This is a genomic window from Planococcus maritimus (assembly GCF_001592825.1).
GTDB lineage: Bacteria > Bacillota > Bacilli > Bacillales_A > Planococcaceae > Planococcus > Planococcus maritimus_C.
In genome coordinates this window covers 1,265,505-1,380,847 of the sequence record NZ_LTZG01000001.1, presented here as the reverse complement: position 1 = coordinate 1,380,847, position 115,343 = coordinate 1,265,505, and the positions used below count along the sequence as shown (strand labels likewise).

Here is a 115,343-nt window from a genome sequence, read left to right as displayed (position 1 = left end):
ATAGAGTGGAATGCAAATAAAAATATTATACAGATAAAAGTATTTATGCCCTTCTCGGATTTATTGGTACCTAATCCTAATGTTAGGTGCTAAAATGAGGTGAGTAAGTTAAAGGGGTGTATGAATGAGCAAATCAGCAGCACGAATCACGGCCATCGGATCGTATGTACCCGAGAAGAGGCTGACGAACTTGGACCTGGAACAATTGGTTGATACAAATGATGAGTGGATTCTCCAGCGCACCGGCATCCGAGAGCGCCGCATTGCGGGAGAACACGAATTTACGAGTGATATAGGTGTGAAAGCGGTACAAGATTTGGCACAACGCTATGAAAAAACCTATGAGGATGTCGACATGATCATTGCCTGCACCATGACGCCCGATTTCAAGACACCAAGCGTGGCCGCAATGGTCCAGGCGAAACTGAACATCCCGAACGCAGGAGCGATCGATTTGAATGCGGCTTGTGCAGGGTTTTCTTACGGGCTGCAGGTGGCGAACGGCTTGATCACCTCCGGATTGCACAAGAAAATTTTGGTGATCGGCGCGGAAACGTTCTCGAAGATCCTCGATTATACCGACCGCTCGACGTGCATCTTATTCGGTGACGGCGGCGGGGCAGTGCTGGTCGAACACGACGCAGACAATCCGAGCTTTATCGAATCACATATGGGAACAAACGGCGCTTTGGCGAATAACCTGTATTGCACAGACTTGGCCGGCGAGATGTTCGGCGAAGAGTTGACTGCCCGCAACGTCGTTTGGCAAAATGGCCGTGAAGTGTATAAATGGGCGGTCAACACGGTGCCAAAAGGAGTCAATGCCTTGATGGACAAAGCTGGCGTAACGCCTGGCGAAGTGGACTGGTTCGTGCCGCATAGCGCCAATTTGCGAATCATCGAATCGATTTGCACGAGAAGCGGCTTATCGCTCGATAACACCATCTATTCACTCGAATATTACGGCAACACCTCTGCTGGCTCAATTCCCTTGTCGCTTGCACAAGGGGTGAAAGACGGCCGCATCAAAGCAGGCGACCAATTGCTGCTGTATGGATTTGGCGGCGGTTTGACACACGCTGGTATGCTGGTGAAATGGTCGATTTAATAGTGATAGAGTTGAACTCCTGCTTTTTTGCAGGAGTTTTTCTATTGGGCAAAAATAATAGTGGATTAATAAGAACGTTTGTTCTATAATAGAATTATAAGAGTGAATATTCAGTTAATTAGTTTATAATAAAGCCATCGTTACATGAATGTATCCTTCAAAGAAAAGGTGAGGAGCATGGAAACAAGAAAATGGGAGCAGGCGAACGGCTTAGCTGTAGAAGCGACAGGACTGGTGAAAGTGTACGGCAAAGAACGGGCGGTAGATGGCGTGGATTTGGTGATTCCAAGAGGCACGGTGTACGGCTTTCTCGGGCCAAACGGAGCGGGGAAAACAACGACGATCCGCATGCTGTCGACCTTGATTCAGCCGGACGATGGAAGTGCCTCAATTTTTGGCCATGATTTGAAAACAGAAAGTGCTGCGATCAAAAGCCGTATTAGTTTGACCGGCCAGTATGCCTCGATCGACGAAGATCTGACCGGTATTGAGAATTTGGTACTGATATCTAGACTCATGGGCTATACGACCAAAGAAGCAAAGCAGCGGGCATCGGAATTGCTATTGGCATTCGGCTTGGAACAAGCAGCAAAACGCCAAGTGAAAAAGTATTCAGGCGGCATGAGGCGACGCATTGATATTGCCGCAAGCATCGTCGTCACGCCGGACTTGCTGTTTCTTGATGAACCGACAACGGGACTGGATCCAAGAAGCCGCAACCAGGTATGGGAGATTGTACGCGCGCTCGTGGGGACAGGGACGACGGTACTGTTGACGACTCAGAATTTGGAGGAAGCAGACCAGTTAGCGGACCGGATTGCGGTCATCAACCATGGGAAAATCATCGCAGAAGGCACGAGCAGCGAATTAAAAGCATCGGTCGGGACAGGCACATTGACTGTGCAGCTGCTGGAGGCGACGGACCAGTCTAAAGCGGCATCCATTATTGAGCAAAAACTCGGTGCGGCGGTTCATGTCTCTACCGACGGCGTGACCTTGAGCGCCCAGGCGAAAGATTCTTCCATCGTGGCAGAAGCGCTTGGGGAACTAGGCAAAGAAAAAATTGGCATCAGCGATTTTGCGCTCGGACGGCCAAGCTTGGATGAAGTATTTTTGACATTGACCGGACAATCCGCCAGCGATCAACCGACTGAGGAGGAACACTCATGAGCGTGCAGATCGATCAAGACCATACGGAGTATCAAGAAGTGCACCCATTAAAGGCCGTTGCGGGCGGCAAACGGCCGGATCCGCCGAGCGCGATGGCGTCGACGATGGCCTTTGCCCACCGAGCGCTGCTTAGGATCAAGCACGTGCCGGAGCAGATGTTTGACGTTACGGTGTTTCCGATTATTTTTTTATTGATGTTCACTTATCTATTTGGCGGCGCAATCGCCGGGTCTACCGGTGAATATTTGCAGTTTCTTTTGCCGGGTATTTTGGTCATGACGGTCTCGCAAATTACGATGTACACCGGCATCGATTTGAATAACGATATCCGAAAAGGCATCTTCGACCGCTTTCGCACCTTGCCGATTTGGCTGCCTTCCGCTTTGATTGGGGCTTTGCTTGTCGATGTCATTCGCTACTCGCTGGCATCCGCGATTATGATTGGCCTTGGGCTGATCCTCGGATTTCGCCCAGAAGGCGGCGCGCTCGGTGTTGTGGGTGCAGTGTTGGTCATTTTATTGTTTTCGTTTAGCTTCTCTTGGATTTGGACAGCCGCGGGCATCATCATGCGTTCGGAAAAGTCTTTGATGATGGTCAGTTTTTTGGTGGTGTTTCCGCTGACTTTTGTCAGCAATGTCTTCGTTGATCCGTCGACTTTGCCGTCTTGGCTGCAAGGCTTCGTCAACATCAATCCGATCTCCATTCTCGCTACAGCGGTGCGCGGCTTGATGCACGGCAACGGCACGTGGGAACAGGTCGGTTGGGTCGTTGTTGTATCCGCGATTTTTGTGGTAATTTTCGCGCCGCTGACCATGTATCTATACCGGAGAAAAGAGTAAGCTCGAGCTTAATCGGAGGATCTGCACAAGCAGGTCTTCTTTTTTTGTGCAGATAACTAGATGCTTGCCGTATACTGAACAAAAGTTATTTGGCGTTTCAGTTAGCGGGAGGAGAGCGATACATATGAAAAATCGAAGAGAGGAAACGCATTTCCGCTGGGTTGGCAGCGAACAATCTTTTGTCGACCAGCCAGATATTCAACAAATCGGCCCTGTGACGATCGGGCGGTTTGGGGGCAATTCAACAGCAGGGCAAACGAAAAATGAAGACGGCTGTCTGGTTTGGGTGAACGCGAAGGAAGACTGGGAATTTACCGTCTTATTGGATGCCCATCAAACGGCCGAAAGCGCGGAGCTCGTTATAGCGGAAATCAACCGTTTGGAACCTTCGATAAATGAAGCTTTGAACTTGCCGGTAAAACAAGCATTCAGCCAGCTATCGGAAATCTTGCTGGCGAGCTTTGACAGCGAACACTTTAAAGCGGCATGCCAAGAAGTGCAAGGCGAAACCGCCGTCTTGTGCACAGTGCGAAAAGGTAAATTCCTCTGGTGGTTGTCGATTGGAGACTGCCTATTGTATGTGTTTCACCCTGAGCTGGAAGCACTCGGCGAGACGCAGCAAAACCACCGCAGCTTTTACGAGTGGATTGGCAAAGTAAACACTTTCGAATTGCCGGTGCCTTGCTATAGCACAGGCACGAAGGAATTGCGAAAAGGCACCAACCGCATCTTGCTGACGACGGACGGACTTGTCGAATGCCCGAACACCGCTTTTTCCGATCCGCTGGAAATGGCCAAACGTTTCAAGACGGGGTCCAGCACACAAGGCGTTGAAGCGCTGCTGAGCGAAATCAAAGACAAAAATGTTCGTGACAGTACCACGATCCTATCCTGGATGATTGAAGTCGAAAGCGAATCCACGCGCCCCGGCAACGAGCCAAGGTAGTTTCGGCAGCTTAGATCGATTTTTTAAAAAAGGAATTTTAAGGAAAAAGAAGAATGGATATAGAGGTGAGTGAATAAGGCAGTTGGACACTGCCGTAGACAAAAAGGGGATTTTTTGTGGAACAAACAACTGCACAAACGTGGAATTTAACTTCTTTGTATGATGGAACGAGCCAATCAGCGGAATTGAAAATCTTCATGGACGAGTTGCGTCATACACTCGAACAAGCGGCTGGGCAATTGCTAAGCTACCGAAATGAGGGAGAGCGTGACACCAATGCCTTGCTTGAGGTCATTGGCCAATTTCAATTCGCGTTGCTCGGCTGGGAACAACTCGATGATTTCGCCATCTGCGCATATGCAGAAGACGTAAAAGATCAGGAAGCGATTGCCTTGATGGACGAAAGCATGGTGTTAAAAGCGAAACTCTCTTCATTGCAGATTGAATTAGACCAAGCCTTTGCTGAATTTCCAGATGCGGAGTGGCAGGCGTTTATCGCTAACGGCCGCATACAGGCAATGTCTTTTTATTTAAATGAAAGAAGGCAGATGGTCAAAGACCGCTTGCCGGTTGAACTAGAGCGAATGATCAGTGCGTTGTCCGTTAATGGCATAGCTGGCTGGGAACAGCAACACGAATTGATTTTGACGAAATTGAGGGTTTCAATCGAAGTGGACGGGCAACTGCAGGAAGTATCGATCGGCCAGGCTTTGAATGAAGCGGTCAACGGCAAAGACCGCGAAAGCCGACTTCAGGCAGTTAGAGCCATTGATGAGGCCTGCGACGTGCACGCTGATACTGTTGCGGCCATTTTGAACCGTGTGGCCGGATCCCGGTTGGCGATCTACCAACAGCGGGGTTGGGACAATAAATTAAAAGAAATGCTCGAGCACAACCGGATCCAGGAAGCGTCGATTGATGCGATGCTCACGGCTATCGATGGCAATAAAGACTTATACAGAGCCTATATTGAACGGAAATTGAAATTGGCTGGAGTGGCACATGCCAACTGGTCTGATTTGGAGGCGCCGGTTTTCTCGCTTTCCGAAAAAGTGGATTTTGCAGCGGCGAAAACGGTCATCAGCGAGCAATTCCATCAGTTTAGCGACAAGCTCGGAAATTTCGCTGACCACGCTTTTGAACAAGACTGGATTGAAGCTGAAAACCGGCCAGGCAAAGCAGAAGGTGGATTTTGTGCGTCAATGCCATTGGCGAAAGAAAGCCGGATCTTCCTGACGTATCGTGATACTTATCAGGATTTGATCACATTGGCGCACGAACTGGGACACGCTTACCATAACTATATTCTTCATGACGAACCAGCGCTCGCACAACAAAAAGGTGTAAGTGTGGCAGAAACGGCTTCTACGTTTATGGAGAATCTGGTGCTGGATGCCGTCATCGACCAGACGCAAGACGAAAGCGAACTGCTCGCCATGCTCGAAACGAAAATCCGGGACGGCTTGAAGTATGTCGTGAGTGTGCCGAATATGTTCCGCTTTGAACAACAATTTTACGGCCAGCGGGCAAGTGGCATGCTGTCGGCAGAGCAAATCAAAACCTTGATCGCAGAAGTGGAAACTGACATTTACGGCGGGTTGGTGGAGGAGTTGGCGCTTCACAAATGGATGTTCATCGGACATTTTTACGATGCTGAAAAAGCGTTCTACAACATTCCGTACACGATCGGCTATTTATTTAGCAATGGCGTCTACGAACAGGCGAGAAAGCAGCCCGAGGGATTCCCGGAGCGCTATGATGCATTATTGCGCGATTCCGGAAAAATGACTGTCGAGCAATTGGGCGAGCATTATTTGGGGGCGGACATCACGCAAATAGCATTCTGGCGAGATGCACAGAAATCGCTGACATCGGCCATTGAAGAGTATTTGGAGTTGACTGAAAAGCACCTTGCAGCGGATGCCAAAAAACAATCATGAAGACATTAGAAACAAAACGTTTAGCAATCGTTCCTGAAAAAGTGTTAGAAAAAGATTGTGAGATTTATTGGGCAAAACAGTAAATCATTACAAAGCGGTAATCAGAAAAGCTGATGCTTCAAGGGCTCAGCTTTTTTTGTGTTCAAAAACAAGAAAAAAGCGCTGTTCTTCCCGAAAAACACAGGAAGGACAACACTTTTTCGGTTAATAGTTTGAGTCATTTCTTAGAAATTAATGTAAACATCGTCAGTTCGGGTTTAGCGTGGATGCGAATCGGTACTGTGCTCATGCCGATTCCGCGGTTGACGTATAGCTGATTGCCAGCGGCACCGTAATCTTCGATCCAGCCATCTGTATGTTTTTCTTCCTCGGAAGTTAAGTCCATCCAAGACCAGTCAGGCATGCCGGGAAGTCTGATTTGTCCACCGTGTGTATGCCCCGCAACTGCAAATGGCGCCGAATCGGCGGGGAACTTCTCGAAAGAACTGGGATTGTGCATCATGACAACCCGCGCTGCTTCAGAAGGAATGCTCTCTAATGCTTTTGCGGCATCATCCTCATCCATCCAGTTGGAACCGACACCTGCAAGATAAAGCCCAGAAGTGTCCTCAGACGAGTCGTCTGTAGTCAGCATGATGGATTCGTTGTGCAGAACCTTTACACCCAGTTCTTTTAATGCTTGGCGCATTCTCTCAGCAGCTTCGTTTAGCGGTTTTGAGTTTTTCTCTTTTAATCCGAAATCATGATTTCCCATGACCGTGTACATAGGAATATTCGCATCTTTCAGAGGCTTCAGCACTTCGATATTTTCAGATACTTTCTCTTGCGTTGCGTTTTGGGGATGATAAATAAAATCCCCAAGCATTAAAACCGCGACGGGATCTCTCTCGACGATTTCTTCTACTGCTTCTTCTACTGTGTCAGCGTTATCGCCCCACAAGCCGATTTGAAAATCTCCTAGCACTGCGATTTCCGAACCTTCCCACTTCTCCGGAAGATTTGGAACAACTGCATCTTCTTGTGTGACATCAAGCAAGTAAGGTTCAAAAAAGCCGTATGCAACGACAATAACCAACAAGCTGATAAGGATAAGGGCTATATTTCTAATGGTTTTCATTTTGAACCTCCAAAAAATTTGCGGTTTATCTAGACTAGTAATGGCTACCCGCCACCTTAATGCTGTAAACCTGGCAAGAGTCAACTGTGACTCCTGGATTATGCAGAGTGTTGGCGCACCCTCCTTTGTATCCAGGTAGCAGGATGAGATAAGGACATGTCGAATAAAAGTAGCATCCGCTATTGGCTACTAGTGAAAATACAAGGAATGCAAGGGGGAGAGGAACGTTGAAAAGATGGGCCATAGCAGTAATCACAGTCAGTTTAGCTATTGGGTTTTTCGCATACCGGGCGACAGCGGAGACGGAAATATCGGTGATATCGCAAAGTGTTTTTCCACATAACGGACAACATTATATAAGCTATTCATTTGAGGCAGAAGGTGACAAATCTAATAAACTGCAGCTGAAACAGGTGGATATTAGTACCTTAAACGAGTTTTCTTATTTCATTTTTCCTTATGAAGTGACGGATTACACAAGTGTGGAGACGGCAGGAGCTTTATCGTTCCCCGTAAATATTGAAAAAAACAAACTGTACACGATCCTCATGGGGCCGGTTCCGGAGAATGCACTCCATGCGGAAACCGAAATTTCACTCGACTTTAACGACTTTCAACATCATTTCGGTTGGGAAGCTCTTCCTCTGGATTGATCACACGGCGAATCACGCTCGTTAAACGCCTCAATGGACTTCGGGGCTGTCTTTAAGCATTTCGATAGGAAAGTCGAGGGGCATGTCGAATATAAAGGAGTAAGAGACACTGCCGCCGCTTATGGATTCCAAATCCAGAGGAGGAGAACAATATGGACGTGGTTAAGCATTCGGAATGGGCCGATACGAAGTTCACTTTGCATTTGCTGTCGCAAATTCTCGGCAAGATCAAACTTGAAACTGCCCAGCAAGAACCTCAATGGGGGCATGTAACACTCGCCATCACACCGAACGGATTTACGACGGGCTTATTGTTTTACGAAGATCAGGCCTTTCAAGTCGACTTGGATATATACGAAAGCCGCATTTTTATCAATGTCGAAGGAAACGTCCAGGCCGTGCTAATCGAGACAGCTAAGCCAATCAAAACTTATTTCAAAGAGATTTTCAAAGCGCTGGCAGCAAAAGGCATTCACGTCGAAATTAACCCAAAACCGCAGGAGATGGCGTATAAAACCAATCTCAATGAAGACGATACACCCTTGACGTTTAACTGGGAGCAGGCGATACGCGGACTCAAACTGTTCCACTTTGCGGCCGCAGCACAATTGAAGTTTATCGGGCCGCTGAGAGCCAGAAAAATGAAGCCTGCGTTGTTCTGGGGAACCTTTGATGTATCCTCTCTTGTCTTGCCGGGAATCCGAGAGCCGTATCCAGAAGACAAAGTCATCGAAAAGGCTGCATTCGATGAGCATTTCATCGAATACGGATTTTGGACTGGCGATGACAAGGTGGATGTACCGGCATTTTTTGTGCTGCCGTATCCCTTTATCAATAAAGAACTCGACAGCGAACGTTTGAAGCCTGAAGAGGCGTATTTTGAAGCTTCGCTGAGTGAATACTTCTTAATGCTCGACAAAGTAGCAGCTTCACCCGACCTGACTCAGGCGATGCAGGAATTTTTCCGCACGACTTTTGATATCCTCAGCGAGGAACTGGGCTGGCCTGACTGTTCGTATTATTTTGCGCCGCTCGATATGCCCAAACAAAAAACGTAACAGGATAGAGCCTAGGGAGGAGAAGAGGCGCTGATGCCAGCGCGCCTTCTCCTTTTTTGTATGTCTAAAACGCTAAATTCTCCCAAATCTGAAGGGCATCAATAGTCCCGAAAAAATATTTTTTAAAGTATCTATTTTTATGTCTTCCGATGTGCTTTAATGGATTTAATGCAATTGTAAAAAAATTGAAATGGGGATGGTAGGATGGACCGCGCGTTCAAGATTGCGACGAGTTTTTTGATGGGTGTATCACTTTTAGGGGTTTTGCCGGCAACACAAACGGTGCAAGCCAAAGATTTAGTGGATGCAGATGTACTGGAACAAGGAGAGGACGTAACCGAGACGTTCTCGGCAGAAGATAACGAGCATTGGTACCGGATTGACGTCGATCCTGCGCAAGTTTCAGCACATACGCATTTTGAAGTTTCTCTCCAATCTGATGAAGAATTGACGTTCACCGTCTACCCGGACGCAGAACGCGCGACCGCCGATGAACCGTTCGATCCATTCAGCAATTACACGTTTGCGGAAAAGACTTCCGTTGTTAAATTCCCGATTGCTTGGGAAGGCCCTTATTATGTAAAGGTTTCTTCTTATACAGAAGAAGTTCAAGAGGAAGGCGCACCGGAAGTAAACGGAAGCTACACGATTGGTTTTGAAGGCAAAACGATCAAAGCCTCTAAACCATCAAATGATGAGCAATGCGCCATCGAGCTGGTGATGGACGATAAACAAGCGGCCGATCAGGACCTATTGGATCAACTGCGCGTCATCCGCAGCGAAGTATTGAGTCAAACCCAAAGCGGCAAGGAATTGACTAAGCTGTACTATAAAATTGCCCCGTTTGTTGGTTACCAAGCAGTAACAGATCCGGCTGTCCGCGATTTGCTCAAGAAAAATTTGACGCAGCTGACAGGCGTGATTGATAGCATTGCCCAAGACGGTTTCTATAGCAATCAAAAATTCACGGCTGCGGACCAAAAAGCCATTAACGAATTGTATGCGTTAGCGATGAAAACAGCTCCTGAAAAATTGAAGGCTGAAGTACAGGCCGCTGCAGATGAAGTGGGAATCACTAAATTGACAGGGCGCACGGTCATGTCAGTCATGCTGCCGACGGATTACATGATTAAAGATACGTCAGCGAACAAAGTCATCGTCAAGGTGAAAGAAGGCGCGACGTTCAGCAAAGCTAAAGCATCAGCGGCCGGCATCAAATCGGTCTCTGAATTTGAAACAGCTGCACCGAAATTCGACCAATTTTATGTAGTCGATTTGAAGACAGGCATGTCAGCTACTTCTGCCGACAAAACACTCAGCCAGCTAGAAGAATTGCCAGAAGTTGAATTTGTGGAAGCGGTCCAACGCTACTCGCTACATAGCGAGGACATCTATTATGATGAGCAATGGTCGTTGGAAAATACAGGAGAGTCATTTGGCATCAAAGACGCAGACATTGACTTTGAAGAAATGACTAAACTGGCCACTCAGAAGAAAACAGGCGAAACCATCACAGCGGTGATCGATACAGGCGTTGACTACACACTCGCCGACCTTAAAAACCGCATGGCCAGCACAGGCTATGACTTTATCAACGATGACAATGAAGCAATGGACGACGAAGGCCACGGCACACACGTCTCAGGCATCATCGCAGCCGAAGCGGGCAACGATTATTCAATGACGGGCATCAACCAATCAACAAAAATTCTGCCGATCAAAGTACTGGATGCTTCAGGCTACGGCGACACTGAACAAATCGCTTATGGCATCATCTATGCAGCTGATAACGGCGCAGATATCATTAATTTGAGCCTCGGCGGCGGCTACAGCCGCGTACTCGAATATGCGATGAAGTATGCACACGAGCGCGGTGTAACGATTGTTGCGGCATCCGGAAATGATGGATGGGAAGAAGTTTCCTACCCAGCTTCATCGAAATACGCCATCGCTGTCGGTGCAACGAATAAACTGGATTTGGTTTCAGATTACTCAAGCTACGGCGAAGGGCTTGACCTGGTCGCACCAGGTACAGATATCCCGAGCTTAATGCCAGATGGCAACGTCACTTTAATGTCGGGTACATCAATGGCGACGCCGCATGTCGCGGCAGTAGCCGGTGTCTTGAAGTCAATCAATATGGACCTCACGCCAGCACAAATGGAGAATTTATTGACGGCTTCAGCGGATGACGTCACGTTTGTAGAAGAAGATGGACCGCCAAGCTATGAAGACGATTGGGGCTTCGAAGAAGATTTCCCGTATGAAATGGAAGAATTGGCACCTGGCTACGACCTTATCTCTGGATGGGGCCGCTTGAACGGTGCAGCAGCGATTCTGGCGATGGACGATAGATGGAACCTTGTCGACCGCATTAGCGGGGCAAGCCGCTACGACACAGCAGTGGAAGTATCGAAAAAAGGCTGGAGCATGTCAACGAAAGCCGTGATTGCAACAGGCGGGGATTTCCCGGATGCCTTGAGTGCATCACCGCTTGCAGCTTATCAAAACGCACCATTATTGCTGACGAAAACGGATTCGCTTCCGACAGCGGTAAAAGATGAATTGAAACGCTTAAAAGTAAAAGAAGTGACATTGATCGGCGGAGAGGGCGCCATCAGCCCGATGGTCGAAATGGAACTGGAAAGTCTTAAAATTAAAACAACACGCATCAACGGCAAAAACCGCTACGAAACTTCGGTCAATATCGCGAAACAAATGAAAACTTCGACGCAAGCCGTCGTGGCAACCGGTTCAACATTTGCCGATGCCTTGTCGATCGCACCGGTCGCAGGCAGCCAGAAAATGCCGATCTTGCTGACGAAACCGAATGCCTTGCCGGCCGAAGTGAAAGCGCATTTCGCGGCGAAAACTTACAGCAAAACTTTCGTTGTCGGCGGTAAAGGTGCTGTGTCTGATAGCACAGCGAAAGAATTGAAAAACCCGGTTCGCTTGTCTGGCGCATCACGCTACGAAACAAACAGCGCGATCATCAATCATTTCAAAGCTTCATTCGCCGGACAAGAAATGTACTTGTCGACCGGCGCGAACTATCCGGATGCACTCGCTGGGTCTGTACTCGCAGCGAAAACGAAAGCACCACTCGTGTTGACGTCACCGAACGGGCCGAGCGCGGCGACAGTGAAAACTGTCCAAACACAACTTAACACCGTCACGGGAATTTACATTCTGGGCGGGGAGGGCGCTTTGCCGACGCAAAGCATCCAGCAAATGTTCGAGTAATACAAGAAAACAGGTCGTTCGGATTCCGGACGCCTGTTTTTTTATAACTTAACAAGGAGGCATCGTGATGAAACAATTAATCGGTGGCGGTATCGCCGTTATTTCAGGGGTTTTGTTATTCGGTTTCACTTTAGTCGCAGCGGCAGTCTACACGCTGCAAATGGGCAGCGGGGGTTACTACTCAGAGTACGGACTTTATTTGTCGGCATTGTGGGAAGTGGGCATTGTCCCGCTCGTCTTGAGTATACTTTTTTTCATCATTGGGCTGGTGCTTTTATTCAAAGCGACCGACAATGAATGGAAGGCGAAATACTTTTTAGTGGCAGAAGAAACAAAGCCAACCGACACAGAATCATGAAAGGAAGATTGCATGGATTACGTATTCGAATCCGAACGGCTTGGCTTCAGACGGTGGCAAACATCTGATCGTGAACCGTTTGCGGCAATGAACGCAAACCCTGACGTTATGGAGTTCTTTCCCGAAAACTTGAGTCGTGCTGAATCGGACGCCTTGGTCGACCGCATCGAAGCCCATTTCGAAAAAACAGGTTATGGGCTATGGGCAGTGGAACGAAAAGAAGATGGGGCTTTCATCGGCTTTATCGGCTTATTGGATGTCAATTTCGATATCGGCGTTAAAGGCGCGACGGAGATCGGCTGGCGCTTGGATCCGAAGTTTTGGAAGCAGGGCTATGCGACAGAAGGGGCAAAAGCGTGTCTCGCCTACGCGTTTGAAGAGCTCGGCAAAACAGCAATTTACTCTTTTACGGCAGCTATCAACATCCCATCTATTAGCGTGATGAAGCGAATCGGCATGGAGAAAACTGGTGAATTCGAGCATCCGCGCGTTGCGGAAGGCAGTTCGTTGAAGAGACATGTGTTGTATAAAAAAGAGCGTTTATAAAAAGAGGCCGGACTGGGATGCCCCAATCCGGCCTCTTTGTATGATATTATTCAGCCAATTGTTTCACAACAGCCATTTCTTTGCCAAACCGGTCTCCATGGTCTTCAAATCCCAAGCTCTTGTACAAGTAGTGGGCTCCAGAGTTTTCGGGGTGATAGCCAACGACTACTTTTTTTGCTTCGAAAGATTCCGCTAGTTCTGCCAGCATCAATTGAGTGGCAGCTTTTCCGATGCCTCTTCCTTGGTAAGCTTGGTCAACCATGATTCGGTAGATCCAATAGCCGTCCAACTCTTCTGGAACCGAGTTGAACATAAGAAATCCTACAATCTGTCCTTCTAACAATATTGCATACGGGCGCAAGTTCGGTTCAAATTTAGATTGAGCAATGGACACCGCATTCGGTTCCATATGAGTTTGTTGTTCTTGTGCTACTTCCAACTCGCAACAAGCGTACCAGTTGTCCACGTTTACTTCAGTAATTTCAACATTTGTAAATTTCATCATTTTTCCCCTTTCGATTATCGGGGAACGCTAACGAGCTAAGTCAATTCGGCGCGATCCCCTTGCGTTTATAGGTAATGAAGATCTTTGTATTTGTCATAATGAACGCCTCCTAAACTCGTGATAGATGTCCGAATTTTACATCGGACCTTTTGACTATAACATGAATTGATAGTCATTTTAATATATACTTATACCAAATATAGGGATTCTACGTAAAATCTTCGGCTAATAACTTTGACTTTGATGGAACTAATACTTATCACAGAGAGGAGGCCCGTAATGAAAGATCGAATCATTCTTGTCGTTGTCTTATCAAGTGTATTGGGTTCATCCGCCGTCAGCGCTTCCTCTCTTAACCACACAATCAAATCCGGTTATAATGTAGTAGCGATAAGCATTTTAGTGGCAATTGGCATTTACGCCATTTATACATATTTGAAGAAAAGAAAAATAGAAAAGTCTGCTTAAGGTATTTTCAGTAAGGGGGGAGAGATGGGAATGGTTTGGGAGCGTATGATGGTTTCAACTTCTCGCGGTGAGTTTGAAGTATTTGCTAAAGGTATCGGTGAACCAGTCTGCGTGACGCATCTTTATTCGGAATTCAATGAGACCGGAGACTGTTTTGCTGACACTTTTACGGAAATACATCGTGTCTATCTGGTTAATCTGCGAGAGGCAGGAAATTCCGTAAAAGCACAGCATCCATACGAGTTGAGCATGCTGGAAAGTGTCTTTGACTTAGAGGCGATTCGCACAGGTTTAGGTGTTGAGCAATGGGGATTTGCAGGACATTCCACTGGAGGCATGCTCGGTATCGTTTACGGTATCTACTTTTCATCACATCTTCGCTTCTTGGTCGTTGTCGGTGCAGCAGCAAGAGAGTACATGACGTTTTCTGAAGACTGCATCTATAACCCTGAACATCCTCATTTTTCCCGAATGCAAGAGCTGATTGAAAACCTGAAAAGTACAGAAGCCACAGAACAGCAAAAGCAGGAATGGAAAATCGAAAGAACCAAGCTATCTTTAACTAGTCCGGACAATTACGAGCATTATTTTTCAAATCAGGTAACCAAAAAAATGTCGGCGATTCGGATGGATTTCTTCAATCGTGAATTACAGCTCTTTGATCTAACACGGAAACTGAAATTAATAACAACGCCGACACTGATCATGTGTGGTCGTCAAGATGTACAGTGTCCACTATTGTATTCACAAGAAATGGCTGAACTGATTCCGGGAGCACAGTTGGCCGTTTTCGATAACAGCAACCACTATCCATTCTTGGAAGAGAAGACTCGATTTCATCTAGTATATGATAGTTACATCGATGGATTAGCTTAAGTGCAAAGGAATGGTAGGGATTTCGAGAGGAAGGGATTGAATGAGTCGCATCTTTTTAATTGCAATCATACTGTCAGCCTTCATTACCTGGGGGCATATCTTCTTTGACCTGAAAAATTTCGTGCCGGATGTGGCTGCCAATCTGGCTATTGCGGTGTCAAACTTCATCTTGCTTTTAGGCGTGATTTATTGGTTCGGTCGAAAAGGTCAAGAAGATGAATCGAACTCTTGAGATGGTTTGGGCGGGAAATCATGCCGCAGTTCAGGGTATAATACAAATAAAGCAAAATAGCAGGCACGTCGCCGGAAAATCAAAAGCACTGAAGAAGGATGCGCTGAACGATGGTGTGTTCTTTTTTTTTTGCGTGAAACCTATATGAATCTAAAATTTAATTTTTAGCGTTTACTAGTTAAAGAAGTAAAAATACATAAAACAAGATTTCAAGGAAGAGGCGGAACAGATGGAAAACGACAAACGACACCAAGCGGCAAGGGGAAAAAAGAAACAAGATAAAGGCGGGCAGTTCTACAAATCGGTCTGGCGCTGGCATTTGTATGCGGGGGTTTTGGTCGCGCCGCTCTTAGTGCTGCTCGCCATTACCGGTTCGGTTTATTTGTTTAAAGCGGAAATTGAGAATGCGCTGTATGCGGATTATTACGAAGTTCAAGCGCAAGAAGAGCGGGTAGCGGTTTCCGAGCAACTTTCGGAAGTGAACCGGCTGTATCCCGATGGCATCATCAAGTCGTATCGCCCGGGAGAAACGGATGAACGTTCAAGTGAAGTGAAAATTGAGGCCTCAGGCGAATCGCTGACAGTATTCATCAATCCATACACAGGTGAGTCGCTCGGTGAATTGAACAATGACGACCGGATTATGGACAAAATTGAAGAGATTCACGGGGAATTGATGGCTGGAACGATTGGCGACCGTGTCGTCGAATTGGCGGCGAGCTGGGCAGTCATCTTGATCGTCACCGGTTTGTTTTTATGGTTCCCGAAAAAAATGAACGGAGCGGGCGGGGTATTATTCCCGCGCCTTCGCCAAGGGTCGAAAATTCGCAGAAGAGACCTTCATGCAGTACCCGCATTTTGGCTGTCTGCCGGATTATTGTTTTTGATCATGACCGGGCTGCCGTGGTCTGGTTTTTGGGGAACCAATTTCCAGACGCTGGCAACCAACACAGGAGAAGGCTATCCGCCGTCGGTTTGGGTCGGCAACGCACCGGCGTCGGACGTGGAAACGCAAGACATCGCGGAAGTTCCGTGGGCAGCAGAAACTTTGGATGTGCCGCTGTCATCCGTGCAAGGTTTAGTCCCGCTATCGCTCGATAAAGTAGTGGAAATTGCTGATGCAGAAGGCGTCCATCCTTCCTATTCCGTATTTATACCGCAGGAGCCGGAGGGCGTCTATACGCTGTCCGCGTTCCCGCCAAAAGCGCAGGACGAAGCGACGATACATATCGATCAGTATTCAGGAGCCGTATTAGCCGATTACCGCTATGACAATTACGGCGTCGTTGGAAAAGTAGTCGCTTGGGGCATCACGCTGCATAAAGGCTCGCAATTCGGCATCATCAATCAATTGATCAGCCTGTTCATCTGCCTGGGCATCATTTTTGTAGCGGTCAGCGGTGTCTATCTCTGGTGGAAGCGCAAGCCGAAAAAAGGCATGGGTGCACCGAAAGCGCCGCCGGTCTTCAAAACGAAATCATTTTTATTGTTGATGGTTGTGCTCGGCTTATTGTTCCCGCTGGCTGGGCTGTCAATGGTGGTAGTGTGGCTGCTCGATAAATTAGTGTTTCAGCGCACACCGGCTATGAAGAGATGGCTAAACGCATGAAAGGAGGAGCGGGAATGAAGAAAATCTATGGTTCGTTTTTGGCTATTGGTGCGATGGTGCTGCTGAGTGCGTGTTCGTTGAGCGATGACGCGGCGAATTTGTATAAGCAGGAAGTACCCCTGCAAATCGAGGCAGAAGTGCCAACAGACATCGCTTCCGGTGAAACCGTGACGCTTGAAGCAAAATTGACGCGAAACGAGGAACCGGTGGATGAGGCAAATTTTGTTCATTTTGAAGTTCGCAAACAGGATGGTTCGATTCCATATCCAATGAAAGATGCACAGCCGGCAGGAAATGGGGTCTATGAAATGGAAGTTAACTTCAGGAGCGATGGGCTTTATTTCTTTGAAGTGCATGCAGGAAGTGGAGATGCCATCAGCAACCCCCAGTACCAATTCATTGTCGGAGAGCTATCTGAAAGCGAATTGCAAAGTTTGAAAGAAGGCCCTGCGCCAGATGCGGGAAGTTCCGGCGCACATCACTGAGCCGGGTTTTATTACCTGGAAGTCGTGTAGAAAACGCAGCTCCCCAGCTACATATGCAAAAGTCTTAGAAGAATTTTGCATTCTGTGGGAAAAAAGCAACGATTTTGGGTATAGAAGATTATGCGATTTATCTGGAAGCTGCAAAGTGCAGGGAAAGGACGATATACGTGAAAGAAGAGCTGTGGATTGCGGATGAAGTGCAAAAGATGTTGAAAGCGCGATACGAGTACCGTGAAGGGAAATTTCACTTCACGAAAACCAAAAAGCTGGAAGTCTTCCTTGGCTCCAGCCTATTCGTGTTCAAACTGGACATGGAAGTCAGCTTCGAGCACTTCCAGCAGGACGGTGCGGCCATCAACCGTGCTTCTGTGTATATCTTGCCAGAGGAAGTGTTGGCTTTTCATCATACATTGCGCCGGTTTCCGATCCCTTTGCCGATTGCATTCCGACAGCATACCCAAATGAATCAACATATCGTTGAGGTCGTGATGGAATCCTTGGAGCCGCCAGGGAATTTTGCGCAGCGATTAGCCGCTGCGCTGAAAGAATTTGAACCATGGCCCTCTCCGACTGAAGCGGAATAAGTGCCGGCAATATGAGCAAACGACATCCACCCTATGAAGATCGGAGAGAACTGAAATGAATCACCTAAAAACTAAAGTCAAGAACGAGTTATTGGAATCTATGCTGAACGGCAGCCGGGTAGCCGCTGTCGTCACAGACCCCGAACTGCCAGATAATCCGATCATCTACTATAATGAAACCTTCGCACAAATGACAGGGTATGCAGAGCATGAGATCCTTGGTAAAAATTGCCGCTTTTTACAAGGTCCAAATACCGATCGATTCACTATCGACAAAATTCGGCAGGCGATTAAACAACGCGAAAAAGTAACCGTTACATTAGAAAATTACCGGAAAGATGGCACGGCATTTTGGAACCGGTTGAACATCGAGCCGGTCACCTTGGATGACCACCTGTATTTTATCGGCACCCAAACGGACATCACCCAGGAAGTCGAACAGCAAGTGGAATTGAATGAAAAGGAAAAGGAGATCAATGAGCAATTGCTGCCGATCTTGCCGATTGACGACCATATCGGCGCAGTGGCACTGGTCGGAAAAATGAACAATTTGCGCTTTGACGTGTTAACTTCTAAATTGAGCCATTTTGTCCGCGATACCCGTACGCGCCACATCATCATCGATGTCACAGGCGTGTTATGGGAAAAGAATTTTGTCTATACCAATTTATTGATGATTCAAGACGTACTGAGGTTGATGGGGAGCAAGCTTTACATCTCCGGCATCAGCCCCAAAACGGCGATAGAAATCGTCAATATCAAAGATGGTGACCAAAACCTGCTGACGTTTTCAACGGTGCAACAAGTGATCCAACGCCTGCAGGAGAAATAATCGATAAATCGGAAAATCCCCCCGTTCCAAAGTGGAACGAGGGGATTTTTTTCAGCCTATTGCCTTTGTTGCTGTGAAAATGCCGGAACGATCAATGGCCGCCGCCTGTAAGTTCAAGGTAGAAAGCCATGAACACGGAGACCAATCCGATGAGTGCCATAAGGCCGTATACGATTTTTCGGAACATGCCTTCTTTAAAGAAAGCGAACAAAACGAAAAAGTAGACGATTGCTGCGGGGACAAGGAATGTCAAAAAGCCGCCGACATCTTCAATGTGATGTGTGTAAATCGAAATCGCGAGCCCTAGGAACAGAACGGCTCCGTAAAGTGTCATTACTTTTTTTAAGCTTTTCTCAGGATCATAGTTTTTTTTAGCTGCCATCGTATCCAAACCCCTTATCTTTTTATCGGTGCCAATGGTTAAAATCGATTGGCCGATTGTTTTTGAGTGCCAATAAGCCGCTTCGTTCGTTTGGCTTTGTTTAACTGTACCGCCTTTCGCTGCTCGCTATCAAGCGGCAAGCCATTTCGTTCGTGAAGTTTGTGCCTGATAAGGGAGATGACGATGTCAATTTCATTTCCCAGGAAATGATAAGGCGAGATTTCTTTGTTGACGGAGCTAGCGAGTGGCGGTAAATTGAGTTTAATTGATGGAGAAAATTGGAGGAGCGATGCACATGGCAGCGGAAAAAACTTTGCGCATCTGTGATCAAGGCCACCGGTATTACAAAAGCAGCGATTGCCCAACATGTCCTGTATGCAACGAGGCCAATAAGCCGAACAAGGGATTTCTCCGGGAACTCAGCGCGCCCGCAAGAAACGCCCTGTTGCGCGAAGAAATCGATACGCTTGATAAGTTGTCGGTCTATAGTGAAAAAGATATCTTGGCGCTTCACGGCGTCGGGCCCGCATCGCTGCCGATTTTCAAGCGGCATTTAACTCAAGCGGGCTTATCGTTTAAGGACTGACAAGGCATGAAAAAAGGCTCTCCCGAATGGAAGAGCCTTTTTTCATGCCAACTTTACGCTTTCTCTGCTTTTTTCTCCGACGCCCTTGTATACTCGAGCCAGGAAATCCACATCGCCAAGACAGCGCCGATCCATACGGCCGGGCTTGCCAGCGATAGACTGTTTTGCGATTCCCCGCCAAGCGCTGTCAACACGGCCATAACCACAAGCGGCACGCCGACCATCAATGCAGGAAAGATGATCATGTAGCGCTTTTTCTCGCGGCGCGGCTTGACCGCAGCCCAGCTAAAGACGACCATCAAGACGATTACCACGAACAAAATCCACGAGGGAATGCCGAGTTCGGCGAGCGTACCCGGGAAATAATCATTGATCAGCAGCAGCGATAAGTTCAACAATAAAACGGCAACAATAAGCCAATAGGTTTTCACAACAAAAATCCTCTCATGATTGGCATATGACGGCCTACCCCTCAGTCTAACAAAGATAAGGGGAGAAAAAAGGCGTTGGGCGGAATCCCTCGTTCGCTGTGAAGATTTCGTGACACTCAAAGGCTAGCAATAAAACAATCCTTTCGTTTTGCGGAGAGGTGCTCTATTGCCCATCTAACGGAAAAGAACAATCAACTGCTGCGTTCGCGGGTATCGGCTAAATTCGCTGTCCAATCCGTAAAGAGGATCTTCATCAGCTTATCTGAGGCTTCTTGAGGCCCCATTGCAAATCCGCTTTTCACCCAGGACGCCAAATACCCGATCGTCCCCCATCCGGCAAACACGGCCAGGTCTTCATCACTAAAGACAGGTTCGAGCTCGTCCGCAAAACGGCGGGTCAGTTCGTGAATGCGCCCGGCATCGGAAAATTCCTGGCGGTAAAACGATCGGTAGCGAAAAACGTGCTGACAGATTTTCAAGTTGATCGTCTCTGCGTCTGACGGTTCATTGTAAATTTGCAGGAATCGTCCGTTTACTTGACTTCGCACCGCATCCATTAATTCGTATTTATCGGTGAAATGCAGATAAAATGTTGAGCGAGAAATACCTGCATAGGAGACGATGTCTTTGACAGACAGGTCTTCAAAAGCTTGTTCAGTAAGCAAATAGATAAAGGTTTCGGTAATGGTTTGTTTCGCTGTTCTCATTTATGTCACCTCGTTGGACAAAATCACAGAAAATGTCTTGTGTTTTTTGCGGTAATTACGCTTACGCTAATTATAGTAGATAACAGGGGGAATTGCTTATGATGAAGAACGTTTATGTGATCACAGGCGGTTCGGAAGAGGTGGCCATCGCCTTGGCGAAACAGATTGGCGCACGAAACACATTATTGTTGGTGGATGCGTGCGAAAAATGCCTGGAGCTGGCGAGACAACAACTCTTGCAAGCGGGCATGACCGATGTCCACTGCGAAACAGTCGACCTGACATCGACACAAGCGGTCGGGAAGTTAGCGGAAAAAGTATCGGGACTCGGGGCTTTGAGAGGGCTCGTCCATATGGCAGGCATGTCGACCGATACTGATTCCAAGCGTCTGATGGCCGATAACGTCATCGGTATGAACCACGTGCTCGAGGCGTTTTTGCCGCTTGCCAATGAAGCGACATCCGCTGTCATGATGTCATCGATAACTGCCTATATGGTGCCCAAAAATGGCCAATACATGGAGGTTTTAAAGCAACAGCTGTCGGCTAACTTAGCGGAAACGCTCGACCAGTTCACCCAAGGAGACGCAGGAGCCGCCAACAGCATGGCGAAGCTCGCTGTCCAATTAATCGTCGAAGACCAGGCATGGGTGTGGGGCCAAAAAGGCGCTCGCCTCAATTCTGTTTCACCTGGAATGATGAGTCTGCCAGGCGATACAGAAGATATTCAAACCATGCTTGACCACACGCCGCTACGGCGGACGGTCGAACCGGAAGAAATCGCCTCCGCAATCGAGTTTCTATTGAGCGATTCGGCTTCCTACATCACCGGCATCGATTTGCGGATAGATGGCGGGACAATTGCCAATTATCCGCGCATGAAAGCCGCGATGTCCCAGCAGAAAATGAAGCGCTTTTAATACATAGGCGAGAGACCGCCAAAAATGCCCTCTGTTGTTGAGCAACAGGGGGCATTTATATGGGAAATTCATGATTATTGATAACAATTTTTCCATTAAATGTTACCATCAATGAAGAGCTTATTGATTTTAGTGAAGGAGGGAAATGATGTTTATAAACGACTTGGCGTATTCCATCAGTCTGGTCTTGGAATACATTTCACTATACGGGGAGCTATTCTTCATCACAAGCTGCCTCGCAACCATCGTCTACATCTGGACGAAAAACCAATACATTTCTTATTTGAGCGCAGGCCCGATGTATTTTGCGCTTGCCCATACTTTTTACCACAGTTCTCATTTGATCCTCGTCATCATCGCCATGTCGATCCAAGCGCTGGTGATCTTGTTTATTCAAAAAAAGAACTTGCTCGGAAAAATAGTGTCAAAAGCGGAAGTTGTGGAGGTAAATAAACGCGGGGAAAATGAACAAAGTACATGAAACAATTGAATGGGACGCTTTTGCCAGAGACTATTTTAGGTGGAAGCACTCCCATCAGCCAAAAAAGGCCATTTCGACGCCAATCTAATAATGTCTGAAAGGAGCGAAAAGATGACAGAAGAAAAGAAAATGCAGTATGTTCATCTAACACTTTGTAAAGTTGCCATGTTGTTGTTTGGACTGAACCTCGTTCGAACGCTCTCGATTCACCACGACCAGCTCGGCTTTTTGGTTGGATTTATCGGCTACTCGTTGGTCTCCATTCATGTTCGTTCGCTTGAAAAAAAGTGGGAGATCCCGAAAAAGCATGTATGGATCAGTCTCGGTATTTTTGCGTTGATCTTTCTCCCGCTTGCTTATTGGTTGGCGTTTCCTCGTTAAGACATAATGAAATCGGAGGGATAAGATGAATGAAAAAGCAGTTTGGACTATAGCATTCATCTTTGCGGTTGCGACTCTTGTCTTGAATAATGTTTTAGACGCAGCTGTTGGCGGCTGGTTGATGACAATTAGTTTTTTAGCATTTGCAGTGGCAGTCGTAGGGTCTATCTATTACATCAGTAAGCTTTTAATTATACAATTTTTTCGTGAAACGAATCGATAAAACAGTAGTGGTCCGGCTTTCCCGAATAAAAGCTAATCGTAGGGAGATGAGGTTTACATCAAACGATTTTGCTATTTAACAAGTTCATTATGTTACCTAAAGAAGGAAGGGGATAGAGATGAAACTGGTATCGATGCTCTACATGCTTGGCATACTGATCATGTTTGCGGGAGCCTTTACCATCGTCATGTCGATTGCATCTGATGGCGAAAACGGGCAAGCTGTCCTGTATTCAGTGTTTGCCGTATTAAATGGCTTAATAGCAGTAGGGGTTGCTGAAATTTTAAAGACGGTCAGGAGAAATAGTCTGCAATAGGCTCGTATGTGGGTTTTCCGCTCACAGGAATACATCAGACAAATTCATTTACATAAGAAAGAGGCACACTTATGGACATTCGCTACCAAACCTTCACCTCTGAACCATCGAACACTCTAACAGAAGAAATCACCGCGCTGCACCGGGACATTTTCGGCGGTCCAGGCCACTGGCTGGAACAGCTGAATAGTCAAGAACACGTATTGATCCACCTTGCATTAGCCGATGGGCATGTCGCAGGCTATAAAATTGGCTACGGGCTGGACGATACAAGGTTTTACAGCTGGCTCGGCGCTGTCTGCCCCGATTGCCGGAAGCTCGGCATCGCCTCTGAACTGATGCGCAGGCAGCACGAAGACCTAAAGGGAATGGGCTTTGAAATTGTCCGCACCAAGACGATGAACAAATGGCGCGGCATGCTGCTATTGAACATTCAGACGGGGTTTGACGTCCTAGAAACCGAAGTCGATTCGCGCGGCCAGCTGAAGATTGTGCTGGAGAAGAAGCTCTAGCTTTGAAGCGGCTGTCCACAAACGCAAACGGGTTCTTCTTGTCGATCGCTTCCTTAGAGATATTTCACATGTGGTATGATAAGAGAAACCCACAAAATTTTCAGACATCTATTCCAGCTTCTAGTGCGGGCCAGTTGAAATGCAAGGGCGGGCAAACGCCTCAACTGCAACCAAACGCGCATATTAAAATGTGCGGAGAATGGATATAATGAAGTCATTCTATACGAATCAGAGGTGTAAAACATGAAATTGGATAATACCGATAAAAAAATTCTGGAGTTGCTGACGATTAATGGTCGCACATCCTATGTCGATATCGGAAAAGAATTGAACTTATCCAGAGTCGCTGTTCGGGAGCGGGTTCAAAACCTAATTGAAGAAGGCGTCATCGAGAAGTTCACGGTCGTCATCAACAGTGAAAAGGTCGGAAAAAAAGTTTCCGGATTCTTCGAAGTGGATTGCGAACCGGGCTCGCTCGTCGAAGTGGCACAAGCTTTGGCAGACAACCCGCAAGTCGCCAGCTGCTACCAAATGACGGGACCTTCTACGTTGCATATGCATGTCTTGGTAGACGACTTTATCGATCTGGAAAAGTTCATCAACGAAGAACTATATGCACTCGAAGGCATCACGCGAGTAGAGAGCCATATCCTGCTGAGACGATTCAAAAGCAGAAACGGCCTCAAACTGTAAAACCTTAAAACATTATCTCAAAAGCCAGCACCTAAATTATTCTGCATCGCCCTCGCCAGGGAGTTTAACCGGCGAGCGTGGAGCAGTTTATTTTTTTAGGGTGCTGGCTTTTATTTTGTGTACCGTAATGAAATGACGAAAATTCTTGTAAAGATAAACAAAATGGATAAGAAATTACAATTTATATGACATAGAGTAATTAAAAATAGGGTTTTCAGTGCTTAAAGAACCAAATAATCCATTTTTTATGTATTAATTGAAAATTCATATAGAATTTAATAATCTAATACTTTATACTGTAAAACATCAATATTTATTCTTTTGTTAATCAAAAAAGGATAAATGCTTTACTAATGTATAGGAGGTGTGGATTTGGTTTCACTAATTATCCAGCGAACATTGCAATTGGTGTTCTTATTGTTCGGCATATCGTTTCTCGTTTTTTCGTCCATGCATATAGCGCCCGGAAATCCGGCAGCGGTCATCGGCGGGCCGACAGCGACTGCTTCCGATATTGAGGCGATCGAAGATAACTTGGGATTGAACGATCCATTTTTGACACAGTATGCCCGGTATGTAGGGAATGCGGTCCAAGGTGACTTTGGCTATTCTTATCAAACGACGCAGCCAGTGGCGGATGCAATCATGGTGCGTTTTCCGAACACCTTGAAATTAGCTGTCGCGAGCATGATTGTCGCCGTAATCATCGGCATCCTGACAGGCTTGATCTCCGCATTAAGGCAAAATTCCTGGCTGGATGTGTCAGCAACGACATTTGCGCTGGCAGGAATCTCCATTCCGAACTTCTGGCTTGGGGCCTTATTGATCCTGGTGTTTGCGGTCAATCTGCAATGGCTGCCAGTAGGGGGCATGTCGAGCCCTTGGTACACCATCGATGGCATTAAGGAATTGGTGCTTCCTGCGATTACTTTAGGGACAGGATCGGCTGCGATGATTGCGCGCATGGCGAGGTCTTCGATGCTTGAAGTCATCCGCGCAGATTACGTCAGGACAGCTCGTGCCAAAGGGGTCAAAGAAAAGAACGTCATTTGGATCCATACATTGAAAAATGCCATGATCCCGATCATTACGATCATCGGCTTGAATTTCGGCTTCTTGCTTGGCGGCACCATCATCACCGAAAAAGTATTCGCCATCAACGGCGTTGGGCGGCTGATGATTGATGCCATTGCCGCACGCGATTTCCCGATGGTGCAAGGCTCCGTTTTATTGGTAGCGACCTTGTTCGTACTCGTCAATTTATTAGTCGACATCATCTATACCTATATCGACCCGAGAATTAAATATGACTAAGAAAGGAGGAGGCTTATGACAACTGTCGAGTCGGTTAAGACGAAAGAGAAAAAGCGCGAGAAATACATAGTGACCACCATGAAGCGCTTGTTTAAGAACAAATTGGCGATTGCCGGCCTAGTCATCGTCATTCTGCAGGTCATTTTAGCGCTGTTTGCGCCGTTCATGACCGCTTATGACCCGGCAGCCCAGAACTTAGCGAACCGCGAACTTCCGGTTTTCAGTGAAGGGCATTGGCTCGGGACTGATAATTACGGCCGCGATGTTTGGAGCCGCATCGTCTTCGGCGCCAGAATCTCTCTTGTGGTCGGCATCACCGCCGTCTCGCTCGGCTTGATCGGCGGGACCATCCTTGGTCTCTTAGCCGGCTATTACCGCAAGCTGGATGCGATTATCATGAGATTTGTTGATTTGCTGTTTTCGTTTCCAGGGATTTTGCTGGCAATGCTGATCATCGCGATCCTTGGCACAAGCCTAGTGAATGTGGCAATCGCCATCAGCATCTGGTCGATTCCGACATGCGCTCGCATCGTGCGGGGATCAGTTCTTTCTATTAAAGAGAAAGAATACATCATGGCGATGCGCTCGATGGGAGCATCGGACCTGCGCATCATGGTCCGCCATATCTTGCCGAATGCTTCTGCGCCGATCATCGTGTTTGCGACGATGCGCATGGCAACGGCCATTCTTTCCACCGCTGCGCTCAGTTACTTAGGGCTCGGGGCACAGCCACCGACACCGGAATGGGGCGCCATGATTTCGCAAGGGCAGGATTTTATGTGGTCAGCGCCTCATTTGACCATCGTGCCCGGCATTGCGATCATGCTGACGGTTTTCGCTTTCAACGTGCTTGGGGATGGGCTGCGTGATGCACTCGATCCAAACATGGATTTACAAGAATAAAAAATTGGGGGAATCATTCATGAAAAAACACTGGCTCGTGTTACTGGCATTCTTCGGCATATTGATTTTAAGCGCATGTTCAGAAAGCACCATTCCTGAAGGCGCAGAAGGAACAAGCGGCGGCGATTCATCATCATCTGGTGAAGGCGGCCAGGAGATTATCTACGCCTCAACGACCGATGCAGTAGGCCTTTCACCGATTATGACCAATGACTCGGTCTCTTCAAGCGTCACGGAACAAGTATATGAAAAACTATTCGTCAGAAACCCGGAAACGATGGAAATCGAGCCGATGCTCGCAGAATCTTACGAAACACCGGATGATCTGACATGGGTCATTTCTTTAAAAGAAGACATTGAATTCCAAGACGGCACGCCGTTCAATGCGGAAGCTGTAAAATACACATTTGATAAATTGCGCGACCCGGAAACGGCTGCACCGCGTGCTTCCCTATTGGAGCCGATTGATGAAATTACAGTAGTCGATGAAAACACGGTGGAAATCAAAACGAAATATCCATACGGACCGCTACTAGCTGCTTTGTCTCATTCGAATGCCGCTATTGTCAGCCCAACTGCTGACCAAGAACAAGACCTGATGCAAGAACCAGTGGGCACAGGCCCATTCAAATTTGCGAGCTGGTCGATCGGCGACCAAGTCGTATTGGAGAAAAACGAAGATTATTGGGGCGGCGCACCTGAATTGGACCGTGTCGTATTCAAAGTAGTACCGGAAACATCGACAGCGATTTCCATGCTGCAAACAGGCGAAGTCAACTTCCTGGATGCCCTGCCGACAGAACAAATTTCACGCATTGAATCGATCGACAATGTCGAAGTGACGAAACAAGACGGCACACCGGTTTATTATTTAACGTTCAACCATTCAAAAGACCGCAACCAGGACCCGGATTTCCGTAAAGCCGTAGCGAGTGCTATCGACCGCGATGCCTTTGTGGCGAACTTGAACGATCTAGGCGTCAGAAGCGACAGCATTCTCGGGCCTCAAGTATTTGGCTATGATGAGTCAGCGGACACTGCCGGAACGGCATATGATTTGGACATGGCCAAGCAATTGGTTGAAGAAAACGGCTATGGCGACGAGCCGATCAAATTGCTTTCCGCTAACCGCGACAACTTTATCCTGATGGCAGAAATCGTTCAATCGCAATTGACAGAAGCCGGCTTCACCGTCGAAATCGAAACGATGGAATGGGCGACATTCTTGGATACTGCGCGCAGCGGGGAATACGATCTGACATTCTTAAGCTGGTCGAATGTGACGGGCGACGGATCTGAAATGCTCTACCCGAACTTCCATTCCGATAACATTGGCGCATCCAACCGCGCGCAATACAATAATCCGGAATTCGATAAATTGGTCGAAGCCTCGCGCACGAGCATCGACCAGGAAGAACGCGAATCGATTCTAAACGAAGCGAACCAATTGATGCTCGCTGAAGATGCGGCGATCGTCATGTATCACGGCGTGGTCACATCGGCTACAGACGAATCGATCCAAGGCTTGCAAATGGACCCGAACGGCCAATGGAGCTTGTATAACGTAACGAGAGAGTAGGGGAAATATGACACATGCATTGCTTGAAGTGAAAAACTTGGTGACATCGTTCCGTACTTCCGGAGGGACTGTGCAAGCTGTCAAAGACGTTTCATTTCATGTCCAAAAAGGCGAGACGCTGTGCATCGTCGGGGAATCGGGCTGCGGAAAAAGCATCACGTCGCTATCCGTGATGCGCCTGCTGCCTTCCAACGGACAAATCGAAAGCGGTGAAATCCTGCTGGACAACGAACCGCTTCAAACGCTTTCGGCAGACCAAATGCGCAAGCTTCGGGGCAACCGGATGTCGATGATTTTCCAGGAGCCGATGACGGCCTTGAATCCGGTATTGACCATCGGTTATCAATTGCGCGAACCATTGATGCTGCATAAAGGCATCTCTAAAAAAGATGCCTCCAAGCAGGGCATTGAATTATTGAGGCAAGTGGGGATCCCGAATCCTGAAAAACGGCTGAACCAATACCCGCACGAACTGAGCGGCGGCATGCGCCAGCGTGTCATGATCGCGATGTCTTTGGCGTGCAACCCGAGCTTATTGATTGCAGACGAACCAACGACGGCGCTTGATGTGACCATACAGGCGCAGATTTTGGATTTGATCAACGACTTGAAAAAAGATTTTGATATGGGCGTTATGATGATCACCCACGATATGGGGGTTGTCGCTGAAGTGGCAGACCGCGTCATGGTCATGTACGCGGGCAAGAAAATAGAAGAAGGGCCGGTCGAAGAAATTTTCGAGAATCCCCAGCATCCGTATACGCGCGGTTTGTTGAACTCGGTGCCGAATGTCGACGACCCGGATTTCGAACTTGAGCCAATCCCTGGCAATATGCCGGGACTAGACGAGCACATCTCAGGATGCCGTTTCCACCCGCGCTGCCCGTTTGCAACGGATAAGTGCCGAGCGGAAACGCCTCCGGAAATCACGGTGTCAGACGGCCACTTTGCAAGTTGTTGGTATGCCGAGAAAAAGGGGGTGGACGTAAATGAAGACAGCAGAAAAATTGCCATCAAAACCTGAAGTCTTGTTGGAATTGCACAATGTGAAAAAATACTTTCCGATCAAAAGCGGGGTATTAAAACGAGTCACAGGCAATGTCAAAGCCGTGGAATCGGTGTCGTTGAAATTGTATAAAGGTGAAAGCCTCGGCGTCGTCGGGGAGTCCGGCTGCGGAAAATCCACCCTCGGGCGCACGATACTCGGCCTCGAAGAATTGACCGACGGCAAAATCCAGTTCGATCAGCAGGAGATCCAAGACCTGAAACGGAAAGAAAAAAAGAAGTTTGTTAAAGAAATGCAGATGATCTTTCAAGATCCGTTTGCCTCTTTAAACCCGCGCCAGCGCGTCGGGCACGCCCTTGACGAAGTGTTCAAGATGCACACCGATATGCCGGCCCAAGAGCGCAAAACGGCCGTTGTGGATTTACTGAAGGAAGTGGGCTTGAAAGCGGAGCATTACGACCGCTATCCCCATGAGTTCAGCGGCGGCCAGCGCCAACGTATTGGCATCGCAAGAGCCATCGCGCTCAACCCGCAGTTCATCATCTGCGACGAAGCGGTGTCAGCGCTAGACGTATCGGTACAGGCACAAGTACTGAAGCTATTAAAGACACTGCAGGATAAATACGATTTGTCCTACCTATTCATTTCGCACGACCTCGGGGTGGTCCGCTATTTCTGCGACCGCGTCTTGGTCATGTACTTAGGAAATACGGTAGAAATGGGCGATGTCTCAAGCATCTTCAAAAACCCGCTGCATCCGTATACGCAAGCCTTGTTGTCGGCGATTCCAAGGCCGACCGTCAAGGCAAAAAAAGAACGCGTCCGGTTGACCGGGGAAATGCCCAACCCGGCAAACCCGCCATCAGGCTGTCCGTTCCATACGCGATGCCCGATCGCACAGGACGTGTGCAAAGTCGACAAGCCGGAATTTATCGAACACCGTGAAAATCATTTTGCCGCCTGCCATTTTGCAGGCTAACCGATACCGGAAGCGAAGTTTTCTTCGCTTCCGGTATTTTTAATTAAAGCGTTGGACTCGGTTTGCCAACGACTAGTTTCCTATTAAAAAGGATAAGGCGAAAGACAGGCAGGCCCACTCGAGTGCGAGCGGGCCTGCCTATTGCTTTTCACTGCTGGATTTCTGCACGTGAGGGGTTGTTTACGGCTTGTTGCCGGAAAACGGGGGACAGGATGCGAAATTTCGCATAAGCTTAGACTAGTAACAGAAGCGAACACCTGAAGCACAAAAAGAACAGCAGCCATCGCTCATAGAGACAGAACAAAAGGAATCCTGGAGAAGAGGTGAGTGAAGTGAAAGTATCGATAGACATCGACGGCCAGCACGAGGAAACGACCATCGTCATTCAGTGCAAGGAAATGGACGATTCGATCAAAAGCATCGTCCATTTCATCAATGGGCAAGGCACGCGTTTTCTCGTCGGCCAAAAAGGCGAGATGCGCCACATCCTGAAGCCGGCCGACATCCATTATTTCCACACGGCCAACGACACGGTATCGGCCGTGACCGCAACAGGCGAGTTCCGCTTGAAGGAAAAACTGTACGAACTAGAAGCCATGCTGGCGCCGAGCCAATTTATCCGCCTGTCGAAATCGGTCATCGCCAATCTCGATGAAATGAGCCGCTTTGAAGCGTCGTTCAACGGCACCTTATGCGTCTATTTCAAATCGGGGGCGAAAGAATACGTCTCCCGCAATTACGTCAATGCCATCAAAGAATCCTTAAAAATGAATAGGAGGAAGGAACAATGAAAACTTTTTTGATCAGAAGTGTATTCGGCATCTTCTTCGGCGCTTTTCTCAGCGTGCTCATGACCAATACGGTCGTATTGAGCGGGCAAGAAAGTTTGGATGGCGCGCTGTTCTTGCGCAACTCGATCGGCAGCATGCTGTGCGGCTGGTTCTTCTCCGTCAGTACCTTGTATTTCGAAAACCACCAATGGTCGCTCGCAAAACAAACGACCGCCCATTTCATCACCGTCATCGTGCTGTATTTCGTACTCGCCATCGGCATTGGCTGGTTCCCGTTCACCGTGCCGAGCATGCTGCTGACAATCGCCGTCTTCGTGTTGTTCTATATCGTAATCTGGTTCGCGTTTTACTTCTATTTCAAAAAACAGGCGCGCAAAATGAACGACGAATTAAACGGGTAAAAGAAAAACCAGCCACGATGGCTGGTTTTTTTGTGGATCAATATACTTTATCTCCATTAAAGATGGAGTTCTTAACGATGACATAATCCACTTGGCGGATGGCGAGCAAGTGGTTGCCGCCGGCGTAGGAAATGGCTGACTGCAGATCTTGTTCCATTTCAGTCAACGTGTCTTTCATCGAGCCTTTGAATTCCACGTACATTTTTTTGCCTTCGACGTTTTTCTTTTCGCCTTTTTGGAACTCGGACGCGGAACCGAAGTATTCCTTCAAAAGCTTGCCGTCTTGTTCGACAGTTTGTCCAGGGGATTCTTCGTGCCCTGCGAACAATGAGCCAATCATGACCATCGACGCGCCAAAACGCACCGATTTCGCAATATCGCCGTGCGTGCGGATGCCGCCGTCTGCGATGATTGGTTTACTCGCCGCTTTTGCGCATAAACGCAGTGCAGCCAATTGCCAGCCACCTGTACCAAATCCGGTTTTAATCTTCGTGATGCACACCTTGCCTGGCCCGATGCCCACTTTTGTTGCATCTGCGCCGGCGTTTTCCAGCTCGCGCACTGCTTCAGGTGTCCCGACGTTTCCGGCGATGACGAAGCTTTCTGGAAGCAATTTTTTAATGTGGCGAATCATATTGATGACGCCATTGGAATGGCCATGCGCCACATCGATGGTGATGTACTCAGGCGTCACGCCAGCGTCAACAAGTGCTTGCACAAAATCATACTCTTCTGGTTTCACCCCGACACTGATCGACGCAAACAGCCCGCGCTCTTGCATGTCTTGTGCGAACGCCAAGCGTTTTTCTGGTTCAAAGCGATGCATAATATAAAAATAATTATTTTCTGCGAGGAATGTCGCAATCTTCTCATCGACGATGGTTTGCATATTGGCCGGCACGACCGGTAACTTAAACGTGCGTCCGCCAAACTCTATGGATGTGTCACATTCTGAACGGCTATTTACTACTGCTTTTGCAGGAACTAACTGAATATCTTCGTAATCAAATACATTTTCCATTAATTACACCCCTAAACACGAATATTATAACGTTGAACGAATCTAATTGTTCGTCCATATGATAATTTACGCTATTTGCTGGGGAATGTCAAAAGTTGCCTCTGAATTTCCGATCAATGGATTTCAGTTGTGAATGCTCCTACACTAAGCCACTCTCAGTGAACACAAAAAAACCGGCAGACGGAAGTTATCCGCATGCCGGTTGAGAAGAATTATTTCTTTGAAACGTTTTGCAGTTCTTCGAGCAAAAGGCGGGCGCCGCGTGGGCTTAAATGCATGCCTTTGACCAACTGTGACTCGAAATTCTCAGTAAAGACCTCACCCGTGACGACACAGGTTTGTGCGCTCTCAAACTTACGTAAGATAATGCGGTCATCATCCAGGAAAATTTCCATCGGATCGCCGATGTTCACTCCCATGGATCTTCTCAATTCGATAGGCGTAACAATACGCCCCAACTGGTCGACTTTTCTAACGATTCCTGTACTTTTCATCATCATGCTCCTTTAGCAGTTATCGTCCTCTTGTGTAGATATGGACTGATATCTTAAGGGTACTCGTTTTCCTGCAAGACATCAATTGCCGGGAGAGGAAAATTATCCAGTACTCTTCGTTGCTGCTAGTCCATTTCAGACCGTGCTGTCGTATTAAGCGTAGAGCGGGCAGGCTCTTTCAAAGAACTCTTCACCCGCTTCAGCTGCGCCACGATAATCACCGAGATGATGACCAGCAAAAACCACGAGCTGATTTTGCCGATATGGACGAGCGACCAGGCGGCTTCCTGGTTTGGATATTGCCACGCGCCGAGGAAGGTCGTAATGTTTTCCGCAATCCAGATGAAGAACCCGATTAATAAAAACGAAAGAATTAACGGCATCTTAAAAGTTTTCTCGTCGATGCGAAACGTTACGGCGGTGCGCAAGAAAATCAGCACCAATAACAGCTTCAACCCCCAGCGGATGTCGTACGTGAAATGGTGCGTGAAAAAGTTCGCGTAGATCAAGCCGCTGATGGCGATGCTGTAGACAGGCTTCGGCCAGCCATACATCTGCAAGTCGAAACGCCGCCACGCCTGGCAAATATAACTCGCGACACTGGCGTACATGAAACCGCTATAGAGCGGCACACCGAACAACTTGCTGTAGGCGTCTTCCGGATACGCCCACGAGCCCATATGGACCTTGTACAATTCCAGCCCGAGCCCGATCGCGTGGAACACCAAGATGACTTTGAACTCATCCCACGTTTCCAGTTTGGATGCGAGCATGAACACTTGCGCGAGTATGCACACGAGCAAAATAAAATCATAACGGGGCAGAAAAGGAATCTCAATGTATTTCGATACAGCAAGTGCCACAAAAATGATGACCGGAAAAATGCAGCACAGCGCTTGCCGGTAGCCGAATAGCCAAAACGTTTTCATCACACAGCGCCTCCTGAGAATGGGGTTTTAAAAATGGACGCTGGTGGTGGGGGGGGAAGTTGCTGAGAAAAGGTCTTGGATAGAGGGGGAGATGGTGTAAGGAATAAAAAACTCTCAGTCACCCGAACTGAGAGTTTAGGAGCGGTTCATTCAATTAACTGATCTGCATAGGTTTCATCGTGTAAAACTGGAGCGACTATCCATTGGCTGAGTGCTCGTTCAAGTTCTTCATTCTCGTGATCTCGCCTAAATTATAACCAATCCAAGCCCCGATAAAAGGGAAGAGAGAGCTGGTAATAGGCTGATTTGAAAAATTGAAATCTACAGTGAACAGTAAATACGCCAGGCCGCCGCCTAGAATTGCATACAGGGTTGCTTCAACTATTTTTTTGCGTTTCCACCGTTTCTTGCCCCAGTATTTCCTGTCGAATGCCTGAACACGCCGGCTGGTTTTCGTGCCAATGAGTTTGCCAGTTAGCAGGGTATATAAGGTGAGCAATAAGACGACCAAGAGGCCCGCTAAAATAACCCACGTGATAACGAAGAGGTTTCTGCTTTCGAAAAAGTAGACAAATAAGAGAAAAATCACCAGCATAAAGAGATTGCCCAACAGCAACTGCTTTTTCTTTAACTTCTTAATTTCTTTTATGTCCCAGTGCTCTTCTTCCATGGAATCCTTCCCTTCCGTTTAAGAATTCTTAATCCCTGCTGATTCTGTCCTTATTTTTGAGGCATATTAAATGTAACAGCAGCCCCGTCGCTTTGGTCAATCTTCGCAAAAATCTCCGTAAGAACTTCTAATGCTCGATCGTTTGATTCATATTTGCCCATCACTTTATTCCACTGATCCAATAAGCTGTTTTCTACAAAACCTTCCACATGCTTTCCTTTTACGGAAACACTCTTAACATTCATCAGGTCTTGTTTGTTTTGTGTAAGTATCCATAGCATAACAACAGGTCATCCTTTCCATTCCAGTTCCAAAATTTCGTATCAGCAACTATAAAGAGCATTCATTCTGTCGCTTGCCCGTCCTGTTCTTTGTCTTTTTGATAATCGCGCCACCCCATCCACAAAACCGCTCCCCATATAATCCAAAGGAGGGGGCTCGTTATAGAGAGACCGCTCTCTGACTCACCGCCAAGGAAAGTCAATAAAAACATCACCAGCATCGGATAGATAGCCAATAACAATAAGGCATGGAGCCCAAAGCGCTTCTCCAGTTCAGGATTGTGTGTCAGTAGGCTCACAAGAACCAAAATCCCAAGCAGTGCGTATAAAGACCACACCGGGATACCTAACGAACTGAGTGCACCCGGAAAGTAATCATCGACCAATAGCAGCGTCATATCGACGAGCAACACAATGCCAAGCAGCCAGTACGTTTTCATTCGTGACTCTCCCTTCGGCGAATAAAACCCTCTTTCTTCCAGTATAACAGAGGTGGGTTTTACATATTACGGAAAATATGGATTTCTTAATCGCTTGTGGAATCAATTAATTAAGTAGTTTTTCTAACGCTTCTACTGTGTATTCTTCAACTGGGTAAAGGTTAGAACTATTTTGTTGATTGTAAATGAAGTACGAACGACCGGATTTTTTAATTCTAAATTTCCAATGAGGTCCGATGCTTTTATGGAAAACAAATTTATCGGCAGGCATCATTTTTTTTTACAAAATCATCTAAATTGGCAATTAAAAATTTATCGAAAAAGCGAATGACTAGAGTTCCTTTGTAGGAAGGAGTATCCAAATAAAAATCCAAATTAGGCTTTCTAATATCGAACCAATTGTATTGATTTTGAACTGAAGGTGAAAGAACTAGAGAACTATTTTTCAAAAAGATGATTGAGCGAGAATGCTGTTTAAACCCTAGTCTGTTTTCGAGTATATCTTTATTGACCAAACGGGCATTTAGTTTACTAGTCATATTGAAATTCCACCTATGTTTATAAGTGATTAGAATTATTATATATCTTTATTTGGAAATTATATAGACTATAATATTCATTTAAAGAGAGTTAAAATGAGAACTGAGGTTTTCACATATCTGATACGCTAGAGGAGATGTAGCATTGAATAACTGACAGAGTGAGGGGTGTATCCATGGACAAGATTCATAAAGAAAAGCTGCAGTTTTGGCAGCCGCGCGGAATCGAAGCCTTTAGAGCAAGCAATCCGTCTCAACTCATACTAACAAGTGTCTCCAAAAGCCCATCACAACTAGAGCTCATCATCAGCGACGAGAACGAAAACAAGCTCCGGATCATCTATGATCAATTATGCACCGCGGAATTCGCGGTATGGCATTTCGCCTACGATACGCACGTCGGACGTTCCGATTTATGGGTCAATGACGTCGACAGGCCCGACAACTTCTCTGAACATACGCCATTCTTTTTCAAAATCATCGACTGGAGCGGCCTCGACAAATACCGCAACGCGACAATTTACGAAGAGGTTCTGGACCAAGTGGAAGTCCACCTGTATAGCACCAGAGACGAGTTTTTCATCGTCGTCTCAGAATACGAGCCTAGGATTATCAGAATGGACGAGGCTTAACCGAAATCTAGAAGGATTTTAAATTGTTGGGAAGAAAGCGAGGAAGATTAGCGTTTTCATAACGAATCATCTGAGAACGTCCTAACGCTTGACCGAGGTTATGCCGATATTGGGCTGCAATGTGCATGTGCTAGTAGAAGAAGAGCTTTAAAAGAATAGACGTGAAAAATCTCCAAAAGAGCGCATGTACTCTTTTGGAGATTTTTAGTTTGAACTTAAAGCGCGAGCCCCTACGTTTGAAGCTTTGCGAACGTTGCGGCAGCGCACTGGAAATGGATTCCATTGATCGATTTCTAGTTCTCACGGAAATCATTGGATGTTAAAAATCCAAATATACTTGGAACCCTTTCTTTAAAATACGAATAATTGTGTTCCGCCTCATCAACGATTTCGAATTGCGTATTAGATATCTTGTCCTTTAGTAGTTCATACACCATTTGATTGGAAGCTAGAAATTTCTGGCTTACTTCCGCATCAGCTCCCGCTTCCTTGGACCCGCAATCCATATACACTCTCCACTAGCGACAAATCCGTCTGCTCGATCAACCTCATGATTTCTTCTTGATTGCGGTAAAAGGCAGAAGACAGGACGGCTATGTGTTTAAAAATGTGAGGGTAGCGGCACATAGCGTAAACAGAGATAAGGCCGCCTAAAGAAATACCGGCCATCGCGGTCTGATCTTGGATTGTGCGGTAGTTGCTGTCTATCAGCGGCTTTAGTTCGTTGACGATAAAATCCACGTAGTGCGTGCCCTGTCCGCCTTCTGGACTCTCTTTGCCCAATATGATTTTGCTGTATTCACCGCTTACCCAAGGGCAGTACTCATCGATTCTTGCCTGTGGGTTTTGATCGACCGCAACCACGATAAGGTCTAATTCATGTGCATCCAAATAATTTTCAAGATCCAAAGATTTCCCACCCATAGCCTCCAAATCTTGAAACACATTCTGCCCATCGTGCATATATAACACGGGATAGCTCTTCGGCAGATATACTCGGATTAATCTTTCTTGCTTGAATGAAGAAATGTATGCCTGAAATGTTTCTAACAAAGCCGTACCTCCTTTTGGAATACTTCTGCATAAACGTATAACTCTATAATCGTAAATCATTAGAAGTTCTATTATTGTCATATAAAATGATTGGTTTATATCCATTTATATCAATTAAAGTAGCATAAAAGTCCATGATATCTAAAACATAAAACTAATACAAAAAATGTAAAAAATAATAAAGGAATGTATAAAAATTAGGGTTAAAGTGATATTATTAAATGTGAGAAAAGAACAATTATTTAACTTTGCATTTAAATAAAATAGTATTTTGTCGAAAATGTGTTAAAAGGGGGATTTTATGTCGCTTTACGAAAACTTAATTTTGAGGATCGATGAAATAAGCATCGAAGAAATACTTGGAAGCGATACCGTAAAGTTAATTAATCAGTTTAATTCAAATGTTAGTTCTGATAATATGAAAAAAATTATTCTTGAGAATTTTTCACCAGGTAGTGTTTTGCGGAATAAGACTCATAGAAACATCCTTCTTGATCTGTTGAGAGAGAATGAAGTGAAAGAGCTATTGAAGCAATTGGGAGTTTCGGAGTCAGCCAACAACTTTGAGAATCTGAATAATCAATCTTTTAACAAAAATTCAAAAAACGAGAAAGTACTATTTTCTTTTTTAGGAACAGAGATTCCTGTTAAAGAAGAAATAGGAGAATTAAAAGAATCAGTTAACAAAGTTCAAAGTTATTATCCTTTGTTCGAACACCAGAGAAAAGCAATAAAAAAGTTAGAGAACAATTTTAAAGAAGGCGATAACAGAGTTATTTTGCATATGCCAACAGGCTCTGGAAAAACTAGAACATCTATGAATATTGTTTGTTCAAGCTTAAGGCAAAAAGAACCTGCTATAGTCTTCTGGTTGGCGTCGACTGAAGAGCTCTGTAAACAAGCAGCAGATGAATTCTCGAAGGCATGGATGTATACAGGCGATCGCGAGTTAGAGATTTATAGATTTTGGGGCGAGTATAACATTAATCCTGAAGAAGTCGTTGATGGTATTGTTATTGCGGGATTACCAAAAATTGTTAGTGCAGTGAAAAAAGACAACGGAATTAGATTCATATCTTCCCTAGCGAACAAAGCTGAATTAATAATCATGGATGAAGCCCACCAAGCAATCGCACCTTCATATGAGATGATTATTGAGGCATTATTTAATATTGGACATGGCAAAGAAAAAAAACTGATAGGATTAAGTGCTACACCAGGCCGTACCTGGAATGATGTGGAAGAAGATTCGAAGCTTGCCGATTTTTTTTCGAGAAAAAAAGTTACTTTAGAGATCGACGGTTATGATAACCCTGTTAATTACTTAGTAGATCAAGAGTATTTGGCGAATACTACCTATAAAGAACTAGAATATTTTTCGCGAGATGATTTCACGAAAGAATTAGAGAAATCCGAAAATGAGATTTCGAACAATATATTAAAGAAATTAGGAGAAGACTTAGACAGAAACTACAAAATTATAAATGCTGCAAAAAACTTAGTCGAAAGGCATCAGAGAATAATAATCTTTGCACCATCAGTAGAAAGTTCGGACTTAATTTCTTTCGTTCTTCAAAGCTTAGGTATCATCTCATATTCAATCACAGGAAAAACTGATTTAGCGGACAGAAGAAATCAAATTGAAAATTTTCTATCAGATGAAGAATCGCCGATGATTTTAGTAAACTATGGTGTACTAACTACTGGGTTTGATGCTCCAAAAACTAGTGCTGCAATTATTGCTAGACCCACAATCTCGTTAGTTTTGTATAGTCAGATGGTGGGGAGAGCAATTAGGGGTAAAAGAGCAGGTGGCAATAAAGAAGCGGAAATAGTAACGATAATCGATCAAAATTTACCAGGTTTTAAAAGTGTAGCTGAAGCATTTGAAAACTGGGAAGACGTATGGGAATGAAAGGGGAAATTTAAATGGTTAAAACACAAGCAAACAACAGTTATGTTCCACCTAGTTTAGCAATTCAAGCAATGAGAGATAATGGTTATAAAAATACGGCATATGCTATTGCAGAGCTGATAGATAATTCAATTCAAGCAGGTGCTAAAAATGTTGAATTATTATGTGCAGAACAAGAAGTAAATATTGGATCACGTCGAGTGAAAAACGTTTCGCAAATAGCCATTTTAGATAATGGTGAGGGAATGGATGAAGATATATTACAAATGGCATTGCAATTTGGCAATGGGACTAGGCTCTCTAAAGAAAAAAGAACAGGGATGGGAAGATTCGGAATGGGATTACCTGCTTCCTCTATATCTCAATGTAAACGTGTAGATATTTGGAGTTGGCAAGGAGGCGAAGAAAACGCTAAACACATATATTTAGATGTGGATGAGGTCAAAGCAGGAAAAGATGGTGCTATGCCTATACCAAAGAGTGACGTAATTCCAGCTATGTGGAAGAAAGTAAGTAAAGGGTTAGGTGATAGTGGTACTTTAGTAGTCTGGAGTGATCTTGATAAACTAATGTGGCGAAAAGGAAAAACTGTAATTGAAAACTCAGAGTTGTTAATTGGCAGGATGTATAGAAAATTCCTTGAAAATGAGGAATTAACTATTAGGATGCTTTCCTTCGACAGAAACGATCTAGATCACTTCAATCTTGAGGGAATAGCTAAGCCCAATGATCCGATGTATTTAATGGAAAAAACTAGTTGTCCGGAACCGTATGATGAGATTCCGATGTTTGAAAAACTGTGTGATGATATAGTATTCACGGTTGAATTCAATGGTCAAAAGCATGACATTACAACTAGGTTCTCCTACGCTAAAGCAGAAGCTCGAAAAGCATATAATGCAGGTGGCTTACCTCACGGAAAGCATGCTCAAAAAAATGTTGGTATTTCAATAGTACGTGCAGGACGAGAACTAGAATTAGATCAAACATTGGTAATTCAACATGACCCGAGAGAGAGATGGTGGGGGGTTGAAATCGAGTTTCCACCTTCATTGGATGAGGTAATGGGAGTATCAAATAACAAACAATCAGCCAGTAATTTTTCAGGCGTTTTACAATTTATAAAAGATATAAATGAATTTACAAGTAAGTCAGAGAAAACATATCATGCATTAAAAGAAGAGATGCAAAATGATGGAGATCCGCGAGAACCACTTTTAGATATAGCCAATCGTATTCAGTTGCAATTGAGTTCAATGCGTAAACTTATAGAAGCACAAAACAAGGGGCAAAATAATACTGCTAAAAAAAGACATGAAGACGTTGAAAATAGCCCTGAGAAAAAAGCCACAGATTTGACAGCTGAAAGAACTAAAGATGGTCATGTGGGTGAGAGTGATAAAGACAGTGGACTATCTGTAGACGAAAAAAAGGAAGCAATCAAAGAAGATTTAGTTAATACTGGGGTAGAAGAAACTCAAGCAGAGGCACTTGCTATAAGAACAGTTTCTAATAATTTAAAGTATACTTTTGCCAATACAACTTTCGAGAGTGATGCATTCTTTAGCGTAAGAGCTAAAGGCGGAGGAATAAATATTGTACTCAACACTGGGCACGATGCTTATACCCATCTAGTAGAAGTGTTAGAAACAGATTATGAGAATCAAAGTGAGGCAGATTTGAAAGAACGGTTAATTGAAGCATCAAATGGATTAAAACTTTTATTAATGGCATGGGCTAGGTATGAAGATGAATTGCCAGCTCCTCAAAAAGGAAGAGCTGAAGATGCAAGAAAAGATTGGGGCAGAATAGCAAAGAAATTCTTGCATTCTATAGATGAATAAAATGATAATTCATAGTTTGGAAATCAAAGAAAGAATCAGAACTGAAATTTTATCAGTAAATACCGAAATACTTATAGTATCGGCATTTGCTAAAATAGAAACTCTCAAGTGGATTGATTTACACTCGAAATTGAATATCAAAAAAGTTTGTTTAGTTAGATTTAGAGCAGAAGATATCCTTGCGGGTGTAACTGATTTAGAGATGTTTGAGTATTGTATTAATAACGGATGGGAAATGTATATTAATGACAAAGTACACTCGAAGATATATTGTTTCGATAGGAAGAAATACCTTATAGGAAGTGCTAATTTAACACATAGTGGTCTAGGTTTAAAAGGAAATTCGAATATTGAAACTATGGTTTATGGCTCCCTTTCCTTTGATGAATACTTTGAAATTAAAAAAATTGCATATGAATCAACTAGATTATGCGAAAAACTTTATGAAGAAATGAAAGACCAATTGGAATCAATAGAATTTCCTGAAAAAAGTACTCATTTCAAATGGAACGTCAATTTCGATAAATATAAAATAACGAAGTCTAAAATAATTTTAGAAATTTCGGATCTCTTACAAAGCGCAAGTCCGATAAGGCTCAACAACAAAGACTTAGAAATGCTGAAAATTGATCCGCAAAATTTGCGTGGAGACATAACTAACCAAATATTAGAACAGTTCTTGACGTCTAAAGTCTTCGAGTGGATTTACTATCTTATGGAAGAAAATAAAGAAATGTATTATGGTTCTTTAACTGAAGAACTTCATGATAATTTATTAATTAGCGCTCCTAATATTAAACGGGAACAAGTAAAGGTATATTTAACCAATATACTCAATTGGATTGAATATTACGAAATTCCAGAATTTTCAATAGATAGACCTAAATACTCTCAGAGATTGAGGAGAAATAATTAGGGTTTCTTAAAATATTTGATATAATAAACATGCACACTTAAAAAGTGTGCATGTTTATTTAATGAATTTTTACTGGAGAGCATCTCCAATGAAAGAAGGTCGTTTTTATGGGTTATAGTCAACATCAAAGTTTTTATCTAAGAGATAGATGGCTGAGTAAGGCTTTAAAGAATATAGAATTGAATAACTCCTTCTTCTTCGAAAAAGATGCATTCGAAAAAGTTGGGCTTGGAAAAAATATGGTTCAATCTTTAAAATATTGGATAGTAGCCACAAAGCTTTATGAAGAAGAAAAAGAAGAGAATATTAAGTACCATCAGATTACCCGTTTAGGAAACTATATAAATGAAAAAGATAGAGCGATTAAGTACACAAATACTGCAGGTTTACTTCATCATTCATTGGCAACAAATGAAGATGTAAGTACTACATGGTATTGGTTTTTCAATGTTTATAGCGAGACAGTATTTACTCGAGAGGAAGTTTTAAACGAGCTTACTAAATGGGTGCAAACTCGAGAAACTCGTGTTGTTGCCGATAAATCCTTAAAAAGAGATATAGACTGTCTAATTAAACTTTATACTACTGGAGGTAGTAGCGCGGATCCGGAAGAAGTTATTCTGAGTCCTCTGTATAAACTTCAGTTAATGGAAGAAAAAAATGGGGTTATCTATAAGAAGGAAGCAAAATTTAATGAAGATAATCTTTTATTGATAGGATACACCTTACTCAAGTATGGAGAGCTAAAAAAAACTAGCACAATTAGTTTAGATGATATTGTTCATAAAGATAGTTTGTTAGGCAAACTTTTTAACATGAAGAGATCATCTATAGTTACTCTGATAAGTGTTTGGACTGAGCATGAAAAATATCCTGCTTATTTTACCCGTACGAATAATCTCGATACACTACGGCTTCCTGAAGTATCTGCAGAGGACTTTATTCAATATGAACACCAACGAAAGGCTGAAAAAGCTTATGACATTTAAAGGTAAAGGATCATTTAGTACTAGTGTTAATTTAAAGTTTGATATTGGTAATAAAGAGTTCATTCAGAGGTATTTACCAACTCCTTCCCATGCTGAATTTTTGAAGGGAATAATTGGTGGCTTTCTAGCAGAAGATAATAAAAATGCCCATATAATGATTGGCCCATATGGCAGCGGTAAATCATTGGCAGCTACAATTGTAGCAGATATTTTTTCTCGAAATATTGCTGAAAAAGACTTTATGAGACTGATTAATAAGTTTAAAGATGTCGATCAAGAAATCTTTGAAAAAATGAGTGCAGCAAAAGAATCTGAAAACTTATTTATTCCTGTAGCACTGTCAGGAAATGAAGGTCCTTTTAGTAAAGCTATTATTAATTCGATTGTAAGATCTGTGAAAAAAGAAGGCTATGAGCTTAAGGTTCCAGGAGAAGTTGACGAAATACAGAAAACTATCGACTATTGGGAGAGTGAATATCCACGAACTTTCTCTTTATTTAAAAAATCTTTGAAAGACCGCAACTATATACTATCTCGCTGGAAAAAAGAATTATTTAACAATAACGAAAAAGAAATAGCTTGGTTCAAACAAGAATACTCTTCTTTGAGTGCTGGAGCAAAATTTCAATTAGACTATGATTTCAACTTTATTGATAAAATAACTCATATCGTTTCTCAGCTAAACACACTAAATATAAAAGTGTTTGTTGCTTATGATGAATTTGGTAGATTTCTTCAATCGTTAGAAACATCCCAGATTTACAAAACTATGCAAGACCTTCAAGATTTAGCTGAAATTGCTAATAGAAGTGGGAATGTTATCCAGTTGTTGCTAATATCTCACAAGAATATGTCTCAGTATATGATGGGCTACAACGAAGAATTTAAAGCGGAGTTTCAAAGAATCGAAAAGCGTTTCAAAACGTATTTTGTAGAAAGTGACAAGGGTACTTTTTATAGAATTGCCCAGGAATTTACTAAAGGAATACAGGAAGAACTATTGTTGCTTAACCACGAGGCAGTTGATTCAAAATGGATTTTGAAGAAGTATAATCTTTTTAGCGAGTTGAATCATCAAGAGACAGAAAAATTGATTGTAGAAGGCTGTTATCCACTCCATCCTTTAGCTCTATTTTTAATACCTAGGTTATCAACTGTCTTTGGACAGAACGAGAGAACTCTCTTTACTTTTCTTGAGAGTGATGAAACTGGTGGTTTAAGAAACTTCATAGAAAAGAATAAGGATAGTATATATTATCCCCATGTGTTATTCGATTACTTTTTCCGTAATGAGTCTACTGAATTCCTTAATGATGATTCATTCCAATCCCTAAAGACTTTCTATAAAGTCACTAAAAAAATGAAGAAGACAAAAGAAAATAGAGGTCAAATTGATTTATTAAAGTTAATTACATTATGGGATCTATCTACTTCAACGAATGTAGTGAAACTAAATAAAGAATTACTGAAATATGGAACTGGTCAGACCATTAAAGAGTTGGATCAAAACCTAAATGACTTAGTTCAACAAAAAATGTTGCGCTATAATCGAATTCTTGATCAATGGGAGTTGAATGAAGGTAGCTCAGTTCTAGTGGACGAATTAATTGATAAAGAAAGGGAAAATTTAAGCATCACAAATTTTAGTAGGTTGGAAATTTTACAAAACTTACTAGAAAATAAATTTTATTTAGCTACTGATTATAACGATGAAAAGAATATTACTAGATTTTTGGAGGTTAAGTTAATAACTTCAGAACAAATAATAGATAGAACTTTTGTTCAACAAGATCATAGTGATGCGGATGGGTTCTTATACTTTGTAATTCCTATTAATAAGGCAGACTATATTAAATCCAAAAAACTTATTTCTGAAATAAAAAATAAAGTAATATTGTTCGCAATTTCTGATAAAGAATTTAAAACTATTCAACAAAGTCTAGATAAATTAGCGAGCTTATATTCAATCCATGCTAATAAAAAATTATTGGCTGATCATAATCGGCTAGATGAGGAAATAAGTGTATTGATTGCTGAAATTCAGTATGAAATAAACGAATTTCTGAAAGATTTTGAAAATTTTAGAGAACACGTGAAGTGGTTTTATAACGGGGAGTTATTAGAGGCAACACATCAAGTTCAGTTGGAAAACAAATTTAGTGAAATTATGTATGAACTATACCCAAGTACCCCAGAGATCCGCAATGATTCGATAAATAGACGGAATTTAAATGGTATGCAAACTAAGGCAATGTTTAACGTATTAAACAGTGTAATAAAAACTCCGAATTATGAGAGGTTTGGTATTGAAGGGCAAGGACCTGATTATTTAATTTATGCAACAATTTTCAAGAATAATAATTTAGATATTACTCAGCTATCACAAATTGAATACGCTCCTTATCGCATGCTGAGGAAAGAATTACTGTCGCATATTTTATCTGTTAAAAAGGGGAGTGTAAGAGACATAGAGTTAATTTTTTCTTCGCCTCCCTTTGGAATTAGAAAACCATTAATTCCTTTGTTGTTTGCTGGTTTACTAAGAGACGTTTGGGAACAATTAATGTTTTATCGCAATGGGATGTATATTACTGCAATTGATGCTGAAAAGCTATTTGGGATTTTTGGTGAAGCGGAAGAATATGAATTCGTTTTTAATGATTATACTCCAGCATTTTCTAAATTTGTAAAAAGTCTAGAAAGAGTATTTAAAGAATACGAAAGTGAGTACGTTCAGGAACAAACTATAGTAATTAGAGCTAGTAGCGGTATTCTTAACTGGCTACGGCAACTTCCACGACATACTCAAACTACTGAGGAAATGGAAAATAAGTTGTTAGAGTTTAAAAATGTAGTTCGAAAAATTGAAGTGAATCCTGTAGAGAGTCTAGAACGATTGCAGATGAACTTTAGCGATATAAATGTCTTGCTTCAGCTGAAAGAATCCCTCGAGGTTCATCACGAATATTTCAAAGAGGCCGTTTTAAAAAAGCTCTACAAAACATTCAATGTAACTTCAATTGAGTTATTAGAAAAGCGACATAATTCGCATTCTATCGAGACAGGTAAACGTAATCGTCTTTTAAAGTCTATGGATTTTACCGCAAAAGATTTTATTGGAAAATTTGCTTTTAATTATACCGGTGTTGAATTAGATAATTGGTCAGACACAACATTTGATTTATTCGATAGACAGATGCAGAATGACTATAAAGATATGGAAGTATCTTCCGAAGACAAAGATGTGATTTTGTTAGAATTTGGTGACTCACAAAAATCTATTAAGAAAGTTGAGCTTTCTAATAAAGCAAATACAGTTTACGAGAATGTTAATCGCATAATTAACAATGCTGGAAGAAGTGTCCCAAGAGAAGAAATAGAGTTTTTAGTATTTAAATTGTTGAACGAATATATAGATTAAAGGCAGGAGGGCTTAAGTTGGAAAGAAAAAAAGTACACGTAGCAATGTATAGTGGTGGAGCTTCTAGTGCTTATGTTGCCTATCAAATGGTACAAGCACATGGTAAAGAAAATTGTATTCTGTTCTTTACAAACACCCTTTGGGAAGATGAAGATAACTATAGATTCATGTATGAAGTATCTGATTATATTGGTGTAGAAATTACAGAACGTGTGGATGGAAGAACACCGGAAGAAGTTTTTTATGATTATCGATTTTTAGGTAATTCTAGACTAGCTAAGTGCTCAGAGGAGCTGAAAGTTCAGCAAACGATTGTTTTCTTAGAAGAACTAAGAGATGTTCATAATTTAGAACCGATTCTTTACTTTGGAATTGGTCCTCATGAAACTCATAGATCTGATAATTTAAGAGAGTTTTATTCACATCGCCCTTTAGAGCCGATTGAGACTAGATTTCCAATGATTGAAACGTTTAGAGAAGATATTGATGTCAAATCAATTATTGAAGAAGAATGGGGAATAAAACTGCCAAGAATGTACGCAATGGGCTTCTCGCATGCTAATTGTGGTGGCAGATGCGTTCGTGGAGGATTTCAACATTATGCACAACTTTACAAAGTGTGGCCCGAGCGTTATGCACTCCAAGAAGAAATGGAAGAGAATTTTCGTAAAGATTTCGAAAAAAATGTTTCCATTCTTAAAAAGGACGGTGGGCCTTATACTTTGAAAGAATACAGAGAAAGAATGGATAAGGAAGGTATAGAACAATTTTTGAAAATTCAAGATGAGACTGTGCCCTGTGTTTGTTCATTCTCTTAGAATATGACTTAAAATAGAACACCCGGTAGCCCTTTAGTTTTTATGGCTTCTGGGTGTTCTATTACTGTCTGAAATTGTTCTGAAATATGGAACAGGTGGTTCTGTTAAGTGGCTGTGTACATTTAAAAAAACAAGTTTGTATTTATTTTTTCTCCAAATTCCTCATTATTGACTTTTCTAAGCTTTAACCAGTAACTTGATTCATTGATCATCTCTTGAGAAATAGTATTCTCTTCTTTATGAAAATTATAATTATGTGTGGGATAACAATTTTCAATTACAAAAGCGAAAAATCTATAAATACAAAATATATTTTGAGTTTTAGCTCTTGTATCGGTATCTTGAAAATGGATATGTGAGGATGGGTGGAAACTCCCTTTGGTTCCGTCATAATTAGCCTCGTAGTCTATTCTTATAGGGGATCGGAAATTGAAATCTTTATAATTAAAATTATCTATCTCCTCAATAAGATCAAGGTATTCGAAGAAACTAGTTTTTTCAATCTCTCCTTCTTCTATAAAACCTGAAAGAAATTCTGAAGAAAAAGGACAAGGAAACCAATGGAGGTTGTACGATAACAATTTATACTTATCGTCAAATTCATAATGAAATCTAGCAATAGATGCGTCTTTAAATAGAAAATGAAAGGATCTGTTTTTGAAAATTGCTAAGTACTGTTCGCCACTGTTAAAATATTTAGCACTCAAAAGGCTTCTTGAATCGGTAGGGGCAACAGTATTAGTATAAGTGAAAAGATTATTTGTGTAGAAGGGGTTAATGCTTTCCATGAGTAATTTATCTTCAAACATAGCTTTAATAGTATTAAATTGTTGACTTAAATAATGGCCTGGAGTTTTGTTCAATTTTTTAATCCTCCGGTTCAGTGTCAACTAAGTGAGCCAAATCCTTTAGTTGTGGTATGTCATCAATATTAATCTCTCCACTTTGTATCATTGCAATTAATTGATCTGTAGCTCTTTCAACTTTAGTAATACGTCTTTTTTCTTCTTCACTAGCATCTCGGTTCAGTAAATTAATTTTATTTATTTCTTCGCGTGTAGGGATATTGATTGCTAAGGTGTAGTTCATATCTACACATCTTTGAATTTCTGAACTCAATTCTATCATCCCGCTTCCCGTCCCAACAATTCGCACCCAAGCACGAGAACGAGTAATAGCAGTAAACAAAGTGTTTCGAACATTTGTTATATCTATATTTCTACTGCCATACTCCCCATCTAGGATGTATACCATTGGGCGTTCATTGCCTTTTGCTCTATGAATATGAGTGCAAGTGATTTTTCCTTTTACAGTAAATGTGTCTCTATTCACATTTTTACCTGGCATTATACTTTCGACTTCTATATTTCGTAAAATCGTGTTAAACATATCATAATGTGCAAAAGAAGTAAGTGAATCCGGGAAAATAACTAAGATATCATCGGGATCTAATTCATCTTCAGTGATATTTTTTTTAATTTGTTTTGCGACCCATCGGTATTCTTCCTGTTTGGAATTAAATGCCGGTTCCACACTTATAGCATCTTCAGGTCTCATTAGTTCTTCAAAATAGGAAGGTGAACTAATATTAGTTCTCTTTAATTTTACATGCTCATTAAAATTTAAATTGCCTTCAATAACTTCGTATCCAATCTCTTCCCAAACGTTCAACTGCTTAAAGAATTGGACTAAAGGAGGGGTGGCATTCCTGTATACACCAAAACCAAGGGCATGTGCTATAGTTAGCGTCCATTTACTATTCCTATAACAAATAGGTAGTACTATATCGGTTCTTGGTTGAGAAGGGTCTTCTAGATTATTAGATATAGATACAAGTGGCTCGCCACTAAGATCGACACCAAACATCTCTTTTGTGGAAGGCATTGAACTTTTACTTAAATTTTGTAATTCATCATAGGCATACACAATTCTTTTTTCATCACTTTTAAAAAGTCTATATACCAATTGAAAGAACGATGGGGGCATGTCTTGCGCTTCATCAATTAATACATAATCATACATCGGAAGATTATTAATGTTACTCATTTGAAATTTGTCTAAAAGGATTTCACAAATGCCTTTAAAAGGATTTTGTTTTCCGAACGTACTTTCAGCTTGCCTATAAGTGAATATATCTGATTTTAACTCCTGTGCAGCTTTTGAATAAATTCCAGGCTCATTAAGTGTCCCCCATGCATGCAGTATATGAACTTTTTCGAAATCTACTTTGTCATTACTATATTGTTGATAAAACTCTTCGATTAAACCTGTGAACTGTTGGTATAAACTTCGGCTATAAAAGGTAACCGCAATGTCAGCAGATGGATTTTTAAAGTGTAAATATGCAGCTTTTAATGCTAAAACTATGGTTTTGCCGGAACCTGCTAAACCACGAATCCTCTGTGGTTTATTAGGGATTTCATAAGCTGCTGTTCTTTGCCATTGGTCCATATTGGCGATTGATAGTTCTATTTGTTTGATTTTAGCCCCTAAAGATGCAGGTTTAGTAACTGAAGTTCTTGGTTTCTTTGGCTTAGCAGAAACAACTTTATCTAAAGCTTCATTTAGCGCTTGAAAATAAGTTATATTAAAGTCAGGTAAAACCTCTTTGTAATAAGTTAAAAAGGTTTCTCCGGAAGTATAATCATCTGGAGAAGATTCTGGTATATCTTCTTCGGAGGGAACGTAATTAATTACATTTATATCGATAGCTAATTCACGCCGAGATCTTAATCTGGAATTTTTCTCCAATAAAGATCTCAACAAAACATAAATTCTATCCATTGTTTCAATATCCTGATCTGCATCAAAGGACGAAAAATTAATTGCCAAAATCCCTTTTTCTTCAGTAACAATCAAAGCGTCGATTATGACTTTGGTGTTATCTATTTCAGAGAGGGCAAAACCGTAATAAACAGTGCCATTATAGCTATCGTAAAGATTTAATATCTTGCCTTCGAACGAAGTAGACGCAGGCGTGTTTTTCTTATCACCATGTACAACATGTAGCATTTTTTTCACTCCTTATTTTTATATATTAATTATACAACGATATAATTTTTTGAATATTTTAACATTGGAGATATCTCGTTAACTGTTATAAAAGATTTTAAAAAAGAAACTTATGCTTAAAAAAAGAAGTTGAACGTTATTATAAAAAAATTGTAAAACAATCTTGTGAAAAGCTGAGGGACATCTTTATGCAAATTAATCTTATTCTTGGTAACTCTATTGATTCTTTAATTTTAGTAAGGAAATTAAAGAATGAAGGTGAAAATTCAATAATGATTCTTGATTACGACTTGTTGGAAGACAGTAAATATGAAAATAATGTTCTTTATATCTCTCCAGACAATGCTCATACATTTATTCAGCGAGCTAAAATAGTTATATTTCATAAATCTCTCTATATATATCCAGGCATGTATAAAAAATAGATAGAATGAGAGTTTTATAAATAATAAAAAAATGATAATAAAGTAAAAAATAATCAATGCATATTATCGATAAGGTTAATGAGTTTGAAAAAGATTATGTAAGGACGTCCAAAAACATTTTATTCCACGATAGTCAATTGCATTGAAACGGGAAACTATAAACCTTTTGAAGGTATCCGAAAATACGTAGTATCAACTGCATACTTACTCTGGACAAAAAACCACTACCAGCAACTAAAGAGACTGGAGGGTGGACCAGTGTGGAAGGTACCTTGTGGATTTTTTTATAATTTTGTCAACGACTTTCGGCCCGTGCTTTATTGCAAAATCAGCAACAAGTTTTACTGGTATTTTAGCCATGATAGAAAATCCTCTCCTTTGTTTATATCTACATTATAGTAAAAATGTGCCTAAAGGAAGAGCTATCTAAATTACAGCTAGGTATATGCTCATTACACATAAATACATGAGCAATCTATTTGAAAATTAATACCCCATAAGGTATATTCGGGTTGTAAATAATTTATTCAAACAGGAGGAATCCACATGACTAACCAAGTAACTGTCTACTCAACCAATACATGCCCATACTGCACTATGCTCAAAAATTATTTGGATCAAAACGGGGTTGCTTACACCGAGGTCAACGTCCAGGAAGATCAGGCAGCGGCGAATCGCCTTGTTCAAACAACTGGCCAAATGGGCGTCCCACAGGCGAACATCAACGGCGAGTGGGTGCTCGGCTTCGACCCGCAGCGCGTTCAGTCTTTATTGAAGCAATAAAGTACTCACACCAAAATTTTTAAAAAAATTTCCGACATCTTGTCTCCTTTTCCGCAGCATCCACCTATCTAAGAGATGAAAGGCAATTTTCTTAGAATAGGGGGAAGGCTGATGGAAAAGGAGTTTTTTGTTGCGGCGATTGATCATCCGAAGTTTGGGGAAGTGTACCGCTTTTTTGAGGTGGATCCGGCGACGGGGGAAGAGCAGGCGATTGATCCGTTTGATAGCGGGATGGTGAAGCTTTATCATGAGACGCCGCCGGAATTGTTCTACATCACGTCAAAACGCGGGGCGGATGCGAGCGGATTTTACCAGGGCGAGCAATTTGTCGTGCAGCGCGGCTCGAAGTTTGCGGGCACGACCACGCCGAAATGCCCGAAGCGCTTTTTGAAGCTGCGGGAAGAGCTATTGCTGTCGGGGAAATTGATGCCGCTCGGCCACCAGTACTTGGTGATGGAAGATGTGGAATTTGCGTCGCCCTTGATTGCGATGGGTGTCGCGATTGGGGGTTGGGCGAAGGGGGCGCATGATTGGAAGAGAATTTAAAATCCTCTAAGTGTGAACTAGATTCCCAGTGGACAATTGGACAGGAAACGGCAAAAGCATCGCTCAAAGCGGTGCTTTTTTATATTGTAAAACAAAAAAACACTGACAAAATCTCAGTGTTTTTCAGATGTAGCTTTTCAGTTAAAAACTTTTATTCCCCAACCATCCCGTCTCCATCTCGATCGTCCATATGCGGATACAGCCAATGGTCGCTCGTGATCGGCATGGAGAAGCCGGCGTCTTTGGCTTCTTGGATCGTAACTTGGCCGTTGCCGTTAGTATCGACGCTTGAGACGTCACCGCCTGCTTCGGGACTGCTCGTTTCCGGAGCGCTTGCTTCTGCTTCTGCAGGTTCGCTATCGGTCAAGCCGAGGGAGGCGTTGACTTCATCGGGGTTGACGTTATCGAAGGTGTCGACCACTGTGTTGCCTTTGATCGTATACGTGTATTGGTAGCTGGCAGGGATTTGCGTTTCGGTATCGGCGTAGGTGATGATCGCTTCAAAGTCCGTGGCGCCGCCGGCATCGCGAATGGCGTCTTCCATATAGGCCTGGTCGCCGTAACGGTTCAATGTGCTTTCTTGTGGCGTGATGTTGTAGGCGTTCGATACGCCGCCGAGTGAATCCGCGATGACGTGCCCTTCGTCTAAGACGTCGCTTTCGACGCCGGGCACTTTGGCTTCGTCTGAATAATAGCGGCCGGTTGACAAGACCGGTTCGCTCGCGTCATCTTGCAAGATGATTTCATCCGCCACGACGCGCTCTAATTGGCCGTGTTCGTTCGTGAAGGCCCAGTATTCACGGTCGCCAAAGCCGATGGAGACGACGGTGTTCGCTTCTCTGTAGCCGGACAGGTCGCCGCCATCGACTTCCACGAGTTCGTATCCGGCAAAGCGGTCGTCTGCCGGTTGCGCTTCTGTTTCTTCTTCTGGCGCTGCGGTTTCAGTATCAGCTGGCTGTTCGCTGGAAGTTTCCTCTTTGCTTTCTTCGGGTGCTTCGGTTTCTTCTGTCGCATCGTCCGCGACTTCGGTTTCAGTGGTGGTTTCTTGTTGTACTTCTGCCTCAGTGGTGGCAGTTTCTGCTGCGTCTGTGCAGCCGGCCATCAAGACAGCCAGCAACAAGACGATCCAATAGTTCATCTGTTTTTTCAATTCAAGACACTCCTCTAGTTGGTCGTGGTGCAATTTGGGTCATTGGCGGCATCAGATTCATTTTCGGATAAAGTTGTTGGGAAAAATATGTTCCTTTATTCATTATTATACCAATAATTTACATCAAATATAAGGAGATTTCCGTGTTCCAGTGTCAGAAAAAATAAATCGCTGTTTCGTTGAGAATAATTATCAATTGGGGTATGATGGCTTTATAAAAGAATTCTTAGGAGGAATAGCGATGCAAATATATTGGACGAAAATCAATCACATCATCGAGGAAAGCCCGGAAGTAAAAACGTACCTGCTCGATTTGCCGGAAGGCTTTACGTGGCAGGAAGGCTCGCATACTCATTTCGCGTTTGAAGGGTTTAATGCCGGAGAGAAACCAAACCGCGGCTTAATCCGCCATATGTCGATCTGCACCTTGCCGCACGAAAATTCGATCGGCATTACGACGCGCATTAAAGATCAGTGTTCGGAGTTCAAGTCGATTTTGCGCGACATGAAACCGGGCGACGAAGTGGCGATCTTCAAGACGCATTCCAATGTGCCGCTGAAGCGTGAGGGCAAGAATGTCTACCTATTGTCATCAGGGGTTGGCCTTGCGACATTCCGCCCGCTCGTGCTGGAATATTTGAGCAATGCGGAAGGGGTCCAGTCGGTTCACTCCTTGAATGTGGATTCGTCCAAGCATTATTTGTTCCAAGACGTTTTTGAAACAAACCCTGAGCATAAGTTCACAGCGCAATTCGTCGATAGCCGCGCGACGTATTACGAAGCGGTCAAAGGCTTTGCGAGTGATGCGGACGGCTTGTTTTATATCGTTGGCAGTGATGAGTTTTTGAAAGAGAACATTGAATTGCTTCGCGGACAAGGGGTGGCGCGCGAACAGATCCTGCTCGATAAGCGTGAGCAGTCGATCGCGGAGTTTTTGCCAGACGCACAAAACGTGTAAGCAATTAAAAAAAGCCTAAGCTCCTGTTGTAAAGGGAGCTTAGGCTTTTTTGGGTTAATGCTGGGGTTTATTCGAATGCGACGTTGTGCTGGACTTGGTCTTGGTTGGTCCATTCAATAGTCGTGCCCGGTGCGACGGTGATTGTGTCTTCACCGAATTCATAATCGGCGATGTCGACAGAGACGGTATCCATCATTTCTGCGCCTTCTTCAACGATGACGGTCATTTGCATGACAGGGTGCGGTTCACAGTAGACTGCGTATTCGCCGGTTTCATTGAAGACAAAGCTAGTCATTTCGCCGTTGGACAATAAGTCGGACGCTTCGCCGCTCATCGCTTCAGGCGCGCTTGCTTGCTCTTCGCTTTCTGTGTCTTCAGCCGGTTCTTCCTCAGATTCTTCCTCCGCAGGCTCTTCTTCAGTAGATTCTTCTCCTGCAGCGTCTTCCTCATTTTCCATCTCTTCGTCCATTGGCTCTTCTTCTGTGTCTTCCATCGATTCTTCTTCAGGCATTTCTTCCATCTCTGCGCTTTCTTCTTCCGCTGGCGCTTGCATGTCTTCTTCGTTCGCTGAGTCGTCTTGTCCGCAAGCGGCGAGTGACAACATGCCGGCAGCGAGCATTAAGGTGAATTTTTTGTTGATCATGTTTTTTCCTCCTTTTTGTAGGTGCTTCTTGCTTAGTAAACGCAGCGACAGGCAAAATAGATCAACTTTTGGGCAAAATCGTTTAAAGTTATGGGCAGTAGGCGATATTTTCCCAAATAGCGAGTGCTTTTCATCAGGCAAGTCGCAAAATCGACATGTACCGTTTGAACAGCTAGCCAAAGAGGGGAATTAAAGCTAGAGAGAAGAATAGACGAGACTGCAGCAAGCAGTACACTACATTTCCACATTGGAGGAGCCATGAAAAAATTAATGCTGTATTCAGTTGCCGGGGTTGCGGCTATTGCCGCGATGTCCGGTGCCGCACTAAAGCTTTACACACCGCTCGGGGCGAGTCCGGATAAGCGCCAGCGGGACCGCTTTTCTGGCTTGCCTAATTATAACGAAGGGAAATTCGCCAATGACGAGGAAGAAACGGCCGTCGATTTGTCGGGAGGCTTGTCGATGCTGAAGGATTCTTTGTTTGCGGGGGAGGTCGAGCGCACTCCTTTAGCAATGTTGCCGGTTGCGGAAGTTGACTGGGCGCGCATTGAAAGCCCACAAGACAGTGTGACGTGGTTCGGCCATTCGACCTTTTTATTGAGCATCGACGGCCGTAAGTTATTCATCGATCCGATGCTTGGCAACCGGGCCTCTCCCTTATCCTTTGTCGGAAGCGCACGCTATAGCCACGACTGGCTTGCCACAATTGATCGCTTGCCGCCAATTGATGCGGTGCTGTTGACGCATGACCATTACGACCATCTGGATTACGAATCGATTCGTGCACTGGAAAGTAAAGTCGGGCATTTCTATGTGCCGCTTGGCGTCGGAGTGCATCTTTTGCGCTGGGGCGTGGAAGATGCGCGCATCACCGAATTGAATTGGTGGGAAGAAGCGCAGCTTGGAAACTTGACGCTCGCGCTGACACCGTCACGGCATTTTTCGGGGCGCGGTTTATTCAACCGCAATTCGACGCTATGGGGCGGCTGGGTAGTGCTCGGCAAACAGACGCGTTTTTACACGAGCGGCGACGGCGGCTATGGCAGCCATTTCAAGGAAATCGGCGATGCTTACGGGCCGTTCGACCTTGCTTTGATCGAAGGCGGCCAGTACGATACGCGCTGGGAGTCTTCTCATATGACGCCCGAGCAGTCGGTGCAGGCACACCTAGACGTTCGGGGAGAGAAGATGATGCTCGTCCACTGGGCCGCGTTTACTTTGGCGTTTCATAGCTGGACAGACCCGATTGAGCGCGCGTCTAAGGAAGCCGTGCGGCAAGGTGTGGAACTTGTCACGCCAAAAATCGGGGAAACGCTGTCTTTAGGCGCGCTCGATGCGTATAAGGCGATCCGCTGGTGGGCGCAGTGAATTGACGCCGGTTTCCAAGATTTGAGATTGAAGTGCCTTTCTTTTAAAATGGGGGGCATCACGAGAAATTCGAAAAGAGGGATCGTATGACATTGACCAAAATTTCCATGCCTTTAGCCATTCGCATCGAGACGGTACGCCGCAGAGGGGCAGAAATCGGGGACTTGCTTGGCAGCGATGAGTTCGCTTCGCTCGGCTCAGACCTAGAGTCTGTGTTCCGTGACGGCTACCAAGTGAAATTCCTGACAATCAACGGCGCGAAGAACTTGCTGCGCTTGAAATTCGACCAGGAAGCGGATCTGGATTATACCGAAACCGAACGAGGGCTTTCAGGCATTTCGATGGACGAAGCGTAAGTCGAGGCGCTCCGCCCGATTCTGTCCGATAATTGCCGCTTGGAACAAGAAACGGGCGGCTCGTACCAGATTATATGGGCTGACTAAGTGAGTGAATACAAAAAACGGACGAAGCATCAGCTTCGCCCGTTTTTTTTATAGTTTCCGGAATTTCTTCAAAGCTAGCGTATTGATCAAGTACAGCACCAGCGCGTAAGCCGTAAGCCCCGCAAGATGGCCCCAGATTTCTGCGAAGCCGTCGCCATAGACCATGACGCCTTTAATAGCGGCAGCGCCGTAATAGATCGGCATGATGTACGACAAATTGCCGAGCTGGTAAGGAACCAAGTCCAGCGGGATGAGCCCTGAGAAGAATACTTGTGGAATGATGGTGAACGGGATCAATTGGACGACTTGCAGTTCGGTGCCCGCGAAAATAGAAATGGTGGCGCCGAATGACACGGCGGTGACAGCGAGCAGCACCATCGTCAAGAGCACCCAGCCGATATTGCCGGCATTGCTCAGCTGCAACACGTAGATCGCGTACAAAACGATGAGAATCGCCTGAACGATGGCAAACACGCCATAGCCTGCAGTATAGCCGGCAATGACTTCACCGCGCCGTATGGGAGTCATCATCAATCGTTCGAGCGTTCCGCGGCTGCGTTCCCGCACGAGCGCCATCGCGGAGATGATGAACACGAAAAAGAAGGAGAACAAGGCGAGAAAGACGTAGCCGAGTGAATCGAAGGTGCTTTGGTCAGGTGTTCCGTAGACGTAGCTTACCTCGGTGTCTGCGCTTGGATTGACATCAGCCATCGCATCTTGGATTTCTGCCATGGCGGTGGCGCCTTTTTGGGACGGTTCGTACAGCGTGATGGCCATGCCCGCATTTTCCGGAAAGCGCAGGACAGCGTCGACACCTTCATGCTGCTGAAGGTAATCGTCCGCTTGTTCCACTTGACTTGCTGTTAAATCGACTAAGGTCAGCTCTTGTTGTTCTAATGCAGTTATGACGGGTGCCGGAACAGCTTCTCGCTCAATGCCGACAGTCGCGACGTAATCCGAATCGCCGAGCAGTAAGTAAACCAAAGTTAAAATCAGCAGCGGGGCGACGAGAATGAGCATGACGCTGCGCTTGTCGTTGACGGTTTGGCGAATGACGCGTTTCGCTAACTGGATCATGAGCGCGCCTCACTTTCTGAAGCGGCGAAGAACAAGTCTTCGATGCGTCCGCTTGCGGTTTTGTCGAGCAGTTTCGGAACGGTGTCGTATTCGATGAGCTGGCCATTATACAAAAGCGCTCCTTTGTCGCATTCGATCACTTCGTCCATGACATGTGTCGAGACGACGATGGTCGTGCCTTGCGCTTTAAAAGATTGAAATTGCTTCCAGATTTTTCGGCGCAGTACCGGATCGATGCCAGCGGTCGGTTCGTCGAGAAACAGAATATCCGGCTTGTGCAAAATGGCAATAGCCAGCGACAGCCGCTTTTTCATGCCGCCGGAGAAATTTTTCACCAATTTTTTTCGGTGGTCGGTCAACTCCACGATGTCGAGGACTTCGGTGATGCGTGCATCGAGTGCCTGTTTCTTGATGGGGTAGAAGCCGCCAAAGAATTTCAAATTGCCATATGCCGATAAATCGTCGTACAAAGCATCGTTTTGTGGCATGAAACCGAGTCGTTTTAAAACCGCCATATCGGGCATCTCGGTATCGCCGAAACGAATCGTGCCACTATCTGCCGGCAATGCCCCGATCATCAAGCTGATCAAGGTCGTTTTGCCGGAACCGGATGGGCCGAGCAAGCAGCAGATTTCTCCTGCTGTAATGGCGAAGCTCAGATCTTTAATAACCAAGGTCTTGCCGAAACTTTTTTTGACATGAGAAAGCTGAATGTCCATGATGGTTCCTCCTCCGTCTGCCGCAGCCTGGCGTAGTAGCCCCGGAAAATTGGGCTGTTTTTCTTGTTCATTTGCGGCTAAGATAATAAACAAACTGTCGTTTTACTTCTTGGGTTTAGTATAGTCCCTTAGCCATAAGCGGACAATCATCAAAACTAGGCCATGTGTTGTTTAAATAACACATGGGAAGAAAGTGTTGGAAAACGTGTGAAGGAGGAATAAAAATGAGCGAAAACCCAACTGATTTGCGGGTCGTTCGGACGAAACAAGCGATCCGTTCGGCCTTGATAGCCTTAATGGAAGAAAAAGGCTTTGAAGCCATCTGCGTTAAAGACATTACCGAGCGGGCGACTATTAACCGCGGCACCTTCTATAGCCATTATGAGGACAAATTTGATTTGATGGACAAATGCCAAGAACAATTGCTGAAGGAAATGGAAACTAAGATTGTTCCTAATATCCCAAAGCTCATCGAAGAGACGAAACAAGACGATGCTGGGCCAATGCCAATCTCGGCATTGATGCCATTTTTTGAATTCCTCCGCGCCAATCAAAGCTTTATGAAGGCCTTACTTGGGCCTAGGGGCGATGCGGCCTTTCAGGTCAAAATGAAAGAATGCTTACACCGCGGGTTATTCGGGCAGGAACATGCCATATTCAAGGCGGAGGGCCTGCTCGTGCCGCCGCGTTATTTGGCTTCTTATATTGCTTCTGCCCATATTGGGATCATTCAAGAATGGCTAAATGGCGGTGCGATCGAGCCGCCAGAAGACATCGCGCGCATCATTTCGGGCATGACCATCAAAGGTCCGTTGTTTGCAGCAGGCATCCGGCAAAAACCCGATGCGTAAAGCGGGCCGTCGATTGTTTAAGGCATTTTGGAAAGGGTAAATAAGGCTCATGAATCGAAAACAAGCAATCGACGAGGAGGATTTCTTCAATGGATTATATTAACTTAGGAAAGTCGGGGCTGCGCGTCCCGAAATACATTCTCGGAACGGTCCCATTCAGCGGCACGAATGGGTTTGAAGCGGCGGGCAATATCCAGGAAAACGAAGCGAGCCGCATGATCGACCTGTCGCTTGAAGCAGGCATCAATATGTTTGATACAGCGAATTTATACTCGCAAGGCAATGCTGAAAAAGTACTGGGGGCAGCGGTTCGCGGCAAGCGGGATCAAGTCTTGCTGACGTCGAAGACCGGTTTTCCATTTGACGGCCACCAGAATGCGCGCGGCGCTTCGCGCAATCATTTATTGAAATCGATTGATGAATCCTTGACGCGCTTGGGTACAGATTACCTCGACCTGTACTTTGTCCATTTATGGGACGGGCAGACGCCGGTCGAAGAGACGGTTGAAACGATGAACGATTTGATCAAAGCCGGCAAGATTCGCCATTGGGGCGTGTCGAACTACAGCGGCTGGGCGCTGGCCAAAACACATACCTTTGCGGAACAAAACGGCAAGATTCCGCCGATCACCCAACAAATTTACTACACGCCGGAAGCACGCGAAGCGGAGTATGAACTGCTTCCAGCAGGTGCAGAACTCGGGGTCGGCTCGATGATTTGGAGTCCGCTCGGCGAAGGCTTGTTGAACGGCAAAATCGGCCGTGACAAACAAGCACCGGAAGACACGCGCCAAGGCGGCGGCTGGCCGGAGCCTTGGGTATACGATCAGGAACGCTTGTATACAGTGATCGATGCCTTAGAGGAAGTAGCGGCGAACCATAACGCCACTGTGCCGCAAATCGCTTACGCGTGGGTGCGTGACCGTCCGAACGTCGGGCCGATCGTCATCGCAGCACGCAATGAAGAACAGCTGAAAGAAAATATCGCTTCCTATAAGATTAAGCTGAAGCGTGATGAACACGATTTGATCGAAGCAGCCGCGCGTCCGGCACCGTTCTATCCACATTGGCACCGCGCCATGAGTGCGCCGGACATGGCGAGCCCGTCTGAACAGGGTTACCTAGACGGATACAAGAAGACAATGGGCACTAAAAAATCATAAGTAAAACCCGGCATGCAATCGCGTGCCGGGTTTTGTTTTTCTTGTTTACTTGATTTCCGTAAAAATCGAGCTGACGGCCATTTTGGCGATGGTGCCGCTAGACATGATGAACTTGTCGACTTGGATATGCGAGAAGCTTGGCAAATGTTCTTCCCGTTCGACTTCGACAGTCGTATAGACGTCCGGAGACATGCGTTCGACGGCGGTCGCGATCAATAGCGATTTTCCGTCTGTCAGCATCTGGTCTTCGATGCGGTCATCCGCAAAAATTAACACCGCTTTTGCCTGCTCGACATTGGCTTGCCGCAATATTTCTTCGTGCGTGGCATTGCCTCTGACGTAATGGATTCTTGAATTGAGTTCTTTGGCTTTTTCCAGCCGGTCGATGACGACGACTTCTGTTGTGGCGTCTTGCTTTAAGATTTCAGCAATGGCGTGCTCTGCTTTATAGGACCAATCAATGATGACGATGTGGTGGCGCCCTTTGTACATCAACTCACCTCTTTCTTTCATTCTTCTATGTAAGGACAAACTGTCGATGGCTTTTCCGATAAACGAAGCAAATAAGCCGATGCCGACGATGTAGAGAAACGCGACAGTGAAAATTCTTCCGGCTAATGTGACCGGGTATAGGTCGCCATATCCGACGGTCAGGACAGTGGTCATCGTAAACCACAAGGCGTCTGCATAATTGGTGAACGATGCCGGCTCGATGATCGGCATCATGAAGGTGCTGAAGGCAATCAACCCTAAAGTGCTGACGGTGAGCACGAGCCAGGACAAGCTGGTCACTTGCAAGTAAAGCTGTCGCAGGAGCAGCAAGTGAATCCCTCCTTTTTTTCTTCAGTATACAGGGAGTGTGCAACGCAGCGGACATTTTTTCGTTATAGAAGGAAGAAAAGAAATGAGGGATAAGAAATGAAAGCAGTCATTTTTGATATGGACGGGACTTTGTTTCAAACCGCTACCATTTTAGAAAAATCGCTTGAACAGGCATTTGCGATTCTTCGTGAGCGCGGCGAATGGCAAGGTGCGGCACCGATCGATGAGTACCGGAACATTATGGGCGTGCCGCTGCCTGCGGTATGGCAGGAATTGCTGCCGGAGAAGTCGGATGAATTGAAAGGTGAAATGGATGGGCATTTTCTTGAACGGCTGATCGACAACATCAGAGATGGCCATGGCGCTTTATATCCGGGAGTGGAAGAGGTGCTCGAGAAAATTTGTTCGGAAGGCTACTCGGTGTTTATCGCAAGCAACGGGCTGGTGCGCTATTTAGAGGCGATTGTATCTTATTACGGATTGAATCGATGGGTGACGGAAACGTTCAGCATCGAACAAGCCGCAACGTTCGATAAAGGAGACCTGGTCCGCATGATCAAAGAGAAATACGCGGTGACCGACGGCGCGGTTGTCGGAGACCGCTTGTCCGATATCCGCGCGGCGAAAGCGAACAACTTTGTGGCGGTTGGCTGCCGTTTTGATTTTGCGCAGGAACAGGAATTGAAAGAGGCGGATGTGGTGATTGAAGGCTTTGGAGAGCTTATAAACGTATTGGCTGAAGTCGAATCTCGCGAAAAGACAGCATTGAATATTCCCCTTCACAGAAAAGTGTGATAATATTGAAATAATTCAACGAAACGGAGGTGAGAAGAATGGAGAAATGTGCTGCGGTGATGGGTGTGAAAATGGAGGAAGCTTTGTATTTCACGCGTGTCATTACGTTTGATTTGACGCCAACGGGAGAAGTCTGCCCTTTTGTAGTCAATTTAAAATCACGCGCAGCTGATATCTGACATTCTTTTCACTAGTGTGAAAGACTGCCTGATACGGGCGGTCTTTTTTTTGTACCGATTTTCAAGCTGCGCCCTGGAGGCGTCAATCATGCAAATTACGGCACAACAATTAACCAAATCCATCGGCGGAAACGAAATCTTCACCGATTTATCGATCGAAATCAACGAACGAGAACGCATCGCAGTGGTCGGCCGCAACGGCTCGGGCAAAACGACTTTGTTCCAGCTATTGGCGGGACTCGAAGAGCCGGATGCCGGCACCATCATCCGGACAAAAAATACCCGAATCGGCTATCTGCACCAAATCCCGGACTATCCGGGATATACGGTATACGAAGTCTTAAACGAAAGCTTTAGCGCCTTGCACGCCATGCAAAGCCGGCTGAGTGAGCTCGAGCAGCATTTGGCAAGCAGTGCCGATGAACGGATACTGCGGCAATACGGCGAATTGCAGGAGCAGTTTATGGAAGCGGGCGGATACGAAACAGAATCCAAAATCGCAGCGGTAGCGAATGGCCTTGGCATCACTTCGCTGATCGAGCAGCCGTTTGACGCGCTGAGCGGCGGCGAGAAGACGAAAGTCATGCTCGCACAGCTTATTTTAAGCAAACCATCTGTTCTCTTGCTCGATGAACCGACCAATCACTTGGATTTATCAGCGATTGAATGGCTGGAACATTATTTGGAGTATTACAACGGCTCGGTCGTCGTTATTTCACATGACCGCCAGTTTTTGAATCATGTCGTAAACAAGGTTTACGAAATTGAAGACGGCGAAATTTGGGAAAGCAAAGGCGATTACGATGCCTATTTGCGCAATAAGCAGGCGAAAATGGAGCAGCAATTTGCAGCGTATAAAGAGCAGCAGAAGAAAATACAAAAGGTCAAAGAATCGATCCGCCGCCTGCGCCAATGGGCGAATGAAGCCTCACCGCCGAACCCCGATCTGTTTCGCAAGGCGAAAATGATGGAGAAAATGCTTGAGCGTATGCAACTAGTCAAACGGCCAGCAGCGGAAAAGGCGATGAACTTAAAATTGCAAGCCAAGGACCGCAGCGGCAAACGAGTCTTCGAATTGCAGGAGGTGTTTCACGGTTTCGGCGATGAGGTGTTGTTTGCCGATGTCGACTTGTCGGTTTACTGGCAGGACCGCCTGGCGATTGTCGGCGATAACGGTACCGGCAAATCAACTTTGTTGAAAATTTTATTGGGCGAACTCGAGCCGGTCGGCGGGGAAGTACGCCGCGGCAGCAATGTCAAAATCGGCTATCTCGCCCAGCAGTTTGAAGCGTTTGACGGAGAGGCACGGGTTATCGAAGCATTCCGTGAGCATTTGTCGATGACTGAAGGCGATGCCCGTCATGTGCTTGCGCAATTTTTGTTCTATGGCCACGACGTCTTCAAGCGTGTCAAAGACCTCAGCGGCGGCGAGAAGATGCGTCTGCGTCTCGCGCAGCTCATGCAAGAAGACTGCAATGTGCTCGTGTTGGATGAGCCAACCAACCACCTCGACATCGAATCGCGCGAAGTGCTTGAGGAAACGTTAAAGGAGTTTAACGGCACGATCATCGCGATCAGCCACGACCGCTACTTTCTGCAAAAGCTGTTCACGAAAGTCGCTTGGTTTGAACACCAAACACTGACCTTACACGAGGGTTCGTACGAGTGGGCGGCAGACAAACAGAAAAACGCCGACGGCATCTTGCAATGAAAGCGATGGCACAAAAAACGTTCCCGGCATCATGCCGGGAACGTTTTTAATGCTCTTTATTCGTTGTGCGGTTAAACAATACGACCAAAATTGGCCCAACGACCGGCAGCAAGGCCAATTGCTTGAACCGTGCGTCCGGCAGCAAGCGGTAGGTGGCATAAACCGACAAGCCCCATAACACGAACCAGTCGATCGTCATCACCGATACCAAACTGGAGGTCTGGAACGCTTCTGCGTATGTTTTTGGCGAGAAGCCGCGGAAGACGGTGAGGAAATTGATGATGCTGATGGCGGCAACAAAGATCAGCCACGCTTTTGAGCGCAGGATACGATGCAGCCAGTTCGGCCCGCGGCGTGTTTTCTCAGGCGGCTTGTTGCCGAACGCGAAATACGGCAATAGCGAGAATGCGCCAACTCCGAATGACACAAGCGCAAACGGCCACGCCGGCCAGCGGAAGCGGTCATTTGGCACAAGCAGCGTCAAAAAGACGAGTGGGAAAATGCCAAGTGAGTTGAAAACGGCGAGAATGAGCGGGTCGACACCTTCCCAGTCTCCCATGAGCAGCGGGCCGAATTCGTATCCGCCAGAACCCGATGGCGCGAAAAAGACAGCGTATGCAATCATCATCAGCCAAATCACTAAAAATGCCATGCGTGCCACCTCGTTTTCCTTGAGTTTTCCTTATCATAACGCATACAGCCCCGGCTGTCTTTGTCGAGCTCAAACGTTATAATGAAAGTATCTAGCCAAGAGGAGGAATCGAACATGGATGCATTGACGAAAAAACGCGGCAAAGCAATTGCCATCGACTTCGCGATATCCGGTGCGGTGAATGGGATCGTCGAACCGCTGCTCCGTAAAAAGCTCAAACAGGAGTGGGTACATGCACTCGTTACGCCGACCGTGGTGTTTTGGGGACTTGAGTATGCGCAGTTGAAGACGCGTGGCCAAACTGTTGGGCAAAAGGTCGCCGGCATCAAAATCGAAAGCGCAGACGGTGGGGAATTGACCGACCGGCAAATCCTCAAACGCCTTGCTCACCGGGATTCGATTATGGCGCTCGAGTGGTGGAAAGAACGCGGGCAGGACATGGGTGCGCAAATGCCTCATGACCGTTATGCCCATACTTTCGTAAGAGAGCTTAAACAATGATCTGGCAGGCGGCATTCACTTGGGTGCCGTCTTTTGCTTGGAACAATACATAATACGTTTACGAAATGAAGCTGTCTCTTACAGGGGAAGACAGGCTACAATATAGCTAAGAATTTTGTGTGAGTCAGGGGGAGCCTATGAACATTCGACAAGTGAACGCCAACGGACAAGCAATTATTCCGTCACTGGAATTGACTATGGAAAAAGGCAAAGTACTGGGCATCCAGACAAATGTCCAACGTAAAAAAATCCTATTGGCCCAATTAGCGGAGCGGGAGGATGTGTATTTGTCGTTCGCAGAACAAGGCGAGTATACGCGTTTAACTGTTGAGGAATTGCTGCACTTTTTAAAATCGCTTAGCGGCCACAGCCAACCGGTCCACTCGATGCTTCAGCTGTTTCAATTGGGCGACTACCAGAAAGTGAGAATTGCCAATTTGCCGGCGTCGAAGAAAATTTATTTGTCTTTGCTGCGTGTTTATTATGCACAGCAGCCGATTATTGTTCTGGAGGAGCCGTATTTCCAGTTGGAAGAGCCCGACCAATTGGCGTTTGCGCGACTGTTGGAAGAATTGGCGGAAGAAAAACAGATCCTGATTCTCACTGCCAATCTGGAAGATGCGCTGATCAGCTGCGACGAAGTCTATCGTTTGGACGAAGCAGGATTGCATCTATTGGATATTACGGATGCCGACGATGAGGCGGAAGCTGCACATGAAATCGGCGAAGCGGAATTCAAGATTCAAAAAATCCCGACCAAAAAGAACGACAAAACCATTTTGTTCAACCCGCCGGAAATAGATTATATCGAAAGCATGAACAGTACAGCCGTGGTGCATGTGGCTGGGGAAACCTATACGTGTGCGCTGACTTTGGCTGAACTGGAAGAGCGGCTTCTGCATTACGGATTTTTCCGCTGCCATCGCTCGTACATCGTCAATTTGCAAAAAGTGCGGGAATTGATCACTTGGACAAAAAATAGCTATAGCCTGCGGTTGACGACTGGAAAAGATTCCGTCGTGCCGCTGTCTAGAACCAAATTAGCCGAATTAAAAGCGTTGTTGAACATCTAATTTCCCGGGAAATAATCACCAAATCACAGATTTTAGGGTACAGTTCGGCCGGGAAATGGAACATATTAGCGGAATCGCAAAGCGTCAGCTCCTTTTTCTTACTATGCTGAGGTTATCAACGAAAAGGAGTGGCGCAAATGAATGCAATTTCCGTACAGAATATCCAAAAGACATTTGGCGGCAATATGGCTTTGAAAAATGTATCCTTCGAGATTCCAAAAGGAGAGATTTTCGGTTTTCTTGGGCCGAGTGGTTCCGGGAAAACGACTTTACTCAAAATTTTAACTGCACAATTGGAAGCGACGGACGGGCATGCTGCCGTAATGGAGATGCCGTCTAAAATGATGCAAAAAACAGCCCAGAAACGGCGCTTTGGTATCTTGACCGATAATAGCGGCTTGTATGAACGGTTATCTATTGAAGAAAACCTGGATGTGTTTCGGCGTTTATATGATTTGCCGAAATCGTCTATTGACCACGTGCTCGATTTCGTCAATTTGCATGCTGACCGCAAAAAGCGGGTCCGTGTGCTGTCAAAAGGGATGCGCCAGCGTGTCACGTTAGCGTGTGCGATCATCCATGAACCGGAACTGCTGTTTTTGGATGAGCCGACGTCCGCGCTCGACCCGGTCAACACGGCGCATATCCATAAAGGCTTGCGCTATTTGAATGAACGGGGGACGACGATCTTTTTGACGACCCACGATATGACGGAAGCGGAGACGCTATGTGAACGTGTGGCGATTTTGCATAAAGGGGAGATTCGTGCGATCGGAGCGCCTGATGAATTGAAAAAAACGCATCGCGATGGCACGTTGACCGTGGAATTGACGTCTGGGGAAAAAGAGCGCCTAGCGATGAGTGAAGAGTCTGCAGCGGCTATCGCCGGGTGGATGACCCGCGGACAAATCGACCGCATGTATACGAACGAACTGAGTCTTGGCGATATCTTCATTAAACTGACGGGGAGTGAATTGGTATGAACGTATCATTAAAGCGCATCCAAGCCATTTTCATCAAAGATTATAAAGAATTCTCGAGAAACTATGCGGTGTCGATCATGATTTTATTTCCGATCGCGTTTGCGCTCCTGTACCGGACAGAAGCGGGCGACCAGGCAGCGATTTATGCGTTCATCATGAACTTTTCACTAGCGATGCTTACGAGTTTTGTTCAGGCGTGTTTGATCGCGGAAGAGAAAGAGCGCAATACGCTGCGGTCGCTCATGATGACACCGGCGTCGATGCTCGATGTGCTGATTGGGAAAAGTGCGCTCGTCTTTCTTATTTCAGCGGCTGTCCTGGCGTTCAGCACGTACTTATTTGGCTACGAGTCCTCAAATGTGATGCTTCTGGCGGCGGCGCTTGGGATTTCCATCCTGCTTTATACCGCGATTGGGACGATTTGCGGCCTGTATTCAAAGACTTTGCTGGAAGCTTCGCTATCGGTTTTTCCGGTGCTGATCATCTTCACAGCCGGGCCGTTCGCGCTGGTCTTTGAAGATCAATATCCGTTTTTGGAAGTGCTGCGCTATTTGCCAAGCAGCCAATTGAGTGAGTTGCTCGTGGAGATGGAGGCCGGGGCGGCGGCTGGTGAACTTACGAAGCCGCTTGTCGTGATTTCGCTATGGGCTGTGGTGCTAACGGTTGTCTCGTTTGTTCTTTATAAAAGGCGGTTAATGGACCAATAAACAAGCCGGCTGACCCGAGAAAGGGCAGCCGGCTTTTGCTGTACTTAGTTTTTCAAAAACTCCACAATCCGTGCCACTAGCCCGTCTGCAAGCGGCAATTTGGGGTCGGCATAAGCCGCTAGATTGGCTTCTTCATCATCCGGTACGGATTTTAGCACGTGATTCATGTCTTCAACTATCAGCAATTCAGAGCCAGGCTTCGCTTCGTTCAATAGTTCGGCGTCTGTTATTGGCACTTGTAAATCGCGTGTACCGCCGATGATCAGCGTCTCGGCGTTGAGTTGTTCGATTTGTTCAACGGGGTCATACGCCATCCACGACCGAAGATAAGGCTGAACGGATGGCCGGAAGACTTGCTGCAATTCCGCACTCACATCATCCACAGTTTCCCCTCGAGCGAGTTGGTCGAGTATCGCTTGTGCTTCTTCTACTTGCGCTGCCGGCAAAGTGCTGAGCTGTTCTTTCAATAGTTCATCGGCAGTTCGGCCGACGCCTGCTAGCGACACATAGGAATCGGCACTTTCTTGATTGGCGGCAACGAGCCCGACGAGTGCGCCTTCGCTATGGCCGATGACTGTGACATCTGTGAAGCGCTCGTCTTCTTTTGCGAAGCGGATCCAGGCAGCTGCATCTGCTGCGTAATCATTAAAGTGCAGGTCGGACTCGGCTTTTGCGAGCGCGGCATTGTCGCCAACGCCGCGCTTGTCATAGCGGATCACGGCGATGCCCTCAGCTTTCAACTGTTCGGCAAGCATCTTCAGGCTATTGTTTTTGCCAGCGAGTGTCAGCGAGTTGCCGTCTTTATCGGTCGGGCCGGAACCGGCAATCAAAATCGCGACGGGGTGAGGCCCATCTGTTTCCGGAATTTCTTCGAGCGCCTGCATTGTACCGCCCTCTACGGCTGTTTCAATGATTTTCTCAGGGTCGGCGTCTGGTTCTTTCTCGCCGCGTTCAAGTGTGAAAGGGAACTTCTGATTTTGTTGCGTCATTTGACCTGTGATTTTTTCCGATTCGATGGCCCCTTCGAATACCAATCGTTGTCCTTGCAAGTTGGCGTCGAATGCCACTTCCGGAAGATCAAACTTAACGGTCGACAAAGGATAATTTTTAACGCCTTGCAGCGGAATGCTTAAGAACCCTTCGTCTTCTGTAAATTCAATTGAAAAAGGAATCGGCTGTCCGGGCACTTCGATGGCGCCTTGCCAGAACCCGTCGATTTCCGACGCCGATGCGTCTTTTTCTGCACGTTCGTTATTTCCGCTCGAGCATCCGGCAACGAGCAGGATTCCTGCGAGTGCCAGGAGAGCGGTTGTCCATTTAGTCATTTGTCTGCCTCCTCGTGCATCTGCTTCTTTAACTAGTTCAGCATGAGCATGTTCTTCTCCTCCCTTTTTCAGTCGAATGGCTGATTTCCACTGCGTCATGCGAGCCGCTATACTGAAAAGGATTGAGAAAACGCATGACGAAAGGACGGAGCATATGGAACAATACCGCATTAACCCGAACAACGGCCTCGAGTTCGGCATTTATACACTCGGCGATCATTTGCCGGATCCACATACAGGAAAACGGCAATCGGAAGGGGAGCGGATCCGCGAGATTATCCGCTTCGCTCAGCTCGCCGAACAGGCAGGCGTCGACTTTTTCAGCGTCGGTGAAAGCCATCAAGAGTATTTTGCTACGCAGGCGCATACGGTCGTCTTGTCGGCAATTGCACAGGCAACCGAAAAAATCAAAATCTCAAGCTCTTCGACCATCATCTCGACTTCGGATCCGGTGCGCGTGTTCGAGGATTTTGCGACGATCGATTTGATTTCGCAAGGTCGCGCTGAAATTATCGCGGGCCGTGCATCGCGTGTCGGCTTATTCGATTTGCTTGGTTACGATATCCGCTATTACGAAGAATTGTACGAAGAAAAATTCAAGCTATTGCTTGAAATCAATGAGCAGGAAACCGTCAATTGGAACGGCCGTTTTCGCGCATCGCTAAAAGATGCCCAAGTATTGCCGCGCCCAGAACATGGCAGTCTGCCGATTTGGCGTGCAGTGGGTGGACATCCATCGAGTGCTATTAAAGCAGGGCAAGCGGGCGTGCCGATGATGCTCGCGACACTTGGTGGCCCGGCGGAAACGTTCAAAATGACCATCGACGCTTATCGCAATGCCGCGACAGAAGCGGGCTATGACGCTGCGCAATTGCCGGTTGCGACTGCAGGGTTTTTCAATGCTGCTGAAACGACCCAACAGGCGCTTGCGGAATATTATCCACATGTGGATAAAGGAATGCTCAAAACCAACGGCCGTGGTTATCCACAGGAAGCGTTCCAGCACGGAGCAGAAAAAGAAAGCGTCATGAATATCGGCAGCCCACAGGAAATTATCGAGAAGATTCTTTACCAGCACGAGCTTTATGGGCATCAGCGCTATATCGCGCAAATGGATTTCGGCGGGGTACCGATGGAGCGCCTCGAGCGCAATCTTGAGTTATTGGCATCAGAGATTTTGCCAGCAGTGCGCAAATACACGCGCATCAAATAAGGTACACGAAAAGGCGCGCAGCTAGGTCAGCTGTGCGCCTTTTTCAGGCTGTCGAGAAAATTAAGAAGTCGTATTTTCCGAAGCTTATCGCTCGACTCCGTGGGCTCGCGCCCAAGCCTCCTCAGCCGCTTCGCGTCTTGCGGGGTCTCGGTCGTCTCGCTGATCCACCGGAGTCGAGGAACACTTCTCCAAATACTTAGAGAAGTCATTGACTGTTGAAAATAGAAAAAGATACTCTTTTTTCATAGTTGGGTACGAACCATAAGCTTCTTCAACCCTCTGTAAAAGGCGCGCAGCTAGGTCAGCTGCGCGCCTTTTTTTATTGTATTGGTTTTGGTGCGGTACGGGCAGTGACGGCCGTAGACTCGCTGAGAAAAGAGCCGAGACTTCCCGGCGGCAGCGGACGGCTGAACAAATAGCCTTGTCCGAGGATCTCAAATGGTTTCAATAGTTCAGCCTGTTCTTCGAGCTCGATGCCTTCAATAACGATATCGGCATCAAGGTTTTTGCCGACTTCGATGATGGCGGCGAGGATGAACAAGTTCCGTCGATTAATCAGGACTTCATCAATCAAGGATTTGTCGATTTTCAAGGTATCGATTTCGACAATTTTAACAACGTTCAATGAAGAATAGCCAGCACCGAAATCATCGATGGCGATGCGCAGGCCGAATGCTTTCAGCTCACAAATGATGCGTGCCGACTGCTCAATGTCGAGCATGACACTTTCGGTGATCTCGATTTCAAAGCGCGTCGCATCCACTTGTTCTTCTTCAAAAATGATGCGCACTTTTTCGCTGAAGTCGGGATCCTTGAATTGACGCGCTGACACATTGACCGAAATTTTTTCGTCTGCGTGGCCAAGTACTGAGAATTCTTTGCTGTCGCGGCATGCTTGGCGCAGTGCCCATTCGCCAATCGGCACAATCCAGCCGGTTTCTTCAGCAATAGGGATGAATTCCGACGGGGATACGTTGCCAAGCGGCGATTGCCAGCGAAGAAGCGCCTCATAGCCAATGACGTCACCGCTCGCTAAATTGATTTGCGGCTGGTAATGAAGAGCGAATTGCTATTCATCGAGCGCTTTTTTCAGCGCTTGTTCTAGTTGGGTTTTCCGTGTCATTTGGCTATTGAGTTCGCGGGTAAATACTTGAACATTGTTTTTGCCATTCTCTTTTGCTGAATACATGGCAAAATCGGCTTCCTTGATGAGTTCTTCCCCGTCGCTTTCACAGCCTGTCTGAATCGCGATGCCGATGCTCAAGGTCACAGAAAATTCCTGGCCGAGCAATTGCACCGGTTCACGCATGACGTCGAGAATCGTTTCGGCAAGTGCGTGGGCTTTAGCTTCGGTCGTATTTTCCGATACGATGATAAACTCATCGCCCCCAAAACGTGAAATGGTATCCCATGGACCCAAGCAGGAATGGATACGGTTGGCGACAATTTTCAGGAATTGGTCACCGCCGAAATGCCCGAGCAAGTCGTTGACGTTCTTAAAGTCGTCAAAATCGACCAGCAAGACAGCGATTTTTTGCTGATGTTCTTCCGTTCTTGAAAGTACATCTCGGATATTTTGATAGAACCAGTGCCGGTTTGGAAGCTCGGTCAACTGATCCGTGAAGGCCAGGTTATTGATTTTTTGTTCTGACGCTTTTTTCTCTGTGATGTCGCGAACAATCGCAAAGACCCCGTCAATTTCGCCATTGCGCCGTTTTGGCACGGCATTGATGTCGACTTCGATGATGTTGCCGTCTTTCCGTTTGATGCGCTGTTCAAAATTGACCGCTTCGCCTGAAACGGCGGATGTGAAAAAGCTTTGCACGCGTTCAAGGTTTTCTGCGATCAGCGGTGTGAAATCGATGCCGATCAATTCCTCGCGCGTGTAGTCGCTCAATTCTTCTGTCATGGAATTAGCGTTGACGAAACGCCCGTCTTTATCCATTTCAAAAACCGCGTCCAAATTGTAGTCAAAGAGCGAACGGTATTTTTCTTCACTTTCCGCAAGCATCGCCAGTGCCCCTTTTTCAGCAGAAATGTCTTTAGCAATACCGTAGACGCCCGTTACTTGCCCGTCCGTCACAATCGGCATATTGGTGATGCGTAACGACACGCGGCGGCCAGATTTGTGTATACCCACTGTTTCGTAATTTTGAATGATGCCATTAAGCGCCATTTGAAATTTTTCTTCTGCTATTTCCAACTGATGGTGATCTGCAAATGCGTGGAAAGATTCTTCAAGCAATTCTTTCCGTGAATAGCCGAGCAAGTGAACGAGTGAATCGTTGACATCTATTAAACGCCCTGACAAATCCATCGAAAAAATCCCGTCAGGATTGTTTTCAAATAAGGATTCGTAGCGCTGCCGGTTCAATTCAAGCTCCCGTTCGATTTGTTTCTGGACTGTAATATCGCGAATCAGTAATTGTACAGCAGAGGTGCCTTCAAATTCGATGCTCATGCCCGTCAACTCCACTTCGTGAGAGATGCCTTTTGGCGTTACCCATAATTGCTCAGCGGGGGGAGTGCTGAGTCCTTGATTCATGGAGGCAATACGAGACTTTGCAATGTCGTGGTAATTGGGGTGGACATAATCCAGCACGGCAGTTCCAATCAATTTATCAGCGTCGGTTTCACCGAACATTTCCAGGCAGGCTTTATTCACATACAAGAGCTTGCCGTCGCTATGAATAGCGATCGCTTCAGGAGATATTTCTGCAAGCCTGCGGAATCGCCGTTCACTTTCGCGGATTTTGCTCAAATAAAGCTTCTCATTGATCAATTGTTTACGGTCCAGATAAGCCAAATACCCAGCGATAGCCAGCAGCAAGACAATCAGCGCCGACACCACGAACGCGAGACCCATATTCGTGAAGGAAGCGGGCCCTGCGGAGGCAGTGGAATAGCTGACAGCTTGCATTCCGGTATAGTGCGCGCCTGAGATCATTACGCCAAGAACTATAGCGCTAAGAAGTTTTCTGGCCGAAGATTCCGGCTGTTTGCGGGTGCGCGAGAAAATGCGCAAAGCGGCAATTGAAAAGCTGAATGCGATGGCTATGGATAAAAGAAACGGCATCAAGGCGAATTGGGCATTGCCCGGCACTTGAGCGGCTGCATTGCCGGTGTAATGCATGAACAACACCCCGAATCCAATGAAAAATCCGCTGAAATACAAATGTCTTTTAGGCGGATTCGTTGTACGCAATACATAGAAAGCGGGAAATGCTGCATTGAATGCTCCGAGCAGCGAAATGCACAGCAAAATCGGATCGTATTGCACAGGAGATGCGGAATGATAAGTCAAGATGCCGATGAAATGCATGGAAAAAATGCCCGTGCCGAACACCAGTGAGCTGCCAATGACCCACCAGAGCGGATGCGTGCGGCTCCTATCGGCAATCCGGCCGATTAAAAGGAGCGCTATATAGGAAGCGGCGATGGCTGTCATAACAGAAAACGCCATAAAAACCAGGCGCGCAAATTCGAGAGGCATATGAGACAGTCCCTTCGTGATTGGATTATGAGGACTATTATACCCCATCTGAGCGGTACAAAAGTACAGAAAAAACACCTATAAAAGTTATACTGAAAAGAAATTCATGACAATTATCGATAGAGAATAAAAAACTATCACAGCTAATAAGTAACATCGTCTATTCTGTAACATGTAATGAAATAAGCTGGAAATGGTGCAACTGCAGCGATTTGGCGGCGAACCGGGAAGTCTTCAGTGAGCGTAACGGGATTTTATACAAGGGCGACGGTGTTGGCTAATTTGAGGCGTGAGCAGACTCACAACGTCCTTTAGCATTTTCAATAGGCTTTTTTCCCATACCCAAAATGGAAAACTTGTAAGCGAAATACTGAAATGTTCTAGTACTTTATTCGAATAATGCGAGGTTTGGTTCTTTGTTTAGATAGTGCACGATAAGTGAATGCAATTGGGCCCGGTGATGAGTGAGGTGGACGAGTGTTTCCAATAACCATTCAAAGCGACTATAGCTAACGCCCCAGTAAGCGGAGTGCTTTTTTTGAAGTTGTTCTTCATCTAATGATAAGTAAAAATGATGAAGCTGATCGAAACCGCGGTTCAGTTCGGCGATTGCTTGATTTTTGGAAGCGGGCGTTCGCGATTTGTAAAAGGCCGCCATCTCATGTTCATCTGCCCCATTTGCAATACGAAGGTCGGCTACGCAAACCAATGCGAGGTGGCTGGCCAATTCGCCAAGCGAAAATTTTCCTTCGGTTGGCCGCAGTTCCCATTCGCTTTCTTCTATAGTAGAGATCAATTCGCCGGCGGAGGAAACGATGAGTTCCAATTGGTGAAATACTTGCTCGCAATAAAATTGCATGACCACAGCTCCTATCGGTTTCTTTTCATTAAGCATAGCACTCGCTAGTGATTTCCTGCCTAAGAAAAGCTAGTGGAGTTACCCGAAACAAAAAAGATTTTATCAATTTTAAAATTCTTTTTAAAAAATGTGATCTAAATTGATCTGCTCTCCGTTGAGTAAGTAGAACGAAAAAAACAATAACAAAAACAAAGGAGAGATGGATGATGAAAATGAATAAATTGATGGTGGCACTGCCACTAAGCCTATCCCTACTCGTACCAACAGCAGCACTTGCAGATGACCACGGAGGACATAGCCAAATGCAAATGGAATCGCCGACAGCTACGGAAGCGGCAGAACTTCGCATCGCGCTTGATACCGTATTGACGGAGCACGCATTCCTTGCAGTGGAAGCTATGCGTAAAGGCGTGGACGGCGCTGAAGATTTCGAACAGGCGTCTGGCGCATTGCTCGCTAACGCAGCAGATTTGAAAGCAGCAGTTGCTTCTGTTTATGGTGAAGAAGGCGGAGAGCAATTCGATGCAATCTGGCAGTCACATATCGGCTATTTCGTTGATTATGTAACAGCAACGGCAGAAGGCAACGAAGAAGGCAAAAAACAAGCACTCGCTGAATTGGAAGAATACAAAGTTGAACAAGCTAAATTCTTTGATGCAGCAACAGAAGGACGTTTGTCTGAAGAAGCAGTCGTTAAAGGATTGGATGCACACGTTGATCAATTGATCGGTTCATTTGATGCATACGTTGAAGGCGACTTCGAAACAGCTTATGAGTGGGAGCGCGAATCCATTCACCACATGAGCATGTTCGCTGAAACATTGTCAATTGCGATCACAGATCAATTCCCTGATAAATTCAACAACACAAATCCGGATACACCAGCGGTTGACCTCCGTGCTAGCCTTAACATGACGTTCACAGAGCATGCTGGACTTGCAGCAATGGCTATGCAAGACGGTGCTGATGGAGCGGAAAGCTTCGACCAGGCAGCTGGAGCACTACTTGCGAACGCAGATGACCTGTCTGCAGCAGTCGGTTCTGTTTACGGTGAAGAAGCCGGAGCACAGTTTGAAGAAACGTGGAAATCCCACATCGGCTATTTCGTCGACTATGTAACAGCGACTGGTGAAGGCAACGAAGAAGGCCAAGAACAAGCGCGCGCTGAGTTGGATCAATACATCATGGACCAAGCAGCATTCCTGGATTCAGCAACAGAAGGACGCGTACCGGCTGACGCACTTGAAGAAGGATTGACAGCACACGTTGAGCAATTGCTAACAGCATTCGATAGCTATGTTGCTGGAGATTACGAAACAGCTTACGCTTCGATCCGTGAAGCTTACGCACACATGAACATGCCAGCAGCTGGCTTGTCTGCAGCAATCACTGACCAGTTCCCAGAACAGTTCGGTGAAGCGGAAATGCCATCAGAAATGCCATCAACAGGTATGGGCGGCATGAGCGGCAACTCCACAGCGCCTTACCTATGGGCACTTGCTGGACTATTGCTTGCAGCGTTGATCACAACCGTATCGGTTCGTACAAGAAAACAATAATGATTTCGGAAACCGGAGAAGCTCAAGCTTCTCCGGTTTTTTTGTGGAAAAAAGATGCGGCTTTTAAACCGTTCTTTAATCTATTAACTGGAAAAAGTTTAGGAGAATATGGAGCTGGCTATAGTAGGGGAAACGGGCTGCGCATCATCGATTATGTGACACTCTACAGTTCGGATAGGTGGGTTATGATGAACTATACGGGCATCGTGCTGATCGTGTTATCGGCAATATGCTAGGGAATTACCGGAGGGCTGGCGGATATAATGCTCAGCAAGGGCTGGGATCCGCTGACCATCTCCTTTTATCGTGGAGCGATTGGCTTAGCGTGTTTTATGGCGTGGACTCTTTTAAACAAAATGAAAAAACAGGATGTATCGCTTCAGTTGATTTGGTGGTCCTCTGTAGCGGGCATCGGAGTAGCGGGCAATTTCACTTTTTATTTTTTGAGCATCGAGTCGACCAGCGTGCTGATCGCCGCGACTTTGATGTACACTGCTCCGTTGTTTGTGATGCTGGCTTCGTTTTTGCTTCGCTTGGAGAAGTCGACCTGGTTCAAATGGGGCTGTATCATTAGCGTACTGGCTGGGATTGTGCTGCTGACAAAAGCCTATGATACAGGCTCATCGGCGGTCAATTTCATAGGTGTGGCAACTGGTCTTGGCGCGGGGCTTTCTTATGCGTTGTTCATCTTTGGATTCAAGAATGCATCTGAAAGTGGCAGGCCGCAACTGGTTTTGACGTTTGCATTTATCGCTTTCAGCGCCGTGCTCGCTTTTTTTATCGATGGCAAAGAAGCGGCCTCTGTGTTCAGTTCAAGTGATGCCGTTTGGTTTTTGGCCATCGGGATTGTAGGCGCTGGCCTTTCGTTTGCGCTCTATACGATTGGCGTACAACAGACTGCGCCTTCTACCGCTTCGATTATTGCAATGGTAGAACCTGTGACTGCTTCGTTATTTGGCGTGGTTTTGCTTGGCGATGCACTAGCGATTGTCCAGATTATCGGTATGATGATTATTCTTCTAACGGTGACGACGCTGAGCTTTAAGAAAGGTAGCTAATCCTTTTCCATCCGGAAATCGCTTCCTTGAATGAGTGTAGATGAGAACGTGAAAGTGTATACGCATAAATGTCTTCAATCGTTAAATCGAGATTCGTTTTTCTAATCGCTGGCCGGCTATGGGATGGCCTCTAGCCATAAGCCAAAAAGGGCAATTGTCTTATGGCGTCGGCTCACCCTTGCCACTCGGCGTCGAACGCAAAAAAATCCCTGTCCGGCAATGCCGGACAGGGATTTTGCTATTTTTCAGCTACATAAGCTTTTTCGGATTCTTCCAAGTCGACGTTAACAGAAACAACGTAATAGCGTTTCGATTCGTCGGCTTCAAGCGCAATGCTTTTGCGTTCGAATAGGGAGATGGTTGCGATTTTCTCTGCTTCGCCGCTTTCAATGTCTTCTTCATAGACGCGGTAGCCTACAACAGAATCGTCACGAACGGCGTACCATGATAATGAAGCTGCGTTAAGTTTCACGTTATCAGGAGCGTCAGGTGTTTGTTCTTTCATGGCCGAATCGGATATGAGTTCTGCGGAAACGACTAGGCGTTCTTCATGAGAACCGATGTCGCGGTTGTAATCGCCAGTACATGTGATGAGGTTTACCATGCGTTTGTCTGAACGTCCGAAGATTTCTTGTACCGGTGCCTCGTCCGTGATGTAGCTTGAGGTGCCGCGCACTTCAAATACCATTTCGCGTCCGTCTTTGTCTGTCAGGGTAAATTGATCGCCTGTTTTCAATTGATCGAGTTTGTAAAAGACGGCGGGGCCTGTCAGGCTGTCGACGTGGCCGGCAAGAACGGTATTGCCTTCTGCGCCTGCTTTAAAGCCTGGAGCGAACCAGCCGACTTGGTCGACATCATCCGGGACGCCCATCTCGCCGTTGTCCAATACGCCGGTTTCTTCAATGGCGGCATCGACTCCTATAGAAGGAATTGAAATGCGTACCGGTTTCATACCGAGCAAATTGTCGATTCGTTCTTGGCGCAGTTCTGCCAGCTTTTTCTGTTGCACGGGGCGGACAGGAAATTCAGCGATTTTGTCTTTATACTGGGTATCGAGCCGTTCGCTTGGCGTTTTTTCTTCAGCCGGTTTAGCGGCTGTCTGGGTGGTGTCGGCCGTTTGGCTTTCGGTCTTTTGTGAATCTTGGCTATTCAACGGGTCGAGAATGAAGAATAGCGTAATACAAAGGGCTGTAGCCAATCCCATGATTAAATATTGTCTCATCTGCACATCCACCTTCCATCGTTCATTAATCAATATGTTCATTTTGACTGATCGCGGCCGGCTTTGGAAACAGAAAGCTTCAGATTTCTTTGCTTTCTTGCCGGTCTTGGCCTGAATGGCCTCTTAATAGTAATAACGCAAAAAAACATGGTTTGGATCACTTTTTTCCTGTATTTAATCATTGGCGATGACAAAATAATTTGGGGCGTCGGCAAAGAAAAAGCCACAGAAAGTGAACTAATCGTTTATTTTGTGCGTTGAATAAGTAAGAACCAAAAAAAGAGTTAAACAACCTAAATGCTGCAGAGTGTAGTAAGCTAAGTATACGAAATCTGCGACAAAGGGGAAACGGTATGGAAAAAATTTCAGATGCATTGCTATACGAGCGCGTCAGGAGCAAGGACAAGGAAGCGCTCGAGGAATTGTACGACCGCTACGAAAAAATGCTTTATTCCTACCTGTGTAAAATGACGGGAGACCGGGATTTGGCAGAAGAAGCGCTGCAGGAAGTATTCGTCAAAGTATGGCGGGGAATCGGCAGTTATGATGAAAGCAAAGGCAAGTTTGTCGCCTGGCTGGTAACAATGTCGCGTAATTCGGCAGTGGATTTGATCCGCAAACAGAAAAAACCGTCCGTTCCATTGGATGAGATTGCCGAAATGGAAAGCACGGATTCTTCAGTGGAAGAAACTGCTGAATGGCAAGAAAAGAGCGACCAGATTCATCAAGCCGTCCGGCATTTATCGGAGGAGCAACAGAAAATGGTACAACTATTTTATTTTAAAGGCTACACACATGAAACCATCGCAGAAACATGCGGCATTCCACTTGGAACAGTGAAGAGTCGAATCCGCTTAGCATTAAAGAAATTAAAAACATCCTTGCAAGCAGTGCAGGAAGGGGGAGTTCTGGATGACAAACGTGAATTGTGATCAATTGATTGATTATTTGAATGGCACGTTAGACGAGCAAGAGCAAAAACAATTTGAAGCACATTTAGCGGAGTGTCCAGAATGTCGCGATATTGTCGATGCGACAGGAGAGCTCCCTTATCTGGCGGAACCGGTACAGCCGGATGCTGGCATGAAAGCTCGCATTTTGGATACGGTCTTCGATGAGGGTGAGCAAGAGGCGCCTATCGAAAAACCGACGCCCATACGTGAAAAAACGGTGCCTCCTGTAGCGATGCCAAAACGGGGCTTCCGGACTTCAAAGTGGACACCGCTCGTCGCAGCGGCGCTACTCGTCTCGCTGCTCGGAAACGCCTACGCGTTTTACGAACTAAACGATCAACCAAACGCTCCAACAGCACCTGAAGTTGCTTTTGAGACAGTCGATTTGCAGGCAAGTGAAACATTTGCAGGAGCAGGGACGGCTGCATTGGTCCATGAAGAAGGAGCGCTGAACCTTTTAGTTCAGGCAAATCAGCTGCAGCCGACGAGCGGGGATGAAGTCTATCAGGTATGGCTGCTGAAAGACGGCAAGCCGATTCCAACCGGTGCCTTTACGCCGAGCCAGGAAAATGAAGGCGCTGTGTTCTTCAGTCTAGAAGAAGACACAGAAGGCTGGGATACCATCGCTGTTACATTAGAACCGAATCGCGGGAACACTACGCCTAAAGGCGAAGTAGTCCTTAGCGCAGCGATCGAGCCAGAAGCATAATCGCATTAAAATTATTCTGAGAGCAGCACTTATACAGGTGCTGCTCTTTTTGTATGGGAAACTTTCAGTCGAACCCTCTCCTACCGTAGGTGTTTAGGTAGAGGTGTGATTCTTGTATCCGTACCTTTAGAACTGTTCTTCTCAAGCACTGCTATAAATGGTTTTCTGAATATTCAAAAAGGGTATTTATAGATAAAACTCTGTGCTTTTCTAAGAAGGAGGCGGGTACTGTGGGGGCAAACACTTCCATGCGTGGAAAAGTTGTAGTCATTACCGGAGCGTCAAGTGGAATCGGCCGTGGGTTGGCTGAGCGCTTAGCGGGAGAAGGGGCGAAATTGGTCATTGCTGCCCGCAGGACGCGATTGATCGAGGAACTGGCAGGCGTACTGGGTCCGTTGGTCGTTCCTGTAACCGCAGACGTCAGTCATGCAAAAGATGTCGAAAGTTTGCATAGAGCGGCGGTAAACAATTTTGGCAGCATCGATGTGTGGATCAATAACGCTGGAACCGGTGTCTACGGGCCATTTACCAACACGCCGCTGCGCGATTTGAATCGCATAGTCGAAGTCAATATGCTGGGCACTATGTACGGCAGCCATTTTGCGCTGCGCCGGTTTAAGGAACAAAAGTACGGGACCTTGATTAATGTGTCGTCATTTGCGAGCAAAATACCGATGCCCTATGGAGCTGCTTATACTGGCAGTAAATTTGGCGTCAGCGGCTTGTCGGATGGCTTGTATGAAGAGCTTCAGCTGGAAGATTTTCCGAATATCCATGTCTGCTCCATCGACCCTTGGGTCACGGATACTCCATGGACAGAGCATGCAGCTAATTATTCCGGACATGAGATAGTGGTCGGTCCGCCGGATGACCCGCTCAAAGTAATCGAAGCCATTCTCGGCTTGATTGATGAACCGAGAAAAAACTTGGAAGTCGGCAAGGGGAAAGCGGCGGCTATTTTTGGGCAGCTTGTGCCAACTCTTTCGAAGGGGCTCAGCGGACAGGAATTAAAAGAAATGATCGAATCGGCTCCGGCAGCGGGGCTGACTTCTGGCAGCCTGCATGAGCCGGTTGAGGAAGGGCGTGCGGTTTCGGGAGATTTGCGTGAGCGTTTTGAACAACAAGAAGAGCTGTGAAGAAAGGAGGAGGCGACATGGCACAGGAAAAATCGCGGCGCGGTCAGACAATCGTCATTACCGGTGCCTCCAGCGGGCTCGGCAAGGAAGTGGCAAGGCAATTGGCCATAGACGGGGCCAATTTGGTCCTGGCAGCACGCAGCACCGGCTTGATCGAAGCGCTTGCTTGTGAACTCGGGCCAAATGCCATTGCCGTAACGATGGATGTCAGTCGTGAAGCGGATGTCGCTTGGTTGTTTGAGGAAGCCTTGACCAGTTTTGGGAAAATCGATGTATGGATTAACAACGCAGGTGTGGGAGTGATTGGCCCGTTCACATCTATTCCGCTCGAAGATCTCACGCGCATGGTGGAAGTGAACGTCAAAGGAACAGTAAACGGCAGTCATTTTGCGCTTCGCCATTTTAAAGAAATCGGCAGCGGCACCTTGATCAATATTGGCTCGGTAGCGAGTGATGTCTCTTTTCCCTATTTTACCGGCTACAGCGCCAGCAAGCATGCCGTTCTCGGTTTCAGTTCAGCGCTCAATGAAGAAATGAAACTCGAAGGCTACCATGACATCCATGTTTGTTCGGTGCTCCCATGGGCAACAGATACGCCGTGGTTCGAATATGCGGGGAATTATTCCGGGAAAGTCGTCGATATGAAGTCGATGAACGATCCCCGGCAAGCAGCCAAAGTGATCCTTGACTTAATCGATGAGCCGAGAGAAGTAGTAGAAGTTGGTAAACGAACGAAAACTATACGCTTATTATCGCGGATGGCACCGAAAGTAAGAGAGAAACGTTCAGCGCGTTTCGTTAGGATCAATCTTGAAAAATTGCCGCCTAAAGCGGCGCATAGTGGAATTCTGCATGAATCGACAGAGGAAAGGGAGAATCCTCCTGGCGGTCACCGAAAAGCTTAGGCGAGCGTGCCTGAGCTTTTTTTATAGGGGTAGAATCTATTCTTCCAGTTGTTTACAAGAATAGTGGAATATGATTAGATGGAAATATAAGGGGGAAGTGCTCATGAATATTACAGAAAAAGAACATCAGGGTGGTCGATGGCATGCGTGAAGCGACTGAATACACTCAATTAAATCCATTTACGGCTATTTGGACACGTCCGCGCGAGACCGTCCGTTATGTTATTGAAGAAAAGCCGACAAGTTTTATTGTTCTACTTCTCGTCTTGACGGGCTTTGCAGGGGGACTTTCGGGTGCATCAAGCGAGGAACAATTCTTTTCTACAGTGACAGTCATCCTCGGATCTTTGTTTTTAGGACCTCTTGCTGTCTTGGTCGGGATTTCGATTGCTTCCGGCATTTATCTTTTGTTCGGCAAGTTGTTCGGCGGGGTCGGGACTTATACGGAAATGTTCCGGGCAGTCATCACCTCGAGCATTCCGCAAATTTGGCTTTTGCCAATGTGGCTGATTTGGCTCCTTGTATCACCGGCAACCTTTTATATGGAAAGTGAATCCGCTATGGTTGAACCGGATACGGGAATCGGCATGGTAATTGGCTTTATACTGCTGGCCGCATCGTTTATCGTTGCAGTCTGGACCTTTGTCATTCAATGCAAGGCAGTGGGAGAAGCGCATCGTTTTTCAGCGTGGAAAGGGTTTTTCGTCATTGTAATTCCTTCTTTTCTACTATCTGTTGTCGTTATCTTCTTCTTGGTGGCCATCTTGTTTACGGTATTTTAAAGGAAAGTAAAAAAAGCGATTCCGTATATTTTCGGAATCGCTTTTTGCATTTTTACTGAGATGGCTTCGACTTCGTTTCGGATGGGCGGGAAACACGCTTTGTGAAGATTTCCTTTTATTCAGGTGTTTTCGTCCTGTTCCTTGCCAGTCAATTTCGCCGCTGCAGCATCAAAGTTTCGGTAGTTCATGCCGTATTCGCTATCGACGTAAAGAACGAGCTTGCCGTTTTGGATCTGCTGATAATATTGTTCCGCTTCCGCATCAGAGAGCCCCATTTGAATGAGTGCATCCTTCGTTGGGTCTTCACCGGAAATAAATGATTTGAATTTATCCATGAAGTCGCCTTCATCCGTATTCAACTGGACATCTGTCTGGCCTTGTACCATCTGCAGCTGTTGGCCGTTCAATGCGACGACGTACATGTCTTGTTCTCTATATCCCTGTGCTTTCAATTCCCCGATTTCGTGAATCACTTCCGCCTGCACATCGAATGTACCGATCATTTTGTGGCCATGTTTTTGCATCCTCGCATCCTCCTGTAAGGTTATTTTTTACCGACTCGTCTTTACGGCTTATGTACCCGAAAATCGAGAATCGATAAACCTTCCGTGCATCTTGCCTTAAGTGGACGTAAAGAAAAGATACTTTCGATGTTAGGGAAAGAAAGTATGAAGTTGCAAAAAGCTTATTGAAATGAAGAAAACAGAAAAGCATTTGTGCCTAGTAATAAAAATTTTTGTAAACCTATTGTAATGTTCGTAAAATATCATATAATTGGAAAAGAAATGAATACATTACAGAATGGGGAAACGATTAACGATGACTTATAGCAAAGTTTTGACGACTGCGGCATTGACTGCAGCTTTGGCTCTTGGAGCAGTTTTACCGACTGGCGCAGCTTCTGCGGCCACATTGACGGAAGGCAATTCAGACCGTATTTTTGGCAGTGACCGCTACCAGACTAGCTTGGAAGTTTCTTTTTACGGTTGGGACGATGACAGCATTGAAACAGTAGTAGTTGCGACTGGCGCCGATTTCCCGGATGCTTTAGCTGCAGCACCGCTGGCAGGTCTTCATTATTCACCTTTGCTTTTGACGAAAAAAGATTCACTGCCTGAAGGATTTGCGGCTGAGTTGAAGCGATTGGGTGCGGATAACGTTATCCTAGTCGGCGGAACTGGTGCTATTTCTGACAAAGTCCAAACCCAAATCAAGAACCTTGGCGTAAAAGTGGATCGTATCAGCGGCAAGACGCGTTACGAAACCGCTGTTAACATCGCAGAAGAAGTAGGCATGGGAGACACGCTTTACGTCGCTACAGGCGCAAACTTCGCAGATTCATTGTCCGTTTCCCCGGCAGCAGCGCTTTACGCTGACCCGATTCTCCTTGTGCCGGCAACTGGCGCGGTTCCAACAGTCGTTGCGGATTACATTGAAGAAAACCAGCCGGAGTGGCCGCTTGTTGTCGGTGGTACAGGCGCAGTAGGACCGGCAGTTGAAGCATTATTCGAAGAAGAGCCGATTCGTTTCGCAGGTGCGACTCGTTATGAGACTAACCAACAATTTAACGAATTTGCATTGGAAAATGGTTTCTTGGTAGATGAAAATGAAGTATCTATCGCAACCGGCACCAATTATCCGGATGCACTATCAGGTAGTTCTTTAACTGCTTCGTATGGCGGGCCTTTGGTCTTGACTGCCAAAACGCCAGCTGCCGCTTCTAAAGAGCAAATTCAAGACTTCGCATCAAAAGATTCTTTCTACACAATCTTTGGTGGCGAAGGGGCCGTTTCATCTGATACATTGAAAAAATTGTTCGCTAAATAATATTTGAAAAATGCCTGCCATCCGGCGGGCATTTTTTTGTGAATAAAAGCAGGCCCTTGTCCGGAAGCTTCGGTATAATGAATTCATTGCAAAAAATAAAGCCAGCAGCAACTAACGGAGGTCGCCATGGAAAAGGAAATGGTATTGTTCGGTAAACGAGTGGTAGAGGAAAAATACATGATTGCAGGATTGATTCAAGAAGAACGGCAAGCAGATTTGACGGCAGCTTCTGTGAGCAACCAAGAGCTTTCGGCTGTAGTATTGGAAGAACGCGTCCGGTTCATCGATTTGCTCGGCACATCGATACAGAATAGCTGCTATGAAGAGAAGATAATGGCGGATATGGCGAAATGGGGGACCGCGACCGGCAATTTTTTCTTAGCGCATGGCATGTCATTAGACGTGGCGCTTGCAGAAACCGCCTTGTACCGAAAACACATTGCGACTTTGATCAAAAGTGAAGGCCGCCGCTTAGCGATTTCCCCGGAAATAACGTACGATGCGGCAGAACTGTTGCATGCGCTTTTGGATCACGCGACATATGCGTATACCCACGCCTACACCACTTCTTATCAACGAAATCTGGCGACCGCGCGCAAAGAGTTTCTGGAATTGTCCGCACCCGTCGTTCCGATTAGTGATTCAGTCGCAATTTTGCCATTGGTCGGCAGCATTGAAATCGACCGGGCGCGTTATATTTTAGAACGAACCTTATTGTCTGCCAGTGAATTGAAAATTAGCACCTTAATTGTCGATTTATCCGGGGTTGTCCGTGTGGATACGATGGTGGCAGAACAAATCATCAAAATCATCCAATCGCTTGGGCTGATCGGCGTTGAAGCAGTGCTGACAGGAATTCGTCCGGAAACGGCGCAATCCATGACGGCACTTGGCGTTGAGGTGCGTACCTTGAATATCGGGGGCAGCTTGAAACGCGCCTTGGAAAAGGTCTACAACTAAAAAAAGCTTTGCCGCTCTTTTTATTGGGAGCGGCAAAGCTTTTTTAATTGGTGACGGCGTCTTGTTTTGCGGACGGCAGGAATTGCTGCAGCGTCGTGGTTTCTTCTGCGGTTAAAGCAAGCATCGGCAAGCGTACGCCACCGACTGGGACACCCAATAGATTGAGTGCCGCTTTGACCGGGCTCGGGCTTGGCGCTGCGAACAACGCTTTCATCGTCGGAAGCAATTTGCGATGAAGCGCGGCGGCTCCTGCTGTGTCGCCGGTGCGGAACATTTTGATCATGTCCTGCATGTCGTTGCCGATGATATGGGAAGCGACCGAGACAATGCCGGTTCCGCCGATAGAAAGCATCGGCAAAGTCAGGCTGTCATCGCCGCTATAAACCGCGAAATTAGTTGTGCGTTCGATGATTTCAGATGCGGCATCCAAATCACCGCTTGCTTCTTTGACACTCGTAATATTGTCGATCAGCGACAGGCGGACGATGGTATCGACCGATAGATTGACGACACTGCGGCCCGGGATGTTATACAGCATGACTGGAAGCGTCGTCGCGCTTGCGATGGCTTCAAAATGGCGGTACATGCCTTCTTGCGACGGTTTGTTATAGTAAGGAGTGACGAGCATGACGCCATCGACGCCCGCTTGCTCTGCTTGCTCGGTCAAGGCGACCGATGCACGCGTGTTGTTCGAGCCGGTGCCCGCGATGATTTTCGCGCGCCCATCGGCTACGGTAACAACATGAACGAACAATGCCACTTTTTCGTCTATCGACAAAGTCGGCGATTCGCCAGTTGTTCCGGCGACGACGATTCCATCTGAGCCGTTATTGATCAAATACTCCACAAGATTTGTTGTTGCTTGAAAATCGATTTCACCGTTTGCATCGAATGGCGTCGCCATCGCAGTGATCACTTGACCGAAATTCATAGAGAACACACCCTTTTCTAAGTTTTTTTCAAAAGTTAGAGGTGGGGGCCGGTCCGAAGTAAACAAAAAGGCAGCAACGGGGGCCCGTTGCTGCCGTTAGAAACAATGTTTACCCATCGTTCCTGTTCGTCAGATAGCCCTCCATATAGTTTCCTATATGACAGTCCGGCACTTCTTCAGTGCAGAACCAGCGCGCAGGAATATGAGCATCCTGCCGCTTCGGCAAATCCCCCTTTCGACAACCGTCCTAAGAGCCCATACTCCTCGGGTTGCGTACTGATGGTTTTTGCGCCTCTATCCTCGCTCCACTAAGGAAGCAAGAAATTATTGAATTAGCTGTAATATAACAGAAAGAAAAGGGAATGGCAAGTGGAAATGCATTTTTTATTTTGTAAAATGTGGGAATAGAGCGCTGCGGCGTGAACTGCTCTCAAGAGATCAAAGGAGGCAATCAAATGGACGATCATCAAATGGATAGACAATTGAATATCCAAACCGGTGGCGAACAAATGGGCTTTAATGCATCGATGCATGAGCACCGTTTCGAAGTGACACCCTATGCGTGGCTGGATAGATTGTTCAAGGCGCATCCGCTGAAAGGAGCAGGTAGGCTGGTCGATTTCGGGAGCGGCAAAGGGCGCTTGAATTTCTTTGCGCACCATCTGTTTGGGACGCCGTCAGCAGGAGTGGAAGTCGACCCATCACTGCACGAAGCCTCGCTGCGGAACTTGAAAAATTATAAAGGAAATCCGGACATCGAGTTCATCAATGGTTATGCGCAAGATTATAAAGTCCAGCCGGAAGATCGCTGGTTTTATTTTTTCAATCCATTTTCCGATCCGGTGTTTATGACGGTGATAGATAGGGTTTTGGCGTCTGTGACGGAGCATCCACGGGAAATCGTCGTGATGTTATTTTATCCATCGGTCGAGTATACCGACTTTCTCGAACGGCGCACCGCTTTTGAGTGGGCCGGCGATATCGAGCTGCCAGTAGAGACGGAAGATCCACGCGAGCGGTTTCTGATTTACCGGTTGCCGAAGTGGGATTGAAGCTTCCGCTGAAACGGGTATAGCTTTATTAAAATGAAAGCGGAAAGAGGGTTTCGGTTATGAAGTGGAAAGGACGAGCAGGCAGTAAGAATGTAGAGGACAGGAGAGGGCGCGGCGTCGGCGGCCCGGTTCTTGCTGGCGGCGGAATCGGTGGTTTGCTGATTGTTTTGTTGATCACGTTTCTCGGAGGTGACCCGGGAGCGATCCTTGGCGGCGAGGGCGGAGGGGATTCTAGCTCCGAACCATATGTGGCGAGTGAGCGGGAAGAAGAACTTGCCGATTTCGTATCGGTCGTTCTCGCGGATACAGAAGAAGTTTGGTCAGAAGTATTTGCTGAAGAAGGCATGGAGTATGTCGAACCGACTTTGGTGCTGTTTTCTGAGAGTGTCCAGTCAGCGTGTGGCATGGCGGGTGCTGCGACAGGGCCGTTTTATTGTCCGGCGGATTCCAAATTGTATATCGACTTAAGTTTTTATGACGAGTTAGAGCGCCAGTTTAATGCGCCCGGTGATTTCGCGATGGCGTATGTCGTAGCGCACGAAGTCGGCCACCATGTGCAGAATCTGCTCGGTGTGCTCGGGGACGTACAGCAGGCGCGTAATCAGCTAAGCGAGACGGAATACAACCAATTGCAAGTGCGTCTGGAGTTGCAGGCGGATTATTTATCGGGCGTCTGGGCACATCACGCTCAAGGCATGGGGTATTTAGAAGAAGGCGATTTGGAAGAAGCGTTGACTGCGGCAAGTGCAGTTGGCGATGATACGATCCAGAAGCGGACGCGTGGCTATGCCGTTCCGGAAAGCTTTACGCACGGTACTTCGGAGCAGCGCAAAGAATGGTTCTATAAAGGCTTTCAAGCAGGTGATCTCAATAGCGGCAATACCTTTGACGCACCGGAATTATAAGCTTTCGAAAAGATTGATATTTTGCGCTTAGTGATTCATTATAAAGAATAGACAGTCTTTTTCATCAATGAAAAAATGAAGAAGAAATCCTATTCTATGAAGGAAGTACACTCATGACAGAAGAGCTAATGACAGAAGACAATATTACCCGTCTTGAAGTGGACGGCAAGCAAGTGATTTTGATCGGCACCGCGCACGTATCCAAGCGGAGTGCTGAGCAAGTAAAAGAAGTGGTCGAGCGCGAACGTCCGGATTCAGTGTGCATTGAACTCGATGCGCAGCGCTATGAATCGGTAACGCAGGACAAAAAATGGAAAGAGACCGATATTTTCAAGATCATCAAAGACAAGAAAGCCAGTTTGCTGCTAATGAACTTGGCGATTTCTTCGTTTCAGAATCGCCTGGCCGACCAGTTCGGCATCAAGCCTGGGTCTGAAATGATCCAAGGCATCCGTTCAGCAGAAGAAACCGGGGCAGAACTCGTGCTCGCTGACCGCAATATCCAAGTGACGTTTTCGCGCATCTGGGGCGGTATTGGGTTGATGGGCAAGGTTCAGCTGATTTCTTCCGTGTTTTTCAGCATCTTCAGCAAGGAATCGATCTCCGAAGAAGAACTCGAAAAGATGAAACAGCAAGATACCTTGAATGCCGTCATGGACGATTTCACCAAAGCCTTTCCGCGCATCAAAAAGCCGCTCATCGATGAACGCGACCAGTATTTGGCGCAAAAAATCAAAGAGGCTCCCGGCCAAAAGATAGTGGCGGTACTCGGGGCGGCGCATATTCCCGGCATCAAGCAAGAAATTTACCGTGATCAAGATTTGAAAGCACTCAATGAAGTGCCGAAAAAATCGAACTGGCCGAAAATCATCGGCTGGGCGATTCCGATAATGATCTTGTCGATTATTGCCTATACGTTCTATGCCAACCCGGCAGCGGGCTTTGATCAAGCCATCAGCTGGATTCTTTGGAACGGCACGCTTGCTGCCATCGGTTCTGCGGTCGCATTCGGCCATCCGCTCGCGATTCTCACCGCCTTTGTCGCCGCGCCGATCTCCTCGCTCAATCCGCTCGTTGCGGCCGGTTGGTTTTCCGGGCTGACACAAGCGTTTGTGCGCCGCCCGAATGTCGGCGATTTCGATACTTTGTCGAAGGACGTCTTCACGGTGAAAGGCTTTTGGGACAATAAAGTGACCCGCGTATTGCTGGTCATCGTCTTGACCAACCTCGGCAGTTCGCTCGGCACATTTATCGGCGGAGCCGACGTGCTGCGTTTGTTTTTCGAAAACTTATAATTGGATTTTTAGAGCTTCTGCGGGACATCCTGCAGAAGCTTTTTTATTTCCGGATATTCGCATAAAAATGTAAAAAAACATTCTCGATGAGTGATTTTTATCATAAAAAGGAGTATAACTAAAGTATAAAACCGAACGGAGGCGCATGGAGATGGATTTCCTCCTGATGGGAATCTTGTTGTGGTCACTGGTCATTGCCGCATTGCTGCTCGGGTTGTACGGCGTTTGGAAAAGATCATGGAAAGCGTTGTTTTGGGGAGGGGTTGCGTCACTTTTGCCGATGGGCTTAATCTTTACGGGAGATGACAGCTGGGTGTTCAAATTGAGCATCGTGCCGCCTCTTCTCATGTTTATCGGGGCATACTTCTTTAAACAGCGCCGACCTGAAAAAGTGTGACCGAAAACCGGCCGAAAAAAATCGGCCGGTTTTCAAGTGTATAAAGTGGTACTTTCTACTCTTCGGTTATACAATAATTATACAATAACCGGAGGGAGAGAATCCTTATGCAGTACATACTTGAACGCAGTAAATTATTCATTTTCTTGATTCTGATCCTCATGTTGGTCGGTGTTTATACATTTCTTACACTGCCACAGCGAGAAATTCCCGAAACGCCTCCAGGGCTCGTACTGATTTCCACCATTTTGCCTGGCGCAGAGCCGGAAAAAGTGGAAACAAGCATTACCAACCCGATCGAGAGGCAATTGCAAAGCATCGATGGCATCGCGTCGATGAATTCCATCTCAGCGAATTCGGCTTCCATTATCACGTTGGAAATTGAAGATGGCATCGAACCGGATGGCTTAATCAATTCAATTCAGCAACAGGCACAGCGCGCTGCCGGCAGTTTCCCGGACCAAGCGCAGGACGTCAGTGTCGAGAAGCTGGATCTGACTTTCCCGTTGGTTTCCTATATGTTTTATGGAGATGAAGAGGAACTTGCACAACTTGAAGAGCCGCTTGCCAAGTTATCCGATGAAGTAGAAGCGGTATCCGGCGTAGCTGGTACACAAGTCAAAGGCTTAAACGGAGAGCAAGTCGTCATTGAACTAGACGGTGATGCACTGGCAGAAAACCAATTGCAGCCGTTTGAAGTGCTGCAAAGCCTGCAACAGGCAAATCAACCTTTATCGCTTGGCACCCACAGCGACGGCGAGCAACAATTCGTCTTGACCGTCCAGCAAAGCCAAGGCATTGAGAAACTGCGCGAACTGCAGGTCGGTCAGACTGCCGTACCGCTCGCAGACGTGGCATCGGTCGAACTGACTGAAGTGCAGGCTGACGATATCGTCACCTTTGAAGGCGAGTCGTCCGTGTCGTATACAGTCTTTTTGCAAACTGGGCAAGATGTGCCATCTGTCGATGATCGCGTCAGCGAAGTGATTGACGGCTTTAACGAAGACTTGCCTGCTGGCATTTCAGCTGAACGTTATGTGTCTCAAGCAGAAAACGTCAATGAAATTTTCAGCACGCTTTATATTTCCCTATTAATTGCGGTACTCGCGGTCTTAATCGTGACAACCGCAGGACTTACGCTGTACGGCGCATTTGCCGTAGCGTTAACGGTCCTGGCATCGGTCTTGATTGGGCTGATTCCAATCCCATCGCTCGGCGTCGATTTGAACCAAATCTCGGTTATTGGCTTGATTATAGCCATTGGGATATTGGTCGATGACAGCATTGTGGTCAACGACAATATCCAGCGGCGCTACAAACTTGGCGATAATACGCTAACGGGGGCCATCAACGGGGTGAAAGAAGTCTATCCATCGATCGTATCATCGAGTTTAGCCATTGTCGTGACGTTTTCTCCGCTGTTATTGCTATCGGGAGGAAATGGTGCGTTCATCAAAGCCTTGCCAAGTGTCTTGATCACGACTATTTTAGCTTCAACGGTCTTGTCGATTACACTCGTGCCGATGATGCAATATCTGCGCACGAAGCGCAAAAAACGTAAAATTTCGGATACCCCAGGCTTCCTGGGCAAGCCGCTTGAAAAGCTGGCGCAAGTGTATTCCGAAAAAGTATTAAAAGGCGTTTTGAAACATCCTTGGCTGACCGGGGTTGGCGGATTGGTCATTGCGACAGCCTTGCTATCGCTGGCACTATTCACGCCATTCGAATTTTTCCCTGAAGCAGACCGCGAAGAAGTGACCATGAATGTCCGTCTCGCGGAAGGCACAACTATTGAAGAAACCGATGCATTCATCCAGGAAGTCACGCAAGAAGTCGCTTCTGAAGACGAGGATGTCAACGAAACGGCTGTCTTCACAGGGGAAGGCTTGCCAAATCTTTTTGCTGCCTCCATGGATAACACAGGTGCTAATACGGGCCAAGTGGCATTCCGTATCGACCGCGAAGCGACTTCCGCTTCTGCGTTTATCGATAAATGGCAGCCAGAGCTCCGCGAACGTTACCCGGATGCGGAAATCTTCCTCGATACGATTGTCCAAGGCCCGCCAGTCGGTGCACCAGTGACCGTAACGGCGACAGGGGAAGACATCAACGAACTCGCCGCACTCCGTGACTCACTCGAAGAAGAGATGCTCACAAACGGTGCGAGTGTTGTAACCGATAACCTCGGGGCTGCGGTACCGGCGATTGAATATGTACCGGAACAGGAAACGCTTGAAGACAACGGCATCGCTTTATCGACCGTTACCAATCAATTGCAGCTACTGACGCAAGGCGTTCCGCTTTATACCTTGTATGAAGGCCAGACCCCTTATCAAGTCATCTTGAAACAAGCGGGCATTACAGAAGGCGAAACTATCGATCTCTCTGCGTTCAGCTTGCCGGCTTCGTCTGCCGCAAGCGATGAAGAAGCGCAAGACGGTGAAGCAGGGCCTCCAGCTGCCGCGCAGCCAGGGCCGCCTGAACTGATCGCACTGGACGAACTACTCACGGCACAGGAAACGACGACACTTGCACAAGTGCCGCATCAATCCGGAGACCGTGCCATCACGCTTCGTGCGTTCGGTGAAGCCGATGACTTTGAAGCGCAAATGCTTGAAATCGTCGACAACGCTCGCGCCGATTTACCGGCCGGCTATGAATTGTCGACAGGCGGCGAGAATTCCGATCAAGAAGCATTCTTTGCTGAAATCGGCATCTTGTTCTTAGTCGTTCTATTGCTGGTTTATCTCGTCATCGCCTTCCAGTTCAAGTCGTTTGGCCTGCCATTCCTTGTCCTGATTGCTGTATACCTCGGCATCTCAGGCGCTATCTTGGGCTTGTTCCTGACACAGACGCCGCTTAGCTTCCTAGGCGTCATGGGAATCGTCTCTTTGACCGGGATTGTCGTTCGAAACGCAGTAGTGCTCATCGACTTTGTCGAAGTGCGACGCCTGACAGGAGATTTCGATATTAAAGAAGCAATCATCGAGTCTGGCTATGCGCGCATCAAGCCGATCGTGCTGACCTCTTTGACGTCGATTGTGGCGTTGTTACCGGTTGCGCTTTCCGGCGATCCATTGTTTGAACCACTTGCCGTCACAATCATCGCGGGTCTCATGTTCTCGGGGATCTTCACGCTCGTCATGATTCCTGCCTTGTATTATTTGTTCAACCGTAAAGACAAGAAGCAAACTGCCTGATGAGAAGCTGCAAGGTCTTCGGACTTTGCGGCTTTTTGTTGTTTGTAGGCAGAGTAAAGCTTGCCTGATGGGGTAAGCAGGAGAGAAAGGGCTATTTTTGAAAAGGGGACGATGCGTTTGGGGACTTTGGACTTAGAAGAAAAATATAGAAAACCGTTGCTCGCGGTATTGATGGCCGGCGTATTTGTAGCGATCCTGAACCAAACGCTGCTCGCCACCGCTTTGCCGCATATCATGAGAGATCTCGATATCACTGCCAATACGGCGCAGTGGCTGACGACGGTGTTCATGCTCGTCAACGGCGTCATGATCCCGATCACTGCTTTTTTAATCAATAAATACACGACACGCCATCTATTCTTTGCTGCGATGGGCTTGTTTGCGGCCGGGACGATTATTTGTGCGCTGGCGCCTGGCTTTGCAACTTTGATGGTTGGGCGCATCGTCCAAGCATCAGGTGCAGGCATCATGATACCGCTCGCACAAACTGTGCTATTCGTCATTTTCCCGATTGAAAAACGAGGCCAGGCAATGGGCATGTTTGGATTGATCATTTCCTTCGCGCCGGCGATCGGGCCAACTTTGTCTGGTTATTTGGTCGGCCAATATCCATGGCGGTCATTATTTTATATCGTCATTCCGATTGCGCTCATCGATTTGGCGCTGGCGTATTTCTTCTTGCGCAATGTAACGGAGCGGACTTTCCCGAAAATCGATATCGTCTCGATTATGTTGTCGACTTTAGGATTCGGTGGATTGCTTTATGGCTTCTCAAGTGCTGGGGCAGCCGGATGGGGCAGTGTGTCCGTAATTGCCACAATCGGTGTCGGTGCGCTGGCTTTAGTATTTTTCATTCGTCGGCAGGGCAGGCTCAAGCAGCCGATCTTGGAATTCCGTGTCTTTAAATACGGCATATTTACTTTATCGACGATACTTAGCATTATCGTGTTCGTCACGATGATCGGCAGTGCGACGATTTTGCCGATCTATATGCAGGACATGCATGGGTTTACGGCACTTGAATCGGGATTGGCATTATTGCCAGGAGCGATCATCATGGGGCTCATGAACCCAATTGCCGGGCGCATCTTCGACAAAGTTGGCGGCAAATGGCTGGCAGTCGCAGGACTCTCGATTGTCACCGGCTCAACTTTTCAGTTTACAGTCCTGACTTCTGAAACAACATTCGTCTATTTGGCTGTTATGCATGCCATCCGCATGTTGGGGGTTGCACTGGTTATGATGCCTGTAACCACAGCTGGGCTCAACCAATTACCGGATCACCTTATCCCTCATGGCACGGCGATGAGCAATACGATGCGCCAAGTGTCGGGGTCTATCGGTACGGCATTGCTGGTAACAATTATGACCAGCGCCGCGCTCGATCCGGGGCGGTACGGCGTTGAAGGCTTGATTCGAGGGGTCAATATGTCCTTTATGGTGACAGGCATTTTGAGTGCCATTGGCATCGTTTTAGCATTTTTTATGAAAAATCCAAAGGCCCAGGAACAAGGCGAGTGATGAACTGAAGATGTCACAATATGTGCATTTACTTCTTCTATCAGATTTGGTAAGATGTCTGACGACAGACAATGAATGAGAATGATTTGTTCAATTTCTGATAAAACTACTTTTAATGAGGTGAAGTTGTGAATTTACTATGGGGCATCTTCGGCATCATCGTCGTTCTTGGAATCGCTTTCTTGTTCTCTGATGGCAAAAAATCCATCAAGCCACGGACGATTCTCGGCGGTTTGGCCATACAGCTTACGTTTGCGTTTATGGTGCTAGAATGGGAACTAGGCAGACAAGCCTTGCTCAAATTGTCGCAAGGCGTGCAAAACATCATCAACTATGCTGGTGAAGGGATCGCGTTTGTCTTCGGTCCTGCAGCGGATACGCAAAACTTTGGGTTCGTCTTCGCGTTCCAAGTACTGACGATCATCATTTTCTTCTCGTCTTTAATTTCTGTGCTTTATTATTTAAACATCATGCAATTCATTATCCGTTTGCTTGGTGGGGCTTTGGCGAAATTGCTCGGCACGAGTAAAGCGGAATCAATTTCCGCAGCGGCCAATATCTTCGTTGGCCAGACGGAAGCGCCGCTAGTCGTCCGCCCGTTCCTGCCGAATATGACCAAGTCCGAATTGTTCGCGGTCATGACAGGGGGGCTCGCCTCAGTCGCAGGTTCCACACTTGCAGGGTACGCGCTTCTCGGTGTCCCACTTGAATACTTGCTCGCTGCGAGTTTCATGGCGGCTCCTGCCGGCTTGATCATGGCGAAAATCATGATCCCGGAACAGGAAGAAGTGGAAGAGAAAGAGTTTGTTATGGAAAAAGACAAGCAATCAGTCAACGTCGTTGATGCAGCTGCACGCGGGGCTTCAGACGGCCTGCAGCTGGCCTTGAACGTCGGGGCGATGCTTCTTGCGTTCATCGCGTTGATCGCATTGGCAAACGGTGTCCTTGGCGGCATCGGCGGCTGGTTCGGTGCTGAAAACATCACCATCCAAGGCATTCTTGGTTATATTTTCGCGCCGCTTGCGTTTGCGATCGGCGTCCCATGGGAAGAAGCTGTGCAAGCGGGTAGCTTTATCGGACAGAAGCTCGTCTTGAACGAGTTTGTCGCTTACACGGCATTTGCACCAGAAATTGCGAATTTATCTCCGAAGACGGTCATCATCGTCAGCTTCGCGCTTTGTGGATTCGCTAACTTCAGCTCACTCGCTATCCTTCTTGGCGGTCTCGGTGCGATGGCGCCAAGCCGTCGCCCGGAAATTGCGCGCCTTGGCATGCGTGCCATTGCAGCCGGTATGCTTGCGTCTCTATTGAGTGCAGCAATCGCTGGGATGTTCATTTAAGCAAGAGCTCGTTGTTCGAGTAAATCAAAAACCACCTGTTCCTTTGTTCATCTAAGGTGATGAACAAAGGAGAGGTGGTTTTTTCTTTATACAAGGCTTTCATTGCATCGAATTCCTTTCAAGAAGAAAGCCTTGACAGCGGCTTTTTTTAGGATTACACTTCAATCTTGGCTTACCTGATTTTTCAGGCAGAGCGGGTAGGGAGAGGGCTAATTTCATAGAAGGTATGTCTTATGGCAAATTGGATGGACCGATTTTTCGGTCTTAACGAAAACGGGACGACCATCAAGCGGGAAATGACAGCCGGCTTGATCGGGTTTTTCACCGTGGTCTACATCATCGCCGTCAACTCACTGATTTTATCGGAGTCCGGCATGCCGATCGAGTACGCCATTATCGGTACCATTGCCGCTTCTGTCGTTGGAGCGTTATTAATGGGCTTTTGGGGCAATGCGCCCATCTTGCTCATTCCGGGCATGGGGATCAATGCATTGTTCTCGTATACGCTCGTCCAGTCGATGGGGCTTAGCTGGCAAGAAGCACTTGCTGTCGTGTTCGTTTCAGGGTTTATTTTCGTCTTTGTCGCGTTTACGCGCTTTTCGAAAATGCTCAGCGAGGCTGTTCCCAATTCGCTGAAAGAAGCGATCACGGTTGGGCTTGGGCTGTTTTTGATGCTTTTGGGTCTTGAGAAAGGCGGCCTTGTGGGTCCTGGCGACGGGGCGATTCTTTCGCTCGGTTCGCTATCGGATCCGCTTGTGCTGTCGACGATTGTGACGTTTTTGCTCGCGATCATTTTATTCATCCGCAATGTGCCGGGGAATTTTCTGATCACGATTGTCTTCGGAACGGTCATTGCGTATTTCTTCGGCATGATCGACCTCAGCCAAGTGAGCGAGCCAGGCGTCAATCCGGCAGAAGCATTTGCGGTGTTCGGCTCGATGTCATTCGCTGGCTTTTTGTCGACGACGTTCTGGGTAGCGGTCTTTTCCTTGACGATGGTGCTGGTGTTTGAAAACATCGGCCTTGTCCACGGACAGGTGAATTTTATCGACCGTCCAGAAAAGTATTCGCGTGCGTTCCAGGCGACGTCCGTTTCGACGATGGCTTCAGGATTTCTGGGCACAAGTCCGACGGTGGCCAGTGTAGAAAGCGCGGCAGCAATGGCTGCTGGCGGTCGCACTGGATTAACTTCGTTGACGGCAGGATTTTTGTTTATAGGTGCAGCATTCTTCATTCCACTGATCAAGATCATTCCCGATAGCGCAATTGCGCCGATTTTAATCATTATCGGTGGGTTGATGCTTCAAAACATCAAGAATCTCGACATGAAGGACATGAGCGAGACCTTTCCGGCATTGTTGATTGTTGCGCTCATTCCGTTTACGTACAGTATTGCGGACGGCATTGCGATTGGGTTTATCCTGTATCCGGTGCTAAAAGTGGCAATCGGCAAATGGCGTGAAGTATCTCCTGCACTTTATGTGATTGCTTGTCTGTTTTTCGTCAATTACGTCTTCCACGTAGTCGGCTAAAAAAAGCGCATCCGGTTGATGGATGCGCTTTTTGCTTATTTTGGCATGTTATAATAATAGAAAAGGAGCGGATCACGATGCGCTATTTTAAATCGAATATGGAAAAATTGGTCAGCCAAGAGCCGGAACTAAAACAACGGTTAAAAGTATTGATGAAAGAAATGGAACTTGAAAAAAGCTTCGCATTAAAAGCGCTTTACCATTCGGAAGTAGCGGACAGCGGCCCTTTCATGAAGCAATATCAAGAAATCGATAATCAGTAAAAAAAGCCATGCGCAAAGAAATCCTTTGCGCATGGCTTTTGTATTTTTTCAGGATGTACGGGCAGCTTTAAATTCATCGAGCCATTGCTGCCAGGATTCAAGTGTGGTGCCGATGCAATAGCGGTTAATTTTTTGGTCGTCACAATCGATGCCTTGGCCCCCGAGCAGAAAGTGAAGGTTCGGGATGGCTGCAGCAAGCTCCGAAATGTATTTTTCCGCGACGGGGCGGCTTTTCGGTGTGGTAACGGACATGCAGACGAGCTGGAAATCCTGCTTGGCTACCATTTCCGCCAGGCCATCGAGTGGCGTGTCAGGACCTGTGTAGACTACGTGGAAGCCGTTCTCCCGAAGGAACAGGGAGAACAATAACAGGCCGAGCTGATGATGCTCGCCGCTCGGACTAAGCGCTAACACTTTCGGCAAATGAGGCGCAACCGGGAAGATACGGAAAAACTGGTTAAAGCGCTGTTGGATGATATTGGTGATCATATGTTCATGTGCCACGCTGATTTGGCCATTTTCCCATTCGGCGCCAATTCGTACCATGAGTGGCGCAATGATATGAAAGAAAACGGTTTGGTGATGGAACAACGAGAATTTCAAGTCGAGCAAATAATTAAACCGGTCAATGTCTATTTCTACAGCGGCCTGATATAGTTCTTCAATTTGCTTTGCGTACTCAATCGGTTCCTTGTGATCGGTAACTTCAGGGTGATAGAACTGTTTTCTCGAAGTATGCAGCAACTTGACGGCTTCACTGATTTTCATGCCATTTTCCTGGACTTGGATTTTCAGCCATTTCAAGTCTTCCAAGTTTTGGTCAGAATACAGTCGGTGGCCCGATTCCGTGCGCGCAGGCGTGATGGCATTATAGCGCGTTTCCCAAGAACGGATGGTCACTTTGGGCATATCGAGTAGTTTGGCAGCAGCTTTGATATTGTACATAGCATGACCTTCATTCCGTAGTTTTTTGTTATACAAATATTATACAACCAACTATCTCAAGCGTAAAGTTATTGGCTTTATTGTCAGCAGAAAAGAGCAAGAAAAAACAAATCCTTAAAGAGGGAAAGGAGGCTATTTAGTGCATAGTGTCGCGATAAATCCTTAAAATGGAAAAAGACAGTGCGCTTTATTGGCGGCACTGTCTTTAAGGGAGTATAAAACTGATACAAAATCTGTAAATGACTCAGATTTTGGGTGCTTATTGTTGTTCGATTGTACGTACGCGTTTGGCAGATCTTGAACGTTGCCACCCCGCCGTAATGGTAAGTGTAGCCAATAATAGTATCAAGCCGAGGATAAACGGGAAAATGATATTGATATCGAATAGAATCCCTGCGAGAAGTGGCCCCATAACATTTCCGATACTCATATAGGCGTTATTCATGCCCATCGCAAAACCGACTTCGCCTTCTGCAAGTTTTGAAATCAATGTATTCAAAACGGGGCGCAAAATGGAAGTCGCCAGGAAGATAATCAGCGATACCCCGAAGAACATAACGTAGCTGCTGGCAAATAACGAGGCCAGAAAGCCGCCCGCGGCAACGCCAAGGAAGGTGATTAAGACACCGATTTCCCCGAAGCGTGAAACGATGCGATCGACGACAAACAATTGAACGATAACACTCACCGTTCCGGTAGCGGTAATCATAAAGGCAATGTCTTTTGCGGTGGAGTTGAATTGGTTGTCGAGATAAAGCCCAAGGACGGACTCATATGCGAGCAAGCCAAAACTCATGACCAGCGTGATGACTAGCGGCAAAAAGTATGGTACTGAAGTGGAGCGGGCAATTTTTTTAAACATCGATTCGGATTGAGTCATCGTCAAAGCGAGATTCGGATCCGCTTTTTCGGCGTCGCTGTCTTTTAAGACAAAAACAGAGAAGAGAACGGCTGCGAGCGACACGAGCGCTGACACGAGAAACGGCAGCTTCAGGCTGAAGTCGGCAAGAAATCCACCAATCCCCGGCCCAATGACGATGCCGAGTGACATTGCGGCTGATACCAGGCTTGTGCCTTTGGCGCGCTGGTCGAATGTCGTGATGTCAGCGATATAAGCGAAAATGGCCGGTACGAGCATCGCCGCGCCAATGCCTCCGACAACGCGTGAGAAGTACAGCACCCAAATAAAGTCGGAAGCATAGAAAATGAACATCGATAAGGTCAGCCCTGCCAGACCCCAGATGATCATGATGCGCCGCCCGTATTGGTCGGCCCATTTACCGGCGATCGGCGAGAACAGGAATTGGGCAGCGGCGAAGATGGCAATCATCAAACCGGCTGCCATGCCGCCTTGATCGATGGAGACAAGATACGATGGCAGAATCGGTATGATGATGCCGAAACTGGCAATGGCGATGAACATATTGATCATCAAAATTAGGATTTTTTTGCGTTGGTCTTTGGACATGGGTGTGCCTTCTTTCTTATATATACATACGCAGGACAGTTATATTGACTTCCCCATATTATGTATACTTCCAATGCTTGTCAATGACTTTGCAAGTTGGATGTGGATTTTATTTTAAGTGCAAATCCAAGAGGGGCAGTCGCACAAATTGAAACGGGTTGAGCCATCGCGATTCTCGGGTATAAGGTAATATCTAACGATCGATCACGGGGAAGGGGATGCGTATGGATCAACGACTGGAAAGAATTCAGCTACCGGCTTTACGCGAGCGGGTTGTCAGCGCGCAACAAGCAGCTTCTTGGATAACGGATGGCATGGCGATTGGCCTCAGTGGCTTCACGCGCGCAGGAGACGCCAAGGCAGTGCCGAATGCTCTGGTGGAACGCGGAGAGAAAGCGCCGTTTCGAATCGATGTCTATAGTGGCGCTTCACTGGGGTGTGGAATCGACGGCCGTTTTGCACAGTCAGGCATCGTTCGAAAACGTGCACCTTATCAATCCGATTCTTTGATGCGCGCTTCGATTAATTCTGGGGAGGTGCAATTTGTGGACCACCATTTATCCCAGACGGCCGAATGGGTCCGCGGAGGCGTGACGGGGCCTTTGGATTTCGCCATCATTGAAGCGCTCGGCATTACCGAGGAGGGCTTGCTGATCCCGACGACTTCCGTCGGCAACTCAATGGTATTCGCCCATCATGCGGACCAGCTCATTATCGAAATCAATACGGCACAGCCGATGGAACTCGAAGGAATCCACGATTGCTACGAACCGGAAGCGCTTGGAATGCGCCAGCCGATTCCGCTCGTTTCGCCGAGGGACCGCATCGGTAGAAAAGGCATCCCAATCGATCCAGCGAAAGTCAAAGGCATCGTCTGGAACAATCAGCCGGATTCACCTTCGCCGATCGAACCGCCCGATGCCGACACAAATATCATGGCTGGACACTTGCTCGATTTTTTGCGTGGCGAAGTGAAGGCTGGCCGATTGAGGGAACAATTGCCGCCTATTCAATCGGGTGTTGGTTCTGTCGCGAATGCGGTATTGCACGGTTTGATCGATTCGGAATTCGAAGGGCTGGAGCTGTATTCAGAAGTGCTGCAGGATGCCGTATTCGATTTACTGGATTCGGGCAAGGTATCATTTGCTTCAGCTTCAGCTATTACTTTATCCGCAGATTATATGGAAAGAATCTATCGCAATTTCAGCCAATACCGGGACCGGTTGGTGCTGCGGCCGCAAGAAATTTCCAACCATCCCGAAATCATCCGGCGCCTCGGACTCCTTTCCATCAACACTGCGTTGGAATTCGATATGTACGGCAATGTCAATTCCACACACGTTGCTGGAACTAAGATGATGAACGGTATTGGTGGGTCGGGAGATTTCGGGCGCAATGCACAGCTGGCTATTTTCGTCACTAAATCCACTGCCAAAAACGGCCGGATCTCCTGTGTCGTGCCCTTCGCTTCCCATATTGACCACATAGAGCACGATGTGGACGTGTTGGTCACGGAATACGGATTTGCCGATATCCGTAATCTGGCGCCTCGCGAGCGGGCAGAACGGATCATTGCGAATTGCGTCCACCCGGATTACCGCCCGCAACTGCAAGATTATTTCACTCGAGCGGTGGCTCAAGGCGGCCATACGCCGCATGTTCTAGGTGAAGCGTTATCTTGGCATGAACTGTACACACGCGAAGGCACGATGATTAAAAAAACGCTGTAATGGATGTGAAGCAAAGACGGCAGCGCCTGCTTGTCTTTTCTGTTAATCGGAAGTCAGTTATACTAATAACACTTGAACCTAACTGGAGGCCCATGCGCGATGGAAAAAATAACACCCGGCCCGCTATTGGATGTGATGGGGGAACTGTTCTCCGATGAAATCTCGATAGCGGTATCGAATATGGAAGAGTATACCTATTATCGCCCGAGCAAACGCATCGATTTAAAAATTAAGCCAGGAGATAAAGTGCGTGAAGGCACCATCGCCCATAAAGCGCTGACGACGGGCCACAAAGCATCGGAGTTCATCAACCGCGAAGTGTTTGGCGTGCCTTACCACGGAATGGCCGTGCCGTTTGAAGAAGACGGGAAGATTGCAGGCTGCGTCATGGCCATCTATCCGGCTTATACAGAAGGAAAGTCAGTCGTAACGGTGAAAAGCCCGGATGGCTGGAAACCGATCCCGTTCACCGACGTGCGGTATTTGGAAGTGAAGGACCGCAAAACGCATGTGCATGCTGCGGATTTTTCCGGAACGAATAAAAACTCCCTGCAGGAATTCGAATATTTGTTGCCGAGAGATTCATTCATCCGCTGCCATCGCTCGTTTATCGTCAATGTCCACCATATAGAAGAAATTCATCCCGATACCCATTCCACATTCGTGCTGGCGATGGATAATGGGGAGCGGCTGCCCGTCAGCCAATCGTATTCCAGCTATTTCCGCAAACTACTCGGCTTCTGAGCTCGCATGAAAATGCTGCCTCGGACAGCCGATTTTCTGTTTGGCCCAAGAGATCCACTTTTCCATTCTGATATTTCCTGTTTCGCTCTATTGCGCGTTATCATTAATATAGTCACACAAGTAAATTGGGTGCGCTGCATCCAGTTTTTTTAATGAAAACAATGCAGATAATACTATTCAATATTATGAAAACGCTTCAAAAATTGGCATATGTTAGATAAAAACATATAGAAAGAGAGAGTGGATGGAATGGAAAAGAACCTCGAGCGGATCAAAGCGACAGAATTACAGGATCGTGTAGTCACAGCGCAAGAAGCGGCTGCGTGGATCCAAGACGGCATGACACTAGGGCTTAGCGGATTTACAAGAGCAGGCGATGTCAAAGCGGTCTCATACGCGCTGGTGGAACGCGCGAAAACCGAAAATTTCAAAGTCAACGTCTTTACCGGGGCATCTCTTGGCTCGGATGTCGACCGGCTGTTCGCAGAGGCGGGCATCGTCAACAAGCGTTTGCCTTTCCAAGCGGACCCGGCAATGCGTAAAGCGATCAATGCAGGGGATATGTACTTTTTGGACCATCATTTGTCCCACACGGCCGAATGGATTCGTACGGGCGCGATTGAACCAATCGATTTTGCGATCGTCGAGGCTCTTTCCATCACTGAAGATGGGATGATCATCCCGACTACCTCTGTCGGCAACTCTTCCGTATTCGTCAAACACGCCAAGAATATCATTGTGGAAATCAATACAGCCCAGCCTGAATTATTTGAAGGCATCCACGATATTTACGATACCGGTACACAAGGCGAGCGGGATCCGATCCCGTTGACTTCTGTAGATCAGCGCATCGGGACCAAGGGCATTCCAATGGATATGGATCGCGTACGCGGCATTGTCTTTAACCATCAGGACGATTCTCCTTCAACCATTGTGGCGCCGGATCTAGATACGAAAATCATGGCTGACCATCTGCTGGACTTTTTCCGCAGCGAAATTGCGTCCGGCCGTTTGACGGAAAAGCTGGCTCCGCTTCAATCAGGAATCGGCTCTGTAGCGAATGCTGTATTGCACGGCATGATTGATTCGGAATTCGAGCATCTGGAAGTCTATTCAGAAGTATTGCAAGATGCCGTATTTGATTTGATGGATGCGGGCAAAGTCGATTTCGCCTCTTGCTGTTCGATCACCTTATCCGAACCGAAGATGGAACAGGTTTTCAGTGATTTTGACCAGTACCGCGACAAAATCGTCATGCGCCCTCAGGAAATCTCGAATCATCCGGAAATCGTCCGCCGCCTCGGCCTTATCGCGATCAACACGGCATTGGAATTTGATATGTATGGAAACGTCAACTCTACACACGTGTCCGGCACGAAAATGATGAACGGCATCGGCGGCTCGGGCGATTTTGCCCGCAATGCGCGCCTCGCCATCTTTGTGACGAAATCTACCGCAAAAGACGGCAAGATTTCAAGCGTGGTGCCATTCGCCACACATATCGACCATACCGAGCACGACGTCGATGTCGTGGTCACCGAGCAAGGCTACGCCGATCTTCGCGGGCTAGCGCCGCGCCAGCGTGTAGAAGTCATCATCGAAAACTGCGTCCATCCGGATTACCGTCCGCAAATGCGCGAGTATTACGAAGAAGCGCTGACACGCGGAGGCCAGACGCCGCATGTCCTCGAGAAAGCTTTCTCATGGCACGAATCGCTTGCCCAAAACGGCACGATGCTTTTGAAAAAAGAACAATTGGTCTAAAACAAAACCGGACAGCCGTATCGGCTGTCCGGTTCTTTTTGTTCAGCGATTGCCGTACATTTCAGACGTATTGCGGGAATACAGTTCAATGATGTTGCCGAAAGGGTCCTCGGTGTAGACCAGATAATGCGGTTTGCCTTTATTGATGTTCCACATCTTGCTGCGCTGGCGTCCGCCGTGCTGGACGATGCGTTCAATCGTTTCGACGATATCATCGACCACTAGGGCAATATGGAAAAACCCTGCGTGCCGCGGCGGTTCTTCAGAAAAAGAAGGGTCTTGGAATTCGAATAGCTCGATGCCGAAGCCGTCGGAGGACATGAGATGGACATTGCGCATCTTGCGAATCTCCGGCCCTTGCAAATCGTTCGTCATCGATTCCGGGCCTTCTGTTTCTGCATCAAAGTCAAAGGGCCCCGCCAAAATATGAAAATCGAATACTTTTCGGTACCATTTAATCGCCTTATCTAAATCGGGGACCGCCAGCCCCACATGCGTAATTGCTGCCATGATGATTCTCCTCCTTTTTACTGTATTGATTCTGTACCCTTCTACTAACGGGAATATGCAGAAATATATCAGGTATTGAAGGATTCAACCCGAAATAGTTGTTGCCAGACTGGATTTTTAGTATTATAATAAGCAATTGTGAAATTCTGAAATGAGGGTCCTAATATGAAAAATTCCATCTATGGATTGACGATAGAACAACTAAAAGATTGGTTTGTAGAAAATGGCCAGAAGAAATACCGCGCAGAACAAGTGTGGGATTGGCTTTATATTAAACGTGTCACTGAATTCTCGGAGATGAAGAACTTATCGAAGGATTGCATCGAGCTTTTGGAGAACAATTTTGCGATCCGTACATTGGACCAGGCAGTTAAGCAGGAATCGTCTGATGGCACGATCAAATTCCTTTTCCGTTTGCAGGATGGCAACTTGATCGAAACGGTTCTCATGCGCTTTAAATACGGCAACTCGGTATGTGTCACGACACAAGTTGGCTGTAACATTGGCTGCAGTTTCTGCGCTAGTGGTCTCTTGAAGAAGAGCCGTGACTTGAACGCAGGCGAAATCGTTGAACAGATCATGCAAGTACAAGCGCATTTCGACGCAGAGCAAAAAGAAGAGCGCGTCAGCCACATCGTTGTCATGGGTATCGGCGAACCATTCGATAACTACACGAACTTGATGGATTTCCTCCACGTTGTAAACTCCCAAAAAGGATTGGCAATCGGAGCGCGCCACATCACGGTTTCAACAAGCGGGATTGTACCGAAGATTTACGATTATGCGGATGAAGGCTTACAAGTCAACTTGGCGATTTCTATCCACGCCCCGACGAACGAATTGCGTTCACGCATCATGAAGATCAACAAAGCGTACCCGGTTGAAAAATTGATGGAGTCTATCGATTATTACTTGGAAAAATCGAATCGCCGCATCACTTTTGAATATATTATGCTGCGCGACGTCAACGACCATGTCGAAGAAGCGAACAAGCTGGCGAAATTGCTTGAAAACAAACGTCATTTGTCTTACGTCAACTTGATTCCTTACAACTCGGTCGATGAGCACGACCAATATCAGCAAAGCACGCCTGAAGCCATCAGTGCATTCTATGATGCATTGAAGAAAAAAGGCATCAACTGCGGCGTCCGCCACGAACAAGGTGCAGATATCGACGCTGCCTGCGGACAGCTTCGCAGCAAGCAAATCAAAAAAGAGAAAAAACCAGCAACGGTCTAATCTCATGATAGACAGCAAGCCCCCGAAATTTTTTCGGGGGCTTTTTATATGGAGAAACGCAGTGAACCTCCTAGCCTACGTTGGCCAAAAGAGATTTGAGCTGCGAAAATGACACAATCATGAATATTGCAAAAAAAATGAAAGCGGATAACCCTAGAGCTGGACTGGTTTCCCCATCAAAAAACCAAATTTACGCAAACGTTTGCACAAATGTATTTGTAATTTACTGCAAATTCTCTATAATGGAAGAAAACGCTTAAGAGGAGAATGGGAAATGGCTGAAATTAAAATCGAGAAATTAGGCAAACGGTACGATAAAGGGGCGCTGGCGGTCAGTGATTTCAATCTACATATAAAAGATGAAGAGTTCATCGTGTTTGTCGGTCCTTCGGGGTGTGGGAAATCGACAACCTTGCGCATGATTGCAGGATTAGAAGAAATCTCGGAAGGTGAATTTTTCATTGATGGAAAACGCATGAACGACGTAGAGCCAAAAGAGCGCGACATCGCCATGGTGTTCCAAAACTATGCCTTGTATCCGCATATGACAGTCTACGAAAATATGGCGTTCGGTTTGAAATTGAGAAAGTTCAAAAAATCGGAAATCAAAAAACGTGTCGACGAGGCAGCTGCAATTCTTGGTTTAGAGGAATACTTGAACAGAAAACCGAAAGCGCTCTCAGGCGGACAGCGCCAGCGTGTAGCACTTGGACGCGCCATCGTTCGCGACGCCAAAGTCTTCCTGATGGATGAGCCTTTATCGAATTTGGATGCGAAATTGCGGGTGCAGATGCGCGCCGAAATTTCCAAATTGCATAACCGCCTGAAAACGACCACGATTTATGTAACGCACGACCAAACGGAAGCCATGACCATGGCTACCCGCATCGTGATATTGAAAGATGGCGTGATTCAGCAAGTCGGCACGCCGAAAGAAGTGTATGATTTCCCAGAAAACCGCTTTGTCGGAGGATTCATCGGTTCGCCGGCTATGAACTTCTTTGAAGGCCAACTGGTCGACGGTGCATTTGCAGTCGGCACGAAAAAAATGGCGATTCCATCAAAACTATTGGATTCACTGAAAGCGGAGGGCTACGATAATAAATCAATCACGCTCGGCATCCGCCCGGAACATATCCACGTCAACAATGAAGACCTGTCTGGAATCCCGGCAAGTGAATTCGAGGCCACGATCACTGTATCCGAATTGACAGGCGCGGAGACGATCCTCCACGCAGTCTATGAAGATCAGGACTTCATTGCCCGTGTCGATGCCTCAACTTCGATTGAAGCGGGACACCAAGCAACACTCGCCTTCGACATGGCGCATGTCCATTTCTTCGACGCAGAAAGCGGAGCGCGTATTAAATCTGTAGAACGTACGGAAGTAACTGTATAAACCCACTTAACCAGCCCGGCTGAAAAGCCGGGCTGGTTTTTATTTGCGTACAGGAAGAACAGCGGGCAATCTGAAGCCTAAATCGATTTCCTCCACTCCCGCTATGAAAAATCCACAATCTTATGCGAAGCAAGGGAGGGTGACACACCCCTTGAAGCTCAACCAACTAAAAAGCCCGCACTTTCCCCCGCAAAGGAGGAAGCGATTCCCCATTGGCGGATGAATAACAAAACGCCCAACCATCTACACACCTAAGCCTCAATGAAATCACCAAGCCGCCGGGCATAACAGGGTGAGCCGAAACCATAAGACAAGCGTTATTCTTGGCTTATGGTGAAAGGCCAACCCAAAGCCAGGCGGCGAGTTACTCCAGAAGCTAAACCAACTAAAAAGTCCGCACCTTCCCAGCAAAGCAGAAAGCGATTTTCGAACTGACACTATAATTTTTCATGAATAAGCCTATTCACAGCCATTCAAAGCGTGAAAATTTGAAAAAAATGGAGTGGTTCGCAAAGGATACGTTTAGAGCGAACGATTAGGGGAAAACAACTTAACATAGAGTTTTCAAAAAAGGAGTGGACACAGAATGGTAAAAATTGCAGTCGAACATCCATTTACATCCGTACGTGACGCGCTAGTACAAAAAGGGTACCGCGCAGAAATGCTTGAAAAGAAAACAGATGCGACAGATTATGACGTAGTGGTCGTCCGTGACCAGGAAGACTTAACGGATTTCCATATGAGCGTCTCATTAGTAGAAGCAAGAGGGCGTACATTGTTTGAAATCGTAGAAGAAGTGGAAGAGCGCCTCGTGCGCCAAGGCAAAATCCAATCACCGACACCAATGGCACCGGAATACGGTTCAGAATCAGGCGGAGGCGGCGGAAGCTTCGTTGCCGGTGCTGTGACAGGCGCTTTGATCGGCGCAGCAGCAGGCCTATTGCTCGCGCCTAAGAGCGGCAAGGAATTGCAGGAGCAAGTGAAAGCGAAAACTTCGGATTCCAGTGAAAAGATGAACACATCCATCGAGCAGGCAAAAGAAAAAGCCGATGAATTGAAAACAAAGCGCGACGAGAAGAAAGAAGAAAAAGAACTGAAGAAACAAGAAAAAGCGATTGAAAAAGAAGCGAAGCAGCAAGAAAAAGCTGAAGAAAAAGAAGAGAAAAAAGAAGAAAAAGCCGAAAAAGAACATGAAAAGGCTGAAAAGAAAGTAGAAAAAGAAATCAAGAAAGCTGAGAAAGATGCCGGCGGCGTGGACGTCGTAGAATTCGGCGAATCATCGCTGGGCAAAAATTCAGATGGCGAGATCAAGGTCGAGCCAACAGACGCTAAAAAGAATAATTAATAAGTGATAAAGGCCTCCCGCATTACGCGGGAGGCCTTTCGTATGCCAAGGTTATTCAGCTGCAATTTCATCGACAGGGTCATGCGGCGCAGGTTCTGGTACAAAAATCAGGACGACTAGACCGATGATAAAGAGTACCACCAAGCTCAACACGCCTAAACTGGAGTTTCCGGTAATTTGGGAAGTGACCCCAACGAGTAAAGGGCCGGTGATGGCGGCGAACTTGCCAAAAATATTGTAGAATCCGAAAAACTCATTGGCATTTTGCTTAGGCACCAGCTTGCCGAAATAAGAACGGCTCAAGGCTTGGATGCCGCCTTGGCTCGTAGCGACCAACATGGCCAGTATCCAGAAATCCATGATGGTTTCGATGAACACTGCATAAACGCAGACAATAATATAGACACAAATACCGACATAAAGCATTTTCTTGCCGGTAAATCGATCCGACAGCTTGCCGTAAAGAATCGCAAAAGGAGCGGCCACGACTTGTGTCGCGAACAAGACAATCAATAAGCTGGTGGCACTCAATCCAAGGTCTGTTCCGTAAGCTGTGGACAATGAAATGATCGTGCCAACGCCGTCAATATAGAAAAAATACGCAATCAAGAATAGAAACAAGGCACGATATTGGCGGATTTCCCGGATGGTCTTATTGAGACGGCGGAAGCTTTGCACCACCGGGCTCGCTTCACGTTTGATGAAATGATGCTGTTTGACATGGCGGAATAGCGGGATCGAGAAGAGGGCCCACCAAACAGCGGTAATCAAGAACGCAAGCCGGCTGGCATTTGTTACGGACAGCGGCAACACTTCGTTCTGGGCAAGCAAGATGATTAGGATAGCAAGCGCAAACGGAATGGTCGAACCGATATAGCCAAGCCCATAACCGAATGCGGAAACGCGGTTCATGCGCTTTTCAGTCGTGACGTCGACGATAAAGGCGTCATAGAAGAGGTTCGCACCCGTTGCTCCAAGGGCAGCGAAGACGTAGCAGATCAGGAGCCAGAACCACTGGCCTTCCGGAACAAACGCGAGCATTGCTGTCGAAATGGTGCCGAGCAAAAAGAACACGGTGAAAAATTTCTTTTTCATCCCTTCGTAATCGGCGATTGTACCGAGAAGCGGGCCGAGCATCGCCAGGATGAATGTGAATATAGCGATCGTGTAACTTAAATAGGCGGTTGAATCCGCCAGTTCCACACCGGCATCGGTTGCGGCTGCTTTATAGAACAGCGGAAAGACTGCGGTCGTGATAATAATGGAATAAGCGGAATTGCCCCAATCGTATAGCGCCCAGCTTTTTTCCGGTTTCGTAAACTTCGCCATAGCCGAAAGCCTCCTTTTTATTAAATCTATTGTACAAGACAGACTCCAAAAAAAGGCGATTTTGACTGAATATTTGCTGGAATTTTACAATAGTAGAGAGAACGAATCGAGAACTTCGCGTTTGAGGCAATGGCTTGATTCCGCTACACTGATGAAAGAAAGTGAGTGAATGGCATGAAATTGGTATCGTGGAATGTAAATGGCCTGAGGGCCGTAATGAAAAAAGGCTTCATGGAGTTTTTTGAAGCGGTGGATGCTGATATCCTATGTCTTCAGGAGATCAAATTACAGGAAGGCCAAATTGACTTGGAACTTCCGGGTTACCATACATATTGGAATTATGCCGAGAAAAAAGGTTATTCAGGGACAGCCGTTTTCACTAAGCAGCGTCCAATGAGTGTGCAGTATGGAGTCGGCCTCGAAGAACACGATTCAGAAGGCAGGCTCATCACACTGGAGTTTGCTGATTTTTACTTGGTCAATAGCTATACGCCCAACTCCCAGCATGGACTGCTGCGCCTTGCGTACCGCCTGCTGTGGGAAGATCAATTGCTTTCACATATTCAACAATTGGACGTGAAAAAGCCGGTTGTTTTATGTGGGGATTTGAATGTCGCGCATCAGGAAATCGATTTGAAAAACCCGACAGCCAATAAAAAAAATTCTGGTTTCACGCCGGAAGAGCGAGGAAAGATCGATCATTTTCTCGACAGCGGTTTCGTGGATACATTCCGCCATTTCCATCCAGAAGAGGCTGGTCATTATTCATGGTGGTCTTATCGTTCCAATTGCCGCGAGAAGAACGTCGGCTGGCGCATCGACTATTTCATCGCCTCACGCCGTCTCGCCGGCAATATGAGAAGTGCGTCTATTCATAAAGATGTATATGGTTCGGATCATTGTCCAGTAGAACTGCAATTGAACGATGTATCAGCGTAAGGAATTATTCAAGCGATTCATTAGTTAAACCAAATAAAACCGGCAAGCCTGAAGTGCATTCAGACTTGCCGGTTTTTCTGTCTCATAAGAGTTCCACGTGAAACATTCAGACGCCCATGACGCGTTGTGCCAGGCGCTTGCAATTGTCCTGGTCGAAATAATCGATAAACTCATCGGCTTTTCCGTACCATTCGTTATGCGTGATATTGTTTTCGAGCATATAAGACAGCGTTTGATAGACATCTTCCACTGTCGATGATTTATAGCCGTATAAATCTTTATCGAGGTCGAGGTAGGAGCCGCGTCTTTCCGTGTATTCCTGTTGGTCGAACATGAAGAAAATGATCGGTTTATTCAAATACAGGAAGTCCCAAGAAACGCTGGTGATGTCCGTCAAAAGCATATCGTTTTCTTCAATCGAGCGCTCAATGGAGGCATGGTTGAAATCCAGGAACTCGATGCCGTAATCCTGGTCAGCAAGCGGAAAGAAATGTTCTTCAAAACGTTTCATGAATGGATGGAGCGCGATTTGAAGGTGGATGCCGTTGGACTTCAGCAGTTCGCGAATCCCCTCGTGTTCCAATAAGCCGATTGTGCTGCGGAAGTAATTGCTTTCGAGAAATTCTTCCTTTGACAGATCGAACAGCCATTCACGCCAAGTCATCATCATGAGGATGCGTTTCATTTCTTTTGGCGGCTGGTTTGGCAAGTAACGGTCAAAACGGGGGAATCCGGTAATGACGAGTTTTTCTTCAGGGATCTTCCATTTATCGCGTTTCAATTCGTATTCATAACGCGAAGCGCAATTGAAATAATCCGTCCGCTTGAGGAGCGGCACATCTTCTTTCTGGATGAGGATTTTCTTGAATCCCTCGATGCCGTGGCTGACATGCGTGATGACCGTCCGGCGGTTCAAATTCAAGAATTTGTCGGCTGATGGCACGATATCGTAAAGCAAGGAATGCCCGTGGAATGTGTAATCAGCGCGGAAAAACAGCAAGTAATTGCGGAAGCTGCCAAGTGGGACGGCATTTGGAACGCGTCCGTTTTTCGCATAGTCGGTCGCCGGATCGTACATCCAATAAGCCGTGACTTGGCCTGCGTGGTTATTGACCAAATATTTATGGAAAACAGAAGCATTGTCTTCATATTTTTCTCCGAGATTTCCTCCTACCAAGGCGATTTTCGGGCCTTTTGCGTTTCGGTAAAACCGGGAGAGAACAAAGGCTGCTGATACTTTCAAAAAAACTTTCAAAGGGTCCCATCTCCCTTTCTCTTTCAAGGTAACGCTCATTTCCAGCCCTGCTTTCTGTTAGTCGATTCCATTCTAGTTTTCCATATCCAGCGAGATTTGTCTATTCCAAGGAAGAGGAGGGGGTTGTAAATAGTAAATAAGGATTCCGGGGGAGAACAAACGTGCGCCAAAGGGAGGAGTTGACAGAAAAAAGGTTTATTTGAAAGCAGGTGTGGGAACAAGAAAATGATGGCATTAAAATGAAGGAGGATTCTCATGAAGGACCATAATGAAGAGCTGAAGAACAATATGTCTGAAGGTGAAAACGAAGAAACTTTGACGAACCGCCAAGGGCACCCGGTAAAAGACAACCAGAATATGCGCACTGTCGGAAATCGCGGGCCGGCGACTCTTGAAAACTATAACTTCATCGAAAAGATCTCTCATTTTGACCGTGAAGAAATACCGGAACGCATCGTCCATGCACGCGGTGCTGGGGCATTCGGCTATTTTGAGACTTATGGAACAGTCGGCGATGAGCCGGTTGAAAAATATACACGCGCTAAAGTATTTTCAGGCAAAGGCAAACAAACGCCATTGCTTGTACGCTTTTCCACAGTGGCAGGATCCCGCCACTCTCCTGAAACAGCACGCGACCCTCGTGGTTTTGCCGTGAAGATGTATACAGAAGACGGCAACTGGGACCTTGTCGGGAATAACTTGAAGATTTTCTTTATCCGCGACGCGATGAAATTCCCTGACATGATCCATGCCTTTAAAAACGACCCGGTATCCAATGTGCCGGATCCGGAGCGGATGTTCGACTTTGTCGCCCGCTCCCCGGAAGCGACCCATATGATTACATTCCTGTTCTCGCCATGGGGCATTCCGGCAACCTACCGCCATATGCAAGGCTCTGGCGTCAATACGTATAAATGGGTCAACGATAAAGGCGAAGGTGTCCTTGTCAAATATCACTGGGAGCCAAAACAAGGCATCCGCAATTTGACACAGTCGGAAGCTGACGAGATCCAGGCGAAAAACGTCGGGCACGCGACGGAAGACCTCTACGAATCGATCGAAAACGGCGATTATCCTGAGTGGGAGCTGTTTGTGCAGATCATGAGCGATGACGAACATGCCGAACTCGATTTTGACCCATTGGATGATACGAAGCTATGGCCGATGGATAAATTCCCGTTCTTGCCAGTCGGCAAAATGGTCTTGAACCGCAATCCTGAAAATTATCATGCAGAAATCGAGCAAGCCGCATTTGGTACGGGCGTCCTTGTCGACGGCATGGACTTCTCGGATGATAAAATGCTTATTGGCCGTACGTTCTCTTATTCCGATACGCAGCGTTACCGTATCGGGGCAAACTATCTCAAACTGCCGGTCAACGCGCCAAGAAAACGCGTAGCGACCAATCAATACGGCGGGGCGATGGATGTGCCGCGCGGCGAAAATGCGAAAAATCCGCATGTCAATTATGAGCCGTCTGTACTTGGCGGATTTAAGGAAGCGGACCGCCCGAATACGCCGGATTACGAGCCGGAATACCACGGCAAATTGACCAAAGCACCAATCGACCGTACAAATAATTACGGCCAGGCCGGCGAAACGTATCGCAGCTTCGAGGATTGGGAGCGCGAAGAGTTGATCAATAATCTCGGCGATGCGCTATCAGCCTCTGACCCGCGCATCCAGGAAGAGATGGTGCATCACTTTACGCAGGCCGATGAAGACTATGGCCGTCGCGTACGTGAAAACATCGATATGAAAGTGAAGAAAATGAAAGAAATGAAAGACAGCGAATCCGCTGAATCGAAGCTTTACGGAAAACCGGCAGCGAATAAAGTCGCACAAGCCGCAAGTTCCAAAGGGCACGAAGCAGAACGATATTAATTAGAAAAACCGGTGAGTATTGAACTCACCGGTTTTTTTCAGAGTGTTGAAGAAGTCTATACTCCCTTAGAAATAGAAAAGGTTGGACACCTTGTCTATAGTAAAAAATCAATGAATTATCTCAGTATTTGGAGAAGCGTTCGCTCGACTCCTGTGGATCAGCGAGACGACCGAGACCCCGCAAGACGCAGAGCGGCTGAGGAGGCTTGGGCGCGAGCCCACGGAAAGCGAGCGATAAGCTTCGGAAAATACGACTTCTTACCTTTCTCGACAGCCTGAAAAGCCGGTGAGTATTGAACTCACCGGTTTTTTTTATGGATTCAAAGAGGAGTGATTGACCCCGAAGACGTTTTCCACATCGATCAGGAAAGCGATGCCTTTTCCAGGAGCGTCGAGGTCGACTGCCTGCTCGATACTCGCAACAACTTTCTCCGCAAATATGGCTGGCACTAATGTCAGGACGACGTCTTTTTCCGGATCGATGGTAAAGTTCATGAATTTTTTCTGTTCATTGACTCCGGTGCCGCGCCCTTCTAGGATGGTTCCGCCTTCAGCACCGGCTTTGGCGGCCGCTTTGACGACTTGTCCGGAATCCCCGGAATTGACAATGGTTACGATCAATTGAAAATCTTTCGGTTCTGGCATCAGTTCCACTCCT

General features: G+C 46.4%; 113 protein-coding genes, 1 pseudogene and 1 riboswitch (1 of these 115 only partly in view). Of the genes and pseudogenes, 80 read left to right on the top strand and 34 right to left on the bottom strand.

Annotated features, from left to right (window positions below; translation table 11 throughout):
- The first annotated feature begins 124 nt into the window (after window positions 1–124).
- The 5 genes from AY633_RS06775 (at window position 125) to AY633_RS06755 (ending at window position 6,003) form a co-directional block, all read left to right on the top strand.
- The gene (locus tag AY633_RS06775) at window positions 125–1,108 is read left to right on the top strand and encodes a ketoacyl-ACP synthase III (protein ID WP_068487568.1); all 984 of its coding nucleotides are present in this window, start codon (window positions 125–127) and stop codon (window positions 1,106–1,108) included.
- Between the two features lie 177 nt (window positions 1,109–1,285).
- Entirely contained in the window at window positions 1,286–2,278 is a 993-nt protein-coding gene (locus tag AY633_RS06770) for an ATP-binding cassette domain-containing protein (RefSeq protein ID WP_068487567.1), read from the top strand.
- Window positions 2,275–3,117: an ABC transporter permease gene (locus AY633_RS06765; protein WP_068487566.1), complete on the top strand. Its 843-nt coding sequence runs from the start codon at window positions 2,275–2,277 to the stop codon at window positions 3,115–3,117. Before AY633_RS06770 ends, AY633_RS06765 begins: the two co-directional genes overlap by 4 nt.
- Before the next feature lie 124 nt (window positions 3,118–3,241).
- Window positions 3,242–4,063 carry a protein phosphatase 2C domain-containing protein gene (locus AY633_RS06760; RefSeq protein WP_068487565.1) on the top strand — a complete coding sequence of 274 codons (822 nt, stop codon included), beginning with the start codon at window positions 3,242–3,244 and terminating at the stop codon, window positions 4,061–4,063.
- A gap of 116 nt (window positions 4,064–4,179) precedes the next feature.
- A complete protein-coding gene (locus AY633_RS06755; protein ID WP_068487564.1) occupies window positions 4,180–6,003 on the top strand; it encodes a M3 family oligoendopeptidase in 1,824 nt (607 codons plus the stop codon).
- A 217-nt stretch (window positions 6,004–6,220) separates the two neighbouring features.
- Here AY633_RS06755 and AY633_RS06750 read toward each other — a convergent pair whose 3' ends face one another.
- Window positions 6,221–7,120 carry a metallophosphoesterase gene (locus tag AY633_RS06750; RefSeq protein ID WP_068487563.1) on the bottom strand — a complete coding sequence of 300 codons (900 nt, stop codon included), beginning with the start codon at window positions 7,118–7,120 and terminating at the stop codon, window positions 6,221–6,223.
- A gap of 227 nt (window positions 7,121–7,347) precedes the next feature.
- Here AY633_RS06750 and AY633_RS06745 point away from each other — a divergent pair, with 227 nt between their 5' ends.
- The 5 genes from AY633_RS06745 to AY633_RS06725 all read left to right on the top strand — a co-directional run bounded on the left by AY633_RS06745 (window position 7,348) and on the right by AY633_RS06725 (window position 12,978).
- A complete protein-coding gene (locus AY633_RS06745; RefSeq protein ID WP_068487562.1) occupies window positions 7,348–7,773 on the top strand; it encodes a hypothetical protein in 426 nt (141 codons plus the stop codon).
- A 152-nt stretch (window positions 7,774–7,925) separates the two neighbouring features.
- Window positions 7,926–8,831, top strand: coding sequence for a DUF5996 family protein (locus AY633_RS06740; RefSeq protein ID WP_068487561.1), 906 nt, complete (start codon window positions 7,926–7,928; stop codon window positions 8,829–8,831).
- Between the two features lie 204 nt (window positions 8,832–9,035).
- Complete coding sequence (locus tag AY633_RS06735; RefSeq protein WP_068487560.1) at window positions 9,036–12,074, top strand: cell wall-binding repeat-containing protein; 3,039 nt, start codon at window positions 9,036–9,038, stop codon at window positions 12,072–12,074.
- 67 nt (window positions 12,075–12,141) lie between these two features.
- On the top strand, window positions 12,142–12,432 hold the full coding sequence (locus AY633_RS06730) for a hypothetical protein (RefSeq protein ID WP_068487559.1): 291 nt from the start codon (window positions 12,142–12,144) through the stop codon (window positions 12,430–12,432).
- A 12-nt stretch (window positions 12,433–12,444) separates the two neighbouring features.
- Entirely contained in the window at window positions 12,445–12,978 is a 534-nt protein-coding gene (locus AY633_RS06725) for a GNAT family N-acetyltransferase (protein ID WP_068487558.1), read from the top strand.
- Window positions 12,979–13,024: 46 nt separating this feature from the next.
- Here AY633_RS06725 and AY633_RS06720 read toward each other — a convergent pair whose 3' ends face one another.
- A complete protein-coding gene (locus tag AY633_RS06720; RefSeq protein WP_068487557.1) occupies window positions 13,025–13,480 on the bottom strand; it encodes a GNAT family N-acetyltransferase in 456 nt (151 codons plus the stop codon).
- A gap of 282 nt (window positions 13,481–13,762) precedes the next feature.
- On the opposite strand from AY633_RS06720, the gene AY633_RS06715 reads away from it, so the two are divergent.
- The 7 genes from AY633_RS06715 to AY633_RS06685 all read left to right on the top strand — a co-directional run bounded on the left by AY633_RS06715 (window position 13,763) and on the right by AY633_RS06685 (window position 18,569).
- Window positions 13,763–13,951 carry a hypothetical protein gene (locus tag AY633_RS06715; RefSeq protein WP_068487556.1) on the top strand — a complete coding sequence of 63 codons (189 nt, stop codon included), beginning with the start codon at window positions 13,763–13,765 and terminating at the stop codon, window positions 13,949–13,951.
- A gap of 24 nt (window positions 13,952–13,975) precedes the next feature.
- On the top strand, window positions 13,976–14,827 hold the full coding sequence (locus AY633_RS06710) for an alpha/beta fold hydrolase (RefSeq protein ID WP_068487555.1): 852 nt from the start codon (window positions 13,976–13,978) through the stop codon (window positions 14,825–14,827).
- A 40-nt stretch (window positions 14,828–14,867) separates the two neighbouring features.
- Window positions 14,868–15,059, top strand: coding sequence for a hypothetical protein (locus AY633_RS06705; RefSeq protein ID WP_068487554.1), 192 nt, complete (start codon window positions 14,868–14,870; stop codon window positions 15,057–15,059).
- A gap of 229 nt (window positions 15,060–15,288) precedes the next feature.
- A complete protein-coding gene (locus tag AY633_RS06700; RefSeq protein ID WP_068487553.1) occupies window positions 15,289–16,668 on the top strand; it encodes a PepSY-associated TM helix domain-containing protein in 1,380 nt (459 codons plus the stop codon).
- Between the two features lie 14 nt (window positions 16,669–16,682).
- Window positions 16,683–17,153: a FixH family protein gene (locus AY633_RS06695; protein ID WP_186008754.1), complete on the top strand. Its 471-nt coding sequence runs from the start codon at window positions 16,683–16,685 to the stop codon at window positions 17,151–17,153.
- A 167-nt stretch (window positions 17,154–17,320) separates the two neighbouring features.
- Window positions 17,321–17,737, top strand: a complete 417-nt coding sequence (locus tag AY633_RS06690; RefSeq protein WP_068487552.1) for a hypothetical protein — start codon at window positions 17,321–17,323, stop codon at window positions 17,735–17,737.
- Window positions 17,738–17,792: 55 nt separating this feature from the next.
- The gene (locus tag AY633_RS06685) at window positions 17,793–18,569 is read left to right on the top strand and encodes an STAS domain-containing protein (protein WP_068487551.1); all 777 of its coding nucleotides are present in this window, start codon (window positions 17,793–17,795) and stop codon (window positions 18,567–18,569) included.
- 91 nt (window positions 18,570–18,660) lie between these two features.
- Here AY633_RS06685 and AY633_RS06680 read toward each other — a convergent pair whose 3' ends face one another.
- On the bottom strand, window positions 18,661–18,951 hold the full coding sequence (locus AY633_RS06680) for a hypothetical protein (RefSeq protein ID WP_068487550.1): 291 nt from the start codon (window positions 18,949–18,951) through the stop codon (window positions 18,661–18,663).
- Between the two features lie 295 nt (window positions 18,952–19,246).
- Between AY633_RS06680 and AY633_RS06675 the strand changes: the two genes are divergently transcribed.
- Complete coding sequence (locus tag AY633_RS06675; RefSeq protein ID WP_068487549.1) at window positions 19,247–19,537, top strand: RNA polymerase alpha subunit C-terminal domain-containing protein; 291 nt, start codon at window positions 19,247–19,249, stop codon at window positions 19,535–19,537.
- 53 nt (window positions 19,538–19,590) lie between these two features.
- Here AY633_RS06675 and AY633_RS06670 read toward each other — a convergent pair whose 3' ends face one another.
- Window positions 19,591–19,968 (bottom strand): hypothetical protein, encoded by a 378-nt coding sequence (locus tag AY633_RS06670; protein WP_068487548.1) that lies wholly within the window; start codon window positions 19,966–19,968, stop codon window positions 19,591–19,593.
- A gap of 191 nt (window positions 19,969–20,159) precedes the next feature.
- The gene (locus tag AY633_RS06665; protein ID WP_068487547.1) at window positions 20,160–20,675 is read right to left on the bottom strand and encodes a TetR/AcrR family transcriptional regulator; all 516 of its coding nucleotides are present in this window, start codon (window positions 20,673–20,675) and stop codon (window positions 20,160–20,162) included.
- Window positions 20,676–20,773: 98 nt separating this feature from the next.
- On the opposite strand from AY633_RS06665, the gene AY633_RS06660 reads away from it, so the two are divergent.
- From AY633_RS06660 to AY633_RS06590, 14 genes are all read left to right on the top strand, one after another.
- Window positions 20,774–21,595 carry an SDR family oxidoreductase gene (locus AY633_RS06660; protein ID WP_068487546.1) on the top strand — a complete coding sequence of 274 codons (822 nt, stop codon included), beginning with the start codon at window positions 20,774–20,776 and terminating at the stop codon, window positions 21,593–21,595.
- 148 nt (window positions 21,596–21,743) lie between these two features.
- Window positions 21,744–22,076, top strand: a complete 333-nt coding sequence (locus AY633_RS06655) for a hypothetical protein (protein ID WP_068487545.1) — start codon at window positions 21,744–21,746, stop codon at window positions 22,074–22,076.
- 111 nt (window positions 22,077–22,187) lie between these two features.
- The gene (locus AY633_RS06650) at window positions 22,188–22,457 is read left to right on the top strand and encodes a hypothetical protein (protein ID WP_068487544.1); all 270 of its coding nucleotides are present in this window, start codon (window positions 22,188–22,190) and stop codon (window positions 22,455–22,457) included.
- A 25-nt stretch (window positions 22,458–22,482) separates the two neighbouring features.
- Window positions 22,483–22,680, top strand: coding sequence for a hypothetical protein (locus AY633_RS06645; RefSeq protein WP_068487543.1), 198 nt, complete (start codon window positions 22,483–22,485; stop codon window positions 22,678–22,680).
- A 118-nt stretch (window positions 22,681–22,798) separates the two neighbouring features.
- Complete coding sequence (locus tag AY633_RS06640; protein WP_068487542.1) at window positions 22,799–22,996, top strand: hypothetical protein; 198 nt, start codon at window positions 22,799–22,801, stop codon at window positions 22,994–22,996.
- 71 nt (window positions 22,997–23,067) lie between these two features.
- Window positions 23,068–23,508, top strand: coding sequence for a GNAT family N-acetyltransferase (locus AY633_RS06635; RefSeq protein WP_068487541.1), 441 nt, complete (start codon window positions 23,068–23,070; stop codon window positions 23,506–23,508).
- A 243-nt stretch (window positions 23,509–23,751) separates the two neighbouring features.
- Window positions 23,752–24,201, top strand: coding sequence for an Lrp/AsnC family transcriptional regulator (locus tag AY633_RS06625; protein ID WP_068487539.1), 450 nt, complete (start codon window positions 23,752–23,754; stop codon window positions 24,199–24,201).
- Between the two features lie 372 nt (window positions 24,202–24,573).
- Window positions 24,574–25,515: a nickel ABC transporter permease gene (nikB, locus tag AY633_RS06620; protein ID WP_068487538.1), complete on the top strand. Its 942-nt coding sequence runs from the start codon at window positions 24,574–24,576 to the stop codon at window positions 25,513–25,515.
- A gap of 15 nt (window positions 25,516–25,530) precedes the next feature.
- On the top strand, window positions 25,531–26,418 hold the full coding sequence (locus AY633_RS06615; RefSeq protein ID WP_068487537.1) for an ABC transporter permease: 888 nt from the start codon (window positions 25,531–25,533) through the stop codon (window positions 26,416–26,418).
- Window positions 26,419–26,437: 19 nt separating this feature from the next.
- A complete protein-coding gene (locus tag AY633_RS06610) occupies window positions 26,438–27,997 on the top strand; it encodes an ABC transporter substrate-binding protein (protein WP_068487536.1) in 1,560 nt (519 codons plus the stop codon).
- A gap of 7 nt (window positions 27,998–28,004) precedes the next feature.
- Window positions 28,005–29,021 (top strand): ABC transporter ATP-binding protein, encoded by a 1,017-nt coding sequence (locus tag AY633_RS06605; RefSeq protein WP_068487535.1) that lies wholly within the window; start codon window positions 28,005–28,007, stop codon window positions 29,019–29,021.
- Window positions 28,987–29,982, top strand: coding sequence for an ABC transporter ATP-binding protein (locus tag AY633_RS06600; protein WP_068487534.1), 996 nt, complete (start codon window positions 28,987–28,989; stop codon window positions 29,980–29,982). The genes AY633_RS06605 and AY633_RS06600 overlap by 35 nt, the downstream gene beginning before the upstream one ends.
- A gap of 332 nt (window positions 29,983–30,314) precedes the next feature.
- Complete coding sequence (locus AY633_RS06595) at window positions 30,315–30,773, top strand: LytTR family DNA-binding domain-containing protein (protein ID WP_068487533.1); 459 nt, start codon at window positions 30,315–30,317, stop codon at window positions 30,771–30,773.
- Complete coding sequence (locus AY633_RS06590) at window positions 30,770–31,174, top strand: DUF3021 domain-containing protein (protein WP_068487532.1); 405 nt, start codon at window positions 30,770–30,772, stop codon at window positions 31,172–31,174. The genes AY633_RS06595 and AY633_RS06590 overlap by 4 nt, the downstream gene beginning before the upstream one ends.
- Before the next feature lie 37 nt (window positions 31,175–31,211).
- Here the strand turns inward: AY633_RS06590 and guaC are convergent, their stop codons facing one another.
- The 7 genes from guaC to AY633_RS06555 form a co-directional block, all read right to left on the bottom strand.
- The gene (gene guaC / locus AY633_RS06585; RefSeq protein ID WP_068487531.1) at window positions 31,212–32,195 is read right to left on the bottom strand and encodes a GMP reductase; all 984 of its coding nucleotides are present in this window, start codon (window positions 32,193–32,195) and stop codon (window positions 31,212–31,214) included.
- Between the two features lie 212 nt (window positions 32,196–32,407).
- A complete protein-coding gene (locus AY633_RS06580; RefSeq protein ID WP_068465156.1) occupies window positions 32,408–32,689 on the bottom strand; it encodes an AbrB/MazE/SpoVT family DNA-binding domain-containing protein in 282 nt (93 codons plus the stop codon).
- Window positions 32,690–32,814: 125 nt separating this feature from the next.
- Window positions 32,815–33,618, bottom strand: a complete 804-nt coding sequence (locus AY633_RS06575; protein WP_068487530.1) for a DUF817 domain-containing protein — start codon at window positions 33,616–33,618, stop codon at window positions 32,815–32,817.
- A gap of 196 nt (window positions 33,619–33,814) precedes the next feature.
- Complete coding sequence (locus AY633_RS06570; protein WP_068487529.1) at window positions 33,815–34,288, bottom strand: hypothetical protein; 474 nt, start codon at window positions 34,286–34,288, stop codon at window positions 33,815–33,817.
- A gap of 50 nt (window positions 34,289–34,338) precedes the next feature.
- Window positions 34,339–34,569, bottom strand: a complete 231-nt coding sequence (locus tag AY633_RS06565) for a hypothetical protein (protein WP_068487528.1) — start codon at window positions 34,567–34,569, stop codon at window positions 34,339–34,341.
- Between the two features lie 62 nt (window positions 34,570–34,631).
- The gene (locus AY633_RS06560) at window positions 34,632–35,009 is read right to left on the bottom strand and encodes a hypothetical protein (protein WP_068487527.1); all 378 of its coding nucleotides are present in this window, start codon (window positions 35,007–35,009) and stop codon (window positions 34,632–34,634) included.
- 257 nt (window positions 35,010–35,266) lie between these two features.
- On the bottom strand, window positions 35,267–35,548 hold the full coding sequence (locus tag AY633_RS06555; protein WP_068487526.1) for a hypothetical protein: 282 nt from the start codon (window positions 35,546–35,548) through the stop codon (window positions 35,267–35,269).
- Window positions 35,549–35,724: 176 nt separating this feature from the next.
- Between AY633_RS06555 and AY633_RS06550 the strand changes: the two genes are divergently transcribed.
- Window positions 35,725–36,180, top strand: coding sequence for a hypothetical protein (locus tag AY633_RS06550; RefSeq protein WP_068487525.1), 456 nt, complete (start codon window positions 35,725–35,727; stop codon window positions 36,178–36,180).
- A 474-nt stretch (window positions 36,181–36,654) separates the two neighbouring features.
- Here the strand turns inward: AY633_RS06550 and AY633_RS06545 are convergent, their stop codons facing one another.
- Window positions 36,655–37,233, bottom strand: coding sequence for an alpha/beta hydrolase (locus AY633_RS06545; protein ID WP_260804531.1), 579 nt, complete (start codon window positions 37,231–37,233; stop codon window positions 36,655–36,657).
- 301 nt (window positions 37,234–37,534) lie between these two features.
- Here AY633_RS06545 and AY633_RS06540 point away from each other — a divergent pair, with 301 nt between their 5' ends.
- The 6 genes from AY633_RS06540 (at window position 37,535) to AY633_RS06515 (ending at window position 47,136) form a co-directional block, all read left to right on the top strand.
- Window positions 37,535–39,148, top strand: a complete 1,614-nt coding sequence (locus AY633_RS06540; RefSeq protein WP_068487524.1) for a DEAD/DEAH box helicase — start codon at window positions 37,535–37,537, stop codon at window positions 39,146–39,148.
- Window positions 39,149–39,162: 14 nt separating this feature from the next.
- Window positions 39,163–40,992 carry an ATP-binding protein gene (locus AY633_RS06535; protein WP_068487523.1) on the top strand — a complete coding sequence of 610 codons (1,830 nt, stop codon included), beginning with the start codon at window positions 39,163–39,165 and terminating at the stop codon, window positions 40,990–40,992.
- The gene (locus AY633_RS06530; RefSeq protein ID WP_082799194.1) at window positions 40,985–41,908 is read left to right on the top strand and encodes a phospholipase D-like domain-containing protein; all 924 of its coding nucleotides are present in this window, start codon (window positions 40,985–40,987) and stop codon (window positions 41,906–41,908) included. Before AY633_RS06535 ends, AY633_RS06530 begins: the two co-directional genes overlap by 8 nt.
- A gap of 107 nt (window positions 41,909–42,015) precedes the next feature.
- Window positions 42,016–42,897 (top strand): DUF4007 family protein, encoded by an 882-nt coding sequence (locus AY633_RS06525; protein ID WP_068487521.1) that lies wholly within the window; start codon window positions 42,016–42,018, stop codon window positions 42,895–42,897.
- Window positions 42,857–46,318: a hypothetical protein gene (locus AY633_RS06520; protein WP_068487520.1), complete on the top strand. Its 3,462-nt coding sequence runs from the start codon at window positions 42,857–42,859 to the stop codon at window positions 46,316–46,318. The genes AY633_RS06525 and AY633_RS06520 overlap by 41 nt, the downstream gene beginning before the upstream one ends.
- A 17-nt stretch (window positions 46,319–46,335) precedes the next feature.
- A complete protein-coding gene (locus AY633_RS06515) occupies window positions 46,336–47,136 on the top strand; it encodes a hypothetical protein (RefSeq protein WP_260804530.1) in 801 nt (266 codons plus the stop codon).
- 122 nt (window positions 47,137–47,258) lie between these two features.
- On the opposite strand, the gene AY633_RS06510 is transcribed toward AY633_RS06515, so the two are convergent.
- Both AY633_RS06510 and AY633_RS06505 read right to left on the bottom strand, forming a co-directional pair.
- Window positions 47,259–47,999 carry a DUF2290 domain-containing protein gene (locus AY633_RS06510; protein ID WP_068487519.1) on the bottom strand — a complete coding sequence of 247 codons (741 nt, stop codon included), beginning with the start codon at window positions 47,997–47,999 and terminating at the stop codon, window positions 47,259–47,261.
- Window positions 48,000–48,003: 4 nt separating this feature from the next.
- A complete protein-coding gene (locus AY633_RS06505; RefSeq protein WP_068487518.1) occupies window positions 48,004–50,148 on the bottom strand; it encodes an ATP-binding domain-containing protein in 2,145 nt (714 codons plus the stop codon).
- Between the two features lie 971 nt (window positions 50,149–51,119).
- Here AY633_RS06505 and AY633_RS06495 point away from each other — a divergent pair.
- Entirely contained in the window at window positions 51,120–51,356 is a 237-nt protein-coding gene (locus AY633_RS06495; RefSeq protein WP_068487516.1) for a glutaredoxin family protein, read from the top strand.
- A 111-nt stretch (window positions 51,357–51,467) separates the two neighbouring features.
- Window positions 51,468–51,902, top strand: a complete 435-nt coding sequence (locus AY633_RS06490; RefSeq protein ID WP_068487515.1) for a DUF4357 domain-containing protein — start codon at window positions 51,468–51,470, stop codon at window positions 51,900–51,902.
- 151 nt (window positions 51,903–52,053) lie between these two features.
- Here the strand turns inward: AY633_RS06490 and AY633_RS06485 are convergent, their stop codons facing one another.
- Window positions 52,054–53,052 carry a DNA/RNA non-specific endonuclease gene (locus AY633_RS06485; RefSeq protein WP_260804529.1) on the bottom strand — a complete coding sequence of 333 codons (999 nt, stop codon included), beginning with the start codon at window positions 53,050–53,052 and terminating at the stop codon, window positions 52,054–52,056.
- A 241-nt stretch (window positions 53,053–53,293) separates the two neighbouring features.
- Here AY633_RS06485 and AY633_RS06480 point away from each other — a divergent pair, with 241 nt between their 5' ends.
- On the top strand, window positions 53,294–54,010 hold the full coding sequence (locus tag AY633_RS06480) for a ferredoxin reductase domain-containing protein (RefSeq protein ID WP_068487514.1): 717 nt from the start codon (window positions 53,294–53,296) through the stop codon (window positions 54,008–54,010).
- A 67-nt stretch (window positions 54,011–54,077) separates the two neighbouring features.
- Here AY633_RS06480 and AY633_RS06475 read toward each other — a convergent pair whose 3' ends face one another.
- Window positions 54,078–54,653, bottom strand: coding sequence for a plastocyanin/azurin family copper-binding protein (locus AY633_RS06475; protein WP_068487513.1), 576 nt, complete (start codon window positions 54,651–54,653; stop codon window positions 54,078–54,080).
- 258 nt (window positions 54,654–54,911) lie between these two features.
- On the opposite strand from AY633_RS06475, the gene AY633_RS06470 reads away from it, so the two are divergent.
- Window positions 54,912–56,021: an MBL fold metallo-hydrolase gene (locus tag AY633_RS06470; RefSeq protein ID WP_260804528.1), complete on the top strand. Its 1,110-nt coding sequence runs from the start codon at window positions 54,912–54,914 to the stop codon at window positions 56,019–56,021.
- Between the two features lie 86 nt (window positions 56,022–56,107).
- Window positions 56,108–56,377 carry a hypothetical protein gene (locus AY633_RS06465; RefSeq protein ID WP_068487512.1) on the top strand — a complete coding sequence of 90 codons (270 nt, stop codon included), beginning with the start codon at window positions 56,108–56,110 and terminating at the stop codon, window positions 56,375–56,377.
- 135 nt (window positions 56,378–56,512) lie between these two features.
- On the opposite strand, the gene AY633_RS06460 is transcribed toward AY633_RS06465, so the two are convergent.
- Together AY633_RS06460 and AY633_RS06455 are read right to left on the bottom strand one after the other, a co-directional pair.
- The gene (locus AY633_RS06460) at window positions 56,513–57,541 is read right to left on the bottom strand and encodes an ABC transporter permease (protein WP_068487511.1); all 1,029 of its coding nucleotides are present in this window, start codon (window positions 57,539–57,541) and stop codon (window positions 56,513–56,515) included.
- Complete coding sequence (locus tag AY633_RS06455; protein WP_068487510.1) at window positions 57,538–58,260, bottom strand: ABC transporter ATP-binding protein; 723 nt, start codon at window positions 58,258–58,260, stop codon at window positions 57,538–57,540. Before AY633_RS06455 ends, AY633_RS06460 begins: the two co-directional genes overlap by 4 nt.
- A 224-nt stretch (window positions 58,261–58,484) precedes the next feature.
- Here AY633_RS06455 and AY633_RS06450 point away from each other — a divergent pair, with 224 nt between their 5' ends.
- Window positions 58,485–59,111: a TetR/AcrR family transcriptional regulator gene (locus AY633_RS06450; RefSeq protein ID WP_068487509.1), complete on the top strand. Its 627-nt coding sequence runs from the start codon at window positions 58,485–58,487 to the stop codon at window positions 59,109–59,111.
- A gap of 89 nt (window positions 59,112–59,200) precedes the next feature.
- Window positions 59,201–60,274: an aldo/keto reductase gene (locus AY633_RS06445; protein WP_068487508.1), complete on the top strand. Its 1,074-nt coding sequence runs from the start codon at window positions 59,201–59,203 to the stop codon at window positions 60,272–60,274.
- A gap of 45 nt (window positions 60,275–60,319) precedes the next feature.
- Here AY633_RS06445 and AY633_RS06440 read toward each other — a convergent pair whose 3' ends face one another.
- The gene (locus tag AY633_RS06440) at window positions 60,320–61,096 is read right to left on the bottom strand and encodes a potassium channel family protein (RefSeq protein WP_068487507.1); all 777 of its coding nucleotides are present in this window, start codon (window positions 61,094–61,096) and stop codon (window positions 60,320–60,322) included.
- Between the two features lie 96 nt (window positions 61,097–61,192).
- Here AY633_RS06440 and AY633_RS06435 point away from each other — a divergent pair, with 96 nt between their 5' ends.
- From AY633_RS06435 to abc-f, 3 genes are all read left to right on the top strand, one after another.
- Window positions 61,193–61,891 (top strand): HAD family hydrolase, encoded by a 699-nt coding sequence (locus AY633_RS06435; protein WP_068487506.1) that lies wholly within the window; start codon window positions 61,193–61,195, stop codon window positions 61,889–61,891.
- Between the two features lie 38 nt (window positions 61,892–61,929).
- Window positions 61,930–62,070, top strand: a complete 141-nt coding sequence (locus tag AY633_RS16595; RefSeq protein WP_156889083.1) for a hypothetical protein — start codon at window positions 61,930–61,932, stop codon at window positions 62,068–62,070.
- An 88-nt stretch (window positions 62,071–62,158) separates the two neighbouring features.
- Window positions 62,159–63,781, top strand: coding sequence for a ribosomal protection-like ABC-F family protein (abc-f, locus tag AY633_RS06430; protein ID WP_068487505.1), 1,623 nt, complete (start codon window positions 62,159–62,161; stop codon window positions 63,779–63,781).
- A 46-nt stretch (window positions 63,782–63,827) separates the two neighbouring features.
- Here the strand turns inward: abc-f and AY633_RS06425 are convergent, their stop codons facing one another.
- Window positions 63,828–64,433 (bottom strand): hypothetical protein, encoded by a 606-nt coding sequence (locus tag AY633_RS06425; protein ID WP_068487504.1) that lies wholly within the window; start codon window positions 64,431–64,433, stop codon window positions 63,828–63,830.
- An 81-nt stretch (window positions 64,434–64,514) separates the two neighbouring features.
- On the opposite strand from AY633_RS06425, the gene AY633_RS06420 reads away from it, so the two are divergent.
- The 4 genes from AY633_RS06420 (at window position 64,515) to AY633_RS06405 (ending at window position 67,697) form a co-directional block, all read left to right on the top strand.
- Window positions 64,515–64,934 carry an RDD family protein gene (locus tag AY633_RS06420; protein ID WP_313903497.1) on the top strand — a complete coding sequence of 140 codons (420 nt, stop codon included), beginning with the start codon at window positions 64,515–64,517 and terminating at the stop codon, window positions 64,932–64,934.
- A gap of 137 nt (window positions 64,935–65,071) precedes the next feature.
- The gene (locus AY633_RS06415) at window positions 65,072–66,007 is read left to right on the top strand and encodes a LytTR family transcriptional regulator DNA-binding domain-containing protein (RefSeq protein ID WP_068487502.1); all 936 of its coding nucleotides are present in this window, start codon (window positions 65,072–65,074) and stop codon (window positions 66,005–66,007) included.
- Window positions 66,008–66,144: 137 nt separating this feature from the next.
- Window positions 66,145–66,990, top strand: coding sequence for an ABC transporter ATP-binding protein (locus AY633_RS06410; RefSeq protein ID WP_068487501.1), 846 nt, complete (start codon window positions 66,145–66,147; stop codon window positions 66,988–66,990).
- A complete protein-coding gene (locus AY633_RS06405; protein ID WP_068487500.1) occupies window positions 66,987–67,697 on the top strand; it encodes an ABC transporter permease in 711 nt (236 codons plus the stop codon). Before AY633_RS06410 ends, AY633_RS06405 begins: the two co-directional genes overlap by 4 nt.
- 44 nt (window positions 67,698–67,741) lie before the next feature.
- On the opposite strand, the gene AY633_RS06400 is transcribed toward AY633_RS06405, so the two are convergent.
- Window positions 67,742–69,022: an alpha/beta hydrolase gene (locus AY633_RS06400; RefSeq protein ID WP_082799193.1), complete on the bottom strand. Its 1,281-nt coding sequence runs from the start codon at window positions 69,020–69,022 to the stop codon at window positions 67,742–67,744.
- A 154-nt stretch (window positions 69,023–69,176) separates the two neighbouring features.
- Here AY633_RS06400 and AY633_RS06395 point away from each other — a divergent pair, with 154 nt between their 5' ends.
- The gene (locus tag AY633_RS06395; RefSeq protein WP_068487499.1) at window positions 69,177–70,235 is read left to right on the top strand and encodes an LLM class flavin-dependent oxidoreductase; all 1,059 of its coding nucleotides are present in this window, start codon (window positions 69,177–69,179) and stop codon (window positions 70,233–70,235) included.
- Window positions 70,236–70,554: 319 nt separating this feature from the next.
- Here the strand turns inward: AY633_RS06395 and AY633_RS06390 are convergent.
- The 3 genes and pseudogenes from AY633_RS06390 to AY633_RS06380 all read right to left on the bottom strand — a co-directional run.
- Window positions 70,555–71,292: pseudogene (locus AY633_RS06390) on the bottom strand (EAL domain-containing protein); the annotation flags it as partial.
- A gap of 12 nt (window positions 71,293–71,304) precedes the next feature.
- The gene (locus AY633_RS06385; protein ID WP_068487497.1) at window positions 71,305–73,728 is read right to left on the bottom strand and encodes a sensor domain-containing diguanylate cyclase; all 2,424 of its coding nucleotides are present in this window, start codon (window positions 73,726–73,728) and stop codon (window positions 71,305–71,307) included.
- Window positions 73,729–74,116: 388 nt separating this feature from the next.
- On the bottom strand, window positions 74,117–74,587 hold the full coding sequence (locus tag AY633_RS06380) for a DinB family protein (protein ID WP_068487496.1): 471 nt from the start codon (window positions 74,585–74,587) through the stop codon (window positions 74,117–74,119).
- A gap of 206 nt (window positions 74,588–74,793) precedes the next feature.
- On the opposite strand from AY633_RS06380, the gene AY633_RS06375 reads away from it, so the two are divergent.
- Both AY633_RS06375 and AY633_RS06370 read left to right on the top strand, forming a co-directional pair.
- Complete coding sequence (locus AY633_RS06375) at window positions 74,794–76,146, top strand: copper amine oxidase (protein WP_068465020.1); 1,353 nt, start codon at window positions 74,794–74,796, stop codon at window positions 76,144–76,146.
- 239 nt (window positions 76,147–76,385) lie between these two features.
- Window positions 76,386–77,204 (top strand): DMT family transporter, encoded by an 819-nt coding sequence (locus AY633_RS06370; RefSeq protein WP_260804545.1) that lies wholly within the window; start codon window positions 76,386–76,388, stop codon window positions 77,202–77,204.
- Between the two features lie 238 nt (window positions 77,205–77,442).
- On the opposite strand, the gene AY633_RS06365 is transcribed toward AY633_RS06370, so the two are convergent.
- On the bottom strand, window positions 77,443–78,426 hold the full coding sequence (locus AY633_RS06365; protein ID WP_068487495.1) for a class F sortase: 984 nt from the start codon (window positions 78,424–78,426) through the stop codon (window positions 77,443–77,445).
- 353 nt (window positions 78,427–78,779) lie between these two features.
- Here AY633_RS06365 and AY633_RS06360 point away from each other — a divergent pair, with 353 nt between their 5' ends.
- The 5 genes from AY633_RS06360 to AY633_RS06340 all read left to right on the top strand — a co-directional run bounded on the left by AY633_RS06360 (window position 78,780) and on the right by AY633_RS06340 (window position 82,911).
- Entirely contained in the window at window positions 78,780–79,358 is a 579-nt protein-coding gene (locus AY633_RS06360; protein WP_068487494.1) for an RNA polymerase sigma factor, read from the top strand.
- The gene (locus AY633_RS06355; protein WP_068487493.1) at window positions 79,339–80,088 is read left to right on the top strand and encodes an anti-sigma factor; all 750 of its coding nucleotides are present in this window, start codon (window positions 79,339–79,341) and stop codon (window positions 80,086–80,088) included. The genes AY633_RS06360 and AY633_RS06355 overlap by 20 nt, the downstream gene beginning before the upstream one ends.
- Before the next feature lie 230 nt (window positions 80,089–80,318).
- Window positions 80,319–81,224: an SDR family NAD(P)-dependent oxidoreductase gene (locus tag AY633_RS06350; protein ID WP_260804527.1), complete on the top strand. Its 906-nt coding sequence runs from the start codon at window positions 80,319–80,321 to the stop codon at window positions 81,222–81,224.
- A 17-nt stretch (window positions 81,225–81,241) separates the two neighbouring features.
- Window positions 81,242–82,129 (top strand): SDR family NAD(P)-dependent oxidoreductase, encoded by an 888-nt coding sequence (locus AY633_RS06345; protein WP_068487492.1) that lies wholly within the window; start codon window positions 81,242–81,244, stop codon window positions 82,127–82,129.
- 143 nt (window positions 82,130–82,272) lie between these two features.
- Entirely contained in the window at window positions 82,273–82,911 is a 639-nt protein-coding gene (locus AY633_RS06340; RefSeq protein WP_068487491.1) for a Yip1 family protein, read from the top strand.
- A gap of 119 nt (window positions 82,912–83,030) precedes the next feature.
- Here AY633_RS06340 and AY633_RS06335 read toward each other — a convergent pair whose 3' ends face one another.
- The gene (locus AY633_RS06335; protein ID WP_068487490.1) at window positions 83,031–83,435 is read right to left on the bottom strand and encodes a general stress protein; all 405 of its coding nucleotides are present in this window, start codon (window positions 83,433–83,435) and stop codon (window positions 83,031–83,033) included.
- A 295-nt stretch (window positions 83,436–83,730) separates the two neighbouring features.
- On the opposite strand from AY633_RS06335, the gene AY633_RS06330 reads away from it, so the two are divergent.
- Window positions 83,731–84,738, top strand: coding sequence for a cell wall-binding repeat-containing protein (locus AY633_RS06330; protein WP_068487489.1), 1,008 nt, complete (start codon window positions 83,731–83,733; stop codon window positions 84,736–84,738).
- A gap of 126 nt (window positions 84,739–84,864) precedes the next feature.
- Window positions 84,865–85,698, top strand: coding sequence for an STAS domain-containing protein (locus AY633_RS06325; RefSeq protein ID WP_068487488.1), 834 nt, complete (start codon window positions 84,865–84,867; stop codon window positions 85,696–85,698).
- Between the two features lie 43 nt (window positions 85,699–85,741).
- Here AY633_RS06325 and dapA read toward each other — a convergent pair whose 3' ends face one another.
- Window positions 85,742–86,629 carry a 4-hydroxy-tetrahydrodipicolinate synthase gene (dapA, locus tag AY633_RS06320; RefSeq protein ID WP_068487487.1) on the bottom strand — a complete coding sequence of 296 codons (888 nt, stop codon included), beginning with the start codon at window positions 86,627–86,629 and terminating at the stop codon, window positions 85,742–85,744.
- Window positions 86,630–86,755: 126 nt separating this feature from the next.
- A riboswitch (Lysine riboswitch) is annotated at window positions 86,756–86,934 on the bottom strand.
- A 150-nt stretch (window positions 86,935–87,084) separates the two neighbouring features.
- Here dapA and AY633_RS06315 point away from each other — a divergent pair.
- The 9 genes from AY633_RS06315 to AY633_RS06275 all read left to right on the top strand — a co-directional run bounded on the left by AY633_RS06315 (window position 87,085) and on the right by AY633_RS06275 (window position 98,134).
- Window positions 87,085–87,681, top strand: coding sequence for a class I SAM-dependent methyltransferase (locus AY633_RS06315; RefSeq protein ID WP_068487486.1), 597 nt, complete (start codon window positions 87,085–87,087; stop codon window positions 87,679–87,681).
- A gap of 59 nt (window positions 87,682–87,740) precedes the next feature.
- Window positions 87,741–88,586, top strand: a complete 846-nt coding sequence (ypfJ, locus tag AY633_RS06310) for a KPN_02809 family neutral zinc metallopeptidase (RefSeq protein WP_068487485.1) — start codon at window positions 87,741–87,743, stop codon at window positions 88,584–88,586.
- 128 nt (window positions 88,587–88,714) lie between these two features.
- Window positions 88,715–89,881: a TraB/GumN family protein gene (locus tag AY633_RS06305; RefSeq protein ID WP_068487887.1), complete on the top strand. Its 1,167-nt coding sequence runs from the start codon at window positions 88,715–88,717 to the stop codon at window positions 89,879–89,881.
- 151 nt (window positions 89,882–90,032) lie between these two features.
- Complete coding sequence (locus AY633_RS06300) at window positions 90,033–90,278, top strand: hypothetical protein (RefSeq protein ID WP_068487484.1); 246 nt, start codon at window positions 90,033–90,035, stop codon at window positions 90,276–90,278.
- Window positions 90,279–90,385: 107 nt separating this feature from the next.
- On the top strand, window positions 90,386–93,478 hold the full coding sequence (locus AY633_RS06295) for an efflux RND transporter permease subunit (protein WP_068487483.1): 3,093 nt from the start codon (window positions 90,386–90,388) through the stop codon (window positions 93,476–93,478).
- Window positions 93,479–93,589: 111 nt separating this feature from the next.
- Window positions 93,590–94,999, top strand: coding sequence for a DHA2 family efflux MFS transporter permease subunit (locus AY633_RS06290; protein ID WP_068487482.1), 1,410 nt, complete (start codon window positions 93,590–93,592; stop codon window positions 94,997–94,999).
- A gap of 128 nt (window positions 95,000–95,127) precedes the next feature.
- Window positions 95,128–96,339, top strand: coding sequence for a NupC/NupG family nucleoside CNT transporter (locus AY633_RS06285; RefSeq protein WP_068487481.1), 1,212 nt, complete (start codon window positions 95,128–95,130; stop codon window positions 96,337–96,339).
- A gap of 233 nt (window positions 96,340–96,572) precedes the next feature.
- Window positions 96,573–97,871, top strand: a complete 1,299-nt coding sequence (locus AY633_RS06280) for an NCS2 family permease (RefSeq protein ID WP_068487480.1) — start codon at window positions 96,573–96,575, stop codon at window positions 97,869–97,871.
- 77 nt (window positions 97,872–97,948) lie between these two features.
- Window positions 97,949–98,134 (top strand): hypothetical protein, encoded by a 186-nt coding sequence (locus AY633_RS06275; RefSeq protein ID WP_068464962.1) that lies wholly within the window; start codon window positions 97,949–97,951, stop codon window positions 98,132–98,134.
- Between the two features lie 48 nt (window positions 98,135–98,182).
- Here AY633_RS06275 and AY633_RS06270 read toward each other — a convergent pair whose 3' ends face one another.
- The gene (locus AY633_RS06270; RefSeq protein ID WP_068487479.1) at window positions 98,183–99,079 is read right to left on the bottom strand and encodes a MerR family transcriptional regulator; all 897 of its coding nucleotides are present in this window, start codon (window positions 99,077–99,079) and stop codon (window positions 98,183–98,185) included.
- Window positions 99,080–99,338: 259 nt separating this feature from the next.
- Window positions 99,339–100,547: an MFS transporter gene (locus AY633_RS06265; protein WP_068487478.1), complete on the bottom strand. Its 1,209-nt coding sequence runs from the start codon at window positions 100,545–100,547 to the stop codon at window positions 99,339–99,341.
- 224 nt (window positions 100,548–100,771) lie between these two features.
- Here AY633_RS06265 and AY633_RS06260 point away from each other — a divergent pair, with 224 nt between their 5' ends.
- The 3 genes from AY633_RS06260 (at window position 100,772) to AY633_RS06250 (ending at window position 104,785) form a co-directional block, all read left to right on the top strand.
- On the top strand, window positions 100,772–102,277 hold the full coding sequence (locus tag AY633_RS06260) for a succinate CoA transferase (protein ID WP_068487477.1): 1,506 nt from the start codon (window positions 100,772–100,774) through the stop codon (window positions 102,275–102,277).
- A gap of 99 nt (window positions 102,278–102,376) precedes the next feature.
- Complete coding sequence (locus AY633_RS06255; protein ID WP_068487476.1) at window positions 102,377–103,021, top strand: LytTR family DNA-binding domain-containing protein; 645 nt, start codon at window positions 102,377–102,379, stop codon at window positions 103,019–103,021.
- 249 nt (window positions 103,022–103,270) lie between these two features.
- On the top strand, window positions 103,271–104,785 hold the full coding sequence (locus AY633_RS06250) for an acetyl-CoA hydrolase/transferase family protein (protein ID WP_068487475.1): 1,515 nt from the start codon (window positions 103,271–103,273) through the stop codon (window positions 104,783–104,785).
- A gap of 42 nt (window positions 104,786–104,827) precedes the next feature.
- Here the strand turns inward: AY633_RS06250 and AY633_RS06245 are convergent, their stop codons facing one another.
- Window positions 104,828–105,295, bottom strand: coding sequence for a VOC family protein (locus AY633_RS06245; protein WP_068487474.1), 468 nt, complete (start codon window positions 105,293–105,295; stop codon window positions 104,828–104,830).
- 165 nt (window positions 105,296–105,460) lie between these two features.
- Between AY633_RS06245 and rlmN the strand changes: the two genes are divergently transcribed.
- The 3 genes from rlmN to AY633_RS06230 all read left to right on the top strand — a co-directional run bounded on the left by rlmN (window position 105,461) and on the right by AY633_RS06230 (window position 109,278).
- Window positions 105,461–106,534, top strand: coding sequence for a 23S rRNA (adenine(2503)-C(2))-methyltransferase RlmN (rlmN, locus tag AY633_RS06240; protein ID WP_068464943.1), 1,074 nt, complete (start codon window positions 105,461–105,463; stop codon window positions 106,532–106,534).
- A gap of 274 nt (window positions 106,535–106,808) precedes the next feature.
- Window positions 106,809–107,933, top strand: coding sequence for an ABC transporter ATP-binding protein (locus AY633_RS06235; RefSeq protein WP_068487473.1), 1,125 nt, complete (start codon window positions 106,809–106,811; stop codon window positions 107,931–107,933).
- Between the two features lie 586 nt (window positions 107,934–108,519).
- Window positions 108,520–109,278 carry a YkuS family protein gene (locus AY633_RS06230; protein WP_068487472.1) on the top strand — a complete coding sequence of 253 codons (759 nt, stop codon included), beginning with the start codon at window positions 108,520–108,522 and terminating at the stop codon, window positions 109,276–109,278.
- A 51-nt stretch (window positions 109,279–109,329) separates the two neighbouring features.
- Here the strand turns inward: AY633_RS06230 and AY633_RS06225 are convergent, their stop codons facing one another.
- Window positions 109,330–110,607 carry an MFS transporter gene (locus AY633_RS06225; RefSeq protein WP_068487471.1) on the bottom strand — a complete coding sequence of 426 codons (1,278 nt, stop codon included), beginning with the start codon at window positions 110,605–110,607 and terminating at the stop codon, window positions 109,330–109,332.
- 174 nt (window positions 110,608–110,781) lie between these two features.
- On the opposite strand from AY633_RS06225, the gene AY633_RS06220 reads away from it, so the two are divergent.
- Complete coding sequence (locus AY633_RS06220; RefSeq protein ID WP_068487470.1) at window positions 110,782–111,546, top strand: exodeoxyribonuclease III; 765 nt, start codon at window positions 110,782–110,784, stop codon at window positions 111,544–111,546.
- Between the two features lie 106 nt (window positions 111,547–111,652).
- On the opposite strand, the gene AY633_RS06215 is transcribed toward AY633_RS06220, so the two are convergent.
- Window positions 111,653–112,801, bottom strand: a complete 1,149-nt coding sequence (locus AY633_RS06215; RefSeq protein WP_260804526.1) for a CDP-glycerol glycerophosphotransferase family protein — start codon at window positions 112,799–112,801, stop codon at window positions 111,653–111,655.
- 255 nt (window positions 112,802–113,056) lie between these two features.
- On the opposite strand from AY633_RS06215, the gene AY633_RS06210 reads away from it, so the two are divergent.
- Window positions 113,057–114,685 (top strand): catalase, encoded by a 1,629-nt coding sequence (locus AY633_RS06210; protein WP_068487468.1) that lies wholly within the window; start codon window positions 113,057–113,059, stop codon window positions 114,683–114,685.
- A gap of 312 nt (window positions 114,686–114,997) precedes the next feature.
- Here the strand turns inward: AY633_RS06210 and AY633_RS06205 are convergent, their stop codons facing one another.
- A protein-coding gene (locus AY633_RS06205; RefSeq protein WP_068487467.1) for a P-II family nitrogen regulator crosses the window boundary here: on the bottom strand, window positions 114,998–115,343 show its 3' portion. 344 nt of this gene lie beyond the right edge of the window; the window shows 346 of its 690 coding nt (coding positions 345–690); the start codon falls outside the window, past its right edge; it ends in the stop codon at window positions 114,998–115,000.

What these genes read in the sequence shown, in the direction of transcription:
- AY633_RS06680 (WP_068487550.1), bottom strand. Translation starts at nt 18,951, where the DNA reads ATGGCAGCTAAAAAAAACTATGATCCTGAGAAAAGCTTAAAAAAAGTA.
- AY633_RS06260 (WP_068487477.1), top strand. Translation starts at nt 100,772, where the DNA reads ATGGATCAACGACTGGAAAGAATTCAGCTACCGGCTTTACGCGAGCGG.
- AY633_RS06475 (WP_068487513.1), bottom strand. Translation starts at nt 54,653, where the DNA reads ATGATCAACAAAAAATTCACCTTAATGCTCGCTGCCGGCATGTTGTCA.
- AY633_RS06550 (WP_068487525.1), top strand. Translation starts at nt 35,725, where the DNA reads ATGGACAAGATTCATAAAGAAAAGCTGCAGTTTTGGCAGCCGCGCGGA.
- AY633_RS06765 (WP_068487566.1), top strand. Translation starts at nt 2,275, where the DNA reads ATGAGCGTGCAGATCGATCAAGACCATACGGAGTATCAAGAAGTGCAC.
- AY633_RS06725 (WP_068487558.1), top strand. Translation starts at nt 12,445, where the DNA reads ATGGATTACGTATTCGAATCCGAACGGCTTGGCTTCAGACGGTGGCAA.
- AY633_RS06340 (WP_068487491.1), top strand. Translation starts at nt 82,273, where the DNA reads ATGCGTGAAGCGACTGAATACACTCAATTAAATCCATTTACGGCTATT.
- AY633_RS06375 (WP_068465020.1), top strand. Translation starts at nt 74,794, where the DNA reads ATGAAAATGAATAAATTGATGGTGGCACTGCCACTAAGCCTATCCCTA.
- AY633_RS06565 (WP_068487528.1), bottom strand. Translation starts at nt 34,569, where the DNA reads ATGCTATGGATACTTACACAAAACAAACAAGACCTGATGAATGTTAAG.
- guaC (WP_068487531.1), bottom strand. Translation starts at nt 32,195, where the DNA reads ATGGAAAATGTATTTGATTACGAAGATATTCAGTTAGTTCCTGCAAAA.
- AY633_RS06330 (WP_068487489.1), top strand. Translation starts at nt 83,731, where the DNA reads ATGACTTATAGCAAAGTTTTGACGACTGCGGCATTGACTGCAGCTTTG.
- AY633_RS06750 (WP_068487563.1), bottom strand. Translation starts at nt 7,120, where the DNA reads ATGAAAACCATTAGAAATATAGCCCTTATCCTTATCAGCTTGTTGGTT.
- AY633_RS06355 (WP_068487493.1), top strand. Translation starts at nt 79,339, where the DNA reads ATGACAAACGTGAATTGTGATCAATTGATTGATTATTTGAATGGCACG.
- AY633_RS06655 (WP_068487545.1), top strand. Translation starts at nt 21,744, where the DNA reads ATGTTTATAAACGACTTGGCGTATTCCATCAGTCTGGTCTTGGAATAC.
- AY633_RS06450 (WP_068487509.1), top strand. Translation starts at nt 58,485, where the DNA reads ATGAGCGAAAACCCAACTGATTTGCGGGTCGTTCGGACGAAACAAGCG.
- AY633_RS06220 (WP_068487470.1), top strand. Translation starts at nt 110,782, where the DNA reads ATGAAATTGGTATCGTGGAATGTAAATGGCCTGAGGGCCGTAATGAAA.
- AY633_RS06290 (WP_068487482.1), top strand. Translation starts at nt 93,590, where the DNA reads ATGCGTTTGGGGACTTTGGACTTAGAAGAAAAATATAGAAAACCGTTG.
- AY633_RS06225 (WP_068487471.1), bottom strand. Translation starts at nt 110,607, where the DNA reads ATGGCGAAGTTTACGAAACCGGAAAAAAGCTGGGCGCTATACGATTGG.
- AY633_RS06420 (WP_313903497.1), top strand. Translation starts at nt 64,515, where the DNA reads ATGAAAGTATCTAGCCAAGAGGAGGAATCGAACATGGATGCATTGACG.
- AY633_RS06705 (WP_068487554.1), top strand. Translation starts at nt 14,868, where the DNA reads ATGAGTCGCATCTTTTTAATTGCAATCATACTGTCAGCCTTCATTACC.
- AY633_RS06710 (WP_068487555.1), top strand. Translation starts at nt 13,976, where the DNA reads ATGGGAATGGTTTGGGAGCGTATGATGGTTTCAACTTCTCGCGGTGAG.
- AY633_RS06345 (WP_068487492.1), top strand. Translation starts at nt 81,242, where the DNA reads ATGGCACAGGAAAAATCGCGGCGCGGTCAGACAATCGTCATTACCGGT.
- AY633_RS06520 (WP_068487520.1), top strand. Translation starts at nt 42,857, where the DNA reads ATGAACACCAACGAAAGGCTGAAAAAGCTTATGACATTTAAAGGTAAA.
- AY633_RS06305 (WP_068487887.1), top strand. Translation starts at nt 88,715, where the DNA reads ATGACAGAAGACAATATTACCCGTCTTGAAGTGGACGGCAAGCAAGTG.
- AY633_RS06535 (WP_068487523.1), top strand. Translation starts at nt 39,163, where the DNA reads ATGGTTAAAACACAAGCAAACAACAGTTATGTTCCACCTAGTTTAGCA.
- AY633_RS06395 (WP_068487499.1), top strand. Translation starts at nt 69,177, where the DNA reads ATGGAACAATACCGCATTAACCCGAACAACGGCCTCGAGTTCGGCATT.
- AY633_RS06400 (WP_082799193.1), bottom strand. Translation starts at nt 69,022, where the DNA reads ATGACTAAATGGACAACCGCTCTCCTGGCACTCGCAGGAATCCTGCTC.
- AY633_RS06270 (WP_068487479.1), bottom strand. Translation starts at nt 99,079, where the DNA reads ATGTACAATATCAAAGCTGCTGCCAAACTACTCGATATGCCCAAAGTG.
- AY633_RS06315 (WP_068487486.1), top strand. Translation starts at nt 87,085, where the DNA reads ATGGACGATCATCAAATGGATAGACAATTGAATATCCAAACCGGTGGC.
- AY633_RS06455 (WP_068487510.1), bottom strand. Translation starts at nt 58,260, where the DNA reads ATGGACATTCAGCTTTCTCATGTCAAAAAAAGTTTCGGCAAGACCTTG.
- AY633_RS06245 (WP_068487474.1), bottom strand. Translation starts at nt 105,295, where the DNA reads ATGGCAGCAATTACGCATGTGGGGCTGGCGGTCCCCGATTTAGATAAG.
- AY633_RS06600 (WP_068487534.1), top strand. Translation starts at nt 28,987, where the DNA reads ATGAAGACAGCAGAAAAATTGCCATCAAAACCTGAAGTCTTGTTGGAA.
- AY633_RS06540 (WP_068487524.1), top strand. Translation starts at nt 37,535, where the DNA reads ATGTCGCTTTACGAAAACTTAATTTTGAGGATCGATGAAATAAGCATC.
- AY633_RS06265 (WP_068487478.1), bottom strand. Translation starts at nt 100,547, where the DNA reads ATGTCCAAAGACCAACGCAAAAAAATCCTAATTTTGATGATCAATATG.
- AY633_RS06635 (WP_068487541.1), top strand. Translation starts at nt 23,068, where the DNA reads ATGGACATTCGCTACCAAACCTTCACCTCTGAACCATCGAACACTCTA.
- AY633_RS06695 (WP_186008754.1), top strand. Translation starts at nt 16,683, where the DNA reads ATGAAGAAAATCTATGGTTCGTTTTTGGCTATTGGTGCGATGGTGCTG.
- AY633_RS06735 (WP_068487560.1), top strand. Translation starts at nt 9,036, where the DNA reads ATGGACCGCGCGTTCAAGATTGCGACGAGTTTTTTGATGGGTGTATCA.
- AY633_RS06335 (WP_068487490.1), bottom strand. Translation starts at nt 83,435, where the DNA reads ATGCAAAAACATGGCCACAAAATGATCGGTACATTCGATGTGCAGGCG.
- AY633_RS06380 (WP_068487496.1), bottom strand. Translation starts at nt 74,587, where the DNA reads ATGCAATTTTATTGCGAGCAAGTATTTCACCAATTGGAACTCATCGTT.
- AY633_RS06590 (WP_068487532.1), top strand. Translation starts at nt 30,770, where the DNA reads ATGAAAACTTTTTTGATCAGAAGTGTATTCGGCATCTTCTTCGGCGCT.
- AY633_RS06410 (WP_068487501.1), top strand. Translation starts at nt 66,145, where the DNA reads ATGAATGCAATTTCCGTACAGAATATCCAAAAGACATTTGGCGGCAAT.
- AY633_RS06640 (WP_068487542.1), top strand. Translation starts at nt 22,799, where the DNA reads ATGAAACTGGTATCGATGCTCTACATGCTTGGCATACTGATCATGTTT.
- AY633_RS06295 (WP_068487483.1), top strand. Translation starts at nt 90,386, where the DNA reads ATGCAGTACATACTTGAACGCAGTAAATTATTCATTTTCTTGATTCTG.
- AY633_RS06275 (WP_068464962.1), top strand. Translation starts at nt 97,949, where the DNA reads ATGCGCTATTTTAAATCGAATATGGAAAAATTGGTCAGCCAAGAGCCG.
- AY633_RS06210 (WP_068487468.1), top strand. Translation starts at nt 113,057, where the DNA reads ATGAAGGACCATAATGAAGAGCTGAAGAACAATATGTCTGAAGGTGAA.
- AY633_RS06700 (WP_068487553.1), top strand. Translation starts at nt 15,289, where the DNA reads ATGGAAAACGACAAACGACACCAAGCGGCAAGGGGAAAAAAGAAACAA.
- AY633_RS06495 (WP_068487516.1), top strand. Translation starts at nt 51,120, where the DNA reads ATGACTAACCAAGTAACTGTCTACTCAACCAATACATGCCCATACTGC.
- AY633_RS06560 (WP_068487527.1), bottom strand. Translation starts at nt 35,009, where the DNA reads ATGAAAACGTACTGGCTGCTTGGCATTGTGTTGCTCGTCGATATGACG.
- AY633_RS06775 (WP_068487568.1), top strand. Translation starts at nt 125, where the DNA reads ATGAGCAAATCAGCAGCACGAATCACGGCCATCGGATCGTATGTACCC.
- AY633_RS06415 (WP_068487502.1), top strand. Translation starts at nt 65,072, where the DNA reads ATGAACATTCGACAAGTGAACGCCAACGGACAAGCAATTATTCCGTCA.
- AY633_RS06480 (WP_068487514.1), top strand. Translation starts at nt 53,294, where the DNA reads ATGCAAATATATTGGACGAAAATCAATCACATCATCGAGGAAAGCCCG.
- AY633_RS06610 (WP_068487536.1), top strand. Translation starts at nt 26,438, where the DNA reads ATGAAAAAACACTGGCTCGTGTTACTGGCATTCTTCGGCATATTGATT.
- AY633_RS06255 (WP_068487476.1), top strand. Translation starts at nt 102,377, where the DNA reads ATGGAAAAAATAACACCCGGCCCGCTATTGGATGTGATGGGGGAACTG.
- AY633_RS06730 (WP_068487559.1), top strand. Translation starts at nt 12,142, where the DNA reads ATGAAACAATTAATCGGTGGCGGTATCGCCGTTATTTCAGGGGTTTTG.
- AY633_RS06650 (WP_068487544.1), top strand. Translation starts at nt 22,188, where the DNA reads ATGACAGAAGAAAAGAAAATGCAGTATGTTCATCTAACACTTTGTAAA.
- AY633_RS06715 (WP_068487556.1), top strand. Translation starts at nt 13,763, where the DNA reads ATGAAAGATCGAATCATTCTTGTCGTTGTCTTATCAAGTGTATTGGGT.
- AY633_RS06720 (WP_068487557.1), bottom strand. Translation starts at nt 13,480, where the DNA reads ATGAAATTTACAAATGTTGAAATTACTGAAGTAAACGTGGACAACTGG.
- AY633_RS06435 (WP_068487506.1), top strand. Translation starts at nt 61,193, where the DNA reads ATGAAAGCAGTCATTTTTGATATGGACGGGACTTTGTTTCAAACCGCT.
- AY633_RS06570 (WP_068487529.1), bottom strand. Translation starts at nt 34,288, where the DNA reads ATGGAAGAAGAGCACTGGGACATAAAAGAAATTAAGAAGTTAAAGAAA.
- AY633_RS06250 (WP_068487475.1), top strand. Translation starts at nt 103,271, where the DNA reads ATGGAAAAGAACCTCGAGCGGATCAAAGCGACAGAATTACAGGATCGT.
- rlmN (WP_068464943.1), top strand. Translation starts at nt 105,461, where the DNA reads ATGAAAAATTCCATCTATGGATTGACGATAGAACAACTAAAAGATTGG.
- AY633_RS06740 (WP_068487561.1), top strand. Translation starts at nt 7,926, where the DNA reads ATGGACGTGGTTAAGCATTCGGAATGGGCCGATACGAAGTTCACTTTG.
- AY633_RS06385 (WP_068487497.1), bottom strand. Translation starts at nt 73,728, where the DNA reads ATGCCTCTCGAATTTGCGCGCCTGGTTTTTATGGCGTTTTCTGTTATG.
- AY633_RS06405 (WP_068487500.1), top strand. Translation starts at nt 66,987, where the DNA reads ATGAACGTATCATTAAAGCGCATCCAAGCCATTTTCATCAAAGATTAT.
- abc-f (WP_068487505.1), top strand. Translation starts at nt 62,159, where the DNA reads ATGCAAATTACGGCACAACAATTAACCAAATCCATCGGCGGAAACGAA.
- AY633_RS06360 (WP_068487494.1), top strand. Translation starts at nt 78,780, where the DNA reads ATGGAAAAAATTTCAGATGCATTGCTATACGAGCGCGTCAGGAGCAAG.
- AY633_RS06300 (WP_068487484.1), top strand. Translation starts at nt 90,033, where the DNA reads ATGGATTTCCTCCTGATGGGAATCTTGTTGTGGTCACTGGTCATTGCC.
- AY633_RS06580 (WP_068465156.1), bottom strand. Translation starts at nt 32,689, where the DNA reads ATGAAAAGTACAGGAATCGTTAGAAAAGTCGACCAGTTGGGGCGTATT.
- AY633_RS06445 (WP_068487508.1), top strand. Translation starts at nt 59,201, where the DNA reads ATGGATTATATTAACTTAGGAAAGTCGGGGCTGCGCGTCCCGAAATAC.
- AY633_RS06660 (WP_068487546.1), top strand. Translation starts at nt 20,774, where the DNA reads ATGATGAAGAACGTTTATGTGATCACAGGCGGTTCGGAAGAGGTGGCC.
- AY633_RS06365 (WP_068487495.1), bottom strand. Translation starts at nt 78,426, where the DNA reads ATGAGACAATATTTAATCATGGGATTGGCTACAGCCCTTTGTATTACG.
- AY633_RS06685 (WP_068487551.1), top strand. Translation starts at nt 17,793, where the DNA reads ATGAATCACCTAAAAACTAAAGTCAAGAACGAGTTATTGGAATCTATG.
- AY633_RS06470 (WP_260804528.1), top strand. Translation starts at nt 54,912, where the DNA reads ATGAAAAAATTAATGCTGTATTCAGTTGCCGGGGTTGCGGCTATTGCC.
- AY633_RS16595 (WP_156889083.1), top strand. Translation starts at nt 61,930, where the DNA reads ATGGAGAAATGTGCTGCGGTGATGGGTGTGAAAATGGAGGAAGCTTTG.
- dapA (WP_068487487.1), bottom strand. Translation starts at nt 86,629, where the DNA reads ATGAATTTCGGTCAAGTGATCACTGCGATGGCGACGCCATTCGATGCA.
- AY633_RS06555 (WP_068487526.1), bottom strand. Translation starts at nt 35,548, where the DNA reads ATGACTAGTAAACTAAATGCCCGTTTGGTCAATAAAGATATACTCGAA.
- AY633_RS06525 (WP_068487521.1), top strand. Translation starts at nt 42,016, where the DNA reads ATGGGTTATAGTCAACATCAAAGTTTTTATCTAAGAGATAGATGGCTG.
- AY633_RS06760 (WP_068487565.1), top strand. Translation starts at nt 3,242, where the DNA reads ATGAAAAATCGAAGAGAGGAAACGCATTTCCGCTGGGTTGGCAGCGAA.
- AY633_RS06675 (WP_068487549.1), top strand. Translation starts at nt 19,247, where the DNA reads ATGGCAGCGGAAAAAACTTTGCGCATCTGTGATCAAGGCCACCGGTAT.
- AY633_RS06235 (WP_068487473.1), top strand. Translation starts at nt 106,809, where the DNA reads ATGGCTGAAATTAAAATCGAGAAATTAGGCAAACGGTACGATAAAGGG.
- AY633_RS06505 (WP_068487518.1), bottom strand. Translation starts at nt 50,148, where the DNA reads ATGCTACATGTTGTACATGGTGATAAGAAAAACACGCCTGCGTCTACT.
- AY633_RS06770 (WP_068487567.1), top strand. Translation starts at nt 1,286, where the DNA reads ATGGAAACAAGAAAATGGGAGCAGGCGAACGGCTTAGCTGTAGAAGCG.
- AY633_RS06465 (WP_068487512.1), top strand. Translation starts at nt 56,108, where the DNA reads ATGACATTGACCAAAATTTCCATGCCTTTAGCCATTCGCATCGAGACG.
- AY633_RS06605 (WP_068487535.1), top strand. Translation starts at nt 28,005, where the DNA reads ATGACACATGCATTGCTTGAAGTGAAAAACTTGGTGACATCGTTCCGT.
- AY633_RS06530 (WP_082799194.1), top strand. Translation starts at nt 40,985, where the DNA reads ATGAATAAAATGATAATTCATAGTTTGGAAATCAAAGAAAGAATCAGA.
- AY633_RS06460 (WP_068487511.1), bottom strand. Translation starts at nt 57,541, where the DNA reads ATGATCCAGTTAGCGAAACGCGTCATTCGCCAAACCGTCAACGACAAG.
- ypfJ (WP_068487485.1), top strand. Translation starts at nt 87,741, where the DNA reads ATGAAGTGGAAAGGACGAGCAGGCAGTAAGAATGTAGAGGACAGGAGA.
- AY633_RS06575 (WP_068487530.1), bottom strand. Translation starts at nt 33,618, where the DNA reads ATGAAAACGTTTTGGCTATTCGGCTACCGGCAAGCGCTGTGCTGCATT.
- AY633_RS06230 (WP_068487472.1), top strand. Translation starts at nt 108,520, where the DNA reads ATGGTAAAAATTGCAGTCGAACATCCATTTACATCCGTACGTGACGCG.
- AY633_RS06625 (WP_068487539.1), top strand. Translation starts at nt 23,752, where the DNA reads ATGAAATTGGATAATACCGATAAAAAAATTCTGGAGTTGCTGACGATT.
- AY633_RS06325 (WP_068487488.1), top strand. Translation starts at nt 84,865, where the DNA reads ATGGAAAAGGAAATGGTATTGTTCGGTAAACGAGTGGTAGAGGAAAAA.
- AY633_RS06665 (WP_068487547.1), bottom strand. Translation starts at nt 20,675, where the DNA reads ATGAGAACAGCGAAACAAACCATTACCGAAACCTTTATCTATTTGCTT.
- AY633_RS06645 (WP_068487543.1), top strand. Translation starts at nt 22,483, where the DNA reads ATGAATGAAAAAGCAGTTTGGACTATAGCATTCATCTTTGCGGTTGCG.
- AY633_RS06425 (WP_068487504.1), bottom strand. Translation starts at nt 64,433, where the DNA reads ATGGCATTTTTAGTGATTTGGCTGATGATGATTGCATACGCTGTCTTT.
- AY633_RS06280 (WP_068487480.1), top strand. Translation starts at nt 96,573, where the DNA reads ATGGCAAATTGGATGGACCGATTTTTCGGTCTTAACGAAAACGGGACG.
- AY633_RS06490 (WP_068487515.1), top strand. Translation starts at nt 51,468, where the DNA reads ATGGAAAAGGAGTTTTTTGTTGCGGCGATTGATCATCCGAAGTTTGGG.
- AY633_RS06615 (WP_068487537.1), top strand. Translation starts at nt 25,531, where the DNA reads ATGACAACTGTCGAGTCGGTTAAGACGAAAGAGAAAAAGCGCGAGAAA.